Consider the following 89,698-nt stretch of genomic DNA (forward strand, 5'->3'; position numbering starts at 1 on the left):
GCAGGCGTATGCTTGCGATATTACGTATGGTACGAACAATGAGTTCGGCTTTGACTATCTGCGGGACAACATGGTCCTCTACAAAGAGCAGATGGTTCAGCGTCCGCTCTATTTCTGTATCATTGATGAAGTGGACTCCATCCTGGTTGACGAAGCGCGTACGCCGCTCATCATCTCGGGACAAGCTCAGAAATCGACGGAGCTGTATTTTGCAGCTGACCGCTTCGTGAAGCGTCTGACTGCGGAAGAGGATTATACGGTAGACATTAAGGTCAAATCCGTGGCCTTAACCGAAAAAGGCGTGGCGCTTGCGGAGCGTTCCTTCGGTATCGACAACCTGTATGACCATAACCACGTAACATTGAACCACCACATTGTACAAGCGCTGAAAGCGAACGTGATCATGCGCCGCGATGTGGATTACGTTGTTACCGACGACGAAGTGGTTATCGTTGACGAATTCACGGGACGTCTGATGGCTGGACGCCGTTATAGCGACGGTCTTCACCAGGCGATTGAAGCGAAGGAAGGCATCGAGGTTCAGAACGAGAGCATGACCCTGGCAACGATCACTTTCCAGAACTACTTCCGGATGTATCGCAAGCTGGCAGGTATGACCGGTACGGCGAAAACCGAGGAAGAAGAATTCAAGAAGATTTATGGCCTTGAAGTGCTTCAAATTCCTACGAATAAACCGAATCAGCGTGTCGACATGCCGGATGTGGTTTACAAGAGCGAAGAGGGCAAGTTTAAGGCGGTTGTAGCGGAGATCGTAGAACGTCACAAAAAGAACCAGCCAATTCTTGTAGGTACAGTTTCCATTGAGAACTCCGAGCGTTTATCGGAGCTGCTGAAGCGCAAAGGCGTCCAGCATAAAGTTCTGAATGCGAAGTACCATGCGGAGGAAGCGGAAATCATCTCACGCGCCGGTCAGCCGGGATCGGTAACGATCGCGACGAATATGGCGGGACGCGGTACGGATATTTTGCTTGGTGAAGGCGTACAGGATATTGGCGGACTTCACATTATTGGTACAGAACGTCACGAATCGCGCCGGATCGATAACCAGTTGCGTGGTCGTGCCGGTCGTCAGGGTGACCCGGGGTCAACTCAGTTCTACCTGTCCCTCGGTGATGAGCTGATGAAACGTTTTGGTACAGACAACGTGCTGAATATGATGGACCGTCTTGGTTTTGAAGAAGATCAGCCGATCGAGAGCAAAATGATTACCCGTGCGGTTGAATCCGCGCAGAAGCGGGTAGAAGGCAACAACTTCGACATGCGTAAAGTCGTTCTCCAATATGATGACGTCATGAACCAACAGCGTGAGATCATCTACAAACAGCGCCGCGAGATCTTGGAGTCCCAAGACATTAAGCAAATCGTTGTAGAGATGATTAAGCCGGTCATTGACCGTGTTGTGCAGGCTCACTGCAGCGATGACATTCCGGAGAACTGGGAACTGCAAGAAGTGGCAGACTACGTCAACAGCAAGCTGCTGGACGAAGGTTCCGTCACTCGCGAAGATCTGTGGGGCAAAGAAGCAGAAGAGATTACCGAGTATATCTTCGAGCGCGTGATGAAGAAGTACGAAGAGCGTGAGCAAGCCATCGGCGAAGAAATGGTACGCGAGTTCGAAAAAGTTATCGTGCTGCGTTCGGTGGACAGTAAGTGGATGGATCATATCGATGCGATGGACCAACTGCGTCAAGGTATCCACCTTCGTGCATACGGCGGTACCGATCCGCTTCGCGAATACCAATTCGAAGGCTTCGAGATGTTTAATGCCATGATCGCGACGATCCAGGAAGAAGTGGCGACGTACATCATGAAGGCCCAAATCGCGACAAATCAGGAGCGTCAAGCCGTTGTGGACGAGAATAAAGTCTCCACGAACAGCAGCAGCGAACCTGCCGAGAAGCGTCCGGTCCAAGTGGCTGAACAGATCGGCCGGAATGATGCATGCCCTTGTGGCAGCGGCAAGAAGTATAAGCACTGCCATGGACAGAACACTTAAGCGATCTAGCCAAATGGCGATGAATAGAAGAAAAGCATCTATCGACGTGCTTTCACAGAAGCAAGACCGCGTTTAGAGGATATTTTTCTTGCGATGATTGAAATGGATCAGCATCACTGTAAACTTCGATCATCCTTATATAGCCCGTCCAGGTTATGGGCGCAAACATTTCAACTCCCTTAAGAGCGGCAGATGAACCGGGTGACTGTGGTCTATTCCACCGTGATCCGAAATCATTGCTGCGTTTAAGGGAGTTTATCTGAATAAACAGCGAAATATTTTGTGAACGATGTGACGTGGATTTTCTCTAAAATGGAACGTTTTCCATGCTGGAGAGGGTATACTGAAATTATTACGTGTAGATAAGAAAGGACGAGGACTCATGATCGATCCAAGTGTGAAGCAGGACCTGCGTGAAATCAGCAAGAAACTAACCAATCTTAGGGGGTCTCTTTGACTTAAGTTTAAAGCAGGAGATGATTGAGAACTTTGAGGAGAAGATGGCAGCCCCGGATTTCTGGGATGACAATGAGAAGGCTCAGGCGCTTATTACCGAGATGAATGCCGTGAAGTCATCGGTGGATCACTATCAGAAGCTGCAGGTGGATTACGATGATGCCGTCGTGATGATCGAGCTGGCGGATGAAGAAGGCGATGACTCCCTTGCAGGAGAAATCGGAGAGACGATCAAGGACCTGGTTGGGCGTGTGGAAGAGTTTGAACTCCAACTGCTGTTGAACCAGCCTTACGATAAAATGAATGCCATCCTTGAGCTGCATCCGGGCGCGGGGGGAACCGAGTCTCAGGACTGGGGCCAAATGCTGCATCGCATGTATACGCGTTGGGCGGAGAAACGCGGCTTCAAGGTGGAGACGCTGGATTATTTGCCTGGGGATGAAGCGGGAATCAAGAGCGTGACACTGCTCATTAAGGGCTACAACGCTTATGGGTATTTGAAAGCCGAAAAAGGGGTGCATCGCCTCGTTCGGATCTCTCCGTTCGATTCTTCCGGCCGTCGCCATACCTCCTTTGTGTCCTGTGACGTCGTTCCTGAGATTAACGATGAGATTGAACTGGACATCCGCACAGAAGACCTGAAGATTGATACTTACCGTGCGAGCGGCGCTGGTGGTCAGCATATCAATACGACGGACTCGGCCGTACGGATCACTCACTTGCCAACGGGTGTGGTCGTAACCTGTCAGAATGAACGGTCCCAGATCAAGAACCGTGAGCGTGCGATGACCATGCTTCGTTCCAAGCTCTATGAGCGCAAGATCGAAGAGCAGCAGAGGGAACTGGCGGAAATCCGCGGGGAGCAGTCCGACATCGCATGGGGCAGCCAGATCCGTTCGTATGTATTTCATCCGTACAGCATGGTGAAAGACCATCGTACACAGGTGGAGACCGGTAATATAGGAGCCGTCATGGACGGGGATCTGGATGCTTTTATCGATGGATATTTGCGCAGTCAGATCAAGCTGGAAGTCGAGTAGGACGTTGAGGAGAGATTTGAAGAGCTATGGCGCAATCCGCTGGAAATCCATCGATTAACAAAAGAAAAAGAGAACCCCTGATTCCAATCAACGGTCCCCTTCGACAGACGGTGGACACCGTTTTTATCATCATCGGCTCCTTTATTATGGCGCTGTCATTTAATCTGTTTTTCCTGCCCAACCACATCGCCTCAGGCGGTGTGTCCGGATTGTCCGTTCTTGTGCAAGCATGGCTCGGCATTGAACCGGCCTTTACGCAGTGGGCACTGAATATCCCCTTGTTTGTGCTTGGCTTCTGGCTGCTTGGACGTGATTATGGCATCCGTTCCCTGCTGGGAAGCGTGATTTTGCCGTTATTCGTCTTTTTGACCAAGGATTGGCCGATTCCAACCTCCAATCCGCTCCTGGCTTCCATTTATGGCGGGATCGGCGTCGGTATCGGGATGGGGCTGGTCTATCGCGGCAGGGGTTCAACTGGTGGATTGACCATCGTGGCTCAGCTCCTGCAAAAATACAGCGGCCTCAGCTTCTCCCTCTGTGTCGTGCTCTTAGATGCGATTGTGATCTCTTCGGCAGCCCTCGTGCTGTCGCTGGAGCAGGCGTTGTATGCACTCATTGGACTGTACGTGACAGGCAAAGTGATTGATGCGATTGAGCTGGGCTTTAGTTTCACCAAGGTGGCTTACATTATATCCGATCATACGGAGCCGATAACCAAGGCCATTCTCGAGGATCTCGACCGTGGATTAACCAAGCTGACCGCAGAGGGAGGCTATACGGGAGAACACCGGACGGTTCTTATGGTCGTCGTCGGACAAAGTGAAATTCCCCGTCTGAAAACGGTGGTGCAATCGGTGGACCCGAATGCGTTTGTCATCATTAGCAATGCCCATGAGGTATTGGGCGAAGGCTTTCGCAATATTAAGGCGTAACATAATAGAAGTGGTGTCGAGAAGTCTTCGACACTCGAAGAGGCGGTGTATATCACCGTCTCTTTTTTGTGTGGAATTATAGAATCGATAAGGTTTCAGCAAAGCTGACCCATTCGGTAATCGTAGGCAAAACTCCCTCTAAACGCGGTCTGTCATAAGGACGCCGATAGTCGTTTTTTAATTGAATCGGCTTTTCGGTGGGGGGCTGATCGATGACCTTGAATTTTTCTTTATTTTTCTAGTAAAGAGCATATAATGGTATCTAATATTGTTCAGGGGGTAGGGGATTATGGAAATCGAACAGATCTTTGCTAATTTGCCGGTGCTGGAAACCGAGCGCCTGCGGCTGCGCAGAATATCGATGCAGGATGCGGATCAGATGTATGCATATGCTTCTGATGATGAGGTTGCCAAGTACGTAACTTGGGAAACCCATCGCTCGATCGATGACAGTAAGAAATTCATCCAGTTTATACTGGTCCAGTATGCCAAGCATGATATTGCCCCTTGGGGGATCGAGCTGAAGGAGAGCGGGCGTTTGGTGGGGACAGTGGATTTTGTGTGGTGGAAGCCCGAACAGCAAAGTGCCGAGATCGGTTACGTACTCGCGCGGGATTGTTGGGGACAAGGCCTTATGACGGAAGCAGCCTCCGCGTTACTGAAACTCGGATTTGGCGAAATGGATCTTGTGCGCATCCAAGCTCGTTGCATAGAAGGGAATATCGGCTCTCAGCGTGTCATGGAGAAGGTCGGCATGTCCTATGAGGGAACCTTGAGGAAGGGGATCAAGATCAAGGGTCAGCATTGGGACCTCAAATTGTATTCCATTCTAAAAGAAGAATTTGAATCTGCGCTTTAGACATTTGGAGGCGATTGGAATTCATTTGCAATGGGGACCAAATTTGAATAATCCATTGTATTTATATGAATACAGTCGTATAATAATACATATTTATGAGACGGATAAAGTCAATGAATACCTATGACGAAAGCGTCGTTTTATGCAGGAGACAGAAGACTACCGAACAAGATCATGACTGGCCTGACTGCTTCACGATGGAAAACCATATCAAGAGCATCAGCAGTCACTTGATTTCTATGGCTTACCACGTCAAGGGCAGAGCTCAGGGGACAATGTGAATCGATCGGAGAATGGAAACGGATGGCATGACGTAGAGATGAAGGGAATGGATGAATGGGACCTTGCATAAGGTCCTTTGGCTGTTCCTTGGGGAGAGGGATGAGGATAAATGACGGACACAAACACAGTAAAAGTTGCTATTGTTGGATCCACCGGTTACGGTGGCGTGGAACTGATCCGGTTGCTGCAAGCGCACCCGCGCGTTGAGATTACATCGGTAATCTCTTCATCGACTGCAGGCGTACCGATATCGGACGGTTTTCCGCATTTGACGAATATCATGACCCGGAACCTGGATGGTGTTAACCCAGCGGAAATCGCTGAGGTGGCAGACCTAGTGTTCGCGGCGACGCCTTCGGGCGTCAGTGCCAAACTGGTGCCGGAGCTGCTGGATGCGGGCCTGAAGGTCATTGATCTTTCGGGAGATTTTCGCTTGAAGGACGGAGCAGTGTATGAACAGTGGTATAAGCACACGGCTCCGAGTGCGGAACTTTTGGAGAAGGCTGTATATGGCCTATGCGAAGTGTTTGGCGAAGAGGTCCACGATGTGGATTTCATCTCCAATCCGGGCTGTTATCCAACAGCAACGCTGCTCGGGCTGATTCCGGCAATCAGCGCGGGATGGATTGATGCCTCTTCTCTTATTATCGATGCCAAATCCGGCGTGTCCGGTGCAGGCCGAGGAACCAGTTTGATGACGCATTATGCCGAGATCAACGAGAACTTTAAAGCTTATAAGGTGAATAAGCATCAGCATATTCCCGAGGTTGAGCAGGTATTGACTCAGGTTGCGGGCGAACCGATCACCGTTACCTTTACGACCCATCTGGTCCCGATGACGCGGGGAATCATGAGCACGATGTATGCCACGCTCCAGGGTCCTTATACGGAAGAGGATTTCATTGAGCTGTATCGCCAGTATTTCAAGGACCGCCGGTTTGTGAGAATCCGTGACTTGGGCGTATGGCCTGCGACAAAAGAAGTCACCGGGTCCAACTATTGTGATATCGGCTTTGCAGTGGATGCGCGTACGAACAGAGTGACCATTATATCGGTCATTGACAACGTGGTGAAGGGTGCGGCCGGTCAGGCAATCCAGAACCTGAATTTGATGATGGGATGGGAGGAGAGCCTCGGACTTACGTTTACGCCGATTTATCCGTAAGCGGCTGGGGATACAGACATGGGAGAGAATATGTTTGCGATTATTGATGGGGGCAGCATCGTAACGCCGCAAGGCTTCAAGGCTGCCGGGCTCCACTGTGGACTTAAGAAGACTGACCGTAACGACCTGGGCGTCATTGTATGCGATGTGCCTGCTGTGGCGGCAGCTGTATATACAACGAACCTTTTTCAAGCGGCACCACTGAAGGTAACGCGTGAAAGCTTGCAGGATGGCAAGCTTCGCGCGATCGTCGTGAACAGCGGGAATGCCAATGCCTGTACGGGGAAGCAGGGTGAAGAGGATGCTTACACGATGCGTGCCAATACGGCTGCGCAATTCGGTCTGAATGACAACGATGTGGCCGTCGCCTCAACGGGAGTCATCGGGGAACTGCTGAAGATGGACCGCGTTACCTCGGGTATCACCGGCCTGCCTGCACGACTCAGCGGCGGCAGCGAAGGGGCTGAGAGCTTCAGCCAAGCGATTTTGACTACCGATCTCGTAAAAAAAGAAGCCTGCGTCACCGTTCAAGTTAACGGTACGAAGGTGACTATCGCTGGAACAGCGAAGGGGTCGGGGATGATTCATCCGAACATGGCGACCATGCTCGGATTCATGACGACAGATGCGGTCATTGGTCAGGATGCACTGCTGCTGCTGCTGCGCCAAACGACCAACCTGACCTTTAATATGATTACGGTGGATGGGGATACAAGCACCAACGATATGCTGGTTGCGATGGCTAGCGGCCTGGCAGGGCATGACGTGCTATCGCCGGAGCATCCGGATTGGGATGCATTTGCAGCCGGTTTCCATTATGTATGCCAACAGCTGGCGAAAGCTATTGCACGTGACGGAGAGGGAGCTTCCCGCCTGATCGAAGTTCGCGTGAACGGCGCCGAAAGCGACGATGACGCGCAAGCGATTGCGAAGACGATCATTGGCTCCAGCCTGGTCAAATCCGCCGTATTCGGTGCTGATGCCAATTGGGGACGCATTATTGCGGCTGTCGGCCGTGCGGGTCGTCCGGTCAATCCGGAGACGGTGGATATTGCCATTGGTCCGATCTCGGTGCTGGAGCAGTCAAGGCCTGTTGCTTTTGACGAGGATGCGGCTCTGATTTACCTCCAGGGTGATGCCGTGGATATTGACGTGAAGCTGCATATCAGAAATGGCTCGGCTACGGCCTGGGGCTGTGATTTAACTTATGACTATGTCCGCATTAATGCGGCTTATCGTACGTAGGTAAATAATCAGTAGGACGGAGGAGACGGATATGAAGAGCACGCTCGATCAAAAGGATACGTTGCCGGTCCAAACAGCGGGGGCAGATACGTTTGTGATGAAATGCGGCGGCAGCACGCTCGCTGCGCTTCCTGACAGCTTCTTCGAGGATTTGAAGGATCTGCAGCAAAAGGGAGTTAACCCCGTTATCGTTCATGGTGGCGGACCTGCGATCTCCGGCAATCTGGAGAAACTCGGCATTGAGACCGAGTTTGTGAACGGGCTGCGTAAGACGACGGAGGATGTCCTGGACGTCGTGGAGATGGTCCTTGCGGGCACCATCAATAAACAGATCGTAAGGCGGATTCAAAGCGTGGGCGGCTCTGCTATCGGCTTGTCCGGCTCGGACGGTGGACTGATCGAGGCCAAACCGGTGACGAACCATGCCGTGGTTGGCTGGGTCGGCGATGTGACGTTTGTGAAGTCGTCGATTCTGAGCGGTGTGCTGGAAATGGGCTACATGCCTGTGGTTGCACCGATCGGGGTGGATCCGTCCGGTCAGCGATACAACATTAATGCCGATACGGCGGCTGGTGCCGTTGCGTCCCACCTGGGGGTGCATCAGATGATCGTTGTCACCGACGTGCCCGGGATCATGAAAGGATCGGGCGGCGAGAAGCGGGTGCTTCCAACCGTGACGGTGCAGGAGATCGAGGACATGATCGGGACAGGCGAAATCTACGGCGGCATGATACCGAAGGTCAGAGCGGCCATCAGCTGCATTCACGGCAAAGTGAGCGAGGTCGTCATCGTGGACGGAAGCGAGCCGAACGTGCTGAGCCGGGTGCTTGGAGGCGAAGTGCTGGGAACGCGCATCGTGCGGATGTAGATTGAGATTTGAGATTGTAGAATAGAGCGGCTTCAACGGAGAAGGTGGAATTGTTCTGGAGAAGCAACGCGGTCGCCTTTGTCCCCGGATTTTCACCGCTGCAGCCATTTCAATAAAAATCTGGGGGCAACAGCGATCGGAAGAACAATCCACATGCGTAGTGATGTCAGGGGTCTCAGAGTTCAGGAGTATTCATGAATCTGGTTTGTCCATATGCAAAGGAGTGTGTAAAGGTCATGGGAAAAGAAACAGCAGCAGGCGGTGTGAAAGCAGCGAATGAAAGCTCATTGTTCCAAACGTATGCCAGATATCCAATTGCCCTAGTCAAAGGGGAAGGCAGCTGGTTATGGGACGATCAAGGTAACAAATATCTTGATTTTATGGCGGGTCTGGCGGTAACAAATCTCGGCCATGCTCCGGCAAAGGTGAAAGAGAAGCTGAAAGCCCAGCTGGATGAATTGTGGCATGTCTCGAACCTGTTCCACATTCCGGGTCAGGAAAAAGCAGCCGAGCTGCTGACAGCCAACACCTGCGCGGATGCGGTTTTTTTCTGCAACAGCGGGGCCGAAGCGAACGAAGCGGCCATTAAGCTGGCGCGCCGCTACCATCAGAAGGTGAAGGGAACGGGACGGTACGAGGTCATTACGTTTACGCAGTCCTTCCATGGACGGACGCTGGCTACGCTGACGGCCACCGGCCAGGATAAGGTAAAGGAAGGCTTCCTTCCGCTTCCGGCAGGCTTCAAAAGCGTTCCGCTGCATGACCTTCCGGAACTGGAAGCGGCCATTAACGACAACACCGCAGCCATCATGATCGAAATGGTGCAGGCGGAGGGCGGCGTGCATCCGGTGGAGCCGGAGTTCCTGCAAGCCGTCACCGGGCTGTGTAAGAAGCACGGACTGCTGCTGATCGTCGACGAGGTGCAGACGGGTATGGGTCGAACCGGCAAGCTGTTTGCGCACGAGCATTACGGCATTGAGCCGGATATTTTCACCGTGGCCAAAGGACTCGGTTCCGGGTTCCCGGTTGGCGCGATGCTGGGCAAAGCTTACTTGCGTGAAGCTTTCACGGCAGGAAGCCATGCAACGACGTTTGGCGGTACACCGATTGCGAGCTCCGTCATCCAGGCCACCATCGAGACGATGCTGGAGGACAACGTGCCGCAGCGCGCGGCCGAAGCTGGAGAATATCTGATGTTGAAGCTGAATGAGAGCCTGGGCAGCCATCCTTTTGTGAAGGCAATCCGTGGGAAAGGCCTACTGATCGGCATCGAATGCGTTGAACCGGTTGGCGAGCTGGTACTGAAAGGACAGAGCCGCGGACTGCTGTTCGTAACGGCCGGACCGGATGTCATCCGTTTGCTTCCGAACCTGTACGTCACAAGTCAAGAGATCGACCAGGCGGTATCGATTATTACGGAACTTATACATGAGCATACGGCGGTTAGCCAGGCATAGAAGAATCGTGCAACAACATTTTGGACAATAACAGCATGGTTAAGGAGGACTGAAGGATATGGCCGCAAGCGGACAAGTGAAGGAATTAAGCCTAAAAGGGCGGGATATGATCGAGCTGGATGAATACTCGACGGAAGAGATTCAGTTCTTGCTCGATTCGGCGATTGAGATCAAACGCAAGCAGAAGAACGGCGAAGTCTATCAGCCGCTGAAAGGCAAGACAATCGGTTTGATTTTTGAGAAGTCGTCCACACGGACGCGGGTGTCGTTCGAGGCTGGCATGTTTCAGTTGGGCGGACATGCACTCTTTTTAAGCAAAAACGATATTCAGCTCGGGCGTGGCGAACCAATCAGCGATACGGCGCAGGTGATGTCCCGTTATCTGGACGGTCTGATGATCCGTACCTTCGGGCACGACAACGTGGTCAATCTGGCGAAATATGCCTCCATTCCGGTTATCAACGGCCTGAGCGACATGGCGCATCCATGTCAGGTGCTGGCTGATTTGCAGACGGTGCTGGAGCACAAGGGCAAACTGAAAGGCCTCAAAATGGCCTTCATCGGCGATGGCAACAATATGGCGCATTCGCTCCTGATCGGCGGAGCCAAGATGGGCATGCATGTGGCTGTGGCCAGTCCGAAGGGCTATGAGGCGGATGCCAGCATCGTGAAGCTGAGCGAGGAGATCGCAGCGCAAACGGGCGGCAAAATCACGATCACCCAAGACCCAATCGAAGCCGCGAAGGATGCGGACGTGATCTATACGGATGTATGGGCAAGCATGGGCTTTGAAGAGGAGCAGGCACAGCGGGAAGCCGCGTTTGCGGACTACCAGGTGAATGAGGAGCTGGTGAAGGCAGCGAAGCCGGATTACTTGTTCCTGCATTGTCTTCCTGCCCACCGTGGCGAAGAGGTTAGCGAAGGCGTGATTGACGGTGCCAATTCCGTTATTTTCGATCAGGCTGAGAACCGTCTCCATGCCCAGAAGGCTTTGATGGTTGCTTTGATGGCATAAAGCCTTTTATTACAGAGCGATATTCTCTATGAAAATGCGTCAATGGACGTTATCCTTAGTATAATGAACGATAGGGTTGTTAGTAACAAAGAGAGGGAGTTTAACCATGGCAAAACAAAAAATTGTGCTGGCGTATTCCGGCGGCCTGGATACGTCCGTTATTCTGAAGTGGCTGAAAGAAACCTACGATGCGGAGATCATTGCTTTCACGGCCGATATCGGCCAGAAGGAAGAGCTGGACGGACTTGAGGAAAAAGCGCTGGCGACCGGCGCCTCCAAAGTATATATCGACGATCTGCGCGACGAATTTGCAACAGATTTCATCTATCCGATGTTCCAGGCGGGTGCCATGTACGAAGGGCAGTACCTGCTCGGGACCAGTATTGCGCGTCCATTGATCGCTAAACGCATGGTGGATATCGCTCGTGCGGAAGGCGCGACGGCGATTGCGCACGGCGCTACGGGTAAAGGGAACGATCAGGTTCGTTTTGAGCTGGGCGTAGCCGGTTTGGCACCAGACATTGAAGTGATCGCGCCTTGGCGCATCGAGGAGTTCCGCAACTCCTTCCCGGGACGCGCAGAGATGATTGCTTACGCGGAAGCGTATGGCATTCCGGTAACGGCATCGGCAGCCAAATCCTACTCCATGGACCGCAACCTGCTCCATATCAGTTATGAGAGCGGTGTGCTGGAGGATCCTTGGTTCGATGCAAGTGCAGAGGATAGCAAGGATATGTACCTGCTCAGCGTATCGCCTGAGGATGCACCAGACGAGGCGGAATACCTCGAGCTTACGTTTGAGCAAGGGAATGTCGTTGCGCTGAACGGCGAATCGATGAGTCCGCTGCAAGTAATGGAGAAGCTCAACGAGCTGGGTGGCAAACACGGCATCGGTCGCGTGGATATGGTAGAGAACCGCTTCGTTGGCATGAAGAGCCGCGGTGTCTATGAGACGCCGGGCGGAACCATCCTGTTCACCGCTCATCGCAAAATGGAATCCATCACGATGGACCGTGAAGTGATGAACTTGCGCGACAGCTTGATTACCCGTTACAGCACCTTGGTTTATAACGGCTTCTGGTTTGCGCCGGAGCGTCTGGCACTGCAAGCGCTGGTAACAGAGAGCCAAAAGAACGTATCCGGCACGGTGCGCGTGAAGCTGTACAAAGGCAACATTATCGGCGCAGGCGTGAAGAGTCCGGTCAGTCTGTACAACCCGGATATCGCCACGATGGAAGCCGATCCGACGCAAGCTTATGATCAGGGCGATGCGACCGGCTTTATCCGCTTGAACGCACTGCGTTTGAAAGTGGCAACCGGCGTGAACCAGAATCAATAAGTTTACAATAATGAACAGGCTGAAGGCCGTTTCATGCTAGGGAGCCCCGCTGATTCTCGCATAACCGGGATGAATGGGACTTCTTAAGCGGGAAGCGGCCCTCTGCCTTGAACAGAGAGGGGCAAGTGTTGTGAGCAAGTTATGGGGCGGACGCTTTACGAAGCAGACCAACGCATTGGTAGAGGAATATACGGCATCCATCGGTTTTGACAAGCAGCTGGCCGAAGAGGATATCCAGGGAAGCCTTGCGCATGTGTCCATGCTGGGCAAATGCGGCATCGTGCCAGCCGAAGACGTGGTGACGATCAAGGCTGGCTTGAACAAGGTGTTGGAGCGCATCCGTGAGGGCAGCATCGAGTTCTCCGTATCGGATGAGGATATTCATATGAATATCGAGAAGAATCTGATTGAGGAAATCGGACCTGTCGGCGGCAAGCTCCACACAGGCCGCAGCCGTAACGATCAAGTGGCTACGGATATGCATCTGTATTTGCGTAACCGCGTGGTGGCGCTGACCGGCATGCTGCATGAGCTGCAAACCGCATTGATCGGACAAGCCAAGGATAACCTGGATACGATTATTCCGGGCTATACGCATCTGCAGCGTGCACAGCCGATTCTGTTCGCGCATCATCTGATGGCTTACGTGTCCATGTTCCAGCGGGATATCGACCGTCTGATCGACAGCTATAAGCGCATTAACGTGTTGCCGCTCGGGGCAGGTGCGCTCGCGGGTACGACATTCCCGATCGACCGCCATTTCGTGGCGGAGCAGCTTGGGTTTGACGGCGTTTACGAGAACAGCCTGGATGCGGTCAGCGACCGCGACTTCATCTTGGAATTCCTCTCGGATGCTTCCATCATCATGATGCACTTGTCTCGCTTAAGCGAGGAGCTGGTGCTCTGGAGCAGTACGGAGTTCAACTTCATCGAGCTGGATGATGCGTTCTGCACGGGCAGCAGCATTATGCCGCAGAAGAAGAATCCGGATGTGCCTGAGCTGGTCCGCGGCAAAACCGGACGGGTATACGGCAATCTAATGGGTCTTCTCACCGTGCTGAAGTCCCTGCCGCTTGCTTATAACAAGGATATGCAGGAAGATAAAGAGGGCATGTTCGATACGGTGGCTACGCTGGAAGGCGCACTGCAGCTGTTTGCACCGATGATCGCCACGATGAAGGTCAACCAAGGCCGCATGCGCGAAGCGGTGAATACCGACTTCTCGAACGCAACCGACATCGCGGACTTCCTGGTTGGCAAAGGGCTTCCTTTCCGTCAGGCGCACGAAGTAATCGGCAAGACTGTATTGTACTGTATCCAGAACAACAAGTATTTACTGGATCTGACGCTGGACGAATTCAAGCAGTTCTCGGAGCTGTTCGACGACTCCATTTACGGCGTGCTTCAACCGGAGACGGTGGTCAATGCGCGTAACGTATACGGCGGTACGGCAACCGAACAAGTGAAGGCGGCCATTGATCGCAGCGTGCAGACCCTTCAGACTACGGAAGAATGGTTGGGTCTCCGCCAAGGGAATGTTGAGTAACGGCATATTACGGTAGAAAAAATAGAGGTGGATCGGCAAACGATAAGTTTGCTGATCCACCTTTTGATATCAGAAATGCACCTCATAGAACCGAAAATGAACCGCTGGCATGTCATGTGTGTCTATAGGTTTATCAGGCCTTCAACGGTAGCCACTTCAGCACATCCTGAATGCGGGTATCCCAATATCCCCAATCATGATCGCCCGGGCCTTCCTGATAGGTGAGATTGAGGGAGGTTTCTTCGCAGGCTTTGCGGAACACCTGATTGTCTTCATAGAGAAAGTCTTCGGTTCCGCAACATTGATACAGCAGCGGCTTAGGCCCCTCTGATCGTTCGACTTCCTGAAGCAACCACAGCAAGTCGTTGTCGGTATCGGTAATATCTTGATCTCCGTAGACTAATTGATGTTCAAACAAGGCCTCATTCCTCCGGATATGTCCCGCCATATCGAGCGCGCCCGACAAACTGGCAGCCGCGGCAAAGGATTCCGGGCAGCGGAGCGCCAGCTTGAATGCCCCATATCCGCCCATGGACAAGCCGGCGACAAAGTTATCTTCCCTCGCGTGGGATAACGGGAAGAAGGAACGGGCAATGGCTGGCAGCTCCTGACTGATGAAGGTCCAGTATTTGCCGCCGTATTCCATGTCGGTATAGAAGCTGCGGTGAACTTGCGGCATCACGACGGCAATGCCCATCTCGGCCACATAGCGTTCAATGGAGGTTCTGCGCAGCCAGATGGAGTCGTCGTCGGACAGGCCGTGCAGCAGGAAGAGCGTCGGATGCAGACCGCTTTTGACATGATTGGTCATACCGATCTGCGAAGAGGTTTGCTGAGGGAGAATGACGGTCATGGACGTGCTGAGACCGAGTACCTCCGAGTAAAAGCGACATTGCATAAGAGCCATGATGATGTATCCCCTTTCACTTTAGAGATCAATGACGAGCCTAATTGAATCATATCACAATCAATCTCCCTTGCTCCAAGCAAATCAGAACTATCATTTGAGGAAAAGACGAGGAGAGTGCCTGAGAAACGCCTCGGTCTTGGGACCGAGGTGAAGTTCAGCCATCGGGCTGTTCTATGAATAGCGGGGTTGTGGTATCTTAGAGGGAGATCATGACTCCACCTGGTGGAGGACGGACATTTATTGTAGAAATAACTGTTGTGTTGAAGAAGTTAAGATATAGATAGTGATTACTTTGTGAACCTAGAGGAGGATACTCATGATACCACATGACGATAAGCTGTCCGATCTGAAGATTACGGGAACCGGAAGTTCAAGCGGCGGCCAATACGATAAGGTGCGCATTGACGGTGCCGGGCAGGTGAATGGAGATCTGGATTGCCGGGAATTAATAGGCAATGGAAATATGAGTGTTAGTGGCGCCGTCGCTGCCCGTACGATTCGCGTGAACGGTTCGGGAACCATTAAGGGGGCTGTGGAGTCTGAGGAGCTGCATGTAGCCGGCAGCCTGAGTTTGAAGGATGGATTGCGCAGCCGCTCCATCTTTATCGGGGGGCATTGCAGCATTCACGGAGATTCCGAATCGAAGAAATTGGAAGTCACCGGAAACCTAAGAAGTCGTGGTGACGTGCGGAGTGAATCCGCCACGTTTCAAGGGGGATTTAAGATCGATGGCCGCCTGCATGTTGGAACAGCGGATATCCGAGTATTGGGCCGCTGCCTTGCACAGGAAATCGTTGGAGACCGGATAACAGTCCGCAAAAAAGGGAAGCGGCTCTGGGAAATGCTGTCCTTGCCTTTACGGGGAACACGGCTGGAGGCTCGTATTATTGAAGGCGATGTCCTTGATCTCGAGTATGTTGAAGCCGATATCGTCCGCGGTAACCGGGTGATCCTAGGCAAAGGGTGCGAGATTCGGCAAGTGGAGTATAGAGATGAATTGTCACAGCATCCGGAAGCCGAGGTCAGAGCGTCTCGGCGGTTTTAAGGGTGACAACGATGCCTTCCGAATTGGACATCTGAATGCCGAGCTGATTGAAGGCGAGGATAACCGTCTGAAGAATACGAGAGCCGCCGTTGTCAGGGGCGGCAGGGTCCATATCGGCAAAGGCTGCTCCATCGGCCGGCGGAATATACGGAGGCTTTCAGCGCATATACCATAGTAGAAGTCGGACCTATAATTAAATCGATACATTACATTAAAATAACGGCAAGGCAAACAGCCCGGATTCGCGGTTCTATTCGCGAATCCGGGCTGTTTCATGTCGTCTTCAGGTTTACGGTGCACTGATACCGTCCTCAACCACTTCCTCTTTCGGGGTATCATTCGCTTCAGGCAGTTGGACATCGTTCGTCGGATTGATGGCAACGATGCTGTTCTGGGGGCGGTAAGTATCCTTGGATATTTTGACGTTCTCCACAACCTTGCCGTTTACTTTCTTGGTTCGGTAGGTTTCGACCACATAGCCTGGCTTCCCGTTCTGAACCACCTGCTTGAGTCCTGGCGGCAGCGAGTTATTGTGAATGATTTTCTCTGGTGACGGCAAGGTTTCAACGGTGGTGGACACAAGCTCATATTCCGTATTATCCGGAAAGGTGCCGAACATCTTTAGTGTTAAATTACCGTGCGATACCTCCGATAAAATAAGCAGATGCTTGCCTGTATTGTTCCGGAAGCGAAAATTGATCACCCCTTCGGCAAAGGTTGCATCCTGCCCCTTGGGCAGGTAACTGACCGGAAGGGAATGATTGCGTCGTTCGGTGATTTCCAGCCCGGTGAGCAGAGCGGCATGATAGACCGTGCTGGATACCTGGCAGATCCCGCCGCCGATCCCGGGAACCAGCTTGCCGTTCACGATAACGGGAGCTTCTTCAAAGCCGTACTCCTTCTTCGCGGTATCAATAATATGAGCATAATTGAATTCATCGCCGGGCTTCAGAATCATGCCGTCTACGGCTTTGGCAGCGGCAGTCACGTTATGCACGCGGCCAGGCCCGCTGGATCCGAGACTGGTAGAGAATTCGACGATTTTGCGCTCAATCCCCTCATCCTGCAGCGATTTTACGGTAACGGGGGGTTTTTGACGGATGAGAGGCAGCTGAACTGTAATGATCTCATCCAATTTCGGCTCGGTGAAGTGAGACTCATTCGGAAGTGCAGCGCCGAACCCTTCATAGAATGTCGGCCAATCGATGCGGTATGCCGTTTTCTCCGGGGTGTACCGGACAACGTCATCTTCGGATATGCTCCGCACGGCATTGACGGGTTCGCCAAAGCGTTCCTTTTGCCAGTCTTCGCCCAACCGCTCTTTTAACACATTGCGATCCCAGTCCGTGGATATATGCCACTCCAGCTGAAAGTTGCGCCGGTAAAGAACCTGATCCCATAATGATCCTTCGGACAACCTGGCGATAGCTTCCCGAAAATCGGCTGCGCTGAATTGAACTCCGGCTTCCCGGAGAGTGAAGCTTTCCGTGTGCCCTTTCAGAGTGTCCGATTGCAGCTCCACCTTCAATGCTGTCATCGCCTGCAGCCGTTGATCCAGCTCTGACAGCACCTCGTCTGCGGGTGTACCGCCTACCTGCCAACCGGAGAGAACGATCCCCCTTGGGAGTTCCTTCTGGTTCACGTACATCGTCAATAGACCGAAGCCGACGGAGAGGAGAAGACCGAAACTGATGACAATGATGAGACCAAGATGAATTTTTTTCATTCGAACCACCTTCTTAACTTCGTATTGGCTGCAGTTCATGCACTTTTTCATGTATATGTCACGGTGGGCTTAAACTTTCGGGTACTCAAAAGGTAACAAATTTGTTACAATAGACGATGTCGTGAGGATTTTTCATGGATTTTAAAGGAATTCGATGGAAACTGTCGAAAGTATAAAGGCTAATTAAGGATTGGGAAGTGATGAAGTGATCGAAATGCAGGACGTATGGAAGACTTATCCGAACGGCGCTCATGCGCTTCAAGGAGTTTCCGTCAAAATCAATCGAAATGAATTCGTCTATGTTGTCGGACCGTCAGGTGCTGGCAAATCGACGTTTATGAAACTTATCTATAGAGAAGAAGTGCCTACTAAGGGGCAAATTTCCGTTAATGGATTTAATATCGGGAAGCTGAAGCAGCGCAAAATTCCCTATGTTCGCCGAAATATCGGGGTTATTTTTCAGGACTACCGTCTGCTGCCCAAGCTGACTGCTTACGAAAATGTAGCTTTTGCCATGGAGGTTATTGAAGCGCCGCAGCGTCTCATCAAGAGACGGGTCATGGAGGTGCTGGAGCTTGTGGGCCTGAGAGCCAAGGCGAACCGCGAACCTTCCCAACTCTCCGGCGGTGAGCAGCAGCGGATCGCAATCGCCAGAGCGATTGTGAATAACCCCTCTGTCATTATTGCGGACGAGCCTACAGGTAACCTGGATCCGGAAACCTCGTGGGGCATCATGCAGCTACTGGATGAAATCAATTTCAGGGGAACGACCATCGTAATGGCTACCCACAACAGGGATATCGTGAACACCATGCGTAAACGCGTTCTTGCGATTGAGCATGGACAGATCGTCCGTGACCAGCAGAGAGGAGATTACGGGTATGAATTTTAGAACCTTCTTGCGGCACTTGCGGGAAGGGGCGAAGAGCGTTTTCCGGAACGGATGGATGTCGGTCGCATCCGTTACTTCCATCGTAGTGTCTTTATTTATACTGGGCGTGTTCATGCTATTAGTCATGAATGTGAACGCTTTAGCCGATAAAGCAGATAGCAATGTACAAATCAATACGTACTTAAATCTGAATGTGGATAAGAAGCTGCGCGAAACCATCAAGAGTGAAATCGAGTCTATGCCGGAGGTCAGCGCGACCAAGTTCGTGTCCAAGGAAGAAGGCATGAAAGAGCTTGAGGAAAGCCTGGGCTCCGAATGGGTGGAAGGCTTCAGCGAGGCGGACCAGAATCCGCTTCCGGATGCATTCGAGGTTTCCGTTATTGAACCGACCACGGTCGGTTTTGTTGCCGACAAGATTACCGCACTGAATCAGAAGTATGCGGAGGAGCCGATCCTGCGAGTCAAGTATGGGGAGGGCACGGTCGAAACGCTGTTCAAGATTACGAAGACGGTGCGGAATATCGGCTTTATTTTTGTTGCGGGACTTGGCTTGATGTCCATGTTCCTGATTTCGAACACCATTCGGGTGACGATTTTGGCCCGTCGCCGCGAGATCGGCATCATGAAGCTTGTCGGCGCGACCAACAACTTCATTCGCTGGCCGTTTTTCGTGGAAGGTGCCATGATCGGCCTGATGGGTTCAATTGTAACGGTCACACTGTTGTTTGTTGGCTACAATCGCCTGTACGCTGCGTCGCAAACCGATCTGACGCTGGCAAAGAGCTTAATCCCGCTGGGAGATTTGTGGCTGCTGCTCGGTACCATCATTATTGGACTGGGCATGGTTATTGGTATCTGGGGCAGCACCATGTCGATACGTAAATTTTTGAAAGTATAAAACTAGGTAAAGGATGGGGAGCGAAACTTGAAGAAAATCGCCGCAGGAGTAGCAGCCTTATTACTGGCCACCGTTATGATTCAACCGACTGTCGGACAAGCCGAGAAGAAGACTTCAGCCGATGTAGATCGAGAGCTGAGAGTGCTTCAGGAGCAGGTCAAGAAAGCACGGGAACAGAAGAATAAGGCAGCGGATAATAAACAAGAAGCCCAGCATTATAAGAAAAAAACGACGAAGAACCTGAAATACGTGATGGAACAAATCAGCATCGTCAGCAACGAATTGACCAAAATCTCCGTCAAGATTGAGGAGACAGAGGATTTGCTGAGAAAAACGACCAAGGAACTTGAAGCGGCGGAGGAGCGTATCGCCTCCCGTGAGAAGCTGTTGGAATCCCGGATTCGCCTCATCTATATGGATGGGCAAGTATCCTATCTGGATGTGCTGCTCTCCTCGACCAGCTTCAGCGATTTTATTGAGCGTGCCGATTCCCTGAAGTCGATCGTTGACCAGGACCAGGATTTGCTGGTGCAGCATAAGCAGGACAAGCTGCTGGTTATCGATAAGAAGAAGGAACTTGAAGGACAGTATGCAACCGCCAAGGACCTGTATGGCCAAATGGAGGACCGCAAGAGTATCCTGAACGAGAAGGAACAGGAGAAGCGCGTACTACTGGCCCAGTATGATCAGGATATCGAGGATGCGGAAATCTTGACAGAAGAGCAGGATAAAATGCTGGTTGCCCTGGCAAGCAAACGTTCGGATCTGCAGAAGGAGAAGAATAAGCTTGCGGCTGAGGAAGCTGCCCGAAAAGCAGCGGCTGCCAAAGCGGCTGCGGCGAAAAGAGCAGCCAAGGCGACCACCCTCGGCGGTAGTAAAGGTGGCGGCGGATATACAGGTAACGGCGGACCATTCGCGATCCCGGTTTCCGGTGCCAGACTGTCCTCCGGTTATGGGCCGCGAGTTCATCCGGTAACGGGCCAGGCTGGCAAGATGCATACAGGCCAGGATTTTGCGGTACCACAGGGGACTGAGATCCGGGCAGCCGAGAGCGGCACGGTCATCTTGGCCGAGTGGTGGAGCGGTTACGGAAACTGTGTTATTGTTGATCATGGGGGCGGCGTATGGACCTTGTATGGACATATCCGCAATGGCGGCATTAAAGTCAGCGAAGGCGACAAGGTGTCCAGAGGGCAGAAGATTGCCGAAGTGGGTTCCACGGGTCAGAGCACAGGACCGCATCTTCATTTTGAGGTTCGGATCAATGGATCGCCGGTGAATCCTTCGCCTTATCTGTAACAAATTTTTAGGACTTATACCATATAACCTTCAGACCGCTGTATAAATATTCCCGGCAAGCCAATCATATACTAGGTGGACGGGATTCCCCATGTGTAGCAGTTGAAACGTACAAAGGCGGTGAAGTACTTGCTGAAAAAACGAACGGCTGTCTTTCTGGTCATAGCTGCCATGCTGTGCGGCGTGCTGTTAACGATGGCTTTGACCCAGCTGCCCGCTCCTAGCCAGACTGGAGACGGTGAGGGGCTGCTGGCCAGTATAGCGAACAGGAATGGACTGGAGCAGTCTGAAGCGAAAAAACTGGGGACAGCGATTGACATCATCGAAAGCAATTATTACAAGGATATCGATCGGTCGAAACTGATCGACGGCGCCATCAACGGGATGATGGAAGCGCTGGGAGATCCATATTCCAACTATATGGGGAAAGAAACGGCAGCCCAGTTTGAAGAGAGCATTGAGGGCTCCTTCTCAGGGATTGGTGCGGAGGTATCCTCTGTAGATGGCAATGTTGTCGTTGTATCCCCGATCAAGGGATCTCCTGCGGATAAAGCTGGGATTCGGGCAAAGGACACCATCCTCTCAGTCAATGGGGAATCCTTGCAGGGTCTGGAGTTGAACGCGGCAGTCAACAAGATTCGCGGTCCGAAAGGCTCCAAGGCCGTCCTTCAGATTAAGCGTGCAGGCTCTGAGCAGCCTGTCGAGTATGTTATCGTTCGTGATGACGTCGATCTGGAAACCGTGTCGGCACGAATGGAGAAGGGCGGAATCGGCGTTATTGAGATCTCCCAATTCTCGCTGAATACAGGCGAACGCTTTAAGGAAGAACTCAAGAAACTGGAAAGCCAAGACATGAAGGGACTGCTGATCGACGTCCGGAACAATCCAGGCGGCGTGCTGTCCGTTGTCATTGACATTGCAGAGCAGTTCGTACCTAAAGGCGAATTGATCGTTCAGGTAGAGGATAAGGATAAGAAGCGAGAGAAGCATCCTTCGGGCGGCGTGGCGAAATCCTATCCGATTACGGTGCTGATGAACAAGGGCAGCGCCAGCGCTTCCGAAATTTTGGCGGGCGCACTGCAGCAATCGGCAGGAGCTACCTTGATGGGTGAGCATTCCTTCGGAAAAGGTACCGTGCAAACGAGCTTTGATAAGCAGTTTGGCGATGGAAGCCTGCTGAAAGTAACGATTGCCAAATGGTTGACGCCAAACGGTACCTGGATCCATGAGAAGGGAATTGAGCCGGATATTCAGGTGTCCCAGCCAGAATACTTTACCGTTGCACCGATCGATAAGAAGAAAACTTATACGTACGACACGAATAGCACGGATGTGAAGAATGCACAGATCATGCTTGAAGCGGTTGGTTATAAGATCGGGCGTACGGATGGTTATTTCGACCGGAATACAGAGAAGGCCGTTAAGAGTTTCCAGAGCAAGCACAAGCTGAAAGCGGACGGTATCCTTAACGGCGCTACAGCCGAAGCATTAGAAGCCGCATTGATTGAGAAGATTCAGGATCCGAAAGAGGATAATCAAATGAATCGCGGAATTGCTGAGGTCCGGAAGGAAATCGCCGCCAAGGCGTCGAACAAGTAAGAAGGCTGAACGTTAGCCTTCTTTTTTTCTTTTAAGACATCAGAAAGTATAAATTTCGAAGCATCTTGAAGCTGAAAGGAGCGTGGCAAGCTGTTGGAGACATTGAAACAACTGCTGATGTATGGGATAGATGCAGGCATACAACTGCTGACGCAGCCCTTTTATTATATTTCGATTTTGTTTGTCATGCTGTTTTACCGAAGGCAGGTGTTGGTGGAGCGTAAGCTGTTCCATGTGAAGCTGCACTCCTGGGGATTGCAGACATGGCGAACGTTTCTGGGTGGGCTGCTGGCAGGAATCGGCGTGTCCACCGTTGTGGCCTTCCTGGGAATATCCTTAAGCCTGGAAGCCATTATATGTATATGGGTGACTTCCCTGATCCTGATGCTGTTTCATATTCGGTACTTATGCTTTGCCTATTCCATCGGTCTTCTTGGGATCATTCAGTTTGGATTAGGCTGGTTTCCGAATTGGCAGCCGGAAGGCTGGGTCAGTCACGTAACGACAACGATCGTTGGATTGGATATTCCCGCACTGCTGGCTTTATCTGCCGTTCTACATTTTGCAGAAGCCTTGCTTGTCAGGGTACAGGGTTCGGGTTTTGCTACACCGTTGTTTCTTGAGGGGAAGCGCGGCAAGCTCGTTGGTGGCTATCACATGCAGAGCTTCTGGCCCTTGCCTTTGTTCTTGCTTGTTCCGGCGGTAAGCGGAGGCAGCGTGCTGCCATGGACGCCATTCTTCGGTGGTGATGCCTGGAGTACAGGCTTTACCATGATGGCACTCCCGGTGGTGATTGGCTTCGGGGAAATGACGCAGAGCATGCTCCCGCAGGAGAAGGCAGGCATCACATCGAAGCGGCTCATATTCTACGGAGCCATTGTGCTGGCATTGAGCCTGCTGGCCGAGTGGTGGACACCGCTTACTATCGTGGCTGCATTAGCGGCATTACTGCTGCATGAGGGCTTGGTGTGGTACAGCCGTTATGAAGAACAGCAGCGCAGTCCGATCTTTGTGCATCCGATTCGTGGACTACGCGTCCTCGCGGTGCTTCCGAATAGTCCGGCAAGCGAACTTGGTATTCTGGCAGGAGAGACGATCCTCAAGGTGAACGGTAAACTGATTCACAGTAAGGAACAGCTGCATAGTGCGCTTCGTCAGAATTCGGCCTTCTGTAAGCTGGAGGTTCAGAACCATCAAGGGGAGAGTAAATTCCTGCAGCGTGCAATCTACGCGGGGGATCATCATCAATTGGGAGCTATCGTAGCGCCTGACCCGAGGGATGGCATAGCCGTCGGGTTGAAGCCGGTAAGCTTGATCACGCTGCTGGCGAATAAACTTCATATTCGCAGCAAGCGGGGTTCTTCCGGTAGTAAGACGACCGGCGGCTCCGAAGAAGCGGGATTCCATTCATCATGATACTGAAAGCGGGCCTTTGTCCTATATGGACAAGGGCCCGCCTTTTTTTGCATAAGCTATCAAATGTTTTGAATGGAGCTATCCCTGCATTTTTTTTAGATAAAAAATGGCGATTTGCGTCCGGTCCCGAAGATTCAGCTTCCCGAGGATTTCGGTGACATAGTTTTTGACAGTGCCTTCGCTTAAGTAAAGCTGTCCGGCAATTTCCTTATTGGACAAGCCGTCCGCAATAAGGACGACGACTTTCTTCTCGGCCGGGGTCAGCCCGAATTGTTCCAGTTCAGCAGCTTTAGGGACGGGCTGCGCCGTTGGACGAAGCATGCCGGTCAACTTGCGGGCGATATCGGGATGAATCAGCATGTTACCGTCATGCACCGTTTTGATTCCCTGGATGATGCGGTCCGGCGGAATGTTCTTCAGCAGATAACCGCTAGCCCCGTTCCGCAGAGCCTCCACGATATAATCATCATCATCGAAGGTAGTCAGCATAAGCACTCGCACATCCGAATGTCGTTCACGAATCCGCCGCGTTCCTTCCACGCCGTCACATACCGGCATCCGAATGTCCATCAGCACAACATCGACAGGAAGTCCCTCCTCCAACAAAGCCAGCGCTTCCTCGCCGTGCTCCGCGACAGCCGATACTTCGATATCCGGGTCCATCCCCACTAACAATTTTAAGCTTTCCCGAATGAACGGGTCATCATCTACAATTAAAACGGATATCATGGATGGGCACGACCTTTTCTATAAAATAAGATACGGCTTCTTGTCTCGTTAAATTACATAATTTCACGCTTCTGGTAGACAGGCAGCCGGGTGATGACGGTAAAAGGTAAGGTTCTCCGTACCTCAAGCGTCCCACCCACCACTTGGGTTCGTTCGAGCATGCCGCTCATTCCGATACCTTGACGATCCGGTGCAGCTTCGTGGCCAGCCGGCTCCTGGACTGTACCATCGTTGGAAACCTCCATCCGGACGTCCTGGTCTCCGTATTGCAGGATGATTTGGATTCGTTTAGCCTCGCCATGGCGGATGGCGTTCGTGATAGCTTCACGGGCATTTTTGTATAGCACCACCTGTTGACTGGGATAGAGCGGATAGGGGATGCCCTGCAATATAAGGTCGGTCTCGATTCCGGTCTCCCGGCCGGTCTCTTCCAGCAGCCGATCCAGGGAATAGTCGTCCGTGATCCGCCGGACCGGGTTCATTTGTTTTACGGCCGTTCGCATCTGCTCCATGCTCTCTCCCAGCTGGTCACGGATTTGATGGAGCATATCCATACCGCGGACGGAATCTTGAGGCACGATATGGAGAGCTGCTTCCATCATCATTTTTATGCGAATCAGCCGGTGGCCGATATTGTCATGCAGCTGGCGGGAGATGCGGTTACGCTCCTCGGCCTGCGCTGCGCCCTCTACCTGATGGGCAAATTGCAGCAATTGTCTACCAGCTTCATCCTGCTGGAAATGCAGTCTTTTCAGCTCGTCGTATAGCTGAATATGATCCACTTGCTTCTGATGCATTTCATGGATGTGGTTGAGCGTTACCGCCATGAACAGAAACAGCAGATTGGCTGTCGTCAGCAGCAGCGCATCGTAATCGGTAATGGCCATGTTGAGCAGCACAAGGTGACCGAACGACACCCCTAGCCTGCCTGGCCGCTGGAATAAGGGCAAATAGACGCATAGGGTGGAGATGGACAGGAACACCATGAGGAAGCCGTATTGATGGCATAGCCACAGAGATAGTGGAATTTCCAACAGAGCGGCTGCCTTCAGATAAGCGGGCGATGGCAAAAAGCGGCTTAGCACCGTAATCGCCAGAAACAGCAATATGTACACCATATATTCCCCGTAATCATCGAGCTGCTGCAAAAAGATGTCCGCGGCGGCCGGAAGGAGAATTAAGCCATATCGGAGATAAGTAAGTGGGGATGTCACGTGCGATCAAACCCTTTTCCATAGTGAAATCAAAACGTTCAAACGAGTGGCTTTATTATATCACAAGGATGTTTTTGGTAAGGAGATGACTTTCGTCACCCTATAAGGTGACTTCTTCTACCTTAAAAATTCGGACATTTCAGATAGAATGAAAACAACAAATGGTTACGAGAGATATGAGAAATGGAGATGGTGATTATGGCGGTCTTTCTGCAGATGAAGGATGTCGTGAAAAGATATGGAAACAAGCTGTCGGTGGATCATATGAACCTGGAAGTGAACGAAGGGGAAATCTTTGGGCTTCTAGGACCGAATGGGGCCGGCAAAAGCACGTCCATCAGTATGATCTGTGGCCTTCTTCCCAAGGATCAGGGCAGCATTAAGGTGGACGGTATCTCGATTGATGAACAGCCGCTGGAAGTGAAGCGGAGAATCGGGTTGGTGCCGCAGGATCTGGCTCTGTACGAAGAGATGTCGGCTTGGGATAATGTCGCTTTTTTTGCAAAATTGTACGGGCTGCGAGGCCATCAGTTGAAGGAACGGGTGGAAGAGGCGCTGGAGTTTGTCGGCTTGCAGGACCGGGCGAAGGAAAAGCCGTCCACCTTCTCCGGGGGGATGAAACGAAGATTGAATATTGCATGCTCGATCACGCACCGTCCGAAGCTGATCATTATGGATGAGCCTACAGTAGGGATTGATCCGCAGTCCCGGAATCATATCCTGGAATCCGTGAAGACATTGAACCGCATGGGCTCTACCGTAATATATACGAGTCATTATATGGAGGAAGTTGCTGCGATCAGTGATCGGGTGGCGATTATGGATCAAGGTCATGTTATCGCCTGCGGGACGCAGCAGGAGCTTCGGGCACGCGTGGCGCATGAGGAAAAAATCATACTTACTGCTGATGGGATCACACCGGAATTGGTGGAGGAGTTGACCATTCACCCGCGCGTTCGACGCGTCACGCAGAATGATAACCAGATTGAGGTCTATGTACCGTCGGCTCAGGAGGAGCTGCAGGATATTCTGTTCATCTGCAGTAAGCAGCATACGACGCTTCGCTCTCTGGAGTGCGAGGAACCGGGGCTTGAAACGCTATTTCTCAGTCTGACCGGGCGGACGCTGCGTGATTGATCATAAGGGACATGTGCAGAGGAATTCATGAAGGAGGAATACCCGAAGATGAATACGATGATTATTGCCTGGTTTGAGTTGAAGCGGATGGCTACCAGCCGATCGGTGCTGATTAACCAGTTTTTGCTGCCGCTCCTCCTTATTTTTATATTGGGAAATGCACTCTCGGGCTGGTTTGGCAACGATCAGGAGTTTAAACAGCCATCGGTCAGAGTGGGATTTGTAGTGAATGCTGCGGACGGAGGCCAGCTGCCGGGGAGTGTTGAGGCTCTAACCGGCTCACCGGAGATACAGGACATTCTGGTTCAAGAGATGGCAGCCAGCCGTGAAGAGGTTGAAGGAAAGCTGCGCAGGGGCGAGGTGGATTATGCGGTGGTAATTCCCGCTTCTTTTGATGAACGAATGGGCCAGGGAGCGGACGTGAAGCTTGAATTGTTGCCCGGAAGAGACCGTAATCTCAACCTGGTAGCAGACACCATCTTCAAGACCTTTATCGCGGATGTCAATCACAAACAGGCGGAGGTTATCGTTATGGGCGGAGATAAAGTTCTTGCCGCTCAAACGGCAGCACCATTTGAAACCTCGTCCGAACCGAACGTAACGATCGGGAAACTAGGCGAGAAAGGAGCCACGTATTCAGCAGCCCAATATTACGCAGCTTCCATGCTGATCATGTTTCTTTTGTATTCCGGTCAGATGGCAAGCAGCAGTCTGCTGGGAGAGCGGGAAAGCCGGACCCTGTATCGCCTGCAAAGCGCACCGGTCACACCCGGAACTGTATTTGCCGGTAAAATTATCGGCTGCAGTCTAATCACGCTTGTACAGGCAGCAGCCATTGTGCTGGGTTCTATGTGGCTGTATGGCGTGAAATGGGGGCCTCACCCTTTGCTGCTCATCATGGTCTGCGTATTAATCACGTTATCGTCCATGACCATTGCCACGTTTATAACCCTAGTCTCTTCTACAGCGGCAGGAGCCAGGGGGCTGTTGCAGGCGATCATTATCGCCATGACGTTTATCAGCGGAGGCTTCATACCGCTTCCCGTGGACTTTTTCCAGAAGATCAGCGCCTTCACTGTCAATCATTGGGCCATGCAGAGCATGCTGCGGATGATGCTGAACAGCGACGTGCAATTGATTCTCACTTGCCTCGGAATGCTAGCGGCTATTGCCGCGGCCCTGTCGGCTGCAGCCATGATTACGTACAGAAAGGTGGGATACCATGCATAGCTTAACCATAGCCTGGCATATGGTAAGACGCACACTGGGGCGCAAAAGAGGCTGGATCGTCTTCCTGCTGGTTCCTTGCGTGGTTGTTACCTTGACGGTGTTTTTCTTGGGGCAGACCTCGGCTGCGAGCATTCTAGTCTCTTATGTGAATGAGGATGAGGGCCCGGCAGGTCAGTATCTGATGAACGAGCTGGAGCGCAGCGGTCAATACGTACTCAAGGAGTTCGAATCCGAGAACATGTTGAGAGAAGACCTGGTGGAGAATAAAAGCATGGTAGGTGTTTATATACCGGAGGGCTTCAGCGACGGATTGATTGAAGGACAGTGGCCGATGGTTCAGGTATATGAGGCTTCAACTTCGGAAGCTTCGGTGATGATACGAATGACGGCGGACTCTGCGGTTACGCGTCTGAGCGGCACGGCTGCTTTGATCCGGGAAACCGCGGAGCCGGCTGTTGACCGAATGTTGATGCTGCAAGAAGTGCTCAAGCAATCCGCGCTGAATCGGGTGGATACTGAGGTCACGGATTTGAATCTGTACGCCAAGCCGGGACTCTCGAACGTAACGGGCTTTACCCTGATGTTCATGATGACCCTCATCTCCAGCGTCGTGTCGATGATGATCGATGACCGCAGACAGCGAACGCTGTCTCGCATGTACACTGCACCGGTGCGTGCCTATCAGATCGCCTTAGGTAATTTTCTGGGCAGCTTGGTGGTCGGCTCGCTGCAGGTGGTCATCGTGCTCATCCTCAGTCGGTATGTGCTCCGTTACGATTACGGAGTTCCGTTACTGCTGCATTTCCTTATTTTGATGGCCTTCATGATGGTATCGTTAGGGCTGGCAAGTACGGTTGCTGGGTTGATCCGGAACGGGCAAAATGCGGCTATGATCAATTCCATGATCGTCACGCCGACCTGCATGCTGGGCGGGTGTTTCTGGCCGCTTGCCATCATGCCGGAATTCATGCAGAAGATCGCCAACTTCATACCGCAAAAATGGGCCATTGAGGCGGTGGAGATCGCGGCTACAGGCGGCACGTTGTCCGATATCGCACTGCCGTTGACCATTCTCAGTCTGATGGCGGTCATTCTGCTGGCCGTCGGTTCCGCTGTCCTGCGGCCAAGCGAGCGCGGGGCAGGGCAAGGCGCTTAACGAGTATGTTGGAAATCTCATATCTCTCAGGAACGTTGTTCGTGATCGAATCATTGTTTTAAAACGAAAGCGCCCGGCCAGATCTGAATGTATGTATTCAGTCTGCCGGGCGCTTATTTCATATAGGTGATGATGGGTTAAGACTTTTCATTTAAAGGCATGGAGCGGGTTTAGCCGTATGGAGGCCATCCTCCTACTCCTTAAGCTGCCGTAACACTGTAATTTCAACCCGTCGATTCTTCTGCTTGCCTTCGGCAGTCGCATTATCCGCAGCCGGTCTCGTATCGGCATAACCTGCATACTGGAAGCCTTCCGGGTCCAGCTTGCTGTTCTCGAGGAAGAACCTGAGCACTGACATGGCGCGGGCACCGGAGAGCTCCCAGTTGTCCTTGTAGCTGGAGTAGCGGCCGATCGGCACATTGTCCGTATGCCCCTCGATGCTCACCGTGGTATTTAAATCGCCGAACAGGCTTGCCAATTTGCCCAGAACGGGAGCGGCCCCGGGTTTAAGCTCAGCCTTGCCGACATCGAACAGGAAGCGGTCGCTTAACGTAATGGCAATCCCTTGCGGCTCGTCCGCGATGAAGATATCCTCTTCGAGCTGGTTGTCCTTTACGTATTGCTGAATAAGCCCCATAAAGTTCGCCAGCTCTTCTTCCTGGGCACGGAAAGCGAGCTCCCGCTCGGTTAGCGGTTCAGAACCTGCATCTTTACCCTCTTCTTCCTCATTGGCGGCAGGCTGCGGTGGAGGATTCTTATGGTTCTCCGTGTCGGCTGTGCCGGTAAGGCCCGAACCCATCTCCAGGATGCTGTCTCCGCTCTGGAAGGTGGCTTGCAGGGATTGAGTGACAAGTTTGTATTTTTCCGTATCGAGCCGGCTCATGGCATACATCACAACAAAAAAGATCAGGAGCAGCGTAATCAGGTCGGCATAGGTGATCATCCAGCGGTCGCGCTGGTCGCCTTCAGCCTGCTTGCGATGACGGCGCCGTCTATTCGGCTGTCTCATGCGCGATCCCCCTTGAGGACGGAATGTCCGTGGAGCCAGCGGAAGCGAAGGAGGCTAGCTTTTTACGAACCAACAGCGGGTGCTCTCCGTTCTGAACAGCCATAATTCCTTCGAGCAGCAGCTCCATATTTGCAATTTCTTCTTCGGAACGTGCTTTAATCTTGGACGCAATGGGCAAAAAGATAATATTGGCACTTGCGACGCCGTATAAAGTGGCGGTAAACGCGACCGCGATCGAAGGTCCGAGATCGGTTGGGTCTTGCAGACTGCCCAGTACGTGGATCAATCCCATGACGGTACCGATGATCCCCATGGTAGGAGCATATCCTCCGGCGGACTCGAAAATCTTGGCATACCCTTCGTGCTTCTGCTCGGCGGCATTGATATCGAGCTCCAGGATTTGGCGCACCATTTCCGGATCGTTGCCGTCGACAACCATCTGCATGCCTTCCCGGAGGAACGGGTCCTCGTGATCGGCGGAGATGCGCTCCAGGGCCAGCACCCCGTCTCTTCTGGCCGTAACCGACATATCAACAATGGCGTCAATCAGTTCGTCCGTTGAACGGTTGCTGCGGCCGAAGGCCAGCTTGAGCGCAGCCGGGATGGTGCGGAGCCGGGTGGCCGGGAAACTGACGATGACGGCGGCGATGGTGCCGCCGAATACGATAAGCGCAGCCGCTCCTTGCAGCAGGCCGCTCAGATGCCCGCCTTCCCATAAAAACCCTCCGATCAACGCGGCCAGGCCGGCGAGAATGCCAAAAATAATCGTAATATCCATAACGCTGTATCATCTCCTTAAGGAAGTTAATTGAAGATCATGGGTTCGGCTTGAAGCTAGTCCGACATGGAATATGAAGGCTGCCGGGCCATACAAGTTGAAGCACGGAACATTCGCGCTGGAACTTATTGAAATTTTCATTAAACTATTTGCATCAAAAAAACGTAAAGGGTATAATGAGACGGGAACAAATATTCTTATTCTTTACGTAGACACCACTAATTTCCCATAGTATATCATCGGGAAGTTTCGACATATCTTTTAGCATGAATTTCATTTTAGAGTATGAGGGTGATGAAGGGCAATGAGCGATTTAGTTGTCAGTACCAAATCCTTTGAGATCCAGTCTGAATTCCAGCCGCAGGGCGATCAGCCCACGGCTATTGATGCGTTGGTCGAAGGACTCCGCCAAGGGAAAAAACATCAGACGCTGCTAGGTGCAACAGGAACGGGTAAGACGTTTACGATCGCGCAGACAATCGCCAAGGTAAACCGTCCCACACTCGTCATTGCGCATAACAAGACGCTGGCTGCACAGCTGGCCAGCGAGTTTAAGGAATTCTTTCCGAATAACTCGGTAGATTATTTCGTGAGTTATTACGATTACTATCAGCCGGAAGCTTATATCCCTTCCTCCGATACGTATATCGAGAAGGATTCCAGCATTAATGAAGAGATTGATAAGCTCCGCCACTCTGCAACGAGTTCGCTGTTCGAACGGCGCGATGTCATCATTGTGGCGAGCGTATCTTGCATATATGGCTTGGGTTCGCCGCATGAGTACGGAGAATTGCTGCTTTCACTCAGGGTGGGCATGGAGAAGCCGCGCAATGAGATTTTGTCGCGGCTGGTTGATATCCAGTACCAGCGGAACGATATCAACTTCGTTCGCGGGACCTTCCGCGTCCGTGGGGATGTGATCGAGATATTCCCTGCCTCGAAGGGGGAGCATGCCGTTCGAGTCGAGCTGTTCGGCGATGAGATCGAGCGGATCACGGAGATCGACGTCTTAACGGGCGAACTGGTTGGAGAACGCGAGCATATCGCCATCTTCCCGGCGTCTCACTTCGTTACCCGTGAAGAGACGATGCGGGTAGCAATCGTGAACATCGAACGCGAATTGGAAGAGCGCCTTGAACTGCTGCGCTCGGAAGGCAAACTGCTGGAAGCGCAGCGCCTGGAGCAGCGTACCCGTTACGACATCGAGATGATGAAGGAAGTCGGATTCTGCTCCGGCATCGAGAACTACTCCGGCCCCCTGACCTTCAGGGAGCCTGGTGCTACGCCATATACGCTCCTTGACTATTTCCCGGACGATATGCTGTTTGTCATTGATGAATCGCACGTTACGCTCCCGCAAATCCGCGCGATGTACAACGGTGACCGGGCACGGAAAACGGTGCTGGTTGATCACGGCTTCCGCCTGCCGTCCGCGCTGGATAACCGGCCGCTGAAGTTCGAGGAATTCGAGGAGAAAGTCAACCAGATCATCTACGTGTCGGCTACGCCGGGACCGTATGAGATGGAGCACTGCGATACGATGGTCGAACAGATCATCCGGCCGACAGGCCTGCTCGATCCGATCATTGATGTGCGCCCAACAGAAGGGCAGATCGATGACCTGATTAGCGAGATCCATGACCGGGTGGAACGTGACGAGCGTGTGCTCGTGACCACCCTCACGAAGAAAATGTCAGAGGACCTGACCGATTACTTGAAGGAAATTGGCATCAAGGTTCGTTACATGCACTCCGATATCAAGACATTGGAACGGATGCAGATTCTGCGCGATCTGCGGCTTGGTACATTCCACGTGCTGGTGGGTATTAACCTTCTACGGGAGGGTCTTGACCTGCCGGAGGTTTCCTTGGTTGCGATTCTGGATGCGGACAAGGAAGGCTTCCTCCGTTCGGACCGCGCTCTTATCCAGACGATTGGCCGGGCTGCCCGGAACTCAGAAGGTAAAGTGATCATGTATGGTGATAAAATCACAGACTCCATGGATCGGGCCATTAAGGAAACCGAGCGCCGTCGGAGCATCCAGGTTGCGTACAACGAGAAGCACGGCGTAACGCCGCAAACGATCCGCAAGAAGATCCGCGACGTCATCGAGGCAACGAAGGTTGCGGAGGGCAAAGCAGACTACCTGGTGGGCGAGGGACAGAAGATGTCGAAGAAAGAGCGTCAGAATCTGATCCAGCGTCTGGAATCCGAGATGAAGGAAGCGGCCAAGAATTTGCAATTCGAGCGTGCGGCAGAGCTTCGTGATGCGCTGCTGGAGCTGCAAGCTGAATAATTGTTGGAGAGACGAATGACAGGGGGGACGGCCTATGCGGTCGTTCTCTTTGTAAAAATATAAGTACCACATGCATGCCATATGGAGTAGGAGATGATATCGTTTGGCAATTGAAAATATTGTGATCAAAGGCGCCCGCGCACACAATCTGAAAAATATCGACGTCACGATACCGCGTGACAAGTTCGTCGTTCTTACGGGGCTTAGCGGCTCGGGTAAATCCTCTCTCGCTTTCGATACGATTTATGCGGAGGGTCAGCGCCGTTACGTGGAATCCTTGTCCGCTTATGCACGCCAGTTCCTCGGACAGATGGAGAAACCGGATGTCGATTCCATTGAAGGCCTATCGCCGGCGATATCGATTGACCAGAAAACGACGAGCCGCAATCCGCGCTCTACGGTAGGTACCGTAACAGAAATCTATGATTATCTGCGTCTGCTGTTTGCCAGGGTGGGACACCCGCACTGTCCGGAGCATGGCGTGGAGATTACCTCCCAGACGGTCGAGCAAATGGTAGACCGCATCATGCAGTATCCCGAGAAGACGAGACTGCAAATTCTCGCGCCGGTCATCTCCGGGCGCAAGGGCGAGCATAAGAACCTGTTTGCCGATATTGCGAAGCAGGGCTTTGTCCGGGTGCGCGTCGATGGAGAGCTGCGCGATCTGTCGGAAAGCATCGAGCTGGAGAAGAACAAAAAGCATACGATCGAGGTGGTTGTCGACCGGATCGTGGTTAAGGAAGATATCGAGGCGCGGCTTGCCGATTCGATCGAGACGGCACTGAACCTGTCAGGCGGTCAGCTCCTGGTCGACATCATGGGTCAGGAGGAGCTGCGGTTCAGCTCCAACTTTGCTTGCCCGATCTGCGGCTTCAGTATGGAAGAGCTGACGCCGAGAATGTTCTCCTTCAATACCCCTTTCGGCGCTTGTCCGGATTGCGACGGCTTGGGCGTCGAGATGATTGTGGATCCGGAGCTGCTTATACCGGATACGAGCAAAAGCGTGGAGGAAGGTGCCTTTGCCGCATGGAGCGGGGGCACGTCGACTTATTATCCGCAGTTTCTGAAATCGGTCTGCGCGCATTTCGGCATTCCGCTGGACAAGCCGGTCAGTACCTTTAGCCAGGAACAGATGAATAAACTAATGTACGGTACGGGCAATGAGAAGGTTCACTTCCGTTACGAGAATGACTTCGGTCAGCGCAAGGAAGCGCATGTAACCTTCGAGGGTATCGTTCCGAACTTGGAACGTCGCTACCGCGATACGAATTCTGAGGGTATTCGCGAATACATTGAAGGCTATATGAGCAGCAAGCCATGCGATGTTTGTAAAGGTCAGCGTCTCCGGAAGGAAAGCCTGGCCGTTACGATCAATGACCGCAACATGGCCTATGTCACCAGTTTGTCGATCGGAGAGTCCCTGAAATTCTTCGATCACCTGGAGCTTAGCGAAAAAGAAACACAGATTGCCAATCTCATTCTGAAGGAGATTCACAGCCGCTTGGGCTTCCTTGTCAATGTGGGTTTGGATTACCTGACTCTCAGTCGTTCGGCGGGAACGCTGTCCGGTGGGGAAGCCCAGCGGATCCGGTTAGCCACGCAGATCGGCTCCAGCCTAATGGGCGTGCTGTACATTCTGGACGAGCCCAGCATCGGGCTGCATCAGCGGGATAATGACCGCCTGATTTCCACGCTGGAGCATATGCGGAATCTGGGCAATACGCTCATTGTGGTCGAGCATGACGAAGATACGATGATGGCCGCAGACTATATCATCGACATCGGCCCAGGCGCAGGCATTCATGGCGGCCAGGTCATTGCGGAGGGAACCCCGAAGGAGATTATGAACGACCCTAACTCTCTGACAGGCCAGTACCTGAGCGGCCGAAAGTTCATTCCGGTCAGCAGCAAGCGGCGCAAGACCGATGGACGCTGGCTTGAGATTAAAGGCGCGAAAGAGAACAATCTGAAGAATATCAACGTGAAAATTCCGATTGGCGTCTTTACGGCGGTAACGGGCGTGTCCGGGTCAGGCAAGTCGACACTGGTCAACGAGATCCTCTACAAGACACTTGCTCGTGACTTGAACAGAGCCAAAGTACGTCCGGGGCAATACCGCGAGATGAAAGGTTTGGAGCATATCGAGAAGGTCATTGACATCGACCAGTCACCGATTGGTCGTACGCCTCGCTCCAACCCGGCGACCTACACAGGCGTTTTCGACGATATCCGGGATATATACTCCCAGACCAATGAAGCGAAGATTCGCGGATACAAGAAGGGCCGCTTCAGCTTCAACGTGAAGGGTGGCCGTTGCGAGGCTTGCCGCGGGGACGGTATTATCAAGATTGAGATGCACTTCTTGCCGGATATCTACGTGCCTTGCGAAGTGTGTAAGGGCAAACGCTACAACCGCGAAACGCTGGAAGTCAAATATAAAGGCAAGAACATCGCTGAAGTACTGGAGATGACCGTTGAGAATGCAACGGATTTCTTCCAGAACATTCCTAAGATTCACCGGAAGATGCAGACGCTGATGGATGTCGGTCTGGGTTATATTACTTTGGGCCAGCCTGCCACCACGTTGTCCGGTGGTGAAGCCCAGCGCGTGAAGCTGGCTTCCGAACTGTACCGCCGCAGCACGGGCAAAACGATGTATATTCTGGATGAACCGACCACCGGCCTGCATGTGGACGATATCGACCGTCTGCTCGTTGTGCTTCACCGCCTGGTGGAGTCCGGGGAGTCCGTCCTTGTTATCGAGCACAATCTCGATGTCATTAAGACAGCGGACTATCTGATTGACCTGGGTCCGGAGGGCGGCAGCGGCGGAGGTACCATCATCGCTACCGGAACGCCTGAGGATTTGGTCAAGGTGCCCGAGTCTTATACAGGGAAGTACCTGAAACCCATCCTGGAACGCGATACGAAGCGAACCAAGGAATTAAACAAGGTGGAAGCGGCACATTAATAGCTGCTCGAATCTGTTCCATGCTGGAAGGGAGCTGTGCAGCCCACAGCTAATTGCATTTCATATTTCCGCAGATGAACAGGTTAACGTCATAATGGAGTCCCCATGTATTAATGGGGGCTCTTTTTTTCTATTTTCATATCATTCTCCAATATCTTCGCATTCCAGGATATGGTATGATCTTGATAATTGCGACAATATGGAGGGATTGTATGAAGAGAATCGCCTGTTCCGTTCTAATAGCTCTGGCAGCAAGTGCTTTATACATAAACTCATCCGATAACGTTCAAGCAAGTGCTGGTGCGCCCGTTTCAGATATGATGGGCTTCGATGCGCAGGAAGCCATCCTCCGGTTAACCGAAGGACTCCATCCCGGTGACGGTGGTAGGGATATCCAGCCGAAAGCGGCCATCAACCGGCAGGATTTTGTCATATTAATGGTCAATGCTTTAAATCTGGGCACAGGTGAACTTCCAGGAGCCGCTACCTTCAAGGATGTACCTAACGATCACTATGCTTTCCCCGCAATCGAAGCTGCGGTTCATGCCGGGCTGGTGAAGGGCGTAGGGAACGGAAGATTTGGACTTGGACAACCGCTGACACGTCAGGATATGGCCGTGATATATCAAAGAGCTCTGCAAGGGGTTACCGACAAGGAAACCACGGACGGGGAAGCCGCGCCGCTGGAGTTACATGAAGGCTCCTTCAGCCATTATGCTAGGGAGGCTATCGTACTGGCCATGGAGTTAGGGCTCTTTCAGGAATCTGCAGCCGATGCTTTGAATCCCAAGGATACCGTTACTCGGGAAGAAGCGGCTTCGGTTACAACGAAGTGGTTGAAAGCCGTGGAGCAAATCAACTTGGATACTGCCGAGGGTGAGGTAGAAACACCACCAGAAAGTCCGCACCCGGTAATCCATGGTATCGTAACCTCATCATCGGGACCATCATCCACAATTCCTACCGTTACCGGGTCAGTACAGCCCCATGGGGGGACAGAGCCCCTAGCATCTCAGTCGGGTTCGCCGACAACGAAACCAACTGCTCCGATGGATCTGAAGTTCCATTATGTGAAGGGTCAGGTTCAATTAACCTGGACGAAGCAGCCAGGTGAATCCTACAATATATATTACAGCGAGAAGTCCGGAACGGGTTATACATTATTTGCTGATGGAGCGAATGTGAAGTCAGGCGCCTACGTAACATCCGATGTGCGTTTTCGGGAGACCGTCTACTATGTGGTCGAGGCTGTGAACAGCTTCGGCAAGAGTAGTTATTCTAACGAAGTTTCGAGCCGCCCGAATAAAATATCCAGTCTTCAGGCCATCCTAAATGAGGAAGATGAATCCATTGGTTTAACCTGGACAGATACGCAGGATGGCATAAATTATCATGTATATTACATAGGACCTGACGGAGTACTGTATCGTATGAATGATGTACCTATAGTGAGCCGTTCCTATATTATTCCGAACCGCAATATGTTGGCAGGTCAATCCGGCCGGTATGCAATCCATGTGGTTGCTGTGAACAAATTGAATGTAAGCAGTGGACCGTCTAGTGAGGTTGTGCTGGATGTCAAGAAGGACCCAGAGGATCGGATTACGATCACAGATCCCTCTGTGGCATTGCCAAGTGAAGACTTTCCTGAGGAGTATGAGGAACAGGAGTGAACGTTTCTCGATCCTGCTCGGAGTCACTTGGATTTACGAAGCAGCCTGTGCCTGACTCCATAACGCAAGCTTGATCTAGCCTCTGCCGTGATGAAAGTCATGCTAATATCTGAAAATTTGGTTAAAAATGAGAAATTTCTATGACTTTTTTTCATTTTTAGGGGCGGGGGGCTTGCATCTGGACGGGCACATGGATAACATAGAAGAAGATATGTAAATTTGCCCGAGAAGAAACCCACGAGGAGGTACGTTTCATGATCCTTGCAGCAGCATCGGATGCGAGCGCGACATTTAAGACATTTGATATTTTCATGATCCTGTTTACGATTCTGATCTTTGTTGGTGTGGTTCGCTTGTTGATGGCCCGCCAAAAAAATAAATTCGCAATCGCTTTCGGTCTCGTCAGCTTATTTGTGTTCTTGTACTCTGACTATGCCATGATTACAGGATGGTTTAACCATTAGGTTGGCCTAGGTACCTTATTTAAAGCGGCTTCATTTGACGAATGTAATAAAAATACATACAAACAAGACGCCCGTCTGCTGTACGCAGTGTGAAGGCGTCTTTTTGTTTCTTCGGGGAAAAATTACAAGGTCCGCAGGAAAAACGTGAAAGAAATAGGTCTAGAAGCAATGGCTACAAATGGAAAAACATGATAAATTGAGGAGTACAGGTTGGGTAGAGGATGGAACCGGGGGAGGAACAAACGAATTGAGGAATTTACAATGGCAAAAACGGTCGGCGGTTGCACTGTTAGGGGCTATCATTCTGGCAGGAAGCAGCGATGCGATTATGCATACAGACATAGCGGCTGCAGCAAGCGCTAAGTCCAAGAATACATATGAACAAAGTGCGGTGCCTCAAGTTATCAGCCGGATGTCGCCATCGGTTGTTGGCATTATCGGAAAGGCACCACAAGGAAGCAGCGAAGTGGATGACAGATACAACCTGGCGCACGGTACGGGAGTGATCTGGAAGGCAGACGGGTGGATCGTCACCAACGCTCATGTGGTGGACGGGCTAACCGGAATCACGGTCGTGACGTCAGACGGGAAATCTTATAAAGCCAAGGGCGTATACAGCGATCCTATGAGTGATATTGCCTTGGTCAAAATTAACGCCAAGTCTCTGAAGCCGGCCAAATTTGCCGCATCCGCGCAAAATGCGCTGGTTGGAGAAACGGTGGTTGCCATAGGTACGCCAATCTCCTTCTCGTTACGAAACTCGGCATCCGTGGGTGTGGTAAGCGGCCTAAACCGGAGCGTGGACGGATCTTATCGTCTGATTCAAACCGATACCGCCATTAACCCGGGCAACAGCGGAGGGCCGCTCGTCAATCTGAAAGGCGAGGTCATTGGCATCAACAGCAAGAAGTTTGCCGCCGTTGGCATTGAAAATATGGGCTTTTCCATTCCTGCGGAAACGGTCCATTATATTGTGGATCATTTGTTGGAATACGGCGAGGTTCGAAGAGCCGGTCTCGGGTTGGAACTGGAAGAAAGCTGGTCCGCCATCGTGGGTCTGCCTTCAGACGACCCATTGACCGTTACGAAGGTGCTGTCCGAGCAAGCCCGGAAAGCCGGAATCCAAGAGGATGATGTGTTATACGCGATTAACGGAAAGCGCATCTATTCCGTCGTTGATATCAACGAACGGTTAAAGCCCTTCATCCCGGGCCAGCAGGTTCAGCTATTGATGCAGCGGGATGGAGATATTGTAAATATAAAACTGACGCTCAGCCAGGATGGTAATCGAGCTGCTTCGTCAAGCGTTGAGGAGGCTGAGTAATGGTGAAGAGAGTAAGAACGGAGTCAAGCCGACGTTTGCGACAGATGACAGCCGGAACCTTATCGGCTTTGATGCTATTCACGTCGTTGTCACTTCCCGTATGGGGGGATGACGTTGTGCCGGAGAAGCGTATACTGACCGTGCAAAGCGGAAGCAGCACAGCTTCGGTCAATGGTACCTCGTATACAATCGCCAAGCCACAGCAGAAGCAGGGCGTATTGATGGTGCCGCTGGGCGTGTTTAAAAAAGCGTTTGGCAGCGAGATCAAGCTGGAGGGCGAGAACCGGGTTCGATTGCTGCAAGGACCGCATACGATTGTGCTCGTTATCGGCAGCAAGACCGCATGGATTGACGGGAAAAAGGTACAGCTGCCGGTAGAACCGGCGATGGTGTCCGGAACGCTGATGGTACCGCTGCGTCCGGTTGCCGCGGGGATTGGCGCCAAGGTAAGCTCCTCCCAAGGCAAGCTGTCCATCAGTCTCATGGTTACGGATAAGGAAGAGAAGCATGACGAGGGCGAGATCAACAATACGACCGGGAAGACCCGAATCGGAAACAGTTATTTTGAATGGAGTATGAATTATCCTTCTTGGATGATCGTTGGAAGAGGAACGGACGACGAGAGCGGTGCTGCTTTTAACGATGCTACGGGCCGCTATTATCTTGAGGTTCATGCCTCCTCCCAGAAGGTAAAGCTGAGTCCTGACGATTTGTTAGAACGGCTCCTGAAAGAACTGAGCGATTCTGGAGATGTTGTGCTTCACCAAGATACAGTCGCAAGCGGGGTTCTACCGTATGCCAGAGTCATTTCCCGCGATATCGACGGCGTTTTATGGGAAGGTCGGCAGTACTATGCCAATGATCGCGTCTATGAGCTGTATTTTGCCGATTCTGAAGCGGTTCACTATAAGGATATGGACAAGCACGCGAGCTTGCTGGGTTCATTTAGAACGACCTATCAGGCGGGAGATAAAACATTAAAAGATGTCTCTTCCATCGTAGGTGGGCTCCGCGAAGCAGGAAATGAAGAATACGGCATATGGTTTGGCATTCCTGCAGGTTGGGAAATCAACAACAAGGATATGTTATACGGCAGCGAAGGGCAAGGTTATCTGTCCGTCTCGGTGGCATCGGCTCCAACAGGGGTTGATGGCACGCTCACAGCGTGGGGGCAGCGGCTTAAAGACTGGCTGTCGGAATCCTTCGTCCAAGATTCATACGAATACGTCGGACTTACGCCTGTGGAGATCTCGGGCGTCAAAGGGCAGATTCAAGAGGTGCGGTACAACTTCGGAGATAAATGGGTGACGGAATATGAAGTGATGATCCAGAAGAACGGCTACCGTTATTATCTGGAATATGCGGTACCGGACGGTCAGGAACGGACGGCTTCCAACTGGAAGAAGGTGCTGGAATCGATCGAGATCAATTATGATGTGGTACCGGAGAACTTCGGCCGCATTGGCGATGAAGGCTATCTGACCGATAAAACCAAGATGAGAAGCAAGAACTCCGAAACGTACCGCTACCATATCGATGTTCCAAAGTACTGGGAACCGCTGAATGATCAGTTCGAGCAGGGATCGGTGGAATATGGTTTTGCGGGAGGCGGGTTTGAAATTAATGCTCAGAAGGATACATCCGCAGACTTCATCGTCAGCAACCTCAAGCGTTATTATAATGAAGCCAGCACGGCTTCTGAGACGACGGTGAAATTGCTTGGCGTGGATAAGATTACGTTTGCCGGTGTGCCTGCCGTGTCGTTCAAGGTGCATCAGGTGAAGAACGGCGTTGGCTTTACGACGCAGGAGATCGTCTTTGAGAACGGAGATATCGTGTACACGATTACGACGACGTTGAATGATGCCAATGCAACGGAAATGCAGCAAGCCTCGCTTACGCGTGCGTTATCCTCGTTTGAGCTGGTGAAGTAATCCGAAGGATGGAATTATAAACGTATATCACACACTTTAGTGGGAGTCATATTTTTGATAACGCTGATAGCTGTCCTGCTGCATCCATAGGGGTGCGGGTGGACAGCTATTTTGGTTTTATGGCCGATTCTCATCCGAAATGATAGAACATATGTGCCGTTCATGCGACCTGATATGGTAAAATTAAATCGTGAGAGCAATGGATATGTAATTAAACCGGCTTGCAGAAGAGGGAATAAGCGGATGAAAAAAACGATAGGCATGTTCGCCCATGTGGATGCAGGCAAAACTACGTTGGCGGAGCAGTTGTTATATATGACCGATACGATTCAGGAGCGCGGGCGCGTGGATCATCAGAGTGCTTTTCTTGATCGACATGACATAGAAAAAGAACGGGGCATCACCGTATTTGCCGATCAGGCCACCATGCAGTTTAACGGTTCCACTTATTATTTAATCGATACGCCGGGTCACGTCGACTTCTCGCCGGAGATGGAACGGGCCATTCAGGTCATGGATGCCGCCGTTGTCGTCATAAGTGCCGTGGAAGGTGTCGAAGGGCATACCGAGACGGTATGGCAGTTATTGCGTAAGCATGGCGTCCCTACATTCTTGTTTATTAATAAAATCGACCGGGAAGGCGCGGATGTGGCACGTGTGTTTGCTGAGATTCGAAGTGAGCTTACTGAAGACGTCTGTATGATCACGGAGGAGGATGTGCTGCACGAAGGCATGATGCAGTCCTCGCTCATTGAGGCTATCGCGGAGCGGGATGAGAAGCTGCTGGAGCTCTATATGGAACAAGGAGTTGAGGTTTCTCAGTGGTTGGATACGATGACTGCGATGATAAGGAAAGGGCAGCTATTCCCCTGCTTCAGCGGATCAGCTCTGCAATACGTGGGTGTGTCTCATTTTTTGCATCAGCTCGATCTGCTGACAGTTACGGACTACGATCCCGGGGATTATTTTGCCGGAAGGGTATATAAGATTCGCCATGACGAACAAGGTGCAAGACTGACGTATATCAAAGCCATGGGCGGAACGCTGCGGGTGCGCGATGAGATCACGTATTTCTCCGGAACGGAGACGATCACGGACAAGGTGACGCATATCCGTCTGATCAATGGGGGGCGCGTGACGAATGTCGATCAGGTGCATGCGGGTGATCTGTTTGCAGTTACGGGTATTTCTTCAGCTGCGGCGGGCGACGGGCTTGGGACTCTGAGTGGCCGGACGGTATATGAGCTTGTACCGACTCTGAAGTCGAAGGTGCAATTCGAATCCTCGATTCATCCCAAGGATATGCTGCGCGAATTCCGTCTGCTGGATGCAGAGGATCCTTCCCTGTCTGTGCAGTGGGATGAGCACGCTCAGGCAATCCATATCCATGTGATGGGTATCATTCAGCTTGAAGTGCTGGAACGAATCGTGTTCGAGCGGTTCGGTTACCGGATCACCTTCGGTGAACCGGAAATTTTATATAAAGAGACCATAACGGAGGCCGTTGTGGGCTGTGGTCATTTTGAACCGTTGAAGCATTATGCGGAGGTGCACCTCCGGCTGGAGCCTGGAGAGCGGAACAGCGGCATCGTTTTCTCCAATGAATGCCATCCCGATGTGCTTTCGGTCAATTATCAGCATCTGGTTGCCCAGCATGTCGGGGAGAGGGACCATCACGGGCTGCTTACAGGCTCTCCCATTACGGACATCAAGATTACCCTGCTGAAGGGGCGGGCGCATAACAAGCATACGCACGGCGGGGATTTCAGGGAAGCCACCTACCGTGCGATACGCCAAGGGCTGGAGAAGACAGCCAATATGCTGCTGGAGCCCTACTATCATTTCAAGGTGAAGGTGGATGCCGAGTATATCGGACGGTTGATGTCGGATCTGACCCAGGCGAAGGCAAGCTTCGTGCCGCCGGAAACGGCGGGAAACAAGGTGACGGTCACGGGATCGGCTCCCGTATCGACCATGATGAATTACAGCATGGAATTAGCCGCCTACGCTAAGGGAAGAGGTACGATGTCCCTGGTTTACGGGGGATATGGCCGGTGTCATAACGAGGCTGAGGTCATTGAACGTAAAGGATACGATAAAAATGCGGACCCGGAATACAGCTCCTCTTCGATATTTTGTGCGAAGGGAAGCGGTTATGCGGTGCCATGGGATGAAGCGGACCATCATATGCATGTCTAATGCTTGAGATGCTGCGAAAGCGATAGGTGGTTAGGCAAGATGTTTCGCGGTCGTGAGGGAGTTGTATGGGGTTCGTGGTAAGAGCTTGTGGGATTCATGCTTGTACACCGTGAAGAGGAATCATGTGATACGACGCAGATATGCAGCAGGACTAGGTATGCAATGACATTAACTATGTAATGAAGTATGTAGACAATCGAGCGATGATGAGTTAACGATGTTAAACGATATAAGCATCCCGATGATTCAAATTAAATCCATAATGAGTTACGCACGCGAGATATGAAATCATCCCGCGTGCGCCAAGTAAAGAGACTTTATGAAGAGAGGGTGCCTTTTTCTACAGGCTGCCCGCGCGACGGCCGCATGGTCCAATAGGTGATGGCGGTGGTCATGAGCATTAACACACCGGTCATTAAAAATACCGAATGGATGTTAAAGATACCGCTGATCATACCGCCCGCGAGCGGCCCGGCCATCCCGCCAATTTGGTTGGCGGTCTGGTTGAGGCTAAACGCCCGCCCGCGAAATTCGCTTGGCGTATGTTTGACGACAAGGCCGTTGAGTGCCGGGAATACGGCACAGAAGAATGCGCCGTATGCAAAGCGGATGGCCGAGAATGCCCAAATGTTGCTGAACAGGATCTGGGCGAGCGATCCGATTCCACCGGCGAGCAGACCAATTAGCAGCACCTTTTGGAACCCGATTTTATCGGCCAAGCGTCCCCAGCGGGCCGCAAACAGGATGCTGGCGATCCCGACGATGGAGAACACAAAGCCGGCGATCATCGAGGTATGTGATGAAGAGCCGCCGATTTGAGCAATATACAGCGGCAGTACGGGCTCGATCGTCATGACGGAGAACTGCGTCAGCACCGTAAGCATGAGTACGGTCATCAGCGCCTTGTTATGTCCGGCGACCTTAAACGTGTTTATGACGGAAACGCGCTCTTTGCTGGGCACGAATTTTTCTTCTTTGACCCAGAATATGACGAGCAGCGTAGCTGCGAAGCATAGTATCCCTGCCAATCCGAATGCCATTCGGTTGCTGAACAGGGAGGCCAGGGTGCCTCCGATCATCGGGCCCATGATGCCGCCGGTTGCGGTTGCCGTGGACATCATAGAGAGGGCGTAGCCGACTTTTTTCTCGGGTGTGTTGGTGCCTACAATAGCGATTGCACCCGGGATAAAGCCGGAGAGAAGACCTTGCAGCAGGCGGAGAACCAACACCTGATACTCATTCGTGACGAATGCCATCAGAATATAGATGACAAAGAGCACCAGCCCCGCGCGGATAATCATCGGTTTGCGTCCATATTTATCGCCGACGGCTCCCCAGAAGGGAGAGGACAAGGCGCCCGCAAAAAAAGCGGAACTGAACAGCAGTCCCGACCACATTTCCGTATGCTTGGTAACGCCGAGCTCAATCAGAAAAAGCGGGAGAAATGGTATGACCATCGAGAAGCTTGATGAAACGATAAATGAGCCGAACCATAAAATCCATAAGTTCTTTTTCCAACTTTCCATGTCTTCTTCATCTCCTGATGTGCAATTTGTTGTAGTCCTTCGAGCTTCGCCTCCTGTCTTTTAAATGGGGTAATGATGTATGTATTAATTTTTTAGAGATAACAAAAAGCATAAACTTCGAGGCTTACTGCCCTTATCTCGAAAGGAAAATTTCCTCTAAATAGGGTCTATCCTCTGTGAAAGTATGTCGATATACGTTTGTCTATAGAGATAAGAGAGTTGTTCATGGACTAGTTGATCTATTCATCGTACGACATCCCAGCTTTGGAAGGCCGGATTCGGATAAAGCAAAACGCCCCCCCAATTGGGTAAACTGGAATTAACCAGACTACCGCACTAAAGCGAAAGGCGTGCAACTTCATCCTACACCACATGTTTTGGATTGGGAAGGGGCAGGGAATGGGGTTAGAGAGGTTGGCGGCTCTTTTGGAGATGGGTTGGAATCGCCGGGTTATCATATAAATAAAGGGCTTTCAGGATTTCATAAGACGTGGATACACTATCGTAAAAATTATTTTTTTGGGGAGAACTGATATGAGAGAAACACTGAAGGATCTGTATTCAAATACGTTGTTCCAGCAATTGACCGACCGGTTGAAGGAGGCTTATCCGGCATTTGATGCGAACCGGTTCATGGAGCTGATTCATGATGAAGCCTGGGGACAGGAGGAGTTCAAGCAGCGCATCCGGCATATTACGCTGGCCTTAACGGACACGCTGCCTGCTTCTTACCCGGAAGCCGTTCAGATCCTGAAGCAGGTAGCCCCGCATTTTAGAGGCGTGGAATATGTGTTCTTTCCGGATTACGTAGAGGTTAATGGGATGGAGGATCTGGAGACATCGATGGAGGCATTGGCGGTATTCACGCATTCTTCTACGGCGGAGTTTGCCGTCCGGCCTTTTATCATGCAGGATCAGGAACGGATGCTGGCTCAGATGATGACTTGGGCACGGTCCGATGACGAGCATCTGCGCCGGTTGGCGAGTGAAGGCTGCAGACCACGCCTGCCATGGGCACCGCAGCTGCCGTCCTTGATTAAGGATCCGCACCCGGCTCTGCCGATCCTGGAGCAGTTGAAAGAGGATCCTTCCTTATACGTTAGAAAAAGCGTCGCCAATCACCTGAACGATATTTCCAAGGATCACCCAGACCTTGTGCTTGAGATTGCCTCCAAATGGTATGGCAAACATCCGTTAACGGATTGGATCGTGCGGCATGCGCTGCGTTCGCTGCTGCGGAAGGGGGATATCCGGGCACTGGCCATTTTCGGGTATGAGGAGCTTGAAGAGCTGGAGGGACTTGAGGTGCGCGAGCTGCGCATTAAACGTTCCGTGATTGCGATGGGTGATGATTTGGAGTTCACCTTTCAAGTGGTCAACGAAACCGGCAGTCCGATGACGCTCCGCATCGATTACGAGATTGATTATATGAAGGCAAACGGCAAGCTTGCGCCGAAACGTTATAAATGCTCGGACAAGGTCTATACTCCGGGAAGCTGGAAGGTGGAGAAGAAGCAGTCGTTTAAACCGATCTCCACCCGCCGTTTCTACTCCGGCGATCATCGTCTTCACATTGTCGTGAATGGCAAGCGTTTGGCGAGTATGGATTTTGTGCTGGAGGGTGCGGAATAAGAGTAGGGTATGTGGTGCAGGACGTGCACGGGCAAACCTGTGGTGAAGGAATCCTGGAACCAGTTGACGGATTGGGGCGATTCCGTTCTAAAGTTTTGTACATCGTGCGCACTGCTCCCTGTGAGCACGATGCATGGTCGTTGGGGCATTCCTGGATGGCTGTCGACCGCTGAGATGTTAAGGAGGCTCTGACTAAAGGATACGGAGATCAACATGCAATATCCCAGGTCCCTGGTAGAAGAAAGGGGAACTAATCTTCATATATAAAAATGAGATAACGACACTAGCCCCGCACGGTGATCATCTGCCAGTAGCAGCTGCTGCGGACGATGAGAGGCAACCTTCCGATTGGGAGGGCTTGTTTTTGTTTCTACGAAGCAGAGTGCTATGCGGATTATGGCAACACTATTAAAAGTGTGGAAATCAAGTTAGCAGGTAGAAGAGAAGCCGGACTTTTGGTAAACTAGATAAGTTGAAAAGCTTTCAAAGTGTTTACAAAATCAATGGATATAGATGTCTGACGCCTGTTCTATGAAAATAGAGTATGGCTTGCACGTTTCAATGAAAGAATAGTAGTACACAGCACGCCGGCTTGAACCGGCCTGGGAGGATATAGATGGACACGAAAGCACTACGAAGAGAAGACGTGGAGTTGCTGGCCCCTGCAGGGGATTGGGATTGCATGCGGGCTGCGGTGGCGAACGGGGCAGACGCGATCTTTTTTGGGGTCGAGAAATTTAATGCGCGCGCACGAGCGAACAATTTCCGGATGGACGAGCTGTCGGAAATTATGGCCTTTTTGCATAGTTATGGGGTTAAGGGATTCCTGACCTTCAATATTCTGGTGTTCGAAAACGAGCTGGAGGATGCCAAGGAGCTGATCGATGCGTGCGTGGATGCCGGCGTGGACGCGGTGATCGTGCAGGATTTGGGTTTGGTAAAAATGATTCGCGAGATTTCCCCGGATTTCCCGATCCATGGCTCTACGCAGATGACGATTACGTCGCCGGAAGCCGTCGAGTTCACGAAGCCGTTCAATATGGAGCGTGTCGTACTGGGACGTGAGAACAATCTGAAGCAAATCCAGAAGATCGGGGAGCAGGCGAAGCTACCGATGGAAGTATTCGTGCATGGTGCATTGTGTGTATCCTACTCGGGTCAATGCCTGACTTCCGAAATGTGGGGGGGCCGCTCCGCTAACCGCGGAGAGTGCGCGCAGGCCTGCCGTCTGCCGTATGATCTGATCGTGGATGGTGAGCAGAAGCCGATGGGCGACGTCGCCTACCTGCTATCTCCGAAGGATCTAGCTGCGATCGATCTGATGCCGGAGCTGATTGAAGCGGGCGTGACCTCGTTTAAGATTGAGGGCCGGTTGAAGAGTCCGGAATATGTAGCCAACGTCGTGAGCAAGTACCGGAAGGCGATCGACCGGTATTTTGACGGCGAAGATGCAAGACCGAGCAAGGAAGAGGTGCGTGAGCTGCAGCAGAGCTTCTCCCGCGGCTTCACCCATGGCTTCCTAGATGGAACGAACAATAAAAAGCTCGTCGAGGGTACGTTCCCGAAAAGCCGCGGCGTGTATCTCGGCCGGGTAGAACAGATTCTGCGTGACGGTGTCGTCTGCAAGCTGGATGCGCCGCTGAAGCGCGGGGACGGTATCGTGTTCGATGCTGGCGACCCGACGAAAAAAGAAGAAGGCGGACGTGTTTACGATGTGCGTCGTAAAGGCGTCAAGCTGGAGGGTGAAGCCCAGGAAGGCTGGATCGTCGATATCGTTCCTGGCCGGAGCGATGTAGACCTGCGCAAGCTGCATGTTGGCGACCGGATCTGGAAGACCAACGATCCGGCGCTGGATAAGCGCCTTCGTCAGACGTACGAGACGGAGAAGCCGTACCGGGTATTCCCGGTACATGTGCGTGTCAGCGGCCGTCCCGGACAGCCGCTGTCGACCTGGTGGACCGATGTGCAGAAGGGCACGACGGTCCAGGTGGATTCGGAGTTGGAACTGGAGATTGCCCAAAAGCGGCCGCTCAGCCAGGAGATCCTGGAGGAGCAGCTTGGCCGCCTGGGCGGAACGGTGTTCCAGCTCGAGGCACTTGACGTCGACCTGTACGGCGACGTCATCGTGCCGATTCGCGAGCTCAACAGCATCCGCCGCCGTGCGGTGGAGCTGCTCGCTGGCGAGCGGCCGAAGCCGCCCGTGTACGTGAAACGGGCGGTGTCGGTGTATGGCGATGCGGCTGTGCCCGCAGCGCCCGTGGCTCGCGGTGAAGCGAAGCTCACCGCGCTGTGCCGCAGCCTCCCGCAGGTTGAGGCTGCGCTTGCGGCCGGCGTTGGGATGATCTACGCCGACTTCGAGTTCATCAAGCAGTTCCCGGCAGCGGTGGAAGCCGTGCGTGCAGCCGGCAAACAGATTGCGCTGGCAACGCCGCGCATTCACATGCCGGGCGAGAACGGCTACCACAACAACATCCTGCGCCTCCAGCCGGACGCCGTGCTGGTGCGCAACACCGGTGCGCTGTATTTCTACCTGCGCCACCGGATGGAGAACCCGGGGGCAAAGCATCCCCGGCTGATCGGCGACTTCTCCCTGAACATTGCCAACCACAAGGCGGTTGACCTGTTCGTCGAAGCCGGATGCGACACCGTCACGCCTTCCTATGACTTGAACATCCAGCAGATGGTGGATCTTCTCGGCAAGGCCGACACGTCCAAGATGGAGATCGTCATCCATCAGCATCTGCCGATGTTCCATACGGAGCACTGCGTTTACTGTACGTTCCTGAGCGAAGGAACGGACTTCACGAACTGCGGTCGTCCGTGCGAAGAGAGCCGCGTGTCCCTGCAGGACCGGATCGGCATGTCCCATCCGGTTCGGGTCGACGAAGGCTGCCGTAACACGGTGTACAATGCCATCGAGCAATCCGGCGCCGAGTACCTGGCCAACTTCATGGAGCTGGGTGTATCCAGCTATCGCGTGGAGTTCCTCGAGGAAACACCGGAACAAGTCCATGAGGTCATCGATCTCTACAACCGCGCCTTGCGCGGCGAGATCAGCGGCACCCAGGTGTGGAAGAAGCTGAAGGCCACCAACCAGCTTGGCGTTACGCGGGGGCAGTTGGTGAAGTAAGGAAGCAGCACGCGTATTGCGTATAGACTGAGCTAATATGAGGGAGTGATGCCAAGTTAGGCATCACTCCTTTTTGCGTTGGAACGCTTCTTTTCAGCGTGTTCATGGTGATGCTTGGATCGATAATGGAATAGGAACCCGACGTTCGGCTCGACGATCCACTCGAACCCTCGCTTGATCCAAGACGAGGATAGCAGCCAGGTCAAGAGTGCGCCGAACAGGATCAGCAGCAGCTTGCCTCCCGTGGACCAGAACGCTTCGAACCAGTTCAGATGCTGCATCGTTTTGACGATGAACCCGTGAAGCAAAAAGACGTACATGGTATTAACCCCCCGGTCGGTGAAGGGCGTATCCGACTCCGGGATGAGGGAGAGGACACACAGTCCCATGATGACGGTGAATGCGTAGGTGATCATACGGTAGAAGCCTGCATACCACGAGTCCAAGCCAAACTCCAGGTAAGGCATCGCTCCGTAGAACCAGTTAGTTGGCAGGATCGGCGATATGACGTACAGCAAGACAAATCCGGCGGAGAGCAGGATGATCGATAGCAGTCGAAATGGCCGGGCCTTGATGGCATCCAGCCATTCCCTTTTAAAATAAAAGCCGATGAGAAAAAAAGGCAGGAAATACAGCGTGCGTGAAATGCTCGCGTAATAGTCGACATCGATCGAGTACCCGAGCATGATGGACATCGCGAAACAGACGACGAGCGGGTATTTGAGCATCAGCAGGTACGGTAGAAGCATTTTCCACAGCATCATGCTGAACAGGAACCACAGGATCCAGTTGGGGTAAAAGTACGTGAAATCGAGCCGATCCAAGCCTTGCATATAATAGTCGAACAGGGTATAGAGCGTCTCGAATATGAAATACGGCACGACCAGTCCCGACAGCAGGCCGACGTATTGTTTGGGGGATTGAATGTACTTGGCGAAATAACCGGCCGCAAAAATAAACAGCGGCATATGAAACGAGTAAATGAACTGATAGATCGTTCCCATCCCGGGTTCGCCGTTAAACGGCTCGATGAGATGCCCTACAACCACCAACAGGATCAGTATGAATTTGAGGTTATCGAAATAGGCGTCTCTCTCTTTCATCAGCAACCAGCTCCTTTGGCTTTTTAGTCCATCGAAGTTTCGTACTAGTATATCGGAGGGTAGTGGGGCTTTCCATGGTTAAAGTTGGAAGGTTATCATCTCCAGTTTTCTGTCTCTCCTTGAAAAAGCCACATCAAAACCGATAAGTGAAGGGAAGGGCAACTCGGCTTCAGCGGCAAAGCCACGAATAATAAGCCGCCTGCCTTTGACAAAAACCGATTTTAATCGATGGGTTAGCCGGACTCATGATACAATGTCATCAATATGGGAGATTTACGGGAATGGAGAAGATAGGATGAACATTCGAAAAGCAATCATACCGGCCGCTGGGCTTGGTACGCGGTTCCTGCCGGCCACGAAAGCGATGCCGAAAGAGATGCTACCTATTGTGGACAAGCCGACCATACAATATATCATCGAGGAAGCGGTCGCTTCCGGCATCGAGGACATTATCATTGTGACGGGTAAGGGAAAGCGGGCGATTGAGGATCATTTTGATTCATCATTTGAGCTGGAACATAACCTAGCTGAGAAAGGGAAATGGAACCTCCTCGAAGAAGTGCGTAAGCCCTCCAACATGGCAGATATTCATTATATCCGTCAAAAGGAGCCTAAGGGGCTGGGTCATGCCATTTGGTGCGCACGTAAGTTCATTGGAGATGAACCCTTTGCTGTGCTGCTAGGCGATGACATTGTAGAGTCTGAGACTCCATGTCTCAAGCAGATGATGAAGGTATATGATACCTATCAATCTGCCATTGTAGGCGTTCAGCCGGTATCCTGGGACGAAGTGGACCGATACGGGATCGTAGATGGACTTCAGAAATCAGAACGAATCTATGAAACATCAAGATTGGTAGAGAAGCCCTCCCGTGCCGAGGCGCCTTCCAACCTGGCCATCATGGGCCGCTATATTTTGCCGCCGGAAATCTTTGATTTACTGGAGAATCAGGAGATTGGAAAGAACGGGGAGATCCAACTGACCGATGCGCTCTCCACCTTAGCTCATCGGAGCTCGATCTATGCGTATCATTTTGACGGGATGCGCCATGATGTCGGCGAAAAGCTGGGTTTTATTGAAACCAGTATTCATTATGCATTGCAGCGGGAGGATTTGAGAGATGATTTGATTGCTTATTTGAGTGGGGTTTTGACGAAAGTGCAGTAGTAGGGGCAATTTCATAAACCGATAAGAAAAAGGGACGGTTGGGTAGAGATTTTCTACCATGAACTGTCCCTTTTTTAATTAGAATTGAAGATCAGTAATCTGTTGAACATTTTGCTTCGCATTTGGATCAACTTGGGTAAGTTTCCCCATAAGGGCATCATCGCTCAAGTTTTGTTTTTGTAATGCTGCCAGATACCAACGTACAATCTCCTGTTGGGTTGTCTGCGAGAGATCTTCTTGTATGCCAAGCTTAAGAGCTTCTGATGCTTGCTCCGGTTGATTCATCATGTAGTACATTTTGCCTGCATGGAGGATCATATCTGGTGTGTTCTCAAATGAGCGCCCTTGCAGTTGTCCTTCCGGTAATGTAGCTAAATGCTGAATACCTGTCTGAACCTCGGCAAATGCCTCGGTTGCTTGCTTGAAGTACTTGTCTTTCGTTGCTAGGTCTCCTGTGCCAAGTGCCTTCGTCCCTAGATCATAACCTTTATTGATAATCTGTTCGGACCAGTTAATGTCCCATTTAAATTTATAGGCATTGTTGATAAGTACTTCGTAGGCTTGCTCCGGTTGCTGTTTCATTTCGTAACTTTCAATTAATCGACTTAGCATAGACTTGTTATATGGTTCAGCTTTTAACGCTTTATTAAGTAGATCAACAGATGCATTATAAAAATTCTCATCTTGTTCTTGCTTATATATAGTCTGATAGAGTGATGCAGTTAACAATACCGAGTCGGGATGGCTTGGGCGTATACTCAAGTCCTTATCGAGAGGAGCCTTAATTTCCTCAAATGAAGAGCTGACCTGAACGATTCTGCGTGCTTCCATTCCCGAGTCGGCGGCTTGTACATACCGGATAGATGTAATCATGACAAGAATAGCGCAAAGCCCAACGATTGCACTATATGCCCCTCTGGCCGTTGAATCTTTGAGGCTCCATTTTTTCATTGGTTTATTATCCATTACGGCAGCCATTCCGCCAAGTCCTAGGAATACAAGAATTCCCATGAACACATAACTCATGTTAAAGTCCAAAATACTATGAATCAAAATGGAAAGGACGATGATGAGATAAAGGAAGTGACTATTCCGATCGTCTTCATTCCCTTTGATATAACCGCGAATATACTTGTAGAAAATATACAGGATAAACGACATGAATATCACAAATCCGACAATTCCGACTTCGATCAAGTACTGCAAAAAGAAGTTATGGGCTTGACGGCTTGTATATGGGTTGTTCTGATATTGCTCATAGAGTGAAGCCCATGCTCCGCCTCCAGCCCCAATGATCGGGTAGTCAGCTAGCACCTTCATGGCGTCTTTATAGAATGTAAAACGTTCCAGAACACTGTGCTGATTAAAGTTAATATTTTCGAGTCGGACGCTGATGTTTTGCGGAAGTATATTTTTTAATCCGGTACCGATGAATAGGAAGATCAGCAAGCCTCCAATTGCTACGGAACCGAGTGGAATCCATAAGTTTGAGGCTTTTTTAGCCGACCAATTGTCTAAAGACCGTTCAAGTTTGGGCGCAATAAAACTTTGTATTACCCATCCGAGCAATCCTACAATAGCGGAAGCACCAAGCAAAATGCCCCAGCCCTTAAGGGCACCAGTGCTGCTAAAGGCTTCATTTAACTTTAACCCTAGCTCTGTTACCGGTTTGGAAATGATCAGTGATGTCACGCCCGCTATACCGCAGTACAAGATCCACAATAGTTGTTTAGCTGGTTTCAGGAATAGGAGCAATAAAACAAACACAACAGGTAACATCACCAGACCGCCCCGAGATAACGTCAAGAGCAGTGATACGATGATAGGTACCAACATGAAGCTATGAAAGGCTTGCCCGTACCATTTACGGGATGTTGTAACGAAAAAGACGGCTGCGAAAAGGAATGCCATGAGAAAAGCAGCATATGTATTCGCGTATTGGAACACCGAAGTCAGACGCAGACCGTTAGAGTCAATCATAACGGCATGGGTATACGTGCCGTTTAAAACGGTATTGGAAAACCATTTTGCAATACCACCTGCAGTCTTGCCTTGCCCAAACCAATGGAGCAAGCCGAAACCGACGATCAGATAAGCAACCGTCATAATCGTGATTTGAACGATTCGATTCCCTAATTTTTCACGTAGCACATATAAACCGACGATAAACATTATGGCGTAGATACAATTAATGATTACCATATTCATGGCAAGAACATGGGAGGCGGCGTTAATGAGTGAGAGTATGTAAGTTAGGGGGAGTAAAAGCACACCCACGGCCAGCCAATCTTTTTGATCTTTTAATTGGATGCTTTTATAGGAATGAGCAATCCAGAGAAATAGTAGTAGACAAGCCAAAATAGCAGCCCAGAAAATCGGTTTCTCAAATTCTAACATTTGTCCGTTAAATAGAGCCGTCTGGAATGGCGTCCAAGCTAGGAACAGAATAATTACTGATATTAACACCCAAAACAAAACCGATCCCGTCTCACCTTTTCTCGACGCGGCGGCTTTTTTACCGTATACTGGATTCGACAACGTATTTAGCTCCTTTTCTTGTAGATACGACAATATTCTAGCATAATGAAAGGAATGGGGCTAGATTTCTGTTCTACGTATATTTGTTATCCGGTGGTGTTGTATATTAAAAAAGTAATATATCAATTTACATATAAGTTAGCAGTCTTTACAAAGCCTCTTATAACTCGCTTGTTATCTCCCGGCTTTAGGCAAAGGGTGAAAAGGGCTCTTTTGAAGAAAGCTTATCCTCTAGAAAAGACTCAAAATCAAAGTTACAGCAATAACCTGGAAAAGGGTGTAAACCTACTGGGTTATGCACGAGCGGAGATGGGTATTGGAGAATCATGTCGAATAGCTGCTAATAGTTTGGATTCCGCGGGTATCCCTTTTGGAATAATAAATTTTAAGGGCACGAATAGTGCTAGAATGTCTGACCTTACATGGTTGTCGAAGGAAATTGAAGAACCTAAATACAATATTAATATATTTCATATTAATGCCGAACAAATGATGGAGGTCTACGCTCAATATGGAAATTCGTTGTTTCAAAATCGATATAATATCGGCTTTTGGCATTGGGAGTTACCAGATTTTCCAGATGAATGGTTAGAGGCTTTTGATCTTGTTGATGAAATTTGGGCTCCCTCTACATTTGTGGCAGATTCAATAGCTATGAAAAGTCCTGTTCCTGTGGTGAAAATACCGCATTCCATTCAGGTTAGCATAAATGAAGTTCGTAATAGAGAGTTCTTTGGTCTGCCCGAGGGAGTCTTCCTGTTTTTATCTATGTATGATGTTAAGAGTTATCAAGAACGTAAGAACCCTAAGGCTGTGATTAAAGCTTTTAAAGCAGCTTTCGAGCCTGACGATCGATCAGTTGGATTGGTACTGAAAGTAAACTCATATAATAGTGGTAAAGCTGAACTGGACGAGCTTAAGGAACTTACTAGTGACTATAAGAATATTTATTTGATTAAGGATACAATCAGCCGAAATGATATAAATGCCTTGATTTCAGTTATAGACTGCTTTGTGTCTCTACATCGAAGTGAAGGATTTGGCTTGGGGCTAGCTGAAGCAATGTATTTGGGTAAGCCAGTTATCGGAACCAATTGGTCGTCAAACACTGATTTTATGAATAGTAGTAACTCTTGCCCAGTGAATTTTAAATTAATACAAGTTGGACGAGATCATGGGCCATATAGGGCATATCAAATGTGGGCTGACCCAGATATAGTGCATGCATCGTTATATATGAAGAGGTTGGTTTCAGATATAACTTATTATAAACAAATTGCTGCTAGCGGTATGGAGAATGTTAGAACTAAATATTCTCCGGAAGAGGTAGGACAATTAGTGAAAAAGCGCCTTGACTATATCTATAAATGGAAGTTTGGAGGCTAATATGGATATTACTTGTGTACTAATGGCTGGTGGTAAAGGGGAAAGATTCTGGCCTAAAAGCAGGACTAACCTTCCTAAACAATTTTTAAATATTTCTGGTAATAAGTCTATGATTCAGCAATCAATTGAACGTTTAGAGAAGTTGATTGATATCACAAGGGTATTTGTTGTTACAAATGGTCTGTATGCTGAATTAATTAAAGCACAAATTCCTCATTTACCGCACGATAATATAATAATAGAACCTATAGGTAGAAACACTGCACCTTGCATTGGACTAGCTTCAATAGTTATTGAGGAGAAATTTCCAGATAGCACAATGGTTGTATTGCCATCTGATCATATAATTGAGAATGAAGAAGGGTTTATTAAAATACTTAAGACAGGTATTGAGGTAGCTCAGGATAATAAAAGCCTAGTAACTTTAGGGATAAAACCTTCATACCCAGAAACAGGTTATGGGTATATTGAGAGCACACAGGAAAAATTATATATTAATGACCTAGAGGTCTTTAAGGTAAATAAGTTTGTTGAAAAACCTGATCTGGAAGCTGCTGAAAAATATTTGGAAGCGGGTAACTTCTATTGGAATAGTGGCATATTTATCTGGAGAACTGAAGTTATAAGGAGTTATTTTGAAATTTTAATGCCAGAAGTGCATGATGTATTGGAAACGATGAAAAATGGATTTAAATTTTTAAATCGAAACGAGATTATAGAGAGTGAATTTATAAAAATGCCAGATCAATCAATTGATTATGGTATTATGGAAAAAGTAGATGATATTTTTGTCATTCCATGTGTTTTTGGTTGGGATGATGTCGGAAGTTGGACTGCGCTAGAGCGAATAAACGATCTAGATGAACATGGTAATGTTATTAGAGGTAACATTCTAAATTTGGACACAAAAAGATGCATTATTGAAAGTAACGGTAAGCTGATCGCAACATTAGGTATTGAAGATTTAATTGTTGTAGATACAGAAGATGTTACTCTTATATGTGCGAAAGATAAGGCTCAGGAGGTAAAGACGTTATTGAAAGAGTTACGAATGCAGAAATTGGAACAATATCTATAATATTCATGAGAATAAGGGGATTATAAAGATGGAAAAAAGTGCACTGATAACAGGAATTACAGGACAGGACGGGTCCTACTTGGCTGATTTACTGCTTGAGAAAGGTTATAAGGTTTATGGATTACGACGTAGAACGAGTACACCTGTTATGGATAACATAGAGCATATAAAAAATGAGATTGAGTTTATTGAAGGGGACCTGCTTGACCAAGGCTCCCTAGTAAATGCAATAAGAATATCAAATCCTGATGAAGTATATAATCTTGCTGCACAGTCCTTTGTTGGAACATCGTGGGACCAACCTTCTCTAACTGGCCAGATAACAGGGATCGGAGTTACAAATTTATTGGAGGCAGTGCGGTCAAAAAAACCTGAAGCAAGATTTTATCAGGCTTCGAGCAGTGAAATGTTCGGTAAAGTGATGGAAACGCCACAGACTGAAACAACTCCATTCTATCCACGGAGCCCATATGGTGTTGCAAAGGTTTATGGCCATTGGATCACAGTTAACTATAGAGAAAGTTATGATCTTTATGCATGCTCAGGAATTTTATTTAATCATGAATCACCACGTCGTGGTATTGAATTTGTTACCCGGAAAGTAACCACAGCTGCTGCAAGAATTAAGTTAGGACTACAAAAAGATCTCAGAATGGGCAACCTAGATGCCAAACGGGATTGGGGCTTTGCAGGCGATTATGTTAAGGCAATGTGGTTAATGCTTCAGCAGGACAAACCTGAAGATTTTGTGATTTCAACGGGTGAGACTCATACTGTTGAGGAATTGGTCGAAATAGCGTTTGCTCATGTTGGGTTGAATTGGAGAGACTATGTTGTCATTGACCCTAAATTCGTACGGCCAGCCGAAGTGGATTTGCTCTTAGGTGATTGTTCACAAGCAAAAGAAAAGCTGGGTTGGGAGCTAGAGGTAGGGTTTGAGGAATTAGTAAGAATGATGGTGGAGAGTGATTTGACTCTTCAGTCTAAAAATAATTGATGTTTTTTTAGATTATAAGCAAGTCGCAGAATGCATCATGAAATTCGCGACTTGCTTAATCCATTTAATGAGGCTACTAAATAAAATACTTAAATAATTAGGTGGTAGTAAAAAAAGATGGTAAATGAATTGAAGGAAATATATAAATTTAGACAAATGCTGGTCAGCGTTGTTAGGAAGGAACTTAGGTCTCGTTATAAAGGTTCTCTTCTTGGATTTTTATGGACGTTTGTGAACCCTCTGTTACAGCTGACTATTTATTCAATTGTATTTCCATTTTTATTAAGAAATACCCAAGAGAATTATCCAATGTTTCTTTTTATTGCACTATTACCATGGATTTTTTTTTCATCATCCCTTCAAGGTGCAACGACGAGTATCGTTACTAATGCTAATCTTGTGAAAAAAATTTACTTCCCAAGGATGATTCTCCCTCTTTCAATTGTCTGTACTAATTTAATGAATTATCTTTTTGGTCTTGTAATAGTTTTTCCGGCACTTATACTAACAGGCGTTACACTAACATTCAATATTCTTTGGTTACCGATCGTGCTACTAGTTGCATTTATATTTACAATAGGATTGTCTCTGATCTTATCATCATTATATGTGAGATTCAGAGATTTAGAACATTTAGTCGGAATATTTATTATGATTTGGTTCTATTTAACTCCAATTGTATATGGCATAGAGATATTCCCTCGAAGTGTAGCTGATTTAATTAGTTATAATCCAATGGTACCAATAATAAATTCGTTTAGGCAAATCTTGTTATATGGTAGTAAACCTGAATGGACTTCCCTGTCTTATTCATTTTTTATTAGTCTTTTGGTATTGATAGTTGGATTGTTAATTTTCCGGAAACTAGAAAAGACCTTCGCTGAGGAGTTATAGGTATGATAGATAATTTTGCAATTTGTATTGAACATGTTAGTAAGTCGTTTAAGATTTATCATGATAAGTCGGTTACTTTAAAGGAAAAAATGCTTAGGTTAAGAAGTAGTAACTTTACTAATTTTAATGCCGTTAATGATGTGAGTTTAAGCATTAATAAGGGTGAGACTGTAGGTTTAATTGGTCATAATGGCTGTGGAAAAAGTACTTTATTAAAATTGATTACTAAAATTCTGTACCCAGATAAGGGGATCCTAAAGGTAAATGGGAGAATCTCTAGCTTAATTGAGTTAGGAGCAGGTTTCCACCCGGATTTTACTGGTCGTGAAAATATATATACAAATGCATCGATATTCGGATTGTCACGTAAAGAGATAGATAGCAAAATAGATGATATTATTGAATTTTCAGAATTAGGGGATTTTATAGAAAATCCGGTGAGAACATATTCCTCTGGTATGTATATGCGACTAGCGTTTTCAGTTGCAATAAACGTAGACCCGGAAATACTTTTAATTGATGAGATACTATCTGTAGGCGATGCGAATTTTCAAAAAAAATGCTTTGATAAAATAGAAAGTTTTAAACAGAACGGTGCAACAATATTAATTGTGGCTCACGATTTGGGGACGATTGAAAATATTTGTGACAGAGTTGTTTGGATGGATAAAGGTAGAATAGTTACTCAAGGAGAGCCTGATCGTGTAGTGGATTTATATACTCAGCACATGAACATGAAATTTGTAGAACAGAGGCAAAAGGACTTCAATAAAGAGAAACAACCAATAGATATTAAGAATAACAATGGTAATGCTAGTTCATCTGCTCAAAATATTGATGCTCCCCCGTTAAATTCAGAAGAACCCCAACAAGGAGAAGATATTCGATGGGGATCCAAAGAAGTAGAGATTATTGAAGCTAGAATAATAAACAGTAAGGGAGGTAGTACTAATGTAATTCAAGCAGGAGAGCAAGTCACTTTAGAGATTGATTATAAAGTCAATAATGAGCAAAGTGAATATATTTTTGGTGTAGGTATTTATACATCAGATAAGAATCTTATATATGGAAACAATACAGAAATCGGAAGAATTAAATTGTCGAGTATTGATTCTCAAGGTTGCGTCAGGTTTGTGATTAGAGAATGTAATCTTCTCTCAGGAAAATATAAACTTAATGTTGCTGTTGTTGATGGAAGGCACCGAGCATTAGATTTTATTAAGTACTATATGGATTTCTCTGTTGTTTCGAATGACAAAGCAATCGGTATATTTTCAATAGATCACTATTGGGAGATTAAGTAGTAAACTGAATTAGGAGGAGTGACAATGAGTGAATTTGAAAGTATCGAACATGAAGTTATATATAAAAAATTAAAAGATATGCTTTTGTATGAAGAGAAGGATACAACTAGTTTAGAGAAAACAAATGTTAATAAGGAAACTTGTTTCCATGATCTTGATAGAAATATAAAAGTAATGCTAAGAACTAGAGAAAACTTTGCGTATAGACCATTGTATTCTCATAGAAAAGTCACTGGTTCATTTATTATATTTTTTAAAAAGGTAATTCGTAAAATTCTCAAATGGTATATTGAACCTATAGCATTCCAGCAAACAGATTTCAATAACGCAGTTACCCCATCTATCGGAAGACTTACTGAACTGACAGCACAACTGGAAAAAGATAATTTGTTGTTGATAGATTCTTTCAATGACAAAATCGAGGAAAAAAATCTTGAGTATAAAGGTATATTGGAACAGTTGGTTCATGAGCAGGAACGACTGAACAATGATATGAGGAATCGAATTTTAGAATTGGAAAAGAAAAATGAAATTCAGGCTGAAACAATTGAAAATATCACAACTTTTCTGAATAGAGTTAACGATCAGATCGATATTGTCCATAATAATAAAGAAACGATATTTTATAAGAACACTTTTTCACAGTCTGGTGAAGACAGTATTTTAGCTTATATAATCCATGTGTTAGGTATTCCTTTTGATTCTGTTAGGTATATTGATCTTGGGGCAAACCACGCTAAAGAAATGAGTAATACGTATTATTTTTATTCAAAAGGTGCACGAGGAGTTTTAGTTGAAGCAAATCCTGAATTGATTCCAGAGCTTAAGTACTTCAGAAATAGAGATATAATACTAAATTATGCGGTAGATACCATTCCGGGTCACGAGATCGATTTCCATATACTAAATGGGGATGGTTTAAGCACACCAGACCTTGAATCAGCACGTAGTTTTTGTGAAATAAATCCCGAATTGGAGATAACCTCTACAAAAAAAGTCGAAACAATTGATTATAAAACGATTGTTGAAGAATACCTTGGACTAGCGCCTACCATTATTTCAATAGATATCGAAGGTAAAGAACTTGATATTCTGAAATCAATTGACTATGAGAATTACGGCCCGTTAATAATTGTTGTTGAAATGATTGAGTATAGCAGAGTATTGAACTATCGAACAAAGAATACTGAAATTATAAATTACTTGGATAGTGTAGGTTATGATGAGTATGCTTTCACAGGAATAAATTCCGTTTTTATACAAAGAAGTTTTCTTGAAGAAAGGAAATTGAACCCATGAATATTGCAGTAGATGTTCTAGCTATCCTAGGGCCTGACTCTAAGAATAGAGGAATTGGTAACTATAATGTCAGTCAGTATAAGAAGATTTTCCAAATAGATAAATCGAATAATTACTTCCTGCTAAATTTTTATGAACAAACCTATTTGAAGGAAATATTGAATTATTCAAATAATGTAAAGGAATTTTTCTTTTATACTGGTGAAAACAACTTTTTAATCCAAGAGAATACCTACAGAAAGCTAGTAGGAGACATTGTTAAAAAATTCATTATGGATAATCAAATAGATGTGTTCTATATTACATCACCTTTTGATAGATTCATGTCTTACGATTTAGATTGGCTAAAAGATGTGAAAGTTGTTATGACGGTATATGATATTATACCCTATTTATTTAAAGAGCGATACTTAAAACCACGTGCATTCTATGATGAATATATGTCCTGGGTAGAAAAAGTAAAGCGTGCGGATAAGATTTTGGCGATATCAAAGAGTGTTAAAGATGACCTTGTTGAGCATTTGAAAATAGATACTGATAAGATAGAAGTAATATATGCTGGTGTTGAGGAGCATTTTAGAAAACTAGAAATAGAAGATGTTGAAGACATACAAAAAATGTATGGGATAAGTAGTCAATTTGTGATGTGTACTGGTGGAGATGATGACAGAAAGAATATTGCTGAACTGATCATTGCATATTCAAAAATGCCGGCAAATTTAATTGAGAAATTTCAATTAGTAATTGCTTGTAAATTAAGTAATGCTTCAATATCTCGTTATTATGAAATAGCTAAGAAACATAAGGTTGAAGGTAGAGTTATTCTTACAAATTTTGTTCCTTTGGATCATCTGATAAAACTTTATAATATGGCTTATGTTATGGCATTTCCTTCACAATATGAAGGATTTGGTTTGCCCGTTGTAGAGGCCATGGCGTGTGGAACTCCAGTACTGACATCAAATAATTCCAGTTTAGGTGAAATTGCAGATGGGGCCGCTGTGTTGGTCAATCCATTTGATACAAAGGATATTACTAGAGGCCTCATAGAGATTTTAGAAAGTCCAAATTTGGGAGATCTAGTCAAGAAAGGTTATGGCCGTATTGAAGAATATACTTGGGAGAGTGTTGCAAAGAAGACCCTATCTGCTTTTGAAACGATCGGATCTAACAAAGGTGACAATAACTTACGGTGCCAAGATAAAAAGAAAATTGCTTTTTTCAGCCCACTACCGCCATTACAATCGGGTATTGCTGATTATAGCTATGACTTATTAAATGAACTTGCTGATTTTTTTGATATTGACGTCTACATTGATAATAATTATAAAGCGAAGTGTGAGTTTCGGGGGAATATAAAGGTTTTTCATTATACTGAATTCTACCGTAATAAGAATGGATATTATGATATTATTTATCAAATGGGAAATAGCATGTACCATGCTTATATGATTGACTTTATACAAGAGTTCCCTGGAACTCTTGTATTACATGATAATAATTTGCATAGTCTGATTTATCATCTTTCAAAAAACAACAAGAATCCCAATTTTTACAGCGAGTGTCTGTATGAAGATTTTGAAAAAGAGATGGTTGATACCTATATAAGTGATTTTAACGAAGGGAGGACAGGTCTTAAAATATATGATTTAATAGCGAATGGAATCGTATCGAATTATTCCAAAAGAATTATAGTGCATAGTGATTACACGAAGAGTTTTCTATTAGAAAAAAATATTGAGAGAAATGTAGTGAAAATACAACACTATTCCAAAAATGAAGAACAAGTAGACATTATGTATGCAAAAGAAAAATTAAATATCCCTACGAATACTATTGTATTATCAGCATTTGGTCATATCCATAGCACAAAGAGGATTATTCCGATGTTGATGGCCTTTCAAAGGCTAAAAGAAAGAGAAAATTCAGAAAAAACTTTATTATTGTATTTGGTTGGTGAATTATCACAAGAAATTAAGCAAGAAGTAGAACACTTTATATTGAAAAATAAACTGCAAGAAAGCGTTATTGTTACAGGATATACTGATTTATCAGTGTTTGAAAATTATATTGATGCAACAGACATTTGTCTTAATTTGAGGTATCCATATAATGGAGAAACCTCTGGAAGTTTAATGAGAATTTTAGCAAAAGGTAAATGTGTATTAGTCTCGAATATAGGTAGTTTCTCAGAAATACCAGACGAATGTTGTATTAAAATTGCCTCTCCAGCCAACATTACTGTAATTGAAGAAGTTAATATTATCTTTAGGGAATTAATAAAACTTGTTGAAAATCCTAATCTTATCGATATTACAGGTAAGAATGCAAAATACTATTCTGAAAATAACTTGGATATCAAATTAATAATCAAACAGTATGTTAATACGATAATTAATTCGAAATATTCAAATTTATCTGAAGCTATCTTAACGAGCATTGTTAAGGATATTAGTCAGAGTGAAAAGACTAATATTATGAAAATCGCAAGTACAATAGCTTATTCAAAAAGCTGAGTTAATGGGTTACTAACATGGGGGGAACGATAGTTGAGTGCATTTTTCAAAAAAATATCTAATCTTACTTATGTCCTGTTCATTATTATATATTCCTTCGGTAGATATTTACTTTATGATGAAAAAGGTTTAATACTTTTTGGTAGCGTAGACTTTTTCATTGGGGTTGTTTATGATGTTTTATTTTGTGTGATATTGCTCATAATTCTTAACATATGCAAAAAGATAAAGGTTCTTCCTTATATTGTAATATTCATTGTTGTGGCATTACATTTGGCAAATATAGAATATATATATGCTATGAATAATGTTATAAATTTGAAGGATATATCATTTCTAAAAGATAAACAATTTCTTTTAGGCTCAGCATTTCAAATTACATTTCCTATCTATAGTATTTGCTTTACACTAATTAGTTTATTTGTGGCTATTTCTTTCAACTACAATAAAATAAAAACAAAAAAAAATATTGCTTTGTTTTGTATTCTCAGTTCAATAGTTCTTTTTATTGCAGTTTTATCTGGAGATAATATTTGGAGCAAACGAAACTTTGTAACTACCTCAATTGGAAATAGTGTTCGAGTAAGTATTGCTAAATCTTCAAATATTAATGATATCCCTTATGATCTAATAGAAAAAATAACAAAAAACGGACAGGTGGGGGAGGGGGAGCCACTCATAGAATTTGCATCATCTAAAAAGAAGAATATCATAATGGTGATCATGGAAGGTATACCGGGTTCGTATCTTCTTGAGTCACAAAATCGATTAAATATTCACAATAATATGACATTAATGAGTTTAGAAGAGATTAAAGATAATTCAATATTAGTCCCCAATTTTATAACCCACAACAACCAGACTATTAGAGGTCTTTATAGTATTCTAAGTGGTGATTATCCTAAATTAGATTCTTCAACTCCCAAAGCGTATGAATTCGTGCAAGATAAAAACCAACAACATATGATACCAAGTGAATTGAAAAAATCAGGTTATAACACAGCATATTTACAGGCAGCACCACTAGAATTTATGTCTAAAGATCGATTCATGAAAGAAGCTGGATTTGATACAGTAATTGGGTCTGATGGATTCTCAAATAGCTATATTCCATTCGAATGGGGAGCTGATGATAAGACTTTCTTTGAACAATCACTAGGTTATATTGATACTTTAGATAAGAAAGCTCAACCATGGTTTGTAACAATGTTAACCGTTGGGACGCACCATCCTTATGCAGCACCTAAAGAATTAGAGGATCAATTGGGAAATAAAAAAGATGCATCTATTAAATATTTAGATCTTGCTCTTAAAGATTTTATTAATAGTGTAAAGAATTCAAACTACGCTGAAGATACACTGATACTATTTATTTCCGATGAGTCACATGGAGTAAACGACCAACCTTATGGATCTAATTGGGGAATATGTCTGGCATTTTCACCCGATATTAAGGAGATGGTGATTAACGACGGTGTATTTGGTCACAAAGATTTATATAATTCAATAATGGATTATATCGATCCAGTAGACAATGCTTCTATTCCAGGCAGAAGTATTTTCAGAGAGTATAATAAGGAAAATCCTATCCTCTTTGCCTCGCATTATAGTGGAGATTTATATTACTCAAAGGAAAAGGGGAAGGTTTTTCAGTTGAATCGAAATAACGAACTTTTCTCAATTGAGTCAGATAACGGAGAGATGTTTTCAAGTTCATACAGTAAAATAAAAGTTTATGATGATAAAATGAGGGATGAAATTCAAAACTATAGGGATTATGTTAATAATTCATCTAAGAGTTCCGAGTTGAGAATAATAGACCAAGAGAATTTTCACATTAACCATGGAGAAAATAAGGCAATAACCGATGGTCAATATCTGTCACTACCAGCTAATAAATACATTAGTATAGGTTTCGAATACGAATTAATTAATCCCAATAAAGGAGATTATATAACTTTTTTATTAAAAGATAGTGGGAATCCAAATTTAACAAATTATAGAATCGTTGATTATAGTGACAATTTAGGAAGAATTGAATACAACTTTTATAATGATAATGAAACAACAGGATACAATTTTGCGTTGGGTTTAAAAGCTTCAACTGAAAGTGACCATTTAGATGTCAAAATAAAAAATTTATCTATTAGTTTTGAGGATTTCTTTGATAATAAAGATAAAACTGATTTAAGTTTTGAATCATATTTATCAGATTCTCTATATTTATCAAAAAATTTAGTGCCTTTTTTATCGACACAAAGCGGGGCCTATTTAACAAAAGAAAATAGTGTTTTTATTGAATCAACAGTTGTTGGAAGTTATTTAGTATTCGGCCCTTACTTAGAGTACCCAAGAGGTAAATATAACCTTATGGTTAAACTAAAGAATAATGGTCGTAATGAAAACTTATTTAAATTAGATGTTGCTACGAACTCTGGACGTAATATTCTCGCCGAGAAGGAATTTTTAATGCAAAGCTCTGATGAAGAAATGCTAGCGGAATTGCCTTTCGAGATTATTGACGATAGCTCGAATGTCGAGCTTAGATTGATGGGTTTGAGTGAGTTAGATATAGAAGTTATAAATGTTTCAACAAAAAAAAATGAAAAACTGTAGACTAAAGTTACATAAGAAGAAACACTCGGTTGGTAGCTAATAACTGGTCAGGTGCTTCTCTGGTGTAGAATTTGAAGTGGATTACTCATTAATAGACCCCAAAGTTGCAACTAAGCAGTTGCAACTTTGTCTTAGGTTGAAAGGCTCAGTTGTGTTTTTAGATAAGATATCTTTTTAAAAGTCAGGCAGGGAAGCAATTGTCAGTAACAGGTCTGTATAAGCTTGAGGACAATGCGAATGGCAATATTAAAGGCCTCATTTAGTACTGGATTGGGAAGAACGAGATCACCAAGGTATGTTTCTATGCAACATAAACATCTTCTTAGTTAAATGGTTAGTTTTGAAAGGGTGTATATTATTGATTAATTTTGCCTCTTATAGGTTTCTTTATGAGAATGTGAAGTACATTGATGTTAACTATTATGTGTAAAAAAAATCCCAGAGAATATTATCGGATGGAGGCTCAAATAATGAAAGCTATAATCCTAGCGGGTGGAACAGGCTCACGCCTTTATCCCTTAACCAAAGTCACCAATAAACACCTGCTGCCTGTTGGAGCCTATCCAATGATCTTCCATCCGGTGTATAAACTCCGTCAGGCGGGCTTGTCGAATATACTCATTGTGACCGGAAAAGACCATATGGGAGATGTCGTGAATCTTCTTGGGAGCGGTCAGGAATGGGGAGTCTCCTTCACATATAAAGTACAGGATGAAGCAGGAGGCATCGCTCAAGCGTTGAACCTTGCAGAGCAATTTGCAAGTGGCGAATCAGTGGCGGTCATCCTCGGCGATAACGTGTTTGAGGATGATATCTCCACCTATGTGGCCAACTTCCAAAGCCAAAGATCCGGCGCCAAAATCCTAATCAAAGAAGTTGCCGACCCTAACCGTTTTGGTGTTCCGGAAATACAAGGTAGCCAAATCATTTCCATTGAAGAAAAACCGGAACAACCCAAGTCCAATTATGCAGTAACCGGAATCTATATGTACGATCACACAGTTTTTGATATTATCAAGACATTGAAACCTTCAGCTCGTGGCGAATTGGAAATCACAGACGTCAACAATGCATATATTAAACAAGGAAAGCTTACCTTTGATGTGCTTCAAGGATGGTGGACGGATGCGGGAACGCATGCATCGCTCGCTCGGGCCAATGAGTTGGCTAGAGATGTTCGATTCGGTGATGATTTCGGAAAACTTAAACTGTAGTTAGGGAGGAATTAAACGATGAACGTAACTCCTTTAAAACTCACAGATGCTTTTGTACTTGAACCGGTGGTCCACGGCGATCACCGGGGTTTTTTTATGGAGAGTTACAACGATTCGCTTTTTAAGCAACATGGCGTTACCTATAACTTCATTCAAGACAATCAATCACTATCCGCCGAAGCAGGTGTCTTGCGTGGTCTTCATTATCAGCTGAACCCTAATGCTCAAACGAAACTTATTCGGGTCCTGACGGGTGCCATCTATGATGTCATCGTAGATATCAGAAAAAGCTCCTCTACCTTTGGTCAGTGGGTCGGTGTCATTTTGAGCGAACATAACCATCGTCAGCTGCTGGTGCCTAAAGGCTTTGCTCATGGTTTTTGTACACTGGTGCCCAATACCCAGGTTCTGTATAAAGTGGACGAATATTATTCCCCTGAGCACGACCGCGGCATATTATGGAATGATCCGGCCTTGGGGATCGATTGGCCAACGTCGAATCCGATTCTATCGGATAAAGACCAGCGACACCCGCTATTGAAAGAAGCAGAGATGAATTTTGACTAGGGGGCAGTGAGGATGAAACTACTTGTTACCGGCGGGGCCGGCTTTATAGGCAGTAACTTTATTCTATATATGATTCAACAGCATCCGGATTACCAGATCGTGAATATGGACGCTCTTACCTATGCAGGTAACCTTGAAAGTTTAAAATCCGTTCAACACCACCCTAACTACTCATTCGTCCAAGCAGATATTGCGGATAAACAAACGGTGGATGGCATTTTCCAACAGGGCATCGATGTGGTTATTAATTTCGCGGCAGAATCACACGTAGATCGCAGCATTCTGGAACCGGAGATTTTCGTGAACACCAATGTTATGGGTACACAGGTTCTTCTGGATGCAGCCAAAAAATATGGCGTGAACAAATTTGTTCAAGTATCCACGGATGAAGTATATGGGTCCTTGGGCGAGTCCGGTTTGTTCTCTGAAACGACACCACTTGCCCCTAACAGTCCTTACTCAGCCAGCAAAGCAGGCGGCGATTTACTCGTAAGGGCTTATCATGAGACCTTTGGTCTCCCGGTTAACATTACACGCTGCTCCAACAACTATGGGCCTTATCAATTCCCTGAGAAGCTGATCCCCCTGATTATTTCTCGCGCCCTAAATGATGAATCCCTGCCGGTCTACGGCGATGGCCTCAATATCCGCGACTGGCTGTATGTTGAGGATCACTGCAGTGCGATCGATCTGGTTATTCATCAAGGGAAAATAGGTGAGGTTTATAATATCGGGGGCAACAACGAGCGGACCAATCTGCATATTGTGCAAACCATCCTGAGGGAGCTTGGCAAACCTGAGTCACTGATCACTTACGTGGCAGACCGTCCAGGCCATGACCGACGGTATGGCATTGATCCTATAAAAATCATGAATGAGCTGGGCTGGAAGCCAAAGCACAACTTCGAGACAGGCATTAAGGAAACGATTCAGTGGTATTTGAGCAACAAAGAGTGGTGGACGAGAATTCAATCCGGCGCATATCGTGATTATATGACCCAGCAGTATGGTAGCCGTTTGGGTGGGAACGGATGAAGGTATTAATCACAGGAGCACATGGTCAGCTAGGGCAGGATATTGCACGGATATTTAACCTAGCTGGTCATGAAGTTTTTAGCTACGGGAGAGAAGAACTAAACATAACGGACTTAGATCAATGCCTCCAAGTAAGTTCAACTCGCTGCCCCGACTGGATCATTCATTGTGCGGCTTATACGGCGGTAGATGCTGCAGAGACGGATGTAGATGGTGCTTATCTTGTGAATGCAATAGGTACTAGAAACATGGCTCTTGCCGCCGAAAAAATTGATGCCAAGATCGTATTTATTAGCACAGATTACGTTTATAGTGGTACGACCGAGAGGCCTTATATAGAGTATGATTCCCCCGACCCGCAAAGCGTTTATGGAAAGTCCAAGCTTGCAGGTGAACAGATGGTTCAGAGTTTTTGCTCTCGTTGGTTTATTGTACGAACTTCATGGTTGTTCGGCCTGCATGGCAACAATTTTGTAAAAACTATGCTCCGTCTAGGTCAGGAAAAACCGCTATTAAAGGTGGTTAACGATCAAAAAGGATCTCCCACCTACACAGCACATCTGGCGCAGTTTTTGTTACATCTCATTTCCACTGAAAAATACGGTTTATATCATGCCTCAAACAGCGGCTTTTGTACTTGGTATGAATTCACTGAGGCTATTTTTGAAGAAGCCCGTGAACAGTTGGGACTAGAGATAACAGCTGAATTGCAACCTTGTACTACTACGGAGTTTCCACGGCCTGCTCCACGTCCAGCCAATTCAACGATGGATCACTTGGCTATCCGTCTAAACCAATTAGAGGATTTACCGCATTGGCGTGAAGGGTTGAAGCAGTTTATGCTGGATATGAAGCAGCACCCTGAACTATACTAAAAGTGAATACAGCGATGTGAGCGACCTGATCTGTATGATCAGGTTTTTTTATTAGCCTTTTCCCTAAAACACTCATAGATCTAAATAAACTACTCATAGTATGAAACCAATGCGTTACCGGAGGTTCTCCCATTATGAATAAAGTGCAAGTATTACTATCCGCCTATAACGGTGAACAGTACATATCTGAACAAATCCAGAGCATTCTTAACCAGACGCACCCCTCCATCTCGATTTTGATACGAGACGATGGATCCACGGATCAAACTGTGGAAGTTCTCGAACAACTGATAAAGATACACCCAGATCAGATAAAGCTTATCAAAGGAACGAATGTTGGCGTTGTGTCCAGCTTCTTTGAATTGCTGCGTGTTGCAGATGCTGAAGCCGATTACTACTGTTTTTGCGACCAGGATGACGTATGGCTTGATCATAAGGTAGAACATGCTATCGCACGCTTGAATTCCTCTATACATACAGAAGCACCGGCGATGGTATTTACATCGACCTACCTTACCGATGACGAGTTAAACCGGGAAGGTACATGGCCTAAGCCTCCTACTCGGGAGCCATCTTTCTTTAATGCGTTATATGAGAATATCGCTATTGGCGCCACAATCACGATGAATCGATCGGCCAGAAACCTGTTTATGTATAGTAGATCGGTTGACAGTCAAAAGGTTCTTATGCACGATTGGTGGTTTTACTTGCTGATATCCGCATTTGGAACCGTAATCTGCGACAACATGCCATCCATGTTATACCGTCAGCACAATAACAATGTGGTAGGAGGCAGCAACTCCATCGTGGGTAAGTTGAAAAGCAAATGGGCCAGTTTTAAAAGACATACGGGTAAAGACTTGTTGCATAAACAAGCGAGCGAGTTTAATCGAATCTATGGCTCACGATTGACTGGCGATCAGAAAGAGCAGCTGGATTTATTTCTTGCATCTCGCACAAGATTCGTAGACAGGCTACATTATGCGCGTAAGAGCAAATTGTACAGACAATCCAAGGCAGAGAGTTTGTTGTTTAAGTTCTTTATTTTGATCGGCTTTATATGAGGTTGAATGAAATAGGGCAGAGCAAACGTATTCCTTGATATTCCTTCTTTCCCTACGAACTATGCTATAATGTCGATAGATTACTATATTTGTCAGGAGACGTTATGCAATGGATTTAAGCATTTTAATCGTGAACTATAATACCTGTCAGCTGACGGTGGACTGTTTGCGATCTGTGTTCGCATCGGAGACGGAGTATACATACGAAGTTATTTTGATAGATAACAACTCGAAGGACGAGTCGGTTCAGACCATCCGAGAGTTATTCCCGCAGGTCAAGCTGATTGAGAACTCGGAGAATACCGGCTTCGCCAAAGCCAACAATCAGGGGATGGAAGTTGCGGAAGGTCGCTATATGCTGCTGCTAAATTCCGACACGATTATTCAGCAGGATACGATCCAGACGATGGTCGCTTTTATGGACTATAACCCGATCATTGGTGCTTCCGGCTGTAAAATCGTCCTCCCGGACGGTTCGCTGGATAAGGCCTGCAAAAGAGGGTTTCCAACGCCTTCAGCTTCTTTTTATTATGCCTTTGGACTCAGTAAGCTGTTCCCGAACAAACCGGAGTTTAACCAGTATCAGTTGGGATACTTGAATCCGGACGTAGAGTATCCGGTGGATTGTTTGGTTGGTGCATTCATGCTGGTACGTCGTGAGACGATTGAGCAGGTAGGTGGGCTGGACGAAACGTTTTTTATGTACGGAGAAGACATCGACTGGTGTTATCGCATCAAGCAGGCGGGATGGGGAATTCACTATTATCCTCGCACCAAGATTATCCATTATAAAGGCGGCAGCGCTCGGCGCCGGCCGTTCAAGATCATTTATGAGTTCCATCGCGCGATGATTCTTTTTCATCGGAAGCATTACCGGCAGAAATACAACATATTCGTTAATGGAGCCGTCTATGCAGGCGTTGGTTTAAAATTACTCCTATCCTTGCTTATGAACCGGCTTAAGCCTATTCGTCCAGCAACCATAACGCAATCTTCAGGTGGAGTGGAGGTGAAATCATGATCCGCCAGAATCAGGGGTTTTTGACCAAATTATATATGATTACCGATTTTGCTTTTATCCAGCTGGCTTTCTTGTTTGCATGGTGGATCAAGTTTGAGAGTAGCTGGTTTCCGTACGAAGAGCCGCTCCCTCTTGAAACCTATACTTTGTGGAGTCTAGTTTATGGCGCAGTAGCCTTGGCTGTTGGTGTCATGATTTCCTTATACTCACCGAAGCGGAAAAAGCGCTTTGCCGACGAATTCATGAAAATCTTTCAGACTCATTTTATCGGCATGTTCGTCCTCTTGAGTATCATGTTCTTTGTCAAAGAGGTGAATATCTCTCGTTGGTATCTCGCCATCTACATGATTCTTAACGTAGCCTTCATTATCCTGTACCGTTATTTCCTAAAGAAATCCCTAAAACATTTTCGGGAAAAAGGCTACAATCGGCAATTCGTGCTCATCGTGGGTGCAGGTACGCTCGGCAAGCGCTTCTTCAAAAATCTGAAGCAATACCCCGAGCTAGGGTATGAAGTCATCGGTTTCCTGGATGATTACCAGCAGTGGGACGAGATCGAAGCCAGACGGCTTAAACCCATTCTGGGTTCGGTCGGCGATTTACATAAGGTGTTAAACGAAAAGCTCGTCGACGAAGTCGTGCTGGCCCTTCCATTGGATGCGCATAACAAGTACCCGGAGATCATTGCCGCTTGTGAAAAAGCGGGTGTCCGAACGCTGATTATCCCGGACTTTTTCGATTACCTCCCGGCGCGGCCGGTGTTTGATAACTTTGCGGGTATGCCGATGATCAACGTGCGTGATATCCCGCTGGATCTAGCGGCAAATCGGCTGTTCAAGCGAGCGTTTGACATCGTATTCTCCTTAGTGGCGATTATCCTCACCCTGCCGGTGATGATCGGGATTTACCTGGGTATTCGTTTGACTTCCCGGGGCCCCGTCATTTTTAAGCAGGAGCGGGTTGGGCTGAATCGCCGGAACTTTTATATGTATAAATTCCGCTCCATGAAGCCGCTGCCAGAGGGGGCATCGGATACGGGTTGGACCGTGGAAAATGATCCGCGCCGCACCAAGTTCGGCTCTTTTCTTCGGAAGACCAGTCTGGATGAGTTACCTCAGTTTTTCAATGTCCTGTTCGGTCATATGAGCGTGGTAGGCCCTAGGCCGGAGCGACCTTATTATGTTGAACAGTTCAAAGAGGAAATTCCTAAGTACATGGTGAAACATCACGTACGCCCGGGCATCACGGGATGGGCGCAGAGCAACGGCCTGCGTGGGGATACTTCGATTGAGGAACGGATCAAGCACGATATTTTCTACATCGAGAATTGGTCCATTCTGTTTGATATCAAAATCATTCTGCGCACGATCCGCAACGGATTCAAGAACGCATACTGATCATAATCGATGTGAACGTCATTTGGCATGAGCCAGATGGCGTTTTTTGTTTGCGTACCTGTCCCAGACGCTTATATGCTTCCCAGGTCCCGACTCACACAGAAAGATATCGAATGCTGTCGCTTCTTGTAAGGCTGTGGCGTATCAGAGGACATTTGATCCATTCATCAGGCTATAGACATGCATGGGCATCACTTCGGACAATAGTCAATCGGATATATTTACAATATATAACTATAATACTATTATAATGAAACAAGAGCCTCATCAATGTCTTCAGTGGTCCAATATGTAGGATCGTTAGTACACAAGGATGATCCAATTTTTGATTTTCTTTGATAGAGTTAAGCTAATGCTTTTCAAATGACCTTGTCTTCATGTAGTCGCTTCATTTGCCAGATCGGGGTTAACATCCAATATGGGGAGGAATCGAAATGGAAAATGCGAAGGTTCAGGATTTCATCGAAAGCAGCCAAGAGCAATGGGATGAAGAGTACAGATCCCGCATGTGGGATTATTTATCGGAAATCACGGAATATGCCAGATACTCGGTCGTGTACGGTTACATCAGAAAGTTTATTGGGGACGAGGGCATTCTGGATATGGGATGCGGGGCCGGGATATTGTATGATATGCTCCTGGATGTTGAAAAGTCGAATTATACGGGTGTCGACCTGTCCGAGGAAGCGATCAAAATCGCATCCAGCAAAACATCAAGGAATCTATTCCAGCGCGCGGACATCAATCATTACGTTCCTCATAAGCGTTACAACGTCATTGTGTTTAATGAGTCATTGCAATACGTGCCCAACACCCCGAACAAACTGCTGGAATATGCGCGTTACCTAACCCCGGATGGCGTCATCATCTCTTCCCTATATTCACATAAGAACACCCAAGATCCTGATTATCTCATGGTGGAACATAAGATTGGCGAGATTGAAAGCTGCGGATTATTTGATATCGTGGATAAAGTCAGCGTGTTTAACCATAATGCGGGTTTGAAATGGTATATTCATCTTTTGAAGGCCAATAGCTAGTATCAACATTATCTATATAAATCGTTCCGTCATTTGGCAGCAGCCGAGTGGCGGTTTTTTGTTTTGCCGACCCTTCAACCGGGTATTTACCTAGCAACAGCGATGAACGAAACAAAGGGTGGGGATACCATGAAACGGATCGCAGCTGTCCTTCTATTATTTTCCGCCATTGTGATACTGCTTCTGACTCAATTGGAGTGGGAAGAAGAACAACCGCAAGGATTCGCGTCCTATCGCCTGATTGCCCATGCCATGGGAAGTATCGGGGAACAACCCTACACGAACGCCTACGAAGCCATGGTCGTTAACTACGAGAAAGGTACTCGGGTATTCGAGATTGATTTGATGCTGACGGAGGACCGTAAAGTCGTGGCCAGGCATGAGTGGACGGAGAGCATGACACAGCAACTGGGTCAGAAGGAGAAACTCCCCGATGATAAGCAGGCGGCCCGCCTGAGTCATGAGGAATTCATTAATACGCCGATTTTGGAGCAATACCAACCAATGGATATTGAGGGGATCATGGATATGATGGAGCGTCATCCCGATATCTATATCGTGACGGATACGAAGGAGCAGGAGGACCAGGATATACAGTACCTGTTCGCTGAGATTGTAAACGCTGCTAAAGAGCGGGATCCGAAACTTCTGGATCGGGTGGTCATCCAAATTTATAATGAGCCGATGCTCGATATGGTTCTGGACATCTATCCGTTTGAGTCAATTATCTATACGCTGTATGCCACGCAGGATTCACCTGCCGAGATCACGGCTTTCGTGCAGGAAAACAATATCGACGCTGTTACCATGCCGGAATACAAGGTCACCCCGAATTTCGTAGCGAAGCTCAGGCAAGCGGGTGCCGTGACTTATGTTCACACCATCAATGACACCACGACCGTGAACAATTATGAAAAATGGGGCGTGTACGGCGTTTACTCGGACCTGCTGACAGAGCCTGAGCTGGAGCAGAACAGTTTGAGATATACCATTAAAAAGTGACTGCCATAGAGGGGCGTGGCATTAATACATGTTGCATGGCCCGTCTATGGAGTAGGCTTTTCTTCATATACAGTGAAGCTGGACGTCGAAGTCCGTTGTCTCCGAAAGAGACGCGGGCTTTTTCATGATATCAGAAAGTATAAACTTCGAAGCATGGCCTTCTGATATCACAAGAAAACTACCATCTAAATGCGGTCTGGGGTGGTGCGTCATGCTGTCTGGAATTGTACGTCGGTAGAAGCTTGTCTTAGTTAAGTATCAGCACAAATCCCTTTCCAGCGGCCCGGTTCGGATATAGACTGAACGGATAAATGACAATTACCAAAAAAATGTTCGTATTTTATGCGAACATAAATTGACTTGCTTACCGTGCTAGCATAGACTTATTTTAGTATAATAGTAACCCGTGAACGTGGAGGAATGACGCTTGAAAGAGATGATACAATCCTGGAGGCATGTGTTTAAGCTGGACCCCGACAAGGAGATCGATGACGAGTCCCTTGATGCGGTATGTTTGTCAGGAACCGATGCCATTATGGTCGGAGGCTCAACCGGAGTCACTTATGAAAATACCGTGGATCTGCTGTCCCGAGTTCGACGTTACGAGCTGCCGTGCGTGCAGGAAGTATCCGATCTGGAAGCCGTTGTACCCGGATTTGATCTATATATGGTCCCGATGGTCATGAATACGCAGGATCCGACCTGGATCATGGGCCGGCATCGCGAAGGAATCGAACGCTACGGGTATATGATCCCGTGGGATCTGGTTGTGACCGAGGGGTATATCGTATTGAACGAGAATGCCGCGGTGGCGAAGCTGACCGGAGCAGAAACTACGATTGAAGCGAGCACTGCCGCCGCTTATGCCCAAATTGCGGACAAGCTGATGAATCTGCCGATTGTATACCTGGAATATAGCGGCACATATGGGGACATGGAAACGGTTCGCACGGTTCGAAGATCGGTGGATAACGCCCGTTTGTTCTATGGTGGCGGAATTACCAACTTCCAGCAAGCGTCGGAGGCTGCAGCTATCTCAGATACGATCGTTGTTGGCAACGTTGTGTATGATCATCCGGAGCAGGCACTTGAGACAGTCAAGGCCGTGAAGGGTTGACTGGTCTCGGTTATATGATCTGCTAAAAAATGTTGAGACGCGTTGCGCTAATCGTAGGTTCTATATATAGTCACTTTTCCATCTTTATCTCTCTTGACGATTAAGCATGTTTTAATTTTATTTAAATATTGTAAGTCATCAAGTCAAGCAGCGCAGAACTCACCGTGTCTTCGATACAGATACGTCGTAATCTATATCCATATTCATTCTCTTTTAATTTTATCTATCTGCCAGACCCTATCCCATTTTTTCGATTATCATCTTTGAGTGTGTGTTCAAAAAGGTCGATTTTCAGCACCGAGAAGGTTGGATGAAGCTAGGGAGTGAGGAGCGGAGCGTACGTTTTGGGTACGTGAGCACCTAAGATGTTTCCGCAGGAAACATGACTTCGTAAGCATCCGCTTAGGCCCGGCTGAATTCAAGATTCGATGCCGAGCTGCTTCCTGATTCGCTTCGTGATCAAAAGCGGACTTTTTGAACAATCTCTTTAACCAAGTTTCTCCCTTATCAAATCTACACCTAATAGGAGGCAACACTATGCATTCCATTGATATACACGACGCCGTCAGCCGTCTGAATCCACAGCAGCGTCAAGCCGTTGAAGCAACCGACGGACCTCTGCTCATTATGGCGGGGGCCGGCTCTGGCAAGACGCGGGTGCTGACGCACCGAATCGGTTACCTGATCGCCACTCGCAAAGCTGCACCATGGAGCATCCTTGCGATTACATTTACGAATAAAGCAGCCCGCGAAATGCAGGAACGGGTATCCAAGTTGGTTGGCCGCGAAGGCCAGGACATCTGGGTATCGACGTTCCACTCGATGTGCGTGCGGATTTTGCGCAGAGACATTGAACGGATTGGTTTCACCTCGAATTTCAGTATTTTGGACTCGACGGATCAGCTGTCGGTTATTCGGAACGTAATGAAGCATCACAATATCGATACGAAGAAATTTGAGCCGAAGGCGATTCAAGGGGCCATGAGCGCCGCCAAGAATGAGCTGATCTCCCCGCAGCAGTATGAACAGAAAGCCGGAGACTATTTTGAATCCCTTGTAGCCAAGGTATATACCGAATACCAGAAGCGCTTGAAGAGCAACAATTCGCTTGATTTTGACGATCTGATCATGACCACGATTCAGCTGTTTAAGGAAGTGCCGGAGGTTCTCGACTTCTACCAGCGCAAATTCCAGTACATCCACGTGGATGAATATCAGGATACCAACCGGGCGCAGTACATGCTTTGCCGCATGCTGGCGGACAGCCATCACCGTATCTGTGTTGTCGGAGACAGTGATCAGTCGATCTACCGCTGGCGTGGCGCGGATATTACGAACATCCTGAATTTTGAGCAGGATTACCCTGAGGCGCGGACGATTCTGCTCGAGCAGAATTACCGTTCTACAGCGAACATTTTGAACGCTGCCAACAATGTCATTGGCCTGAATACAGGCCGCAAGCCGAAGAATCTGTGGACCGAGCAAGGTGAAGGACCGAAGATTAAAGTGTTCCGCGGGGATACGGAGCATGATGAGGGGTATTTTGTTACCTCGGAAATTAGCAAGAACATCAAGGACGGCAAGAGCTATCAGGACCATGCGATCCTGTACCGGACCAATGCGCAGTCCCGGGTTATCGAGGAAATTCTGATCAAGTCGGACATCCCGTACCAGATCGTCGGGGGCATCAAGTTCTATGATCGCAAAGAGATTAAGGACATGCTTGCTTACCTTCGCCTGATTTCCAACCCGGATGACGATATCAGTTTAACGCGGATCATTAATGTGCCAAAAAGAAGCATCGGCGACACAACCGTCGCGAAGCTGGCTGCTGCAGCCGCAGAGCGGGGCATCTCGATCTTCCGCGTGCTGGAAATCGTGGACGATCTTGGTTTTGCCGGACGGACCCGTAACGCGTTGGTGGGCTTCTACGACATGATTGCCGCGCTCACCCGCATGGTCGAGTTTCTGTCGGTCACCGAGCTTACGGAAAAAATACTGGAAATGTCCGAATACCGGATCGAGCTCCAAAACGAGAATACGATCGAATCCAGATCCCGCCTCGAGAACATCGACGAGTTCCTGTCGGTGACGCAAGAGTTTGAGAAGAATAACGAGGATAAATCACTCATCTCCTTCCTTACGGATCTTGCATTGATCGCGGATATCGATTCGATGAACGATGACGAAGAAGACCGCGACGACGCTGTTGTGCTCATGACCATGCATAGCGCCAAAGGGTTGGAGTTCCCGGTAGTATTCATTATTGGCATGGAGGAAGGGGTATTCCCGCACAGTCGTGCTTTTATGGATAATGAAGAGTTGGAAGAGGAACGTCGGCTTGCTTATGTAGGTATCACCCGCGCCGAGAAGCAGTTGTTTTTATCCTGTGCACGCATGCGTACCTTGTTTGGCCGCACGACGGCAAACATGCCTTCGCGATTCCTGGAGGAAATACCGGAAGAGCTGAAGGAAGACACGCAAATGGCCCATGACCGATACCGCCGTGGCGGCGGTAGCAATGTGGGTGGGTCTTACGCAGGACGCGGCTTCGGAGGCGGTGGAGGCAGCAACTTTGGCGGCGGCCGTACCAATGACCTCTCCCTTAGCGGATCGACCGCTTCCGCGCAAGCTGCGCCGAAGAGCCGGGTGACGATGACAACTGGTGGTGCAGCATCCCGTTCGGCAGCTTCTTCGGACAGCGGCGATTTTAAAGCTGGTGACAAAGTAGCCCATGGCAAATGGGGGACCGGCACGATTGTAGCGGTCAAAGGCAGCGGCAATGACATGGAGTTGCAGATTGCATTCCCGGCGCCTGTGGGCGTGAAACGTCTGCTTGCCGGCTTCGCACCGATTACGAAGGTGGAATAAGGGTTACAACTAGGAGAAGCGCATCAACGGAAGAACGATCCGAATTCGCAGTGAGATAGGTAGAAGATCTTTAAACGCAACAAAATGTTGGCCTTATTTAATTGAAGGAGGATTGCCCCTGCATGGATTTCAAGGGAAAAATGGAGAAGCTCATTACGGAGCTGAACAATTACAATTACCATTACTACACGCTGGATCAGCCGCTTGTAAGCGACAAGGAGTATGACGCTCTGTACGACCAGCTAGTATCGTTGGAGGCAGAGACCGGAGTGACACTTCCGGATTCTCCGACCCAGCGGGTGGGCGGGGAGATTCTGAAGGGATTTGCCCCGCATCGCCATTTGGCTCCGTTATGGAGCCTTGATAAGGCTCAGAACATCGAGCAGCTCCGTACCTGGCATGATCGCGTGGTCAGGCTGGTCAATGATTACAATACGAAGAATCCCGGCAATCCTCTCAAGGCGCCTTGTTATGCACTGGAGCTGAAGTTTGACGGGTTGACGCTGAATCTGACCTATCAGGACGGTAAGCTGGTTCAGGCGTCGACACGGGGCAACGGTGCGGTTGGCGAAGGCATTCTGGCTCAGGTGAAGACCATCAAGTCGGTGCCGATGACGATCCCGTACACGGAAGGTACGATTGAAGTGCAGGGCGAAGGCATCATGAACTTGTCTGTGCTGGAAAAATACAATCAAACCGCGGCCGAGCCGCTTAAAAACGCGCGTAATGCTGCAGCAGGGGCGCTCCGCAATCTTAATCCGAAGGTGACGGCCGAGCGTAAGCTGAACGCCTACTTCTATAATGTAGGTTATTCGGATGGAGTCACCTTTGCCGATCACAAGGAAATGATGGATTTCCTGCGTGAGAACCGGCTCAAGGTCAATCCGTATATTTTCTATTTTGAGCAGTTTGATGACGTGATGGAGCAATTGGCCGATATCGAGAAACGTCGTACCGAGCTCGATTACCTCATTGACGGAGCGGTGGTGAAGGTTACTGATTTCCGCATCCGCGAGGCGCTCGGATATACCGACAAGTTCCCGCGCTGGGCAGTCGCTTACAAATTCGAAGCGGAAGAAACCACGACCGTGCTGCAGTCGGTAAGCTGGAATGTAGGGCGGACCGGAAAAATCACGCCATTAGCGCGTGTAGAGCCTGTTGAGCTTGCCGGAGTCACCGTGCAAAATTGTACGCTGAACAATATCGGGGATATTGAGCGCAAGAACCTCAAGTTTGCGCTCGGATCTCGGGTCTTCATTCGCCGTTCGAATGACGTCATTCCCGAAATCCTTGGCAAAGTAACGGAGGAGCAGGATGGGGAAGAGATATTGTTCCCGGATCAATGCCCATCCTGCGGTTTCCCGCTGGAGCAGCGCGGCGCTCATCTCTTCTGCAACAACAAGACGGGGTGCAAGCCGCAAATCGTGGCCCGTATCACGCATTTTGCTTCTAGGGATGCCATGGACATTGAAACGTTCAGCGACAAGACCGCGATCCAGTTATACGACGAACTGGGCGTGCGGGAACCGGCTGATCTTTATACGTTATCTTTTGATAGTTTGCTGAAGCTCGAGCGCTTTGGTGAGAAAAAAGCTCAGAATCTGCTGGATGCCATCGAGAAGAGCAAGGAGCGGGATCTCGCATCATTCCTCTTTGCCCTGGGTATACCGAATACCGGCAAATCCACAACCAAAATGCTGGCCGATCATTACCGTGATCTGGACCGTGTGATGGCGGCGACCGCAGAAGAATTGGTCGAGTTGCCGGACGTAGGCGGCATCGTGGCCGAAAGTATCGCTGGATACTTCGCGGACCCGTTTGCCCAAGCGAGCATTCAGAAAATGCTCTCACTGGGTGTCCAGGCGAAAGCGCCGGAAGCACCGAAGCCAGTTAGCACCGATTCCTATTTCAGCGGCAAGACGGTCGTGCTGACAGGGACCCTCCATCTGCTGACCCGTGAAGAGGCAACGGAACGCTTGGAAGCGCTCGGTGCCAAAGTGACCGGCAGCGTATCCAAGAAAACCGATCTCCTCATCGCAGGCGAGAAAGCCGGCAGCAAGCTGACCAAAGCCCAGCAGCTCGGCATCGACATCCTGGAGGATGAAGAAGAGTTCGTGCGGTTGCTGAACGAATCATAGGATCGACTGGATGTATTTTGCGGAATCAGTTACACCCTTCAGAAACCGAGGCTATTTCATAGTCTCGGTTTTTCTTTTTCCTCCATTTGATTTCTCCTCCCTTACCTCCGATGTAAGCCTTAATTTCCTTGAATTTATGACGTTTCCTAGCATTCGTCAAAACCTCCTATACAATCGACTGGATTTAACAAAAACATACAGAAAAGGATGAAGGAATCTAATTTCAGATTCTAGAATAATTTACCACGGGTCAGTCTTATGCGGAAAGGAGTGGATACCATCGATAGGCAGCACCGATATGCTGATGACATCCCAGACCCTGAATTGATTGAGAAATCTAATTTTTTGGGAGGGGCAAAGCCTTGAGTAAAAAGTTATGGTCCGCACTACTAAGTTTTATTTTAATGCTATCACTGGTTGCACCAGCGGCTGGGGCCGCTCCGGCGGAAAGGCAGATCGATCTGGGCAATCAGCTCAGTGCCGATGAAGCAAGGCAGTTAAAGGATATTCTGAAACAGAGAGCTAAGCTTGCGGAGTTTCCCAAGCTCGATCAAAGTCTACAGAAGTCTGCTGGGGGTCCAACAAGAGTCATCGTAGAGTTATCTACTGAGCCAGTGGCTTTGGCCAAAGGTCTTTCCTCCATTCAGGGCCAATCTTTTAGTTCTTCGGCAGAGGCGAAGGTCGAAGCTCAGGTACAATTGGAGCAGCAGACTTTTATTCGCGGCCTGAACACGAAGAATATATCACACGAAATTTCGAACCAATACAGTTACGCATTCAATGGGGTGTCAATGGAGATCGATGGCAGCAAGGTTGAAGCCTTGCTTGATATCCCTGGCGTTCTAGGCGTTTATCCCGATCTGGAGGTAACGGTTGGACCGAAAGGCGAAGTGAATCCATATATGAAAGATACGGGGCCATTTATCGGTGCTCCGGATGTATGGGATCTGGGCTATACAGGTAAAGGCATAAAAGTCGGCGTTATTGATACAGGCATTGATTATGTTCACCCTGTTCTGAAAGATGCTTATAAGGGCGGATATGACTTCGTTGATAATGATAATGATCCGTACGAGACTACCCCACTCGACTGGGAGAACGATCCTTCCAATCCCCCGCAGGTCGATGATAGGGGAAGTACGTATTGGACGGATCATGGAACGCACGTAGCGGGAACCATCGGAGCCCGCGATGTCGGCGAATATGGAGTTGTAGGCATTGCGCCGGGTGCGGATATCTATGCTTACCGCGTTCTTGGGCCGTATGGAAGTGGCTATTCCAGCTGGGTGCTTGGAGGTATTGACCGTTCCGTTCAGGATGGGATGGATGTAATCAACCTCTCACTTGGTAATTCCCGCAATGACCCGGATTATGTAACATCCGTAGCACTTAACAATGCTGCGCTGGCTGGTGTCACGCCAGTCGTTGCAAGCGGAAATACAGGGCCAAACCGCTGGACGGTTGGATCACCGGGGGCAGCGGCTTTTCCGATTACCGTAGGAAACTCAACGGGTCCAAGTGACGAAATTGCGGCGACATCGCACTTTTTCACGGATGAGGAATTGCCTGAGGAGCCTATTGGAAACAATGAAGGCACGTTGAAACCTGTAACGGAGCCAACACAACCCGTGACGCCTGAAGTGCAGACGGATTTAGGAGCACAGGCAGACGAAGCGGCAGGGCCAACATCGACTGAAGTTGCATCACCAATCGATGAGAATGCGCCTTCTGTTGATACGGAGCAGGATTTAAAGCCAGCCCTACCGGCTGAGGGAGCAGAAGAGGAGCCCGTCACTGATGAAGCGCCTGTTGAATCTGTCAAGGATGAAGAAGTGCCTCCGGCAGACGATGTCACCCCGATTACTGTGGTAGATGCTACGTATAAGCTTGAATTAATGGCTTGGAACCTGGCTGAGGACCCAGAAGTCGTGCTGGATGGAGACTTTGAACTTTTATATGCGGATCTGGGCAAGCCAGAGGATTTCGCAGATAAAGACGTAACAGGTAAAATTGCTTTGATTAAACGCGGCGAACTCGCCTTTGTCGATAAAATTGCCAATGCGAAAGCAGCGGGCGCGACGGGTGTCATCGTATTCAACCAGAACCCTGGCCCAATCGGCGTCTTGCTTGGGGACAGCTTCTCCTTCATTCCAACCTTTAGCATGAGTAAAGAAGACGGCGAATATATCAAATCGCTGCTCGGCGCCAACCCGAATCTGAAAGTGAATTTCACGGATTTTATTAAAAACCGAACGGCAGGTGATGAGATCAATGATTCCAGCTCGCGTGGCCCGGCCAAAAAGACGCTGGATATCAAGCCTGACGTGGTAGCACCGGGAACGAGCATTTTGTCATCCGTACCGGCATACGGGAAGGACATTGCCGATGCAGATTACAATCAGTCCTATGACCGTTTAACAGGTACCAGTATGGCATCCCCGCATGTGGCAGGGCTTGCGGCTCTCATTTTGGAGAAACACAACGATTGGACTCCATTCGATGTCAAAGTCGCACTGATGAATAACGCCAAAGTACTGAATACCGAATCCTACGATGTAACGGATCAAGGGGCCGGGCGCGTACAAGCCCTTAATGCCATCCAGGCAGAGGCTCTGGTGAAGGTCCTGGACAAAACTTCGTATCAAGAGAACGGATCAAGTAAAGAGCAGGATAATATTACGGGAAGCATTAACTTCGGTAATTTTACAGGAGCAACCGCTCAAACTGTTCAGAAGAAAATAAAAGTTGAGCGGATTGGTGAGATTGGTGGTCACTTTGAGGTTGAGGTTAGTACAACTCAATCAACCCCTGGAGTTGCTGTTACGGTGGATCAACCTTCTTTTGATTTAAGCGGCGAGAAAGAACTGGTTGTAACACTTCAAGTTCCGGCAGGTGTATCTGGGGTTTCAGAGCAGCAGGGCTACATTATTTTTAAAAATGATACTCGTACTTACTCTGTACCTTATGTAGCTTACTTTAATCTGGAAATGACCGGTGTCAAATATACCAAGGTGTACAGTGAGACCGAGAACTATCTGGCGCATTTCCCTCTGAACGAACAAGGAGAACTGGGTGAACTGAATGTAGGTTTTGAATTCTATAATCCTATGGGAATCGTGATCGTAGATTTGTATGATAGCCTTCATCCAGAATCAGGACCAGATCAAGATGGATTGATTGGGCAAATTTTTGGTGCGGATGAGTATCTCTTTAACGCTAATACGGAATATACACTCGGCTGGGATGGAAAGTACCTCAACTACACATCCGAGGATATCGAAGAGGTTAAAGACGGCTTGTACTCGGTTGAACTTCTCTCTCTCGGTACTAATGGGAATATTTATTCCGATTACGCCACAATTCCTTTCTTCGTGAAGAGAACGGCACCAGAGATCAAAACCGAGCTTGATGTCAAAATCTCCGGTAAGAACAATCCCGCATTAACCGGCAAGGTCGATGACCTCTATGTAACGGTAGTTCCAGCAATGTGGGATGAATGGACGATTGATTTTGACGTTAGCGAATGGCTGGATGCCACTTATGTCATTAAAAGAGCTAATAAAACGGTAGCGAAGGAAGGCAGCTTTGATGTCGAACAGGATGGTGCCTTTAACATCGCCTTAGACGGATTGTCTTCTGGCAACTACACTGTCGAGCTTTCCGTCAAAGACCATCAAGGACTTCAAGGAAAGGCTTCCGTATCTTTGCAGCTGACGGGCGCGCCTGGACCAGGCAACCCGGACCCAGGTAATCCAGGCGGCGGATCCGGAGGAGGAGGCGGTGGAGGATCGTCTTCCGGTGGCGGTTCCACAGGAACTCCGTCCACTCCGGCTCCTGAAGTAGCTGGGGATGCCAAAGTAACCACGAAGAAAAATGCGGATGGTACCGAGTCCGCAACGGCCGCTCTGTCGGAAGCAGCGGTGACAGCAGGAATTGCCGGAGACGGCAAAGAAGTGAAGCTGGATGTATCGAAGCTGGATTTCAGCAAATATAGCGATGTAACCCTGACCCTCGGTAAAGCTACCGTGGATAAACTGAAAGCATCCGGCAAACCGCTTGTTATTACGGGTAACGGCTTTTCCCTGACAGTGCCTGCTGATGCCTTGGATGATTTCACAACGAGCAGCGGATTCAGCTTAGCGGTTTCCGTAACTGCAAGCAAAGGGGGAACCGCGGCGGGCAGCTTGAACGCTGTATCCCCGATCGTTTCAGTCAAACACGGTGAGAAGTTTAAACATCCGCTTCTGCTGACGTTGAACTATGACCCGGCAAAAGTGAAAGATTCGCGTAAAGTAGGCGCCTACCTGCAGTCGGAAAAAGGAGACCTGCAATCCGCAGGATTGCTGCAATCGGCTGCACGCGGATCGATCACGTTCCGTGTTAACGGTCCAGGATCTTATGTGGCTGCCGAGAATAGCGTGACCTTTGACGACATCGTCAGCCACTGGGCGAAGGATGAGATCGAGGTTGCTGCCTCGCAGCATATCACAAACGGTACAGGTGCAGGTCGCTTCTCTCCAAACAATGCGGTGACCCGTGCCGAATTTGCTACACTGCTTGATCGTATTTTCGAGACAGGCATTGATTGGGAAACACGCAGCAAAGAAGCGGGAGCGAAGAATCCGCTGACCCGTGAGGATATGGTAGTCATGATTGCGGAAGCGCTGAAGATTGATTCTGACACAGGCTCCTCCTTGTCATTCAACGATACGAATCTGATCTCGGAGGATGCACGTGCAGCTGTAGCCTTCGCTGTGAACGAAGGTCTGGTGAAGGGAGTAAACGGCAACCGCTTTGCACCGGGTGAGACTTCCACTCGGGCTCAGGTCTCTGTGATTGTGTACCGTTTGCTTGATTATCTAAACAAAATCTAATGATTCGACAGGGTCGTATTTTTACTTAAACGAAGGGTTTAAAGCAATGGGGAGTTGTCCATGGTTTTTCTTAAACCAGGATAGCTCCCTTTTTATTGATGGGATGTGAATATTTTGATTTTTAATTTGTCGGGTGTGCTATATTTTTGGAAGAGAGGTGGTAGGTTATGAAGAACAAAAAATGGTTAGGTTATATCCCCATATTGATCTTGCCGTTGTTTCTTATCATTTTGGTACTAAAAGGCTTGATTCAGTCCAACGGGGGAACGGAAGATCTGCGCTTAGCCATCGAGTGGCTGACGAAGTACGTGCTTCCATGGATATTCCTATACTGGTTCATCAAACTAGTTAGAAAAATAAAATAAAAAACACTCACCAGATGCACGCAAAGTGCGGCTGATGAGTGTCTTTTTTATATGTCGATTAATCTCTCGCCCACTGGTCCAGCTTGTCATCACCGGGAAGAAGCAGGGCTAGTAGACCAAGCAGCGGCAGGAAGCCGATGGCGATCATGACATTGCCGATTCCCCAAGCATCCCCGAGATTGCCGAGCACAAGCGAACCGATCCCGCCCATGCCAAAAGCAAACCCGGTGATCAGCCCGGATACTGTACCGATATTGCCAGGATGCAGCAGTTGGGCATACACAACGGTAACCGAGAAACTGGACAATAGGACAAATCCGCCGATCAGCAGCAAAACAGCCGCCCAGAACGGGGAGGCGAACGGCAGAATCAATGCAATGGGTGCAGTGCCGATCATGGAGAGCATGATCATATTGCGGCGGCCAAAGCGGTCGGCGAGCGGACCGCCGAAAAAGGTACCCACAGCTCCGGAAGCGAGAAACAAAAAAATATAGATCTGAGCATTATCAATCGTGATCTTGTATGCATCCATGAGGTAGAAGGCATAATAGCTGCTGATGGCTGCGCCATACCAGGAGCGGATAAACACGAGAATGACGAGCACCAGCGTTGCATTGCGTACGCTTTTGCGGCGGGCGGGGTCGAGCATGCGCCCGGCAGCCTTCTTTTTAAACGTGTAACCTGCTTTCAGCATGCCGTGATACCAATGGGCAACATAGGATTGTACGATGATACCAGCCGCGGCAACGAAGGTAAAACCGATTGCGCCAAACTGTCCGAATGGTACGAAAATGTATCTTGTCAGGAGCGGAGCAAGTGATTGTCCGGCATTGCCCCCTACTTGAAAGATCGATTGGGATAACCCTTTTCGCATACCTGCAGCCATATGAGCGACCCGCATTCCCTCAGGGTGGAAGGTCGCCGAGCCTAATCCGATCAGAACTACCGCGAACAGTACCAGGATATATGTATGTGCATATGCAAGAATGAATACGCCTGCAAACGTGAAACACATACCGATCGGAAGCAGAATCGGTGTCGGCCTTCGATCCGCGGCGTATCCGATAACCGGCTGAATGATAGATGAGGTGAAGTTGATAGCAAAGGAGATCCAACCGATCTGCGTAAAGGTAAGCAGCAGATTATCCTTTAATATAGGAAAGATAGCAGGGATCACGGACTGAATCGAATCATTAAACAAATGCACGAAACTGATGGCGATCAGAATTTTATATATGGTGGCTTGATGTGCTTCTCCGTGAGCAGGACTTGGAGTATCTTTGGGCTTTTGGAGAGCGATGCTTTTGTCTGCCATTCGGCGAACTCCTTTCTTATTAGATGTAGTCGGGCTTTAGAAAAGCGATGAACTAACCTTAAAACCTTTTTTATAGGAAATCAATTACATTTCGAGATGATACTTCATGAATTTAAGGTCCATGATGAAGCACATTTATAGAGAGGCCACCGACAGATTGGGTTAAATATCGATCTCTATAAGGTATAAATCATGATAGGGTCGATGTTATGCGAAACTTTACATATTTTCTTTTAAAAATGCTTGCTATATCTTTTGTATCATGGTATATTACTAACTGTCGCTTTTGACGAAAGCTTTTGAAGCTTGTCGAACGGCGTCGAAAAAAAGTGTTGACATCAAGTTAGATACTTGGTAAGAGATAAACCTGCGCTGCTGATTGAAGATGATCGGCAAAGCAGCCAACAAGTTCCTTGAAAACTGAACAAATGGATCACGTCAATGTAACACAAGCAAACGTTAATACGTTAGCTTTGAAATGAGCAAGTCAAACACT

Annotated in this window: 63 protein-coding genes (1 of these 63 running past the window's edge); 53 read left to right on the forward strand and 10 right to left on the reverse strand. The window is 48.2% G+C overall.

Annotated elements, in window-relative coordinates; genetic code table 11:
• The 11 genes from secA to argH form a co-directional block, all read left to right on the forward strand.
• Positions 1 to 2,017 carry the 3' portion of a preprotein translocase subunit SecA gene (gene secA / locus ABEW73_RS27935; RefSeq protein WP_430170497.1) on the forward strand. It extends 497 nt beyond the left edge of the window, so 2,017 of the gene's 2,514 nt are visible here — the last part of the coding sequence; the start codon falls outside the window, past its left edge; its stop codon occupies positions 2,015 to 2,017.
• A 382-nt stretch (positions 2,018 to 2,399) separates the two neighbouring features.
• Positions 2,400 to 3,513 (forward strand): peptide chain release factor 2 gene (prfB, locus tag ABEW73_RS27940; protein ID WP_098749186.1). Its coding sequence is split into 2 segments (ribosomal slippage): positions 2,400 to 2,471 and positions 2,473 to 3,513, totalling 1,113 coding nucleotides; the frame shifts between segments, so codons are not numbered across the junction.
• 26 nt (positions 3,514 to 3,539) lie between these two features.
• Positions 3,540 to 4,445, forward strand: coding sequence for a YitT family protein (locus ABEW73_RS27945; protein ID WP_430170495.1), 906 nt, complete (start codon positions 3,540 to 3,542; stop codon positions 4,443 to 4,445).
• Between the two features lie 289 nt (positions 4,446 to 4,734).
• Entirely contained in the window at positions 4,735 to 5,304 is a 570-nt protein-coding gene (locus ABEW73_RS27950; protein ID WP_430170493.1) for a GNAT family N-acetyltransferase, read from the forward strand.
• A gap of 391 nt (positions 5,305 to 5,695) precedes the next feature.
• Positions 5,696 to 6,751: an N-acetyl-gamma-glutamyl-phosphate reductase gene (argC, locus tag ABEW73_RS27955; protein WP_430170491.1), complete on the forward strand. Its 1,056-nt coding sequence runs from the start codon at positions 5,696 to 5,698 to the stop codon at positions 6,749 to 6,751.
• 18 nt (positions 6,752 to 6,769) lie between these two features.
• The gene (gene argJ, locus ABEW73_RS27960) at positions 6,770 to 7,996 is read left to right on the forward strand and encodes a bifunctional glutamate N-acetyltransferase/amino-acid acetyltransferase ArgJ (RefSeq protein ID WP_430170489.1); all 1,227 of its coding nucleotides are present in this window, start codon (positions 6,770 to 6,772) and stop codon (positions 7,994 to 7,996) included.
• A gap of 31 nt (positions 7,997 to 8,027) precedes the next feature.
• On the forward strand, positions 8,028 to 8,864 hold the full coding sequence (gene argB / locus ABEW73_RS27965) for an acetylglutamate kinase (RefSeq protein ID WP_430170487.1): 837 nt from the start codon (positions 8,028 to 8,030) through the stop codon (positions 8,862 to 8,864).
• Between the two features lie 236 nt (positions 8,865 to 9,100).
• A complete protein-coding gene (locus ABEW73_RS27970; RefSeq protein ID WP_430170486.1) occupies positions 9,101 to 10,321 on the forward strand; it encodes an acetylornithine transaminase in 1,221 nt (406 codons plus the stop codon).
• Between the two features lie 58 nt (positions 10,322 to 10,379).
• The gene (gene argF, locus ABEW73_RS27975; protein WP_339268433.1) at positions 10,380 to 11,336 is read left to right on the forward strand and encodes an ornithine carbamoyltransferase; all 957 of its coding nucleotides are present in this window, start codon (positions 10,380 to 10,382) and stop codon (positions 11,334 to 11,336) included.
• A 106-nt stretch (positions 11,337 to 11,442) separates the two neighbouring features.
• Positions 11,443 to 12,675 (forward strand): argininosuccinate synthase, encoded by a 1,233-nt coding sequence (locus tag ABEW73_RS27980; protein WP_430170485.1) that lies wholly within the window; start codon positions 11,443 to 11,445, stop codon positions 12,673 to 12,675.
• Between the two features lie 130 nt (positions 12,676 to 12,805).
• Positions 12,806 to 14,221 (forward strand): argininosuccinate lyase, encoded by a 1,416-nt coding sequence (argH, locus tag ABEW73_RS27985; protein ID WP_430170484.1) that lies wholly within the window; start codon positions 12,806 to 12,808, stop codon positions 14,219 to 14,221.
• Positions 14,222 to 14,354: 133 nt separating this feature from the next.
• Here the strand turns inward: argH and ABEW73_RS27990 are convergent, their stop codons facing one another.
• Positions 14,355 to 15,128, reverse strand: a complete 774-nt coding sequence (locus ABEW73_RS27990; RefSeq protein WP_430170482.1) for an alpha/beta hydrolase — start codon at positions 15,126 to 15,128, stop codon at positions 14,355 to 14,357.
• 319 nt (positions 15,129 to 15,447) lie between these two features.
• On the opposite strand from ABEW73_RS27990, the gene ABEW73_RS27995 reads away from it, so the two are divergent.
• Both ABEW73_RS27995 and ABEW73_RS28000 read left to right on the forward strand, forming a co-directional pair.
• The gene (locus ABEW73_RS27995) at positions 15,448 to 16,176 is read left to right on the forward strand and encodes a polymer-forming cytoskeletal protein (RefSeq protein WP_430170481.1); all 729 of its coding nucleotides are present in this window, start codon (positions 15,448 to 15,450) and stop codon (positions 16,174 to 16,176) included.
• A complete protein-coding gene (locus tag ABEW73_RS28000; RefSeq protein WP_430170480.1) occupies positions 16,124 to 16,351 on the forward strand; it encodes a hypothetical protein in 228 nt (75 codons plus the stop codon). The genes ABEW73_RS27995 and ABEW73_RS28000 overlap by 53 nt, the downstream gene beginning before the upstream one ends.
• A 114-nt stretch (positions 16,352 to 16,465) precedes the next feature.
• Here ABEW73_RS28000 and ABEW73_RS28005 read toward each other — a convergent pair whose 3' ends face one another.
• Positions 16,466 to 17,902 carry a VanW family protein gene (locus ABEW73_RS28005; RefSeq protein WP_430170479.1) on the reverse strand — a complete coding sequence of 479 codons (1,437 nt, stop codon included), beginning with the start codon at positions 17,900 to 17,902 and terminating at the stop codon, positions 16,466 to 16,468.
• A gap of 205 nt (positions 17,903 to 18,107) precedes the next feature.
• On the opposite strand from ABEW73_RS28005, the gene ftsE reads away from it, so the two are divergent.
• The 5 genes from ftsE to ABEW73_RS28030 all read left to right on the forward strand — a co-directional run bounded on the left by ftsE (position 18,108) and on the right by ABEW73_RS28030 (position 24,006).
• Positions 18,108 to 18,794 carry a cell division ATP-binding protein FtsE gene (gene ftsE / locus ABEW73_RS28010; protein ID WP_076324040.1) on the forward strand — a complete coding sequence of 229 codons (687 nt, stop codon included), beginning with the start codon at positions 18,108 to 18,110 and terminating at the stop codon, positions 18,792 to 18,794.
• Positions 18,784 to 19,692 carry a permease-like cell division protein FtsX gene (gene ftsX / locus ABEW73_RS28015; RefSeq protein WP_430170477.1) on the forward strand — a complete coding sequence of 303 codons (909 nt, stop codon included), beginning with the start codon at positions 18,784 to 18,786 and terminating at the stop codon, positions 19,690 to 19,692. The genes ftsE and ftsX overlap by 11 nt, the downstream gene beginning before the upstream one ends.
• A gap of 27 nt (positions 19,693 to 19,719) precedes the next feature.
• Positions 19,720 to 20,991 (forward strand): murein hydrolase activator EnvC family protein, encoded by a 1,272-nt coding sequence (locus ABEW73_RS28020; protein ID WP_430170476.1) that lies wholly within the window; start codon positions 19,720 to 19,722, stop codon positions 20,989 to 20,991.
• Positions 20,992 to 21,120: 129 nt separating this feature from the next.
• On the forward strand, positions 21,121 to 22,590 hold the full coding sequence (locus ABEW73_RS28025; protein ID WP_430170474.1) for a S41 family peptidase: 1,470 nt from the start codon (positions 21,121 to 21,123) through the stop codon (positions 22,588 to 22,590).
• A 93-nt stretch (positions 22,591 to 22,683) separates the two neighbouring features.
• Entirely contained in the window at positions 22,684 to 24,006 is a 1,323-nt protein-coding gene (locus tag ABEW73_RS28030; protein ID WP_430170473.1) for a PDZ domain-containing protein, read from the forward strand.
• 78 nt (positions 24,007 to 24,084) lie between these two features.
• Here the strand turns inward: ABEW73_RS28030 and ABEW73_RS28035 are convergent, their stop codons facing one another.
• Together ABEW73_RS28035 and ABEW73_RS28040 are read right to left on the reverse strand one after the other, a co-directional pair.
• A complete protein-coding gene (locus tag ABEW73_RS28035) occupies positions 24,085 to 24,735 on the reverse strand; it encodes a response regulator (protein WP_430170471.1) in 651 nt (216 codons plus the stop codon).
• Between the two features lie 53 nt (positions 24,736 to 24,788).
• On the reverse strand, positions 24,789 to 25,949 hold the full coding sequence (locus ABEW73_RS28040; protein ID WP_430170469.1) for a sensor histidine kinase: 1,161 nt from the start codon (positions 25,947 to 25,949) through the stop codon (positions 24,789 to 24,791).
• Between the two features lie 189 nt (positions 25,950 to 26,138).
• Here ABEW73_RS28040 and ABEW73_RS28045 point away from each other — a divergent pair, with 189 nt between their 5' ends.
• The 3 genes from ABEW73_RS28045 to ABEW73_RS28055 are packed head-to-tail and all read left to right on the forward strand — an operon-like array spanning position 26,139 to position 29,472.
• A complete protein-coding gene (locus ABEW73_RS28045) occupies positions 26,139 to 27,086 on the forward strand; it encodes an ABC transporter ATP-binding protein (protein WP_430170556.1) in 948 nt (315 codons plus the stop codon).
• A 48-nt stretch (positions 27,087 to 27,134) separates the two neighbouring features.
• Positions 27,135 to 28,316 carry an ABC transporter permease gene (locus tag ABEW73_RS28050; protein ID WP_430170468.1) on the forward strand — a complete coding sequence of 394 codons (1,182 nt, stop codon included), beginning with the start codon at positions 27,135 to 27,137 and terminating at the stop codon, positions 28,314 to 28,316.
• Positions 28,309 to 29,472 (forward strand): ABC transporter permease, encoded by a 1,164-nt coding sequence (locus ABEW73_RS28055; RefSeq protein WP_430170466.1) that lies wholly within the window; start codon positions 28,309 to 28,311, stop codon positions 29,470 to 29,472. The genes ABEW73_RS28050 and ABEW73_RS28055 overlap by 8 nt, the downstream gene beginning before the upstream one ends.
• Positions 29,473 to 29,665: 193 nt before the next feature.
• On the opposite strand, the gene ABEW73_RS28060 is transcribed toward ABEW73_RS28055, so the two are convergent.
• Both ABEW73_RS28060 and ABEW73_RS28065 read right to left on the reverse strand, forming a co-directional pair.
• Positions 29,666 to 30,481 (reverse strand): flagellar motor protein MotB, encoded by an 816-nt coding sequence (locus ABEW73_RS28060; RefSeq protein ID WP_215160589.1) that lies wholly within the window; start codon positions 30,479 to 30,481, stop codon positions 29,666 to 29,668.
• Positions 30,465 to 31,259: a flagellar motor protein gene (locus ABEW73_RS28065; RefSeq protein WP_430170464.1), complete on the reverse strand. Its 795-nt coding sequence runs from the start codon at positions 31,257 to 31,259 to the stop codon at positions 30,465 to 30,467. The genes ABEW73_RS28060 and ABEW73_RS28065 overlap by 17 nt, the downstream gene beginning before the upstream one ends.
• A 304-nt stretch (positions 31,260 to 31,563) precedes the next feature.
• Between ABEW73_RS28065 and uvrB the strand changes: the two genes are divergently transcribed.
• From uvrB to ABEW73_RS28100, 7 genes are all read left to right on the forward strand, one after another.
• Positions 31,564 to 33,555: an excinuclease ABC subunit UvrB gene (gene uvrB / locus ABEW73_RS28070; protein ID WP_430170463.1), complete on the forward strand. Its 1,992-nt coding sequence runs from the start codon at positions 31,564 to 31,566 to the stop codon at positions 33,553 to 33,555.
• A gap of 103 nt (positions 33,556 to 33,658) precedes the next feature.
• On the forward strand, positions 33,659 to 36,526 hold the full coding sequence (gene uvrA / locus ABEW73_RS28075; protein WP_430170462.1) for an excinuclease ABC subunit UvrA: 2,868 nt from the start codon (positions 33,659 to 33,661) through the stop codon (positions 36,524 to 36,526).
• A gap of 212 nt (positions 36,527 to 36,738) precedes the next feature.
• Positions 36,739 to 38,199: an S-layer homology domain-containing protein gene (locus ABEW73_RS28080; RefSeq protein ID WP_430170460.1), complete on the forward strand. Its 1,461-nt coding sequence runs from the start codon at positions 36,739 to 36,741 to the stop codon at positions 38,197 to 38,199.
• A gap of 254 nt (positions 38,200 to 38,453) precedes the next feature.
• On the forward strand, positions 38,454 to 38,663 hold the full coding sequence (locus ABEW73_RS28085; protein ID WP_430170458.1) for a hypothetical protein: 210 nt from the start codon (positions 38,454 to 38,456) through the stop codon (positions 38,661 to 38,663).
• A gap of 247 nt (positions 38,664 to 38,910) precedes the next feature.
• Positions 38,911 to 39,987 (forward strand): S1C family serine protease, encoded by a 1,077-nt coding sequence (locus ABEW73_RS28090; protein ID WP_430170456.1) that lies wholly within the window; start codon positions 38,911 to 38,913, stop codon positions 39,985 to 39,987.
• The gene (locus ABEW73_RS28095; RefSeq protein ID WP_430170454.1) at positions 39,987 to 41,921 is read left to right on the forward strand and encodes a copper amine oxidase N-terminal domain-containing protein; all 1,935 of its coding nucleotides are present in this window, start codon (positions 39,987 to 39,989) and stop codon (positions 41,919 to 41,921) included. The genes ABEW73_RS28090 and ABEW73_RS28095 overlap by 1 nt, the downstream gene beginning before the upstream one ends.
• A 243-nt stretch (positions 41,922 to 42,164) precedes the next feature.
• Complete coding sequence (locus ABEW73_RS28100; protein WP_430170453.1) at positions 42,165 to 44,120, forward strand: GTP-binding protein; 1,956 nt, start codon at positions 42,165 to 42,167, stop codon at positions 44,118 to 44,120.
• Positions 44,121 to 44,437: 317 nt separating this feature from the next.
• On the opposite strand, the gene ABEW73_RS28105 is transcribed toward ABEW73_RS28100, so the two are convergent.
• Positions 44,438 to 45,646: an MFS transporter gene (locus ABEW73_RS28105; protein ID WP_430170451.1), complete on the reverse strand. Its 1,209-nt coding sequence runs from the start codon at positions 45,644 to 45,646 to the stop codon at positions 44,438 to 44,440.
• A gap of 534 nt (positions 45,647 to 46,180) precedes the next feature.
• Here ABEW73_RS28105 and ABEW73_RS28110 point away from each other — a divergent pair.
• Positions 46,181 to 47,278 (forward strand): DNA alkylation repair protein, encoded by a 1,098-nt coding sequence (locus ABEW73_RS28110; protein ID WP_430170450.1) that lies wholly within the window; start codon positions 46,181 to 46,183, stop codon positions 47,276 to 47,278.
• Positions 47,279 to 47,894: 616 nt separating this feature from the next.
• Positions 47,895 to 50,408 carry a DUF3656 domain-containing U32 family peptidase gene (locus ABEW73_RS28115; RefSeq protein ID WP_430170448.1) on the forward strand — a complete coding sequence of 838 codons (2,514 nt, stop codon included), beginning with the start codon at positions 47,895 to 47,897 and terminating at the stop codon, positions 50,406 to 50,408.
• A gap of 56 nt (positions 50,409 to 50,464) precedes the next feature.
• Here ABEW73_RS28115 and ABEW73_RS28120 read toward each other — a convergent pair whose 3' ends face one another.
• Entirely contained in the window at positions 50,465 to 51,511 is a 1,047-nt protein-coding gene (locus ABEW73_RS28120; RefSeq protein WP_430170447.1) for an acyltransferase family protein, read from the reverse strand.
• 295 nt (positions 51,512 to 51,806) lie between these two features.
• On the opposite strand from ABEW73_RS28120, the gene galU reads away from it, so the two are divergent.
• Positions 51,807 to 52,679: a UTP--glucose-1-phosphate uridylyltransferase GalU gene (gene galU / locus ABEW73_RS28125; RefSeq protein WP_430170445.1), complete on the forward strand. Its 873-nt coding sequence runs from the start codon at positions 51,807 to 51,809 to the stop codon at positions 52,677 to 52,679.
• 78 nt (positions 52,680 to 52,757) lie between these two features.
• Here galU and ABEW73_RS28130 read toward each other — a convergent pair whose 3' ends face one another.
• Positions 52,758 to 55,217, reverse strand: a complete 2,460-nt coding sequence (locus ABEW73_RS28130; protein ID WP_430170443.1) for a Wzy polymerase domain-containing protein — start codon at positions 55,215 to 55,217, stop codon at positions 52,758 to 52,760.
• A gap of 213 nt (positions 55,218 to 55,430) precedes the next feature.
• Here ABEW73_RS28130 and ABEW73_RS28135 point away from each other — a divergent pair, with 213 nt between their 5' ends.
• From ABEW73_RS28135 to ABEW73_RS28240, 22 genes are all read left to right on the forward strand, one after another.
• Positions 55,431 to 56,603 carry a glycosyltransferase gene (locus ABEW73_RS28135; RefSeq protein ID WP_430170442.1) on the forward strand — a complete coding sequence of 391 codons (1,173 nt, stop codon included), beginning with the start codon at positions 55,431 to 55,433 and terminating at the stop codon, positions 56,601 to 56,603.
• A gap of 1 nt (position 56,604) precedes the next feature.
• Entirely contained in the window at positions 56,605 to 57,681 is a 1,077-nt protein-coding gene (locus ABEW73_RS28140; RefSeq protein WP_430170440.1) for a mannose-1-phosphate guanylyltransferase, read from the forward strand.
• 28 nt (positions 57,682 to 57,709) lie between these two features.
• Entirely contained in the window at positions 57,710 to 58,678 is a 969-nt protein-coding gene (gmd, locus tag ABEW73_RS28145; RefSeq protein WP_430170439.1) for a GDP-mannose 4,6-dehydratase, read from the forward strand.
• A 117-nt stretch (positions 58,679 to 58,795) separates the two neighbouring features.
• A complete protein-coding gene (locus ABEW73_RS28150; RefSeq protein ID WP_430170438.1) occupies positions 58,796 to 59,572 on the forward strand; it encodes an ABC transporter permease in 777 nt (258 codons plus the stop codon).
• Between the two features lie 2 nt (positions 59,573 to 59,574).
• Positions 59,575 to 60,876 carry an ABC transporter ATP-binding protein gene (locus tag ABEW73_RS28155; RefSeq protein ID WP_430170437.1) on the forward strand — a complete coding sequence of 434 codons (1,302 nt, stop codon included), beginning with the start codon at positions 59,575 to 59,577 and terminating at the stop codon, positions 60,874 to 60,876.
• A 24-nt stretch (positions 60,877 to 60,900) separates the two neighbouring features.
• Positions 60,901 to 62,175 (forward strand): FkbM family methyltransferase, encoded by a 1,275-nt coding sequence (locus ABEW73_RS28160; RefSeq protein WP_430170435.1) that lies wholly within the window; start codon positions 60,901 to 60,903, stop codon positions 62,173 to 62,175.
• On the forward strand, positions 62,172 to 64,691 hold the full coding sequence (locus tag ABEW73_RS28165; protein ID WP_430170433.1) for a glycosyltransferase: 2,520 nt from the start codon (positions 62,172 to 62,174) through the stop codon (positions 64,689 to 64,691). The genes ABEW73_RS28160 and ABEW73_RS28165 overlap by 4 nt, the downstream gene beginning before the upstream one ends.
• Before the next feature lie 33 nt (positions 64,692 to 64,724).
• The gene (locus tag ABEW73_RS28170; RefSeq protein ID WP_430170432.1) at positions 64,725 to 67,307 is read left to right on the forward strand and encodes an LTA synthase family protein; all 2,583 of its coding nucleotides are present in this window, start codon (positions 64,725 to 64,727) and stop codon (positions 67,305 to 67,307) included.
• Between the two features lie 470 nt (positions 67,308 to 67,777).
• A complete protein-coding gene (locus tag ABEW73_RS28175) occupies positions 67,778 to 68,521 on the forward strand; it encodes a sugar phosphate nucleotidyltransferase (protein WP_430170430.1) in 744 nt (247 codons plus the stop codon).
• Between the two features lie 18 nt (positions 68,522 to 68,539).
• The gene (rfbC, locus tag ABEW73_RS28180) at positions 68,540 to 69,088 is read left to right on the forward strand and encodes a dTDP-4-dehydrorhamnose 3,5-epimerase (protein ID WP_430170429.1); all 549 of its coding nucleotides are present in this window, start codon (positions 68,540 to 68,542) and stop codon (positions 69,086 to 69,088) included.
• A gap of 12 nt (positions 69,089 to 69,100) precedes the next feature.
• Complete coding sequence (gene rfbB, locus ABEW73_RS28185; RefSeq protein ID WP_430170427.1) at positions 69,101 to 70,123, forward strand: dTDP-glucose 4,6-dehydratase; 1,023 nt, start codon at positions 69,101 to 69,103, stop codon at positions 70,121 to 70,123.
• Positions 70,120 to 70,998 (forward strand): dTDP-4-dehydrorhamnose reductase, encoded by an 879-nt coding sequence (rfbD, locus tag ABEW73_RS28190; protein ID WP_430170425.1) that lies wholly within the window; start codon positions 70,120 to 70,122, stop codon positions 70,996 to 70,998. Before rfbB ends, rfbD begins: the two co-directional genes overlap by 4 nt.
• 134 nt (positions 70,999 to 71,132) lie before the next feature.
• Complete coding sequence (locus ABEW73_RS28195) at positions 71,133 to 72,062, forward strand: glycosyltransferase family 2 protein (RefSeq protein ID WP_430170423.1); 930 nt, start codon at positions 71,133 to 71,135, stop codon at positions 72,060 to 72,062.
• A 109-nt stretch (positions 72,063 to 72,171) separates the two neighbouring features.
• The gene (locus ABEW73_RS28200) at positions 72,172 to 73,083 is read left to right on the forward strand and encodes a glycosyltransferase family 2 protein (protein WP_430170421.1); all 912 of its coding nucleotides are present in this window, start codon (positions 72,172 to 72,174) and stop codon (positions 73,081 to 73,083) included.
• The gene (locus ABEW73_RS28205) at positions 73,080 to 74,480 is read left to right on the forward strand and encodes an undecaprenyl-phosphate glucose phosphotransferase (protein WP_430170419.1); all 1,401 of its coding nucleotides are present in this window, start codon (positions 73,080 to 73,082) and stop codon (positions 74,478 to 74,480) included. The genes ABEW73_RS28200 and ABEW73_RS28205 overlap by 4 nt, the downstream gene beginning before the upstream one ends.
• A gap of 434 nt (positions 74,481 to 74,914) precedes the next feature.
• Positions 74,915 to 75,520 (forward strand): class I SAM-dependent methyltransferase, encoded by a 606-nt coding sequence (locus tag ABEW73_RS28210; protein ID WP_430170417.1) that lies wholly within the window; start codon positions 74,915 to 74,917, stop codon positions 75,518 to 75,520.
• 129 nt (positions 75,521 to 75,649) lie between these two features.
• Positions 75,650 to 76,522: a phosphatidylinositol-specific phospholipase C/glycerophosphodiester phosphodiesterase family protein gene (locus ABEW73_RS28215; protein ID WP_430170415.1), complete on the forward strand. Its 873-nt coding sequence runs from the start codon at positions 75,650 to 75,652 to the stop codon at positions 76,520 to 76,522.
• A 427-nt stretch (positions 76,523 to 76,949) separates the two neighbouring features.
• Complete coding sequence (locus ABEW73_RS28220; protein WP_430170413.1) at positions 76,950 to 77,639, forward strand: heptaprenylglyceryl phosphate synthase; 690 nt, start codon at positions 76,950 to 76,952, stop codon at positions 77,637 to 77,639.
• Between the two features lie 537 nt (positions 77,640 to 78,176).
• A complete protein-coding gene (pcrA, locus tag ABEW73_RS28225) occupies positions 78,177 to 80,510 on the forward strand; it encodes a DNA helicase PcrA (RefSeq protein ID WP_430170411.1) in 2,334 nt (777 codons plus the stop codon).
• A 122-nt stretch (positions 80,511 to 80,632) separates the two neighbouring features.
• On the forward strand, positions 80,633 to 82,648 hold the full coding sequence (gene ligA / locus ABEW73_RS28230; protein ID WP_430170409.1) for an NAD-dependent DNA ligase LigA: 2,016 nt from the start codon (positions 80,633 to 80,635) through the stop codon (positions 82,646 to 82,648).
• A 362-nt stretch (positions 82,649 to 83,010) separates the two neighbouring features.
• A complete protein-coding gene (locus ABEW73_RS28235; RefSeq protein WP_430170408.1) occupies positions 83,011 to 87,522 on the forward strand; it encodes a S8 family serine peptidase in 4,512 nt (1,503 codons plus the stop codon).
• Positions 87,523 to 87,689: 167 nt separating this feature from the next.
• On the forward strand, positions 87,690 to 87,887 hold the full coding sequence (locus ABEW73_RS28240) for a hypothetical protein (RefSeq protein WP_430170407.1): 198 nt from the start codon (positions 87,690 to 87,692) through the stop codon (positions 87,885 to 87,887).
• A gap of 58 nt (positions 87,888 to 87,945) precedes the next feature.
• On the opposite strand, the gene ABEW73_RS28245 is transcribed toward ABEW73_RS28240, so the two are convergent.
• Positions 87,946 to 89,202 carry an MFS transporter gene (locus ABEW73_RS28245; RefSeq protein WP_430170405.1) on the reverse strand — a complete coding sequence of 419 codons (1,257 nt, stop codon included), beginning with the start codon at positions 89,200 to 89,202 and terminating at the stop codon, positions 87,946 to 87,948.
• Between the last annotated feature and the right edge of the window lie 496 nt (positions 89,203 to 89,698).

This window comes from Paenibacillus lautus, assembly GCF_050482385.1.
Lineage (GTDB): Bacteria > Bacillota > Bacilli > Paenibacillales > Paenibacillaceae > Paenibacillus_AQ > Paenibacillus_AQ lautus_B.

Excerpts from the sequence above, each read along its gene's own strand:
- argC (WP_430170491.1), top strand. The coding sequence starts at position 5,696 with ATGACGGACACAAACACAGTAAAAGTTGCTATTGTTGGATCCACCGGT.
- ABEW73_RS27980 (WP_430170485.1), top strand. The coding sequence starts at position 11,443 with ATGGCAAAACAAAAAATTGTGCTGGCGTATTCCGGCGGCCTGGATACG.
- ABEW73_RS28080 (WP_430170460.1), top strand. The coding sequence starts at position 36,739 with ATGAAGAGAATCGCCTGTTCCGTTCTAATAGCTCTGGCAGCAAGTGCT.
- ABEW73_RS28155 (WP_430170437.1), top strand. The coding sequence starts at position 59,575 with ATGATAGATAATTTTGCAATTTGTATTGAACATGTTAGTAAGTCGTTT.
- ABEW73_RS28210 (WP_430170417.1), top strand. The coding sequence starts at position 74,915 with ATGGAAAATGCGAAGGTTCAGGATTTCATCGAAAGCAGCCAAGAGCAA.
- ABEW73_RS28205 (WP_430170419.1), top strand. The coding sequence starts at position 73,080 with ATGATCCGCCAGAATCAGGGGTTTTTGACCAAATTATATATGATTACC.
- ABEW73_RS28160 (WP_430170435.1), top strand. The coding sequence starts at position 60,901 with ATGAGTGAATTTGAAAGTATCGAACATGAAGTTATATATAAAAAATTA.
- rfbD (WP_430170425.1), top strand. The coding sequence starts at position 70,120 with ATGAAGGTATTAATCACAGGAGCACATGGTCAGCTAGGGCAGGATATT.
- ABEW73_RS28110 (WP_430170450.1), top strand. The coding sequence starts at position 46,181 with ATGAGAGAAACACTGAAGGATCTGTATTCAAATACGTTGTTCCAGCAA.
- ABEW73_RS28150 (WP_430170438.1), top strand. The coding sequence starts at position 58,796 with ATGGTAAATGAATTGAAGGAAATATATAAATTTAGACAAATGCTGGTC.
- ABEW73_RS28215 (WP_430170415.1), top strand. The coding sequence starts at position 75,650 with ATGAAACGGATCGCAGCTGTCCTTCTATTATTTTCCGCCATTGTGATA.
- ABEW73_RS28140 (WP_430170440.1), top strand. The coding sequence starts at position 56,605 with ATGGATATTACTTGTGTACTAATGGCTGGTGGTAAAGGGGAAAGATTC.
- ABEW73_RS28050 (WP_430170468.1), top strand. The coding sequence starts at position 27,135 with ATGAATACGATGATTATTGCCTGGTTTGAGTTGAAGCGGATGGCTACC.
- pcrA (WP_430170411.1), top strand. The coding sequence starts at position 78,177 with ATGCATTCCATTGATATACACGACGCCGTCAGCCGTCTGAATCCACAG.
- ABEW73_RS28175 (WP_430170430.1), top strand. The coding sequence starts at position 67,778 with ATGAAAGCTATAATCCTAGCGGGTGGAACAGGCTCACGCCTTTATCCC.
- ABEW73_RS27995 (WP_430170481.1), top strand. The coding sequence starts at position 15,448 with ATGATACCACATGACGATAAGCTGTCCGATCTGAAGATTACGGGAACC.
- ABEW73_RS28195 (WP_430170423.1), top strand. The coding sequence starts at position 71,133 with ATGAATAAAGTGCAAGTATTACTATCCGCCTATAACGGTGAACAGTAC.
- rfbB (WP_430170427.1), top strand. The coding sequence starts at position 69,101 with ATGAAACTACTTGTTACCGGCGGGGCCGGCTTTATAGGCAGTAACTTT.
- ABEW73_RS28240 (WP_430170407.1), top strand. The coding sequence starts at position 87,690 with ATGAAGAACAAAAAATGGTTAGGTTATATCCCCATATTGATCTTGCCG.
- ABEW73_RS28000 (WP_430170480.1), top strand. The coding sequence starts at position 16,124 with ATGAATTGTCACAGCATCCGGAAGCCGAGGTCAGAGCGTCTCGGCGGT.
- rfbC (WP_430170429.1), top strand. The coding sequence starts at position 68,540 with ATGAACGTAACTCCTTTAAAACTCACAGATGCTTTTGTACTTGAACCG.
- ABEW73_RS28100 (WP_430170453.1), top strand. The coding sequence starts at position 42,165 with ATGAAAAAAACGATAGGCATGTTCGCCCATGTGGATGCAGGCAAAACT.
- ABEW73_RS28005 (WP_430170479.1), bottom strand. The coding sequence starts at position 17,902 with ATGAAAAAAATTCATCTTGGTCTCATCATTGTCATCAGTTTCGGTCTT.
- ABEW73_RS28060 (WP_215160589.1), bottom strand. The coding sequence starts at position 30,481 with ATGAGACAGCCGAATAGACGGCGCCGTCATCGCAAGCAGGCTGAAGGC.
- ftsX (WP_430170477.1), top strand. The coding sequence starts at position 18,784 with ATGAATTTTAGAACCTTCTTGCGGCACTTGCGGGAAGGGGCGAAGAGC.
- ABEW73_RS28085 (WP_430170458.1), top strand. The coding sequence starts at position 38,454 with ATGATCCTTGCAGCAGCATCGGATGCGAGCGCGACATTTAAGACATTT.
- ABEW73_RS27990 (WP_430170482.1), bottom strand. The coding sequence starts at position 15,128 with ATGGCTCTTATGCAATGTCGCTTTTACTCGGAGGTACTCGGTCTCAGC.
- uvrB (WP_430170463.1), top strand. The coding sequence starts at position 31,564 with ATGAGCGATTTAGTTGTCAGTACCAAATCCTTTGAGATCCAGTCTGAA.
- gmd (WP_430170439.1), top strand. The coding sequence starts at position 57,710 with ATGGAAAAAAGTGCACTGATAACAGGAATTACAGGACAGGACGGGTCC.
- argJ (WP_430170489.1), top strand. The coding sequence starts at position 6,770 with ATGGGAGAGAATATGTTTGCGATTATTGATGGGGGCAGCATCGTAACG.
- ABEW73_RS28105 (WP_430170451.1), bottom strand. The coding sequence starts at position 45,646 with ATGGAAAGTTGGAAAAAGAACTTATGGATTTTATGGTTCGGCTCATTT.
- ABEW73_RS27950 (WP_430170493.1), top strand. The coding sequence starts at position 4,735 with ATGGAAATCGAACAGATCTTTGCTAATTTGCCGGTGCTGGAAACCGAG.
- argB (WP_430170487.1), top strand. The coding sequence starts at position 8,028 with ATGAAGAGCACGCTCGATCAAAAGGATACGTTGCCGGTCCAAACAGCG.
- ABEW73_RS27970 (WP_430170486.1), top strand. The coding sequence starts at position 9,101 with ATGGGAAAAGAAACAGCAGCAGGCGGTGTGAAAGCAGCGAATGAAAGC.
- ABEW73_RS28165 (WP_430170433.1), top strand. The coding sequence starts at position 62,172 with ATGAATATTGCAGTAGATGTTCTAGCTATCCTAGGGCCTGACTCTAAG.
- ABEW73_RS28055 (WP_430170466.1), top strand. The coding sequence starts at position 28,309 with ATGCATAGCTTAACCATAGCCTGGCATATGGTAAGACGCACACTGGGG.
- ABEW73_RS28035 (WP_430170471.1), bottom strand. The coding sequence starts at position 24,735 with ATGATATCCGTTTTAATTGTAGATGATGACCCGTTCATTCGGGAAAGC.
- ABEW73_RS28115 (WP_430170448.1), top strand. The coding sequence starts at position 47,895 with ATGGACACGAAAGCACTACGAAGAGAAGACGTGGAGTTGCTGGCCCCT.
- ABEW73_RS28200 (WP_430170421.1), top strand. The coding sequence starts at position 72,172 with ATGGATTTAAGCATTTTAATCGTGAACTATAATACCTGTCAGCTGACG.
- ligA (WP_430170409.1), top strand. The coding sequence starts at position 80,633 with ATGGATTTCAAGGGAAAAATGGAGAAGCTCATTACGGAGCTGAACAAT.
- ABEW73_RS28120 (WP_430170447.1), bottom strand. The coding sequence starts at position 51,511 with ATGAAAGAGAGAGACGCCTATTTCGATAACCTCAAATTCATACTGATC.
- ABEW73_RS28095 (WP_430170454.1), top strand. The coding sequence starts at position 39,987 with ATGGTGAAGAGAGTAAGAACGGAGTCAAGCCGACGTTTGCGACAGATG.
- ABEW73_RS28065 (WP_430170464.1), bottom strand. The coding sequence starts at position 31,259 with ATGGATATTACGATTATTTTTGGCATTCTCGCCGGCCTGGCCGCGTTG.
- ABEW73_RS28245 (WP_430170405.1), bottom strand. The coding sequence starts at position 89,202 with ATGGCAGACAAAAGCATCGCTCTCCAAAAGCCCAAAGATACTCCAAGT.
- ABEW73_RS28045 (WP_430170556.1), top strand. The coding sequence starts at position 26,139 with ATGGTGATTATGGCGGTCTTTCTGCAGATGAAGGATGTCGTGAAAAGA.
- ABEW73_RS27945 (WP_430170495.1), top strand. The coding sequence starts at position 3,540 with ATGGCGCAATCCGCTGGAAATCCATCGATTAACAAAAGAAAAAGAGAA.
- galU (WP_430170445.1), top strand. The coding sequence starts at position 51,807 with ATGAACATTCGAAAAGCAATCATACCGGCCGCTGGGCTTGGTACGCGG.
- argF (WP_339268433.1), top strand. The coding sequence starts at position 10,380 with ATGGCCGCAAGCGGACAAGTGAAGGAATTAAGCCTAAAAGGGCGGGAT.